This window comes from Xanthobacter sp. 91, from assembly GCF_000702385.1.
Lineage (GTDB): Bacteria > Pseudomonadota > Alphaproteobacteria > Rhizobiales > Xanthobacteraceae > Xanthobacter > Xanthobacter aminoxidans.
Genome location: NZ_JNIB01000001.1, coordinates 1,407,683 through 1,517,333, shown reverse-complemented (window position 1 = coordinate 1,517,333; position 109,651 = coordinate 1,407,683). Strand labels below are relative to the sequence as shown.

113 protein-coding genes, 1 tRNA gene and 1 pseudogene (2 of these 115 cut by a window edge) are annotated in these 109,651 nt (G+C 67.5%); 79 read left to right on the top strand and 36 right to left on the bottom strand.

The features are described 5' to 3' along the window. The 12 genes from A37E_RS0107250 to A37E_RS0107195 form a co-directional block, all read left to right on the top strand. Positions 1-62 carry the end of an ATP-binding protein gene (locus A37E_RS0107250; protein ID WP_051678855.1) on the top strand. 2,020 nt of this gene lie to the left of the window's left edge, so only the last 62 of its 2,082 coding nucleotides appear in the window; its start codon lies beyond the left edge, outside the window; the stop codon is at positions 60-62. 400 nt (positions 63-462) lie between these two features. Continuing rightward, positions 463-831: a hypothetical protein gene (locus A37E_RS0107245; RefSeq protein ID WP_024276908.1), complete on the top strand. Its 369-nt coding sequence runs from the start codon at positions 463-465 to the stop codon at positions 829-831. A gap of 115 nt (positions 832-946) precedes the next feature. Further along, complete coding sequence (maiA, locus tag A37E_RS0107240; RefSeq protein ID WP_029555990.1) at positions 947-1,582, top strand: maleylacetoacetate isomerase; 636 nt, start codon at positions 947-949, stop codon at positions 1,580-1,582. A 70-nt stretch (positions 1,583-1,652) separates the two neighbouring features. Then, on the top strand, positions 1,653-2,261 hold the full coding sequence (locus tag A37E_RS0107235) for a TRAP transporter small permease subunit (RefSeq protein ID WP_038192743.1): 609 nt from the start codon (positions 1,653-1,655) through the stop codon (positions 2,259-2,261). Positions 2,262-2,319: 58 nt separating this feature from the next. Next, positions 2,320-4,209 carry a TRAP transporter large permease subunit gene (locus A37E_RS0107230; protein WP_024276911.1) on the top strand — a complete coding sequence of 630 codons (1,890 nt, stop codon included), beginning with the start codon at positions 2,320-2,322 and terminating at the stop codon, positions 4,207-4,209. Between the two features lie 49 nt (positions 4,210-4,258). Next, positions 4,259-5,347 carry a TRAP transporter substrate-binding protein gene (locus A37E_RS0107225; protein ID WP_029555988.1) on the top strand — a complete coding sequence of 363 codons (1,089 nt, stop codon included), beginning with the start codon at positions 4,259-4,261 and terminating at the stop codon, positions 5,345-5,347. Positions 5,348-5,422: 75 nt separating this feature from the next. Further along, a complete protein-coding gene (locus A37E_RS0107220; protein WP_038192738.1) occupies positions 5,423-7,825 on the top strand; it encodes a xanthine dehydrogenase family protein molybdopterin-binding subunit in 2,403 nt (800 codons plus the stop codon). Next, positions 7,822-8,643, top strand: coding sequence for an FAD binding domain-containing protein (locus tag A37E_RS0107215; protein ID WP_029555986.1), 822 nt, complete (start codon positions 7,822-7,824; stop codon positions 8,641-8,643). Before A37E_RS0107220 ends, A37E_RS0107215 begins: the two co-directional genes overlap by 4 nt. After that, entirely contained in the window at positions 8,640-9,758 is a 1,119-nt protein-coding gene (locus A37E_RS0107210; protein WP_029555985.1) for a 2Fe-2S iron-sulfur cluster-binding protein, read from the top strand. The genes A37E_RS0107215 and A37E_RS0107210 overlap by 4 nt, the downstream gene beginning before the upstream one ends. Positions 9,759-9,844: 86 nt before the next feature. Continuing rightward, on the top strand, positions 9,845-12,721 hold the full coding sequence (locus A37E_RS26355) for an FAD-dependent oxidoreductase (RefSeq protein ID WP_029555984.1): 2,877 nt from the start codon (positions 9,845-9,847) through the stop codon (positions 12,719-12,721). 12 nt (positions 12,722-12,733) lie between these two features. After that, positions 12,734-13,255 carry an aromatic-ring-hydroxylating dioxygenase subunit beta gene (locus A37E_RS0107200; RefSeq protein WP_029555983.1) on the top strand — a complete coding sequence of 174 codons (522 nt, stop codon included), beginning with the start codon at positions 12,734-12,736 and terminating at the stop codon, positions 13,253-13,255. A gap of 14 nt (positions 13,256-13,269) precedes the next feature. Then, complete coding sequence (locus tag A37E_RS0107195; protein WP_029555982.1) at positions 13,270-14,679, top strand: amidase family protein; 1,410 nt, start codon at positions 13,270-13,272, stop codon at positions 14,677-14,679. Positions 14,680-14,719: 40 nt separating this feature from the next. On the opposite strand, the gene A37E_RS25190 is transcribed toward A37E_RS0107195, so the two are convergent. Then, complete coding sequence (locus tag A37E_RS25190; protein ID WP_197022943.1) at positions 14,720-15,655, bottom strand: ABC transporter substrate-binding protein; 936 nt, start codon at positions 15,653-15,655, stop codon at positions 14,720-14,722. 553 nt (positions 15,656-16,208) lie between these two features. Between A37E_RS25190 and A37E_RS0107185 the strand changes: the two genes are divergently transcribed. The 5 genes from A37E_RS0107185 (at position 16,209) to A37E_RS26350 (ending at position 20,982) form a co-directional block, all read left to right on the top strand. Further along, positions 16,209-16,694, top strand: a complete 486-nt coding sequence (locus tag A37E_RS0107185; RefSeq protein ID WP_051460739.1) for a MarR family transcriptional regulator — start codon at positions 16,209-16,211, stop codon at positions 16,692-16,694. Positions 16,695-16,911: 217 nt separating this feature from the next. After that, entirely contained in the window at positions 16,912-17,904 is a 993-nt protein-coding gene (locus A37E_RS0107180; RefSeq protein WP_029555979.1) for an ABC transporter substrate-binding protein, read from the top strand. A 175-nt stretch (positions 17,905-18,079) separates the two neighbouring features. Further along, entirely contained in the window at positions 18,080-18,898 is an 819-nt protein-coding gene (locus tag A37E_RS0107175) for a hypothetical protein (protein WP_029555978.1), read from the top strand. Continuing rightward, on the top strand, positions 18,895-19,671 hold the full coding sequence (locus tag A37E_RS0107170; protein WP_029555977.1) for a fumarylacetoacetate hydrolase family protein: 777 nt from the start codon (positions 18,895-18,897) through the stop codon (positions 19,669-19,671). Before A37E_RS0107175 ends, A37E_RS0107170 begins: the two co-directional genes overlap by 4 nt. 108 nt (positions 19,672-19,779) lie before the next feature. Then, positions 19,780-20,982: a Shedu immune nuclease family protein gene (locus tag A37E_RS26350; RefSeq protein WP_245279283.1), complete on the top strand. Its 1,203-nt coding sequence runs from the start codon at positions 19,780-19,782 to the stop codon at positions 20,980-20,982. Positions 20,983-20,988: 6 nt separating this feature from the next. Here A37E_RS26350 and A37E_RS0107160 read toward each other — a convergent pair whose 3' ends face one another. The 5 genes from A37E_RS0107160 to A37E_RS0107140 form a co-directional block, all read right to left on the bottom strand. Further along, positions 20,989-21,759, bottom strand: coding sequence for an enoyl-CoA hydratase/isomerase family protein (locus tag A37E_RS0107160; protein ID WP_029555976.1), 771 nt, complete (start codon positions 21,757-21,759; stop codon positions 20,989-20,991). Beyond that, complete coding sequence (locus A37E_RS0107155; protein WP_029555975.1) at positions 21,756-22,664, bottom strand: NAD(P)-dependent oxidoreductase; 909 nt, start codon at positions 22,662-22,664, stop codon at positions 21,756-21,758. The genes A37E_RS0107160 and A37E_RS0107155 overlap by 4 nt, the downstream gene beginning before the upstream one ends. Positions 22,665-22,724: 60 nt before the next feature. Further along, a complete protein-coding gene (locus A37E_RS0107150; RefSeq protein WP_029555974.1) occupies positions 22,725-24,200 on the bottom strand; it encodes an NADH:flavin oxidoreductase in 1,476 nt (491 codons plus the stop codon). Between the two features lie 419 nt (positions 24,201-24,619). Then, complete coding sequence (locus A37E_RS0107145; protein ID WP_029555973.1) at positions 24,620-25,303, bottom strand: TetR/AcrR family transcriptional regulator; 684 nt, start codon at positions 25,301-25,303, stop codon at positions 24,620-24,622. Between the two features lie 41 nt (positions 25,304-25,344). After that, positions 25,345-26,949 carry a CoA-transferase gene (locus tag A37E_RS0107140; RefSeq protein WP_245279282.1) on the bottom strand — a complete coding sequence of 535 codons (1,605 nt, stop codon included), beginning with the start codon at positions 26,947-26,949 and terminating at the stop codon, positions 25,345-25,347. Between the two features lie 192 nt (positions 26,950-27,141). Here A37E_RS0107140 and A37E_RS0107135 point away from each other — a divergent pair, with 192 nt between their 5' ends. Further along, positions 27,142-27,915, top strand: a complete 774-nt coding sequence (locus A37E_RS0107135) for a ferredoxin--NADP reductase (protein WP_029555971.1) — start codon at positions 27,142-27,144, stop codon at positions 27,913-27,915. Positions 27,916-27,954: 39 nt separating this feature from the next. Here the strand turns inward: A37E_RS0107135 and A37E_RS0107130 are convergent, their stop codons facing one another. After that, on the bottom strand, positions 27,955-28,866 hold the full coding sequence (locus A37E_RS0107130; RefSeq protein ID WP_029555970.1) for a LysR family transcriptional regulator: 912 nt from the start codon (positions 28,864-28,866) through the stop codon (positions 27,955-27,957). Between the two features lie 138 nt (positions 28,867-29,004). On the opposite strand from A37E_RS0107130, the gene A37E_RS0107125 reads away from it, so the two are divergent. The 5 genes from A37E_RS0107125 (at position 29,005) to A37E_RS0107105 (ending at position 36,061) form a co-directional block, all read left to right on the top strand. Then, entirely contained in the window at positions 29,005-30,543 is a 1,539-nt protein-coding gene (locus tag A37E_RS0107125) for an MFS transporter (RefSeq protein WP_029555969.1), read from the top strand. 133 nt (positions 30,544-30,676) lie between these two features. After that, positions 30,677-31,306 carry a glutathione S-transferase family protein gene (locus A37E_RS0107120; protein ID WP_029555968.1) on the top strand — a complete coding sequence of 210 codons (630 nt, stop codon included), beginning with the start codon at positions 30,677-30,679 and terminating at the stop codon, positions 31,304-31,306. A 138-nt stretch (positions 31,307-31,444) separates the two neighbouring features. Continuing rightward, positions 31,445-33,388: a hypothetical protein gene (locus tag A37E_RS0107115; protein ID WP_029555967.1), complete on the top strand. Its 1,944-nt coding sequence runs from the start codon at positions 31,445-31,447 to the stop codon at positions 33,386-33,388. Continuing rightward, a complete protein-coding gene (locus A37E_RS0107110; protein WP_051678853.1) occupies positions 33,385-34,980 on the top strand; it encodes a PEP/pyruvate-binding domain-containing protein in 1,596 nt (531 codons plus the stop codon). The genes A37E_RS0107115 and A37E_RS0107110 overlap by 4 nt, the downstream gene beginning before the upstream one ends. 136 nt (positions 34,981-35,116) lie before the next feature. After that, complete coding sequence (locus A37E_RS0107105; protein WP_051678852.1) at positions 35,117-36,061, top strand: DMT family transporter; 945 nt, start codon at positions 35,117-35,119, stop codon at positions 36,059-36,061. A gap of 25 nt (positions 36,062-36,086) precedes the next feature. On the opposite strand, the gene A37E_RS0107100 is transcribed toward A37E_RS0107105, so the two are convergent. Further along, entirely contained in the window at positions 36,087-37,295 is a 1,209-nt protein-coding gene (locus A37E_RS0107100; protein ID WP_029555964.1) for an ABC transporter substrate-binding protein, read from the bottom strand. 301 nt (positions 37,296-37,596) lie between these two features. Continuing rightward, positions 37,597-38,190, bottom strand: coding sequence for a superoxide dismutase family protein (locus tag A37E_RS0107095; protein ID WP_029555963.1), 594 nt, complete (start codon positions 38,188-38,190; stop codon positions 37,597-37,599). 397 nt (positions 38,191-38,587) lie between these two features. Between A37E_RS0107095 and A37E_RS0107090 the strand changes: the two genes are divergently transcribed. The 4 genes from A37E_RS0107090 (at position 38,588) to A37E_RS0107075 (ending at position 44,638) form a co-directional block, all read left to right on the top strand. Next, a complete protein-coding gene (locus tag A37E_RS0107090) occupies positions 38,588-39,193 on the top strand; it encodes a biliverdin-producing heme oxygenase (RefSeq protein ID WP_038192733.1) in 606 nt (201 codons plus the stop codon). 76 nt (positions 39,194-39,269) lie between these two features. After that, complete coding sequence (locus A37E_RS0107085) at positions 39,270-41,924, top strand: LodA/GoxA family CTQ-dependent oxidase (RefSeq protein ID WP_051678851.1); 2,655 nt, start codon at positions 39,270-39,272, stop codon at positions 41,922-41,924. 14 nt (positions 41,925-41,938) lie between these two features. Next, positions 41,939-42,997 carry a tryptophan 7-halogenase gene (locus A37E_RS0107080; RefSeq protein ID WP_051678850.1) on the top strand — a complete coding sequence of 353 codons (1,059 nt, stop codon included), beginning with the start codon at positions 41,939-41,941 and terminating at the stop codon, positions 42,995-42,997. 69 nt (positions 42,998-43,066) lie between these two features. Next, the gene (locus A37E_RS0107075; protein WP_029555959.1) at positions 43,067-44,638 is read left to right on the top strand and encodes an FAD-dependent monooxygenase; all 1,572 of its coding nucleotides are present in this window, start codon (positions 43,067-43,069) and stop codon (positions 44,636-44,638) included. 34 nt (positions 44,639-44,672) lie between these two features. Here the strand turns inward: A37E_RS0107075 and A37E_RS0107070 are convergent, their stop codons facing one another. Both A37E_RS0107070 and A37E_RS0107065 read right to left on the bottom strand, forming a co-directional pair. Then, positions 44,673-45,290, bottom strand: a complete 618-nt coding sequence (locus tag A37E_RS0107070) for a cysteine hydrolase (protein WP_029555958.1) — start codon at positions 45,288-45,290, stop codon at positions 44,673-44,675. Next, the gene (locus tag A37E_RS0107065) at positions 45,291-45,494 is read right to left on the bottom strand and encodes a hypothetical protein (protein WP_029555957.1); all 204 of its coding nucleotides are present in this window, start codon (positions 45,492-45,494) and stop codon (positions 45,291-45,293) included. 179 nt (positions 45,495-45,673) lie between these two features. On the opposite strand from A37E_RS0107065, the gene A37E_RS0107060 reads away from it, so the two are divergent. Both A37E_RS0107060 and A37E_RS0107055 read left to right on the top strand, forming a co-directional pair. After that, positions 45,674-45,961, top strand: coding sequence for an acyl carrier protein (locus tag A37E_RS0107060; protein WP_024281096.1), 288 nt, complete (start codon positions 45,674-45,676; stop codon positions 45,959-45,961). Beyond that, positions 45,958-47,163 (top strand): beta-ketoacyl-[acyl-carrier-protein] synthase family protein, encoded by a 1,206-nt coding sequence (locus A37E_RS0107055; protein WP_029555956.1) that lies wholly within the window; start codon positions 45,958-45,960, stop codon positions 47,161-47,163. Before A37E_RS0107060 ends, A37E_RS0107055 begins: the two co-directional genes overlap by 4 nt. An 84-nt stretch (positions 47,164-47,247) precedes the next feature. On the opposite strand, the gene A37E_RS0107050 is transcribed toward A37E_RS0107055, so the two are convergent. Further along, complete coding sequence (locus A37E_RS0107050; protein ID WP_029555955.1) at positions 47,248-47,937, bottom strand: fumarylacetoacetate hydrolase family protein; 690 nt, start codon at positions 47,935-47,937, stop codon at positions 47,248-47,250. Positions 47,938-48,124: 187 nt separating this feature from the next. On the opposite strand from A37E_RS0107050, the gene A37E_RS0107045 reads away from it, so the two are divergent. After that, a complete protein-coding gene (locus A37E_RS0107045; protein WP_029555954.1) occupies positions 48,125-49,108 on the top strand; it encodes an LLM class flavin-dependent oxidoreductase in 984 nt (327 codons plus the stop codon). Here the strand turns inward: A37E_RS0107045 and cmk are convergent. Next, entirely contained in the window at positions 49,105-49,725 is a 621-nt protein-coding gene (gene cmk, locus A37E_RS0107040; protein WP_029555953.1) for a (d)CMP kinase, read from the bottom strand. The genes A37E_RS0107045 and cmk overlap by 4 nt on opposite strands. 10 nt (positions 49,726-49,735) lie before the next feature. Next, positions 49,736-51,118 carry a 3-phosphoshikimate 1-carboxyvinyltransferase gene (aroA, locus tag A37E_RS0107035; protein ID WP_029555952.1) on the bottom strand — a complete coding sequence of 461 codons (1,383 nt, stop codon included), beginning with the start codon at positions 51,116-51,118 and terminating at the stop codon, positions 49,736-49,738. Between the two features lie 193 nt (positions 51,119-51,311). Between aroA and A37E_RS0107030 the strand changes: the two genes are divergently transcribed. The 3 genes from A37E_RS0107030 (at position 51,312) to A37E_RS0107020 (ending at position 53,325) form a co-directional block, all read left to right on the top strand. Then, positions 51,312-51,707: a TIGR02300 family protein gene (locus tag A37E_RS0107030; protein ID WP_029555951.1), complete on the top strand. Its 396-nt coding sequence runs from the start codon at positions 51,312-51,314 to the stop codon at positions 51,705-51,707. Between the two features lie 156 nt (positions 51,708-51,863). Then, positions 51,864-51,939, top strand: a tRNA-Ala gene (locus tag A37E_RS0107025). Between the two features lie 381 nt (positions 51,940-52,320). After that, positions 52,321-53,325, top strand: a complete 1,005-nt coding sequence (locus tag A37E_RS0107020) for a sensor domain-containing diguanylate cyclase (protein WP_029555950.1) — start codon at positions 52,321-52,323, stop codon at positions 53,323-53,325. Positions 53,326-53,373: 48 nt separating this feature from the next. Here A37E_RS0107020 and ilvD read toward each other — a convergent pair whose 3' ends face one another. Beyond that, the gene (gene ilvD, locus A37E_RS0107015; RefSeq protein ID WP_029555949.1) at positions 53,374-55,227 is read right to left on the bottom strand and encodes a dihydroxy-acid dehydratase; all 1,854 of its coding nucleotides are present in this window, start codon (positions 55,225-55,227) and stop codon (positions 53,374-53,376) included. A gap of 361 nt (positions 55,228-55,588) precedes the next feature. Here ilvD and A37E_RS0107010 point away from each other — a divergent pair, with 361 nt between their 5' ends. Next, positions 55,589-57,001 (top strand): pyridoxal-dependent decarboxylase, encoded by a 1,413-nt coding sequence (locus A37E_RS0107010; RefSeq protein ID WP_029555948.1) that lies wholly within the window; start codon positions 55,589-55,591, stop codon positions 56,999-57,001. Between the two features lies 1 nt (position 57,002). On the opposite strand, the gene A37E_RS0107005 is transcribed toward A37E_RS0107010, so the two are convergent. Beyond that, a complete protein-coding gene (locus A37E_RS0107005; protein WP_051678849.1) occupies positions 57,003-57,584 on the bottom strand; it encodes a DUF6456 domain-containing protein in 582 nt (193 codons plus the stop codon). A 2-nt stretch (positions 57,585-57,586) separates the two neighbouring features. Then, positions 57,587-57,970: a helix-turn-helix domain-containing protein gene (locus tag A37E_RS27360; protein ID WP_081837485.1), complete on the bottom strand. Its 384-nt coding sequence runs from the start codon at positions 57,968-57,970 to the stop codon at positions 57,587-57,589. A 224-nt stretch (positions 57,971-58,194) separates the two neighbouring features. Between A37E_RS27360 and A37E_RS0106995 the strand changes: the two genes are divergently transcribed. Next, entirely contained in the window at positions 58,195-58,500 is a 306-nt protein-coding gene (locus A37E_RS0106995; protein ID WP_029555945.1) for a hypothetical protein, read from the top strand. Here A37E_RS0106995 and cysK read toward each other — a convergent pair. From cysK to coaBC, 4 genes are all read right to left on the bottom strand, one after another. After that, positions 58,467-59,450 carry a cysteine synthase A gene (cysK, locus tag A37E_RS0106990; protein ID WP_024281084.1) on the bottom strand — a complete coding sequence of 328 codons (984 nt, stop codon included), beginning with the start codon at positions 59,448-59,450 and terminating at the stop codon, positions 58,467-58,469. The genes A37E_RS0106995 and cysK overlap by 34 nt on opposite strands. A gap of 210 nt (positions 59,451-59,660) precedes the next feature. Further along, positions 59,661-60,101, bottom strand: coding sequence for an Rrf2 family transcriptional regulator (locus tag A37E_RS0106985; protein ID WP_024281083.1), 441 nt, complete (start codon positions 60,099-60,101; stop codon positions 59,661-59,663). 74 nt (positions 60,102-60,175) lie between these two features. Beyond that, entirely contained in the window at positions 60,176-60,640 is a 465-nt protein-coding gene (gene dut / locus A37E_RS0106980) for a dUTP diphosphatase (RefSeq protein WP_029555943.1), read from the bottom strand. Then, positions 60,637-61,854, bottom strand: a complete 1,218-nt coding sequence (gene coaBC / locus A37E_RS0106975) for a bifunctional phosphopantothenoylcysteine decarboxylase/phosphopantothenate--cysteine ligase CoaBC (RefSeq protein WP_029555942.1) — start codon at positions 61,852-61,854, stop codon at positions 60,637-60,639. Before coaBC ends, dut begins: the two co-directional genes overlap by 4 nt. A gap of 341 nt (positions 61,855-62,195) precedes the next feature. Between coaBC and A37E_RS0106970 the strand changes: the two genes are divergently transcribed. From A37E_RS0106970 to A37E_RS0106890, 17 genes are all read left to right on the top strand, one after another. Further along, positions 62,196-64,535: an EAL domain-containing protein gene (locus A37E_RS0106970; RefSeq protein ID WP_051678847.1), complete on the top strand. Its 2,340-nt coding sequence runs from the start codon at positions 62,196-62,198 to the stop codon at positions 64,533-64,535. Between the two features lie 344 nt (positions 64,536-64,879). Beyond that, entirely contained in the window at positions 64,880-66,658 is a 1,779-nt protein-coding gene (nifA, locus tag A37E_RS0106965) for a nif-specific transcriptional activator NifA (protein ID WP_029555940.1), read from the top strand. Between the two features lie 288 nt (positions 66,659-66,946). Then, positions 66,947-67,141 carry a 4Fe-4S binding protein gene (locus A37E_RS0106960; protein WP_029555939.1) on the top strand — a complete coding sequence of 65 codons (195 nt, stop codon included), beginning with the start codon at positions 66,947-66,949 and terminating at the stop codon, positions 67,139-67,141. A gap of 174 nt (positions 67,142-67,315) precedes the next feature. Beyond that, positions 67,316-68,800 carry a Fe-S cluster assembly protein SufB gene (gene sufB, locus A37E_RS0106955; protein ID WP_024281077.1) on the top strand — a complete coding sequence of 495 codons (1,485 nt, stop codon included), beginning with the start codon at positions 67,316-67,318 and terminating at the stop codon, positions 68,798-68,800. A gap of 66 nt (positions 68,801-68,866) precedes the next feature. Then, on the top strand, positions 68,867-69,628 hold the full coding sequence (gene sufC / locus A37E_RS0106950) for a Fe-S cluster assembly ATPase SufC (RefSeq protein ID WP_029555938.1): 762 nt from the start codon (positions 68,867-68,869) through the stop codon (positions 69,626-69,628). Then, a complete protein-coding gene (sufD, locus tag A37E_RS0106945; RefSeq protein WP_051678846.1) occupies positions 69,628-70,971 on the top strand; it encodes a Fe-S cluster assembly protein SufD in 1,344 nt (447 codons plus the stop codon). Before sufC ends, sufD begins: the two co-directional genes overlap by 1 nt. A gap of 3 nt (positions 70,972-70,974) precedes the next feature. Continuing rightward, positions 70,975-72,225, top strand: coding sequence for a cysteine desulfurase (locus A37E_RS0106940; RefSeq protein ID WP_029555936.1), 1,251 nt, complete (start codon positions 70,975-70,977; stop codon positions 72,223-72,225). A gap of 466 nt (positions 72,226-72,691) precedes the next feature. Further along, on the top strand, positions 72,692-73,576 hold the full coding sequence (gene nifH, locus A37E_RS0106935) for a nitrogenase iron protein (RefSeq protein WP_029555901.1): 885 nt from the start codon (positions 72,692-72,694) through the stop codon (positions 73,574-73,576). An 85-nt stretch (positions 73,577-73,661) separates the two neighbouring features. Continuing rightward, positions 73,662-75,167, top strand: coding sequence for a nitrogenase molybdenum-iron protein alpha chain (nifD, locus tag A37E_RS0106930; protein ID WP_029555935.1), 1,506 nt, complete (start codon positions 73,662-73,664; stop codon positions 75,165-75,167). Positions 75,168-75,265: 98 nt separating this feature from the next. Beyond that, the gene (gene nifK, locus A37E_RS0106925) at positions 75,266-76,825 is read left to right on the top strand and encodes a nitrogenase molybdenum-iron protein subunit beta (protein ID WP_029555934.1); all 1,560 of its coding nucleotides are present in this window, start codon (positions 75,266-75,268) and stop codon (positions 76,823-76,825) included. A gap of 147 nt (positions 76,826-76,972) precedes the next feature. Continuing rightward, entirely contained in the window at positions 76,973-78,868 is a 1,896-nt protein-coding gene (nifE, locus tag A37E_RS0106920) for a nitrogenase iron-molybdenum cofactor biosynthesis protein NifE (protein ID WP_029555933.1), read from the top strand. Positions 78,869-78,877: 9 nt separating this feature from the next. Next, positions 78,878-80,311, top strand: a complete 1,434-nt coding sequence (nifN, locus tag A37E_RS0106915) for a nitrogenase iron-molybdenum cofactor biosynthesis protein NifN (protein WP_029555932.1) — start codon at positions 78,878-78,880, stop codon at positions 80,309-80,311. A gap of 40 nt (positions 80,312-80,351) precedes the next feature. After that, positions 80,352-80,747, top strand: coding sequence for a nitrogen fixation protein NifX (nifX, locus tag A37E_RS0106910; protein ID WP_024281068.1), 396 nt, complete (start codon positions 80,352-80,354; stop codon positions 80,745-80,747). A 9-nt stretch (positions 80,748-80,756) separates the two neighbouring features. Continuing rightward, on the top strand, positions 80,757-81,227 hold the full coding sequence (locus tag A37E_RS0106905; protein WP_029555931.1) for a NifX-associated nitrogen fixation protein: 471 nt from the start codon (positions 80,757-80,759) through the stop codon (positions 81,225-81,227). Between the two features lie 19 nt (positions 81,228-81,246). After that, complete coding sequence (locus A37E_RS0106900) at positions 81,247-81,447, top strand: CCE_0567 family metalloprotein (protein WP_029555930.1); 201 nt, start codon at positions 81,247-81,249, stop codon at positions 81,445-81,447. Between the two features lie 24 nt (positions 81,448-81,471). Beyond that, positions 81,472-81,768: a ferredoxin III, nif-specific gene (gene fdxB, locus A37E_RS0106895; RefSeq protein ID WP_029555929.1), complete on the top strand. Its 297-nt coding sequence runs from the start codon at positions 81,472-81,474 to the stop codon at positions 81,766-81,768. A gap of 60 nt (positions 81,769-81,828) precedes the next feature. Then, positions 81,829-82,479, top strand: a complete 651-nt coding sequence (locus tag A37E_RS0106890) for a nitrogen fixation protein NifQ (protein WP_029555928.1) — start codon at positions 81,829-81,831, stop codon at positions 82,477-82,479. 95 nt (positions 82,480-82,574) lie between these two features. On the opposite strand, the gene A37E_RS0106885 is transcribed toward A37E_RS0106890, so the two are convergent. The 4 genes from A37E_RS0106885 to A37E_RS0106870 all read right to left on the bottom strand — a co-directional run bounded on the left by A37E_RS0106885 (position 82,575) and on the right by A37E_RS0106870 (position 84,640). Next, positions 82,575-82,892 (bottom strand): hypothetical protein, encoded by a 318-nt coding sequence (locus tag A37E_RS0106885; RefSeq protein WP_024281063.1) that lies wholly within the window; start codon positions 82,890-82,892, stop codon positions 82,575-82,577. 52 nt (positions 82,893-82,944) lie between these two features. Continuing rightward, positions 82,945-83,199, bottom strand: a complete 255-nt coding sequence (locus A37E_RS0106880; RefSeq protein ID WP_029555927.1) for a hypothetical protein — start codon at positions 83,197-83,199, stop codon at positions 82,945-82,947. A 13-nt stretch (positions 83,200-83,212) separates the two neighbouring features. Further along, entirely contained in the window at positions 83,213-84,073 is an 861-nt protein-coding gene (sseA, locus tag A37E_RS0106875) for a 3-mercaptopyruvate sulfurtransferase (protein ID WP_029555926.1), read from the bottom strand. A 105-nt stretch (positions 84,074-84,178) separates the two neighbouring features. Beyond that, positions 84,179-84,640 carry a hypothetical protein gene (locus A37E_RS0106870; protein ID WP_024281060.1) on the bottom strand — a complete coding sequence of 154 codons (462 nt, stop codon included), beginning with the start codon at positions 84,638-84,640 and terminating at the stop codon, positions 84,179-84,181. Positions 84,641-85,023: 383 nt separating this feature from the next. Here A37E_RS0106870 and A37E_RS0106865 point away from each other — a divergent pair, with 383 nt between their 5' ends. After that, entirely contained in the window at positions 85,024-86,652 is a 1,629-nt protein-coding gene (locus A37E_RS0106865) for an FAD-dependent oxidoreductase (RefSeq protein ID WP_029555925.1), read from the top strand. 11 nt (positions 86,653-86,663) lie between these two features. Beyond that, positions 86,664-87,146 (top strand): Rieske 2Fe-2S domain-containing protein, encoded by a 483-nt coding sequence (locus A37E_RS0106860; RefSeq protein WP_029555924.1) that lies wholly within the window; start codon positions 86,664-86,666, stop codon positions 87,144-87,146. 127 nt (positions 87,147-87,273) lie between these two features. On the opposite strand, the gene A37E_RS0106855 is transcribed toward A37E_RS0106860, so the two are convergent. Then, a complete protein-coding gene (locus A37E_RS0106855; RefSeq protein ID WP_029555923.1) occupies positions 87,274-87,861 on the bottom strand; it encodes a hypothetical protein in 588 nt (195 codons plus the stop codon). A gap of 502 nt (positions 87,862-88,363) precedes the next feature. Between A37E_RS0106855 and A37E_RS0106850 the strand changes: the two genes are divergently transcribed. From A37E_RS0106850 to A37E_RS0106770, 17 genes and pseudogenes are all read left to right on the top strand, one after another. Beyond that, positions 88,364-88,684 carry an iron-sulfur cluster assembly accessory protein gene (locus A37E_RS0106850; protein ID WP_024281056.1) on the top strand — a complete coding sequence of 107 codons (321 nt, stop codon included), beginning with the start codon at positions 88,364-88,366 and terminating at the stop codon, positions 88,682-88,684. Positions 88,685-88,746: 62 nt separating this feature from the next. Then, positions 88,747-89,019, top strand: a pseudogene (locus A37E_RS0106845) (NifU family protein); the annotation flags it as partial. A 187-nt stretch (positions 89,020-89,206) separates the two neighbouring features. Then, a complete protein-coding gene (gene nifS, locus A37E_RS0106840) occupies positions 89,207-90,406 on the top strand; it encodes a cysteine desulfurase NifS (protein WP_029555921.1) in 1,200 nt (399 codons plus the stop codon). 133 nt (positions 90,407-90,539) lie between these two features. Then, positions 90,540-90,755 (top strand): putative nitrogen fixation protein NifT, encoded by a 216-nt coding sequence (nifT, locus tag A37E_RS0106835; protein ID WP_024281053.1) that lies wholly within the window; start codon positions 90,540-90,542, stop codon positions 90,753-90,755. A gap of 6 nt (positions 90,756-90,761) precedes the next feature. Continuing rightward, positions 90,762-91,628: an SIR2 family protein gene (locus A37E_RS0106830; protein WP_029555920.1), complete on the top strand. Its 867-nt coding sequence runs from the start codon at positions 90,762-90,764 to the stop codon at positions 91,626-91,628. Between the two features lie 393 nt (positions 91,629-92,021). Next, on the top strand, positions 92,022-93,560 hold the full coding sequence (nifB, locus tag A37E_RS0106825) for a nitrogenase cofactor biosynthesis protein NifB (protein WP_156026259.1): 1,539 nt from the start codon (positions 92,022-92,024) through the stop codon (positions 93,558-93,560). Between the two features lie 24 nt (positions 93,561-93,584). After that, positions 93,585-93,809 carry a 4Fe-4S binding protein gene (locus A37E_RS0106820; protein ID WP_011995790.1) on the top strand — a complete coding sequence of 75 codons (225 nt, stop codon included), beginning with the start codon at positions 93,585-93,587 and terminating at the stop codon, positions 93,807-93,809. Positions 93,810-93,820: 11 nt separating this feature from the next. Continuing rightward, positions 93,821-94,135, top strand: coding sequence for an iron-sulfur cluster assembly accessory protein (locus tag A37E_RS0106815; protein WP_024281049.1), 315 nt, complete (start codon positions 93,821-93,823; stop codon positions 94,133-94,135). Between the two features lie 100 nt (positions 94,136-94,235). Next, a complete protein-coding gene (locus A37E_RS0106810; RefSeq protein ID WP_029555918.1) occupies positions 94,236-94,778 on the top strand; it encodes a tetratricopeptide repeat protein in 543 nt (180 codons plus the stop codon). Continuing rightward, a complete protein-coding gene (locus A37E_RS0106805) occupies positions 94,768-95,550 on the top strand; it encodes a 4Fe4S-binding leucine-rich repeat protein (protein ID WP_029555917.1) in 783 nt (260 codons plus the stop codon). The genes A37E_RS0106810 and A37E_RS0106805 overlap by 11 nt, the downstream gene beginning before the upstream one ends. After that, positions 95,547-95,864: a nitrogen fixation protein NifZ gene (locus A37E_RS0106800; protein WP_029555916.1), complete on the top strand. Its 318-nt coding sequence runs from the start codon at positions 95,547-95,549 to the stop codon at positions 95,862-95,864. The genes A37E_RS0106805 and A37E_RS0106800 overlap by 4 nt, the downstream gene beginning before the upstream one ends. An 8-nt stretch (positions 95,865-95,872) precedes the next feature. Beyond that, on the top strand, positions 95,873-96,112 hold the full coding sequence (locus A37E_RS0106795) for a nitrogen fixation protein NifZ (RefSeq protein ID WP_024281045.1): 240 nt from the start codon (positions 95,873-95,875) through the stop codon (positions 96,110-96,112). A gap of 158 nt (positions 96,113-96,270) precedes the next feature. Continuing rightward, positions 96,271-96,600 (top strand): hypothetical protein, encoded by a 330-nt coding sequence (locus A37E_RS0106790; RefSeq protein ID WP_029555915.1) that lies wholly within the window; start codon positions 96,271-96,273, stop codon positions 96,598-96,600. An 88-nt stretch (positions 96,601-96,688) separates the two neighbouring features. Continuing rightward, positions 96,689-96,952, top strand: coding sequence for a hypothetical protein (locus tag A37E_RS0106785; RefSeq protein ID WP_024281043.1), 264 nt, complete (start codon positions 96,689-96,691; stop codon positions 96,950-96,952). Further along, positions 96,952-98,157, top strand: a complete 1,206-nt coding sequence (locus A37E_RS0106780) for a DegT/DnrJ/EryC1/StrS family aminotransferase (protein WP_029555914.1) — start codon at positions 96,952-96,954, stop codon at positions 98,155-98,157. Before A37E_RS0106785 ends, A37E_RS0106780 begins: the two co-directional genes overlap by 1 nt. Before the next feature lie 52 nt (positions 98,158-98,209). Next, positions 98,210-98,524 (top strand): ferredoxin, encoded by a 315-nt coding sequence (locus tag A37E_RS0106775; protein WP_024281041.1) that lies wholly within the window; start codon positions 98,210-98,212, stop codon positions 98,522-98,524. Positions 98,525-98,740: 216 nt separating this feature from the next. Next, positions 98,741-98,965 carry a hypothetical protein gene (locus tag A37E_RS0106770; RefSeq protein ID WP_024281040.1) on the top strand — a complete coding sequence of 75 codons (225 nt, stop codon included), beginning with the start codon at positions 98,741-98,743 and terminating at the stop codon, positions 98,963-98,965. Positions 98,966-99,125: 160 nt separating this feature from the next. Here the strand turns inward: A37E_RS0106770 and grxD are convergent, their stop codons facing one another. Together grxD and A37E_RS0106760 are read right to left on the bottom strand one after the other, a co-directional pair. After that, positions 99,126-99,455, bottom strand: a complete 330-nt coding sequence (gene grxD, locus A37E_RS0106765) for a Grx4 family monothiol glutaredoxin (RefSeq protein WP_024281039.1) — start codon at positions 99,453-99,455, stop codon at positions 99,126-99,128. 92 nt (positions 99,456-99,547) lie between these two features. Further along, a complete protein-coding gene (locus A37E_RS0106760; protein ID WP_024281038.1) occupies positions 99,548-99,781 on the bottom strand; it encodes a BolA family transcriptional regulator in 234 nt (77 codons plus the stop codon). A gap of 236 nt (positions 99,782-100,017) precedes the next feature. On the opposite strand from A37E_RS0106760, the gene A37E_RS0106755 reads away from it, so the two are divergent. The 7 genes from A37E_RS0106755 (at position 100,018) to A37E_RS0106725 (ending at position 103,567) form a co-directional block, all read left to right on the top strand. Then, the gene (locus A37E_RS0106755) at positions 100,018-100,881 is read left to right on the top strand and encodes a xanthine dehydrogenase (protein ID WP_038192719.1); all 864 of its coding nucleotides are present in this window, start codon (positions 100,018-100,020) and stop codon (positions 100,879-100,881) included. A 38-nt stretch (positions 100,882-100,919) separates the two neighbouring features. After that, complete coding sequence (locus tag A37E_RS0106750) at positions 100,920-101,402, top strand: hypothetical protein (RefSeq protein ID WP_029555912.1); 483 nt, start codon at positions 100,920-100,922, stop codon at positions 101,400-101,402. Positions 101,403-101,475: 73 nt separating this feature from the next. Next, positions 101,476-101,871, top strand: coding sequence for an iron-sulfur cluster assembly protein (locus tag A37E_RS0106745; RefSeq protein ID WP_024281035.1), 396 nt, complete (start codon positions 101,476-101,478; stop codon positions 101,869-101,871). A 185-nt stretch (positions 101,872-102,056) separates the two neighbouring features. Further along, positions 102,057-102,536: a Rieske 2Fe-2S domain-containing protein gene (locus tag A37E_RS0106740; protein ID WP_029555911.1), complete on the top strand. Its 480-nt coding sequence runs from the start codon at positions 102,057-102,059 to the stop codon at positions 102,534-102,536. Positions 102,537-102,581: 45 nt separating this feature from the next. Then, on the top strand, positions 102,582-102,914 hold the full coding sequence (locus tag A37E_RS0106735; RefSeq protein WP_245279281.1) for a DUF6156 family protein: 333 nt from the start codon (positions 102,582-102,584) through the stop codon (positions 102,912-102,914). Between the two features lie 27 nt (positions 102,915-102,941). After that, the gene (locus tag A37E_RS27150; RefSeq protein ID WP_168457281.1) at positions 102,942-103,109 is read left to right on the top strand and encodes a hypothetical protein; all 168 of its coding nucleotides are present in this window, start codon (positions 102,942-102,944) and stop codon (positions 103,107-103,109) included. A 23-nt stretch (positions 103,110-103,132) separates the two neighbouring features. Continuing rightward, complete coding sequence (locus tag A37E_RS0106725) at positions 103,133-103,567, top strand: group II truncated hemoglobin (RefSeq protein ID WP_029555909.1); 435 nt, start codon at positions 103,133-103,135, stop codon at positions 103,565-103,567. Positions 103,568-103,605: 38 nt separating this feature from the next. Here A37E_RS0106725 and A37E_RS0106720 read toward each other — a convergent pair whose 3' ends face one another. Further along, positions 103,606-103,845: a hypothetical protein gene (locus tag A37E_RS0106720; protein WP_029555908.1), complete on the bottom strand. Its 240-nt coding sequence runs from the start codon at positions 103,843-103,845 to the stop codon at positions 103,606-103,608. A gap of 79 nt (positions 103,846-103,924) precedes the next feature. Next, on the bottom strand, positions 103,925-104,170 hold the full coding sequence (locus A37E_RS0106715; protein ID WP_024281030.1) for a hypothetical protein: 246 nt from the start codon (positions 104,168-104,170) through the stop codon (positions 103,925-103,927). A gap of 317 nt (positions 104,171-104,487) precedes the next feature. On the opposite strand from A37E_RS0106715, the gene A37E_RS0106710 reads away from it, so the two are divergent. Further along, on the top strand, positions 104,488-104,973 hold the full coding sequence (locus A37E_RS0106710; protein ID WP_038192717.1) for a hypothetical protein: 486 nt from the start codon (positions 104,488-104,490) through the stop codon (positions 104,971-104,973). Positions 104,974-105,018: 45 nt separating this feature from the next. Here the strand turns inward: A37E_RS0106710 and A37E_RS0106705 are convergent, their stop codons facing one another. The 6 genes from A37E_RS0106705 to A37E_RS0106680 form a co-directional block, all read right to left on the bottom strand. Next, positions 105,019-105,354 (bottom strand): hypothetical protein, encoded by a 336-nt coding sequence (locus tag A37E_RS0106705; protein WP_029555906.1) that lies wholly within the window; start codon positions 105,352-105,354, stop codon positions 105,019-105,021. 153 nt (positions 105,355-105,507) lie between these two features. Further along, complete coding sequence (locus A37E_RS0106700) at positions 105,508-106,272, bottom strand: dienelactone hydrolase family protein (protein WP_029555905.1); 765 nt, start codon at positions 106,270-106,272, stop codon at positions 105,508-105,510. A 262-nt stretch (positions 106,273-106,534) separates the two neighbouring features. Next, complete coding sequence (locus A37E_RS0106695; protein WP_051678843.1) at positions 106,535-107,338, bottom strand: 4Fe4S-binding leucine-rich repeat protein; 804 nt, start codon at positions 107,336-107,338, stop codon at positions 106,535-106,537. A gap of 117 nt (positions 107,339-107,455) precedes the next feature. Beyond that, positions 107,456-107,752 carry a ferredoxin family protein gene (locus A37E_RS0106690; protein ID WP_024281025.1) on the bottom strand — a complete coding sequence of 99 codons (297 nt, stop codon included), beginning with the start codon at positions 107,750-107,752 and terminating at the stop codon, positions 107,456-107,458. 81 nt (positions 107,753-107,833) lie between these two features. Beyond that, complete coding sequence (locus A37E_RS0106685) at positions 107,834-109,141, bottom strand: FAD-dependent monooxygenase (protein ID WP_024281024.1); 1,308 nt, start codon at positions 109,139-109,141, stop codon at positions 107,834-107,836. A gap of 22 nt (positions 109,142-109,163) precedes the next feature. Beyond that, a protein-coding gene (locus A37E_RS0106680; RefSeq protein WP_029555903.1) for an electron transfer flavoprotein subunit alpha/FixB family protein crosses the window boundary here: on the bottom strand, positions 109,164-109,651 show its final stretch. Its footprint extends 622 nt past the window's final position; the window shows 488 of its 1,110 coding nt (coding positions 623-1,110); the start codon falls outside the window, past its right edge; the stop codon is at positions 109,164-109,166.

Here is a 109,651-nt window from a genome sequence, read left to right as displayed (position 1 = left end):
GCGCGGTCTTCACCATCGAGCTTCCCGCGCTCGAGGAGAAGCCGGCGGCGCAGGCCGTCTGAGGCCCTGCGCGCGGCCGCCTCGCCGTCGGGGGCATTCCGCACCGCCGCACTGCCGCTCATTCCATCCGCCCCCGCGAAGGTGCTGCGCACAGATCCGGCCGTCCCGGCGCGGCTTTGCCGTGCGCTGCGCTGCACCATCGAAATGGGCGGAATTAATCAGTATCACCTCATTTATGGATCTCATCCGATCACCAAAGCGGCAGCAATCTGCGCGATTTCCCGGCAATAAGCTCACATCAGCGCCATTTTGCAGGAATTCTGACGTGGCGCATTGACGGCCGAAATAATCAGTGTACTCCTATTAATGGAGTCCGCCGCAGGCGGGCGCCACAGGAGCAAGCGCCGTCAGGTCGTGTTGCGATCGGGTGCGTCGTCTCCAGGGAACGATAGGGAGACAGGAATGGCTCAGGAGCCGCTCGCCACCAAGGGCAACTACCTCCACATCTACGACTTCACCATCAATCCGGGCGTGGAGGAGGAGTTCATTCGCGAGTTCGAGGACTTCGACTATTCGGATGGAAATCCCATGCACAAGTCGTGGGCGCAGGTGAAGGACGGCGTTCTGCTTCGCGATGAAGAAAATCCACTGCGCTTCTATCTGATCGCCGAGTGGAAGGACATCGAGGAGCACGCCAAGATCCGCAAGATCCTGGCCGAGGAGATCAAGCCCTCCTTCATCCGCCATATCGTCGGCGGCAAGTTCGTGCCGCGCTACGCCAAGGTCGTGTCTTCGACGCCCGACGAGATCCTCGCCAAGGCCGCGGGCTGACGACTTCCGCCGGCTGACGTTTCCGGGCGGCTCTGCGCCGCCCATCTCCGGCGATGGCTTCGCGCCGTCGCCGTTCCTTGCGTGTGAAGAAAAACAAAACTTCCAGAGTGCGCAAATGGAACTCTACGGTTTCTTCCGGTCGTCCGCCTCTTACAGGGTGCGCATCGCGCTGGCCTTCAAGGGCCTCTCCGCGACGCCGCGTGCCATCAGCCTGCCGAAGATGGAGCACAAGGCCGATGCCTTCGTGCGCCTCAATCCGCAAGGTCTCGTCCCCGCCCTCGTGGATGGCGCGCTGGTGCTCACCCAGTCGCTCGCCATCATGGAATATCTGGAGGAGACGCGGCCCGAGCCGGCGCTTCTGCCGAAGGATCCCATCGAGCGGGCCTATGTGCGCGCCTTCAGCCAGGCCATCTGCTGCGACATCCACCCGCTGAACAATGTGCGGGTGCTCAAGCATCTCGATCGCCTCGGCCATGACGAGGCCGCACGCAATGCCTGGTATGCCCACTGGATCGCCGAAGGCTTCCAGAGCCTCGAGGCGACGCTTGCGACGCGGGGCCTCGGCGGCCGGTTCGTGCTGGGGGATGCGCCCGGCATGGCGGACATCTGCCTGGTGCCGCAGGTGTTCAACGCCCAGCGCTTCAATTGCGACGTGACGCCCTATCCGCTGGTGATGGGCATTTACGAGAACTGCATGGCCCTCGATTGCTTCGAGTCCACGCACCCCAAATATCAGGCGGACGCCGCCTAGATTAGAATAGTTCTTTTTCGAGTTATAAAGTTACGCGCCACTCACGTCCCCCTGCCCCGGGAGTAGAGGCATGAAAGCTCTATTGTCGTTCTCGCGTTCCATCGACGCGCTCAATGTTTTCGTCGGCCGCGTGGCCTGCTGGGCCATTTTCGTGGCCATCCTCGTCTCGGCGGCCAATGCGGTGGTCCGCAAGATGTTCGGCGTGTCGTCCAACGCCTGGCTGGAACTGCAATGGTACCTGTTCGGCGCGGTCTTCATGCTCTGCGCGCCGTGGACGCTCCAGCTCAACGAGCACATCCGCATCGACATCGTGGCCTCCCGGTTGAGCCGCCGGGTGACCAACATCATCGAGATCGCCTGCATCGTCCTGTTCCTGATGGTGTTTTCGACGCTGATGGTGTGGCTCTCGGTGCCGTTCGTGTTCGACTCTCTGAAGTCCGGCGAGACCTCCACCAATGCGGGCGGGCTCATCCTGTGGCCGGCCAAGGCGCTCATCCTCATCGGCTTCGCGCTGCTGCTGCTGCAAGGGGTGAGCGAGCTCATCAAGCGCATCGCCATCATGCGCGGCGACCTTGCCGAGGCCGCCGGGGCAGACCTGCATGAGGCCGAGGCGGAGCGCATCCTCCATGAACTCGCCAAGGTGGACCCGCGGATCTCGGAAGGGGGCATGCGGCCATGAGGGCGCCTCTTTGCTTGTCGCCCCGCACTGACGCCCGCTTCGCTGAAGGTCTCGCCCGATGATCGAGTTCATCGCCCACAACCTCGCCCCCATCATGTTCGCGACCCTCGTCGTGTTCATGCTGCTGGGCTATCCCGTCGCCTTCGCGCTGGCCGCCAACGGGTTGCTGTTCTTCTTCATCGCCGTGGAGCTTTCGCCCTACGCGCCGGACGCGATTACTTTGTCCTGGCCGCTCCTTCAGGCGCTGCCGGAGCGGGTGTTCGGCACCATGGCCAACGAGGTGCTGCTGGCCATCCCCTTCTTCACCTTCATGGGGCTGGTGCTGGAACGCTCCGGCATGGCGGAAGACCTGCTGGAGACCATCGGCCAATTGTTCGGCACGGTGCGCGGGGGCCTTGCCTATGCGGTGATCTTCGTCGGCGCGCTGCTCGCCGCGACCACCGGCGTGGTGGCCGCCTCGGTCATCTCCATGGGCCTCATCTCCCTGCCCATCATGCTGCGCTACGGCTACGACCGGCGCCTCGCCGCCGGCGTCATCGCCGCCTCCGGCACGCTGGCGCAGATCATCCCGCCCTCGCTGGTCCTGATCGTGATGGCCGACCAGCTCGGCCGCTCCGTGGGCGACATGTACGAAGGCGCCTTCCTGCCCGGCCTCATCCTCTCCGGCCTCTACGCGTTGTTCGTCTTCGTGGTGACGATTGTGTCGCCGAAGTCGGCGCCCGGCCTGCCGCGGGAGGCGCTCACCTGCTGCGAGCCGTCCGGCGGGCGCGGGGTGTGGCAGCTCGGCGTGCTGGTCGCCTATTCCGCCGCCGTCGCCACGGTGGTGATGCGCGACACCGGTATCAAGGCGGGTGCGGACTACGCGATCCTCGCCATCTGCACGGCGGTGGTGGTGGCCCTCGTCTCCGCGTTGCTCAACCGCTTCCTCGGTGCGCGGCGGCTGGTGCTCTCCGCCGTCCTCACGGCGGCCTTCGCCGGCGCCTATGTGCTGCTGCGCGAGAGCGGGCATCCGACGGTCGGCCTCATGGCGGACATCATCGCCGCCGGCGCGCTCTATGCCTTCATCGCCGGCGGCGTGGAGCGCTTCACCGGCATGCCTTTGGTCTCGCGCATGGCCGAGCGCGTCACTTTCGTGATGGTGCCGCCGCTGCTGCTCATCTTCCTGGTGCTCGGCACCATCTTCCTCGGCGTCGCGACGCCCACGGAAGGCGGCGCCATGGGTGCCGTGGGCGCCATGGTGCTCGCGGCGCTGAAGCGCCGGCTGGAGAAGAACCCGGCGCGCTTCTCCCTCTCCATCCTGACCCAGGCGACGCAGACGACGGCCAAGCTCTCCGCCTTCGCCATCTTCATCGTGGTGGGCGCGCGGGTGTTCTCGCTCACCTTCTACGGCATCAACGGGCATGTGTGGGTGGAGCACCTGCTCACCGGCCTGCCGGGCGGGCAGATCGGCTTCCTGCTGTTCATCAACCTGCTGATCTTCCTGCTCGCCTTCTTCCTCGATTTCTTCGAGCTGGCCTTCATCGTGGTGCCGCTGCTCGCGCCGGCGGCGGACAAGCTCGGCATCGATCTCATCTGGCTGGGCGTGATGCTGGGGGTGAACATGCAGACCTCCTTCATGCACCCGCCGTTCGGCTTCGCGCTGTTCTACCTGCGCTCGGTGGCGCCGAAGACGGCCTATCTCGATCGGCTCACCGGCAAGCGCATGGAGCCGGTGACGTCCGCGCAGATCTATTGGGGCGCCATTCCCTTCGTGGTGATCCAGATGGTGATGGTGGCCCTCATCGCCGCCTTCCCCGGAATGGTGATGCACTACAAGTCCTCGGCGCCCGCCTCCGACCCCGCCGCCGCCCAGCGCCAGCTCGACAGCCTCGATGCCCCCGCGAGCGGCCTCGGCCTGCCCGCCATGCCCGGCCTCGACGATTTGCCGAAGCCCGGCGCCGGGCTCTGACCCCCGTTTGCCGACAGACGCCGACCAGTCAAAAATAAGGGGAATGACAATGAAAAGACGGACTTTCCTGACGAACATCGCCGCCGGCTCCGCCGCCACCCTGGTGGCCGCGCCGGCCATCGCCCAGAGCCAGCCCACGGTGAAGTGGCGCATGGCGACCAGCTGGCCGAAGAGCCTCGACACCATCTACGGCTCGGCGGTGGCCATGTGCCAGCGCATCGGCGAGCTGACCGAGGGCAAGTTCGAGGTGATGCCGTTTGCCGGTGGCGAGATCGTCGGCGCGACGCAGGTGTTCGACGCCACCAAGAACAAGACGGTGGAGTGCTCCCACACCCTCACCTCCTTCTTCACCGGCAAGAATCCGGCCTATGCCTTCGACGGCGGCATCGCCTTCGGCACCAATGCCCGCCAGCAGAATGCCTGGTATTACTACGGCGGCGGCAAGGCGCTGATCCAGGAGCTGTTCGGCAAGGAGAACATGGTCTCCTTCCCCTGTGGCAATACCGGCGTGCAGATGGGCGGCTGGTATCGCAAGGAGATCAAGACCGTCGAGGACCTGCAGGGCCTGAAGATGCGCATCGCCGGCCTCGGCGGCCGCATCCTGAGCAAGCTCGGCGCGGTGCCGCAGCAGATCGCGCCCGGCGACATCTATCCCTCGCTGGAGCGCGGCACCATCGATGCGGCCGAGTGGATCGGTCCCTATGACGACGAGAAGCTCGGCTTCAACAAGGTGGCCAAGTATTACTACACGCCCGGCTGGTGGGAGGGCAGCGCCCAGATCACCACGCTGACCAACAAGGAAGCCTGGGACGCGCTGCCGCCCGGCTTCAAGGCCGCCTTCGAGACCGCCGCCACCGAGCAGAACCTGATGATGCTCGCGAACTACGACACCAAGAACCCGGAGGCGCTGCGTCGCCTGCTGGCCGCCGGCGTCGAGCTGCGCGCCTTCCCGCAGCCGGTGATGGAGGCCGTCTACAAGGCGACGCTGGAAACCTTCGCGGAACTCGCCGCGTCGAACCCCGATTTCAAGAAGATCTACGAGCCGTGGAAGACCTTCCTGAACGAGTCCAATTCCTGGATGCGCGTGGCGGACTTCCGCCTCGACACCTTCCGCTTCTCCGCGCCCAAGTGGCCGTGAGCGGAACCCTCGCGATTTGAACGACGCGGGGCGGCGGCCTCTGCCGCCCCGCCAGCCCAAGATTGAGGGGATGCCATGTCGATCGACCAACAGACTCGGGATCATGAAGCCCATCCCGCCGTCAGCGGCGAAGGCATCGGCGCCCGTGTCCGCCGCAAGGAGGATGCGCGCCACCTGATGGGCCGCGGCCGCTTCGCCGGCGACATCCGCATGCCCGGCATGAGCGACGTGGCGTTCCTGCGCAGTCCGGTGGCCCACGCGCGCATCCTCGCAGTCACCAAGCCACAGGGGCATGAGGGGGAGGTGTTCACCTCGGCGGATTGCGCTGATGTCGCCGACATCATCACCCGCTCCACCATCCCCGGCTACAAGCTCTCCGCCCATCCCCCGCTGGCGCGCGACAAGGTGCGCTTCGTCGGCGACATCGTGGCCATGGCTTACGCCCCCACCCGCGCCGAGGCGGAAGACCTCTGCGAGGCCACCCTCTTCGACTATGAGGAGCTGCCCGCCATCGTCGATTGCGACAGCGGCCGCGCGCCCGGCGCCGCTCTGCTGCACGAGGCGTGGGGCGACAATCTCTTCCTGGAAACCAGCTTCGATTCCGGCGGCATCGAGGAGGTCGCCCGCACCGCCGCGGTGAAGGTGGAGAAGCGCTTCCGCACCGGCCGCCAATGCATGCACCCCATGGAGGGCAAGGGGCTGGTGGCGTGGTGGGATTTCCAGAACGACACGCTGGTGGTGAACACCTCCACCCAGGTGCCGCACATGATCCGCGCCGGCCTCGCCGAGACGCTGGGCCTGCCGGAGGCGCAGATCCGCATCGCCCCGCCTGATGTGGGCGGCGGCTTTGGCTACAAATGCCTGCTCCAGCCCGAGGAAGTGCTGGTGGCGTGGCTGGCGATGACGCTGAAGCGTCCCTTCCGCTGGATCGAGGACCGGCGCGAGCATCTCACCGCCGGCGCCAATGCCCGCGAGCATGAATATGTCATCACCGCCTATGCGGACGCGCGCGGCAAGCTGCTTGCCCTCGATGCGGAAGTGGCGGTGAATGTGGGCGCCTATTCGGTCTGGCCCTTTACGGCGTGCCTCGAGGCGGCGCAGGCCGGCGGCAATCTGCCGGGGCCGTACATCTGGCCGCACTATCGCTGCAAGACCTATTCGGTGGCCACCAACAAGCCGCCCTTCGCGCCCTATCGCGGCGTGGCGCGGCCGGGCGTGTGCTTCGCCATGGAGCTGACCATCGATGCGGTGGCCGCCGCCGTGGGTCGCGAGGCGGTGGACGTGCGGGCGGAAAATCTCGTGCCCGCCGCGGCCATGCCGTACCTCAACATCACCAAGAAATTCTACGACAGCGGCGACTATCCCGCTTCGCTCGCCACTGCCCGCGAGATGATCGGCTTCGACGCCATCCGCGCCCGGCAGAAGATGGGCGAGATGGACGGCCGGCGCATCGGCGTCGGCTTCTCCACTTATACGGAGCAGTCCGCCCACGGCACCAAGGTGTTTGCCTCCTGGGGCACGCCTCTGGTGCCCGGCTACGAGCAGGCCACCATCCGCCTCAACCCGGACGGCAGCGCCGACGTGAAGGCCGGCATCCACACCATCGGCCAGGGGCTGGAGACGACGCTGGCGCAGGTGGCGAGCGAAATCCTCACGCTGCCCATCGCGCAGATCCGCGTCACGCTGGGCGACACCGCCACCACGCCGTTCTCGACCGGTGCCTATGCCTCGCGCGGCATGGTGATGGCCGGCGGGGCCGTGTCCAAGGCGGCGCAGAAGCTGGCGGAAAAGGTGAAGGCGCTGGCCGCCCATCTCATGCAATGCGCGGCCGATCAGGTGCGGTTCGAGGGCGGCGCCATCCACGGTCCGACCGGCTCCATCTCCTTCGCCGAGATCGCCCGCGCCTGGTATCGGACCCCCGAGGTGCTGCCCGACGGCGTGGACACGGGCGGCCTCGAAGTGACCGAAGGCTACAAGCCGGACGTGGACACGGGCCTCTTCTCCTACGCCACCCACGCCGCCCTCGTGGCGGTGGACGTGAAGACCGGCGCGACGGAAATCCTCGACTATGTGGTGGTGGAGGATTGCGGGCGCATGGTGAACCCCATGATCGTCGAGGGGCAGGCCTATGGCGGCGTGGCCCAGGGCGTCGGCACCGCGCTGTTTGAGGAAAGCACCTACGATTCCGAGGGCCAGCCTTTGGCCTCCACCCTGGTGGATTATCTGCTGGCCGGTCCCACCGAACTGCCCAAGGTGCGCATCGCCCACACCGAGACGCTCTCGCCGTTTTCCGCCCACGGCATCAAGGGCGTGGGGGAGGGCGGCGCCATTGCCCCGGCGGGGGCCATCGTGAACGCCATCAACGATGCGCTGAAGGATCTCGGCGCCACCCTGTGCGAGATTCCCGCGACGCCGGAGCGGGTGCTCGCGGCGCTGGCCGAGGCGCGGCGCACGAGTAACGGACGGAGCGCCGCATGAAGCCCGCCGCTTTCGACCTCACCCTTGCCACCTCCCTCGATCAGGCGCTCTCCGTGCTGGCGGGGGAGGGGGCAAAGCCCGTGTCCGGCGGCTGCTCGCTGGGGCCGATGCTCAACCTGCGCCTCGCCCGGCCGGCCGCGCTCGTGGACCTGCGCCGCGTCGGCGAGCTGCGCACGCTGGAAGGCAGCGCGACACATCTCGATATCGGCGCCGGCTGGACCCATGCGGAGATCGAGGACGGCGTGGTGCCGGATGTCACCGGCGGCCTCATGCGCCGCGTCGCCCACGGCATCGCCTATCGCGCCGTGCGCAATCGCGGCACCATCGGCGGAAGCATCGCCCATGCGGACCCGGCCGCCGACTGGATCAGCACCATGACCGTGCTGGACGCGACGCTTCTCATTCGTGGCCGCTCCGGCACGCGCGCCTGCGCCATGGCCGACTTCATGCTGGCGGCCTACACCACCACGCTGGCGGCAGACGAGATCATCACCGCTGTGCGCGTGCCGGTGCTCTCCGCCGGGGCGAAGACGGGCTACCACAAGGTGTGCCGCAAGACCGGCGAATTTGCCCAGGCCATCGGCGCCGTGGTGGTGGATGCCGAACGCGGCCTTGCCCGCGTGGTCGCGGGCGCCGTGGAGGCCCCGCCGCTGGTGCTGGCCGGGGCTGGGGAGCGGCTGAAGGCCGGTGATATGGCGGGGGCACGCACCGCCGCTCACGAAGAAATCGAGGCCGCGCTGGCGGGCCATCCGGAGGCGTTCCGCGCGCTCCATCAGGTGGCCGTGGACCGCGCCTTCAGCGATGCGGGGCTCGCATGAACGCCATCACCCTCACCGTCAACGGCCAGCGCCTCTCCCGTCAGGTGGAGCCGCGCACGCACCTCGCCGACTTCCTCCGTGAGGAGCTGAACCTCACCGGCACGCACCTCGGCTGCGAGCAGGGGGTGTGCGGCGCCTGCACCGTGCTCATCGACGGCCAGCCCCAGCGCTCCTGCATCGCCTCCGCCGCCGCCTGCGACGGGGCCGACATCCGCACCATCGAGGGCTTCGATGGCGATGCGCTGATGGGCGAGCTGCGCGAGGCCTTCTCCGTCCACCATGCGCTCCAGTGCGGCTTCTGTACGCCGGGCATGCTCATCTCCTCGCGCGACATCGTCAGCCGCCTCGGGGAAAGCTCCGAGCGCACCGTGCGCGAGGAGCTGAGCGGCAACCTCTGCCGCTGCACCGGCTATGTGGGCATCGTAAATGCCGTCTGCGCCGTCGCCGCCGGCAAGGCTCCGTGCGCACAGGCGGAGGCGGCCGGCATCGCGGCTGCCGCCGCGCCCGCGCCGGTGGCAGCGGCTTCCGCTGTGAAGGCCGCGTCGGCGCCGGCGGTGGTGGGCGCCGGCGGCAGCGAGATCCGCCAGAGCCTCACGGTGGATGCCGCGCCGGAGGTCGTCTGGCCCGCGCTGAAGGACATCCACCTCATCGCCCGCTGCCTCCCCGGCGCCGAGGTCACGGCCTTCGACGGGGAGCGGCTGGAGGGCCGCATGGTGGTCACCTTCGGCCCTATCAAGGCGGCCTTCGGCGGCGACGCCACTGTGACCTTCGACGACGTCGCCCGCACCGGCCTCGTCAACGGCTCCGGCCGGGATGGCGGCTCCCGTGCCCATGGCGAGATCACCTTCGCCCTGAAGCCGGCCGGCACGGGCAGCGCCATCGACCTCGCGCTGCGCTACCGCATCTCCGGCCCCCTCGCCCAGTTTTCACGGGGGGCGCTCGTGCAAAATCTCGTCTCACACCTGACGGGGGTGTTTGCGGCCAATCTCGCCGCCGCCCTGAAGGGGGAGGCGCCGACCGCCGCGACGGGACTTTCGGCAACCGGCATTTTCAAAGTGGTACTGGCAACGTGGTGTGAACGGGTGAAAACCTGGGTGGAACGCCGCCTGAACTGATGTGGAATGTGCGAATGCCGGGTGTCTTGTCGCCCGAAAATACAAAGTATACTGATTAAAATCGCCGGAAACGGTGGGAGGACGCGATGGGCTTCAGGAAGGTGGCGGAACTCGACGCGCTGCGCGACGGCGGCGTCACCGGCGTCGAGGTGGATGGTGTCCCTATCGCCTTGTTCCGTATGGGAAACGAGGTTCACGCCACCCACGGCATCTGCACCCACGCGCTGGCCTTCCTGAAGGACGGCTATGTCGAGGACGGCACCATCGAATGCCCCCTCCATCAGGGCGTCTTCGACATTCGCACCGGCCGTGCCCTCTGCGCCCCTCTCACCCAGGACCTCGCCACCTATGCCGCCAAGGTGGAGGGCGGCGCGGTGTTGGTGGACCTCGATAGCGCCAGCGAGAGCCCTTCTGCCGCCGGACCGCTGGAAGAGGCTCAAGTAGCTGAAAACACTGGCGGAAGCGCCCTGCCTCTGGTCATCGCCGGGGCCGGACAGGCCGCAGCCGCAGCCATCCGCGCAGCACGGGCGGCCGGTTTTTCCGCTCCCATCCACCTGGTCGGCGCCGAGCCGCATCTGCCCTATGAGCGGCCTCCGCTGTCCAAGGAGGCGCTTGGCGACGCCTTCGATCGCGCGTCCGCCTGCCGTCTTCCCCCCGCCGACGTGGCGTCGCTGGGCGTGACCTTCCATCCGGGCGTACGCGTCACAGCCGTCGATGCGGAGGCGCGGGTTGCAACCCTCTCGGATAACACGCAAATTCCCTATGGCGCCCTACTCATCGCCACTGGCGGAACGGCCCGGCGCCTCGGTATTCCCGGCGATGATCTGCCGGGCGTCCACCACCTGCGCACCCTTGAGGATGCGCAGGCCATTGCGGCGTCCCTGGCGTCCGCGCGCACGGTCGCGGTGGTGGGCGGCGGCTTCATCGGATTGGAACTCGCCTCTGCCGCCCGGGCGCGCGGCCTCAAGGTCGTGCTGCTGGAGCGCGAGGGCGAGCTGATGTCGCGCCTCCTGCCGTCTGCCCTCGGCGCGGCCTTCCGGCGGCTTGCCGAAGCCCATGGCGTCGAGGTCCGACGCGATGTTGCGGTGGAGGCCATCACTGCGCGGGACGGGGCTCTGGCCCTTGCGACCACGAGGGGCGAGATCGTCGCCGACACCGTGCTCGTGGGTGTCGGCCTTGTGCCGGAGACCGACCTCGCAACCCTTGCCGGCTGCGAGGTTGCGGGGGGCATCGTGGTGGATTCGGCTGGCCGCACCACCGTCGAGGGCATATGGGCCGCTGGCGATTGCGCGCTCCATCATGCGCCCCTCAATGGCCGGCGCGGCCGGCTCGAAAGCTGGCAGAATGCCGAGGAACAGGGCGCCGCTGCGGGCCGCAGTATTGCCGGTGACGATACCGCCCGCGCCGACAAAGCGCCGTGGTTCTGGACCGACCAGTTCGGCCTCAACATCCAGATGCTGGGCGTGCCCGGAACCGGCGACGAGGTGGCGCTGACCGGCACGGACGGCACTGCAGGCGCCGTCTACCGCACCCTCGCCGACGGCCGCGTCACGGCCGTGATCGCCTTCTCCGATGCCGCCGCCATCCGCGCCGCCCGCGCGGAACTGGCGTCCGACACCCCCTTCGACCTTGCCGCCCACGGCGCGCGTCTTCTTGCGCCCCAAGAAACCAATCCCACGCCAATCGATCCCGAGGAGGACGACATGAGCGCGAGCCCCGACGTCCAGTTCGCCAAGAAATATGTGTGGCCGCAGGAAGGCCTCTCCATCATCCCCGACTGGGTCTACACCGACGAAACCGTGTACCAGCGCGAGGTTGAGCGCATCTTCCACGGCCGCACCTGGAATTTCGTCGCGCTGGAATGCGAGATCGAGAATCCCGGCGACTTCATCCGCTCCAATGTCGGCCCGACCCCCGTGGTGGTGGCCCGCGCGGAAGATGGCACGATCCACGTCTTCGAGAACCGCTGTGCCCATCGCGCGGCCGAGTTCTGCCGGGATTTGTCAGGCAATGCCAAGGAGTTCGTCTGCCCCTATCACCAGTGGTCCTATGACCTGAAGGGCAACCTCGTGGGTGTGCCCTTCCGCCGTGGGGTGGACGGCAAGGGCGGCATGCCGAAGGACTTCAAGCCGGCCGACCATGGTCTGAAGCAGCTCAACGTCACCACCCATCGCGGCGTCGTCTTCGCCTCCTATGCCGACGGCATGGAGAGCTTTCCCGAGTATCTCGGACCTGAGGTGCTGCGGGAGTTCGAGGCCACCTTCGACGGCCGCAAGCCCAAGCTGCTCGGTCATTATCGCCATAGCCTGCCGGGCAACTGGAAGCTCTATCACGAGAACCTCAAGGACCCCTATCACGCAACCCTGCTGCACACCTTCCTGGTCACGTTCGGCCTGCTCGTCGCGGGCAACAAGTCGCTGATGTTGGCGGACCCTTCGGGCCGGCACGGGGTGATGGCTTCCGCCAAATCGGACACCACCCACATCGACGCCGACAAGAAGAAGGAAATGCGCGCCTACAAGGAGGGCATGACCCTTGAGGAGCCGCGCTTCATGGACTTCATCGACGAGTTCGACAGCCCCTGGTCCGTCACCATGGCGACCATCTGGCCGAACCTCATCGTGCAGCGGGAGATGAACACGCTGGGCATCCGTCACATCGTGCCGACCGGTCCGAACGAATTCATCATGAAATGGACCATGTTCGGCTTCGAGGGCGACGACGAGGAGATGACCCGCCATCGCCTGCGCCAGGGCAACCTCATGGGGCCGGCCGGCTTCCTGGGGCTGGAGGACAACGAGGCCATCAAGTTCGTGCAGGATGGCATGCTGGGCGTGCCGGGCGGCGAGCATCTCGTAAAGCTCGATCCCGGCACCGAGGCGGGTACCGCCGATACGCTCATTTCGGAAGCGGCCATCCGTGCCATGTACCGCCACTGGCGCGACGCCATGGGCATCGCCTGAGGAGGCGCGAACATGCTGAACCCTTCAAGCGCCAACGCGCCTTCCCGTGACGATCTCATCGATGCGCTGCTGCTGAAGGCAGAGGTGGAGGCCTTCAACGAGGCCTATGCCTCCGCCCTCGACGAGCAGCGCCTCGCGGACTGGGCCGAGATGTTCACCGTCAACGGCTTCTACAACATCATCTCGCGCGAGAACTACGACCGGAAGCTCCCCGTAGGCCTCATCTATTGCGAGAACCGCGGCATGATCCGCGACCGCGCCTTCGCGCTGGAGAAGACCGCCATGTTCGCGCCGCGCTATCTGCGGCACATGGTGGGCAATCTGAAGGTCGCCGAGGCGGCGGATGGCAGCATCGACGCAACCGCGAACTATTTGGTGTTCCAGGTGCTGTTCGACCGGCCGGACGCCACCATCCATCAGGTGGGTCGCTACATCGATCGCTTCGTGCGGGAGGAGGGGGGACTCAAGCTCGCCTCGCGCATCTGCATCTATGACAGCCTGCTCATCGACAACGCCTTGTGCATCCCGGTGTGAGCATGGAACGTCACATGGGAGAGAGCGCGGTCGCGCGCCTTGCTGCGGCCCATTCTGCCGGTACGCAGCGGGTGATGGAAACGGTTGAAGGGGCGCTAGCACGTGCGGAGGCGGCACAGGCCGGCTTCAACTGCTTCGCCACCCTCGATGGCGCGGGGGCCCGCGCTGCGGCGGCAGACATGGACGCCCGCATCGCCGCCGGAAAGACGCCGGGGCCGCTCACCGGTGTGCCGGTTACGGTCAAGGACATCCTGGACTGTGCCGGCCTGCCGACACGCTGGGGGTCGCTTCTGTTCGCCGAGGCTCAGCCAGCGGCTTCGGATATCGCTGCCGTGGCGCGGCTCAGGGCGGCGGGCGCCATCATCATCGGCAAGACGACGACGACGGAATTCGCCCATTCGCCGCTCGGGTCGTCGCCCCTTACGGGCCTGACGCTCAATCCCTTCGCGCCGGGGCTGACCTGCGGCGGGTCCTCCTCCGGTGCCGGAGCGAGCGTCGCGCTGGGGGTGACACCGGTATCGCTCGCCACCGACGCCGGCTGTTCCAGCCGCCTGCCTGCCGCCGCGACGGGGACCTATGGCTTCAAGCCCACCCTCGGCCTCGTGCCGCACGAGCGGGTGCCGGATGCCTTCGGCAGCTTCATCCATCTCGGGCTGATAGCCCGCAGCGTGGCCGATATCGCAGCGACGCTGCCCGTGATCGCAGGGCCGGTGCCGGCTGATCCCTGGAGCCTGCGGGCACCCCCGCTCGCGCCGGCCGCGGCAGGTCCGGAGGGTGCCCGCGTGCTCCTGTGGATGCGCGCCGGCAATGCCCGCGTCTCACGCGAGGTCGAGGCGGCGACCCGGGCGGCTACGCGCACACTGGAGCGGCTCGGCGCAGTGGTGGTCGAGGAGGACTACGCCCTCGCCGCGCCCGATCCGATCTGGAGCACCCTGCAGCAGACCAACTGGGCGCTGCGTTTCGCCTCGACCTCCGCAGAGGATTTCGCGCGGCTGTCGCCGGCGCTGCGGGCTGGAATCGAGGCCGCGCGGGGCTTCAGCGCGCTCGACCTGATGCGGGCGCAGGTGGCCCGCGCCCAGTTGTTCCGGGGCGTTCAGGCGAAGTTCGCACAGTACGACTTCATCCTCACCCCCTGCCTCTCAGCCCCGCTGGTGGCGGCGGACTTCGACCTCTCCGAGCCGCTGGTGATCGACGGCGAGGCGGTCGGTCCGCTCCGGGCGGAATGGACTTCGGCCCTGTCCCTGTTCGACCTTTCCGGCCACCCCGCGCTCGCCGTTCCGGTTGGGTTTGCGGAAAATGGCGGTCCGCTCGCCGTGCAACTGGTGGGACGGTGGAACGCCGACATGGCGCTGCTTTCGGCTGCTGCGGGCCTTGCGGCCGAGATGCCCCCGCCCGCCTGTCCTGCAGCGGGGCTTTCCATCTGAGATCTCCCGCAGCCGGGCGCCCGGCTGCGGGAGATGCGTCCTATTTCCCGGATGTGATCCGGCTCGACAGGGAGGCATCGATCAAGTCGTTGGTGAAATAGCTGGGGGCAGCCTGCCCTGCAGGCACCAGCCCGCCCTCCGCCAGCACTTCCAAAGCCTTCGTCCAGTCGGCCTCGGCCATGATGCCCATGGGCTTGTCCTGGGTGGCCGGGGTGGAGACGAAGCCCTTCAGCACGTCGATCTGCTGCCGCAGGATGGCCGGATTGAGCTTTGCGTTCGGTCGCGCTTCCATGATCGCCGCGACGGCCTCGTCCTCGTGCCCGTTCATGATGTAGGTCCACATGCCGGCAACGATGCTGGAGAAGCGGCGCAGCGCGTCGGCCTTGGCCGCGATGGTCTTCTCCGTTGCGAACAGGCCGAAGCTGGGGAAGGTCAGACCGTAGGTCGTGAAGTTGATGGTGTTGGACGGGCGCTGGGCGTTCACCACCGGCAGGATGAACGGCACGGTGGAGAAGACCCCGTCCGAGCGCCCGGCCATGTAGGTGCCGCCCTTTGCGGATGCGTCCACCGCAATCAGCTCGACGTCCGAGCGCTTCAGGCCGCCCGCCGCCAGGAAGCGATCGATGAAGGGCGCCTCCAGTGAGCCCGCGGTGAAGGCGAGCTTCTTGCCCTTCAGGTCGGCCGGACCGTTGATGCCGCTGTCTTTCGGAACGAGCAGGCCGATGTCGTTCTGGCGCACGAAGCCGGCAATGGCCTTCACCGGCAATCCCTTGGCGCGTGCAATGGCCATGGGCGCGAGCGAGGCATGGCCCACGTCGTACTCGCCATTACCGACGATCTGCACGGTGGACACGGAGCCGTTGCCATCCACCAGCTCCACGTCGAGCCCATTGGCAGCGAACAGGCCCTTCTTCGCAGCAAGGTGGAAGGGGGCATGGTTGCCCCACGGCGTCCAGTCCAGCCGGACACGGATCACATCCGCTGCATGCGCCGGCAATACAGTCAGCATACAGCCTATAATTGATGCAAGGAGGGTCGGGGCAGACAGTCCAAACATTGGGTTGATCCTTTTTTGATGCTGTTTTTCTGTGTTCCTGCCTCACGGGAAAAGCCCGTATCGAGCGTGGTGCAGTGTGGTACACTGCACGAAACGTGCCCTTGGTAGGAAGCCTCTTCCCGAGCGGGAGTCGACAAAAGGTGCTGGCGCTTGCCGGCGCGCCGGTGGTTGTGCTCCCATCTCTTCCGGCCAGGGCGTCATGCAGCGCAATGCAGTCTCGCGCCGCCGATCGAGGAAGATGGAAGGTGAGGCCTTGAAGGGGAAGGACATGACGGCTTCCGGCGCCCTGGACGCAAAGTCCGCCCCCGGTCGAGACGCGGCGCGTCGGCGGAGTTTGGAGCGAAAGATCCAGGAGCCCAAGACGTCCCCGGAACAGCGGCTGGCAGATGCGCCGAAGCAGGCCGTCTCCTCGGTCGGGATGGATGCAAAGGTGCAGGAGATGCCTCCCCTGCGCGATGCTTCCTCCCCAACCATGCCGCTTTGGGAACGTCCGGGCTATCTCGTCCGCCGGCTGCACCAGATCCACTCCGCGATCTTCCTGGAGGAGTGCAAGGCCTTCAACATCACGCCTGTGCAGTACGGTCTGATGACCACGTTGCTTCAGCATTCCGGCAGCGACCAGCGCACCATCGGCGTCGAGGTGGGCATCGACCGCACCAATGTCGCGGATGTGCTGGAGCGGCTTTCCGAGCGCGGCCTCGTGCGTCGTGAGCGCTCGGAGACGGACCGGCGCGCCATGAATGCCTTTCTCACCGAGCAGGGACGGGCGTTGGTGGGCGAGATGTATGGCGCCATGGTTCGCGCTCAGCAGCGCCTGCTGGAGCCGCTTGACCCGGAATATCGCTCCGCCTTCCTCGCCATGCTGACCCAGCTGGTGGAGGGCAACAATCACTACAGCCGCGCCGAGCTGAAGGTCGATTTCAAGGTCCGCCGCCGTCGAGGTCAGGAAGAGGAGTGAGCGAGGGTCGGGCCGCTGGCGGCTACCGCTCGCTCCCGGTTTCGAGCGCCTCCATTTGACACGTCGCGGAGCGGACGTAACTATATGGTTAGATAACTCGCGGCGGGTTGCCCCGCTGATGAGATCTGCCTCGCCCTGATGCGCGCCAACGCGTTGGGGCGGAAGCGAATCGACAAGGCCCGCACATCATACGGGCTGGGTGGAGCGGGAGGATAAGATGGCGCTCAAGGCGAGATTTGGCGCGTGGCTGGGTGGGGCGGCGGTGCTGTTGTGCACCACCCTTTCGGCCGCGGCGGCGGACAAGGTGACGCTGCTGCTGAACTGGTACAATTACGGCGAGCATGCGCCCTTCTACCTCGGCATCGAGAAGGGATACTTCCCCGCCGAGGGAATTGAGCTTTCCGTGGAGGAGGGCCGCGGCTCCGGTGCGACCGTTCAGGCGGTGGCGGCAGGCTCCGCGACGTTCGGCTATGCGGACTTCGGCACCATGGTGAAGGCGGCCGTCAAAGGCGCACCCATCAAGGCTGTCGGCATCATGCTACAGAAAAGCCCCATGGCGGTACAGGGTTTCGCGGACAAGAACATCCGCATCCCCAAGGACATGATCGGAAAGACTGTCGTCTATACACCGGGCGACAGTTTTTCCCAGCTGTGGCCGGCACTTCTGAAGGTCAACGGCATCCAGGACAGCCAGGTGAAGGTCATCACCGGTGATGCCGCCACCAAGCGCAACGCGGTGATTTCCGGCCAGGCGGACTTCCTCCTCGGCAACATCAACGACCAGAAGCCGCTGATCGAGGAAGCCACCGGAAAGCCTGTCTACGCCATGCTTTTCGCCGATTTCGGCGTCAACACGGTGAACGGCTCCGTCATCGTGCGGCCGGATCTTCTGGAGAAGAATCCCGACCTCGCCAAGCGTTTCCTGCGCGCGTTGCAGAAGTCCATCGCCGAGGCCAAGGCGAACCCGCAGGCGGCGGTAGACGCCATGCTGAAGGTGAACCCAAAAGCCGGTAAACGCGAGACCCTTCTTGCGAGCTGGACTGTCACCCTGCCGCTGCTCCACACCGCACTCACCGAGCAGAAGCCGCCGCTGTGGACGGACCCCAAGGATATTTCCGGTACGCTGGAAATACTCACGAAATACTCGGGCGTGGACCTCGACCCTGCCCAGGGCGCAAAGTTCTACACCAACGACTTCCTGCCGAACTGACAGCGATATCGGTGCTGTCAGGCCCCCTTTCACCAGGGGTATCGGTGCCGTTCGGGAGCGAGTCAGTCGAATGATGCCAGGGCCCCCGCCGCGCGCGGGGGCCGAGCCGTCGCCAGTCCGGCCCAACCCGCACGCGCAAAACCACCTAACCAGATAGTTACCACGAGGAGCCCCCATGGTTGCCGGCACCGCCCGCCTTTATGCCATCATCGGCGATCCCGTCGGCCATGTGCGCACGCCGCTCGTGTTCAATGCGTATTTCGCCGAGCACGGCATCGATGCCGTCTGCGTTCCCATCCACATCCGCCCCGACGAACTCGAAACCGCGATGGCGGGTCTCAAGGCCATCGCCAATCTGGATGGCTTCATCGTCACGGCGCCGCACAAGGCGCGGGTGGCGGGCATTGTAGACCGGCTGGTGGGGGACGGGGATAAAGTGGGCGCGGTGAACACGGTGCGGCGGGAGGCGGATGGCAGCTTCACCGGCACCATGCTGGATGGCCACGGCTTCGTTGCCGGCCTCGCCAAGGCGGGCTGGGGGCCGCAGGGAAAATCCGTCTACATCGCCGGCGCCGGCGGGGCGGCGAGCGCCATTGCCTTCGCGCTGGCGGGGGCGGGCATGGCGCGGCTCACGATTTTCGATCGCACGCCGACCATCGGGCAGGCCCTGCTCGCGCGGGTGAAGGCGGCCTACCCGCAGATCGAGACGGCCTTTGGCACGCGCGACCCCGCCGGCCATGATCTGGCGGTGAATGCGACGCCGCTGGGCCTTGAGCCCGACGATCCCTTCTCCTTCGACGTGGAGAAGGCAGACCCTTCCACCCTCGTCGCCGAGGTGCTGATGAAGCCGGAGACGACGGCCCTCCTCCACGCCGCCGCCGCGCGCGGCTGCGCCATCCACCAGGGCAAGCACATGCTGGATGGGCAGCGCGACCTGATGATGGCCTATTTCGGCCTTGCCCCCGAAGGCGCTCCGAAAGAGGCGACACCATGAGCCCGGAAGACGCCGCCCGCCTCGCCGGCCTGCTCCACGCCGCGCGGCAGGTGGGCTGCCTCGTCGATCTGCCTGCCGACGCCCGCCTGCCCGCGACGCCGGAGGAGGCCTATCAGGTGCAGGCCGAGATCGTCCGCCGCTCCGGGGAAGCCATCCTTGGCTGGAAGGTGACGGCGCTGAAGGCGGAGGACCGCGCGGCCTATGGCGGAACGCGGCCCGTCGCCGGCCCGCTGCTCTCCGGCTGGGTGTTTCCCGCCCCCGCTGAGGTGCCGCTCTCCCGCTTCATCGCGCCGCTGCTGGAATGCGAATTCGCCTTTCTGCTGGGGCGAGACCTGCCCCCGCGCGAGACGCCCTACACGCTGGAGGAGATCGCCGACGCGGTGGCCGCGCTCATCCCCGCCTTCGAGATCGCCGATGGCCGGGTACCGCAAGATTTGCCCCCGGATGCGCCCGGCGCCCTGCGCCTTGCCGACAGCATGGGCAACGGCGCCTTCATCCCCGGCACGCCCGTGACCGACTGGCGCGCCCTCGACCGCGCTGGCCCCGTCACACTCACCATCGACGGCATCGAGATCGAGACCGGCAGCGGCGCCCGCATCCTCGGCGACCCCCTCAAGGCCGTCCAGTACCTCGCCAACGCCCAGCCCCTGTGCGCGCCCTTGTGCGCCGGACAGATCGTCACCACCGGCACGGCGACGACGCCGGTGCGGCTGAAACGGGCGGGCCGGGTGGAGGCGGATTTCGGGGCGGTGGGCCGGGTGGGGATGGGGTGAGGCGCCAAGCTATGCCGCCTCCGAAGCTGGCCTTGATCCATCACCATTGCCGGCCTACTCGCTACGGTCGTATATTCCCGCTGTAATGAGCGATGCGGGATGCAATGCATGTCTGGCGATTTCGATGAACGGAAATGGTTTTTCGAACGTCCGACCGACACAACCGTCGTTAGCCGACAGTTAAATGGTGGCTCTGCGGGAGAGAAAGTCCGAATTGCCTCGCGAGTGATTGATGGGCAAGAGGGGCTTCGCTTTGCCAAGCTAAATAAGGAAATTGTCATTCGAGCTACCCCAGCGGGGAGGTATCAAATTAAAGCAAGTTTTTTGGAAGATGATAGGTCTATTATAACGCTGACAATTCAAAAATTTAATAAGGTATCTGGACCGTCTGACAACGCATATTTTTCCCTCGTTGGTGATGAAATCATCGGATTGGTCGATTTTATTAATAGTGTTCGAGATATGAATTTAGAGGGAGATGGAAAGGTACATCTGAGCGACAAAGAATTGCGAGAAATGTCGTTAGATGCCCATCAGGTACGAAAAATATTTGTTGAGAATAAAGAATTATTCCTGTCAATTGCCCAAGAAGAAAATGTAATACGTGATCTGGTGGCGGTCGGTTATCGGCGAAAGCAGTTGGATGTATTTGATAATCTTTTAAATAATAAAGAGTATTTCGAGTCAATTAAGGGGCGGCTCAAGTGTGGGCCTGAAGGGGTGTGGCAAAGATTTTTCGAAAAAAATACATGGATATTTGGATACGGGCTCGCGTATCAGTTTTTATCGAAGCTGGATCATGGAAAGCTTGAGCAAATAGTCCGTGGTCGCGATCTTTCCGGAGCCGGTAAACGCGCCGATGCGGTAATGAAAACGCGTGGAATAATTCAGTCTCTTTGTTTTGTTGAGATTAAGCGCCACGATACTCCTCTGCTGGGCGGCGCGCTCCCCTATCGGCCGGACGTTTGGCCGCCTTCGGCTGATTTGATTGGGGGCGTGTCGCAGGTGCAAGCGACAGTTCAGGCGGCTTTGCATGCGCTTGGGGTCAACTTCGCGCCGCGAGACTCGCTCGGCGATCCAACCGGAGAGGAGCTGTTTAACGTCGAGCCTCGATCTCTCCTTGTCGTGGGGTCACTGAGCCAGCTTGAGGGAAAGCACGGGCCAAACATCCCTAAAGTCCGGTCATTCGAGCTATTTCGAAGAAACATCTGGCGACCAGAGATCGTAACATTTGACGAGCTGCTTGAGAGGGCTCGATTTATTGTTGAGCATCCCCCCGATGCCGACCAGCCAATCCAGCAAGAGGGATAGCCCCCCTCAAAACCGCCCCTCCCGCCCCTCCTGAAACGCCTTGACCCCCTCCTGCCGCCCCCGGTCGCTCATGCAGATGACGTGCAGTTCGTTCTCGTGGCGGATGCCGGCGTCCAGCGGCATGGAGAGGGCGGCGCGGGTGGCGGCTTTGACGGCCTGGGTGGCGAGGGGGCTGAAGGTGGCGATGCGTTGGGCGAGCGCCGTGGCGTGGGCGTCGAGGGCGTCGTCTTCCACCACCTCCTCCACGAGGCCGATGGCGAGGGCGCGCGCCGCATCGATGGTGTCGCCGGAGAGCAGCAGGCGCATGGCCTGCCCGTAGCCCACGAGGCGCGGCAGCATCTGGGAGGCGCCGCCGCCGCCCACCCAGCCGCGCGTCACCTCCGGCGCGCCGAATTTCGCGGACGTGCCGGCGATGCGGATGTCCGCCCCGAGGGCGATCTCCAGCCCCCCGCCCAGCACCCAGCCCCGCAGCAGCGCGATGACGGGCTTCCTCATGTCGCGCACCACGGCGGCATATTCGATGCGGTTGCGGAAGGCCCAGAGGTCGGTGATCTCGCCGAGGGCGTTCATGTCCGAGCCGGCGGAAAACGCCTTCTCCCCGCCGCCCGTCAGCAGCACCACGCGCACGGCATCGTCCGCATCCAGCGCCGCGCAGGCCGCCGCGAGGTCGCGGGCCATGGCGGGGGTGATGGCATTGTGCTTGCGCGGCCGGTCGATGACGAGGCGCGCCACCGCCCCCTCGCGGGTGACGCGGATGGCGCCGTCGGTGTCGCTCATGCTCCCTCTCCCGTGTGCGCGCGGGCGGAGCGGCGCTCCACCTCCTCGAAGATGGCGGAGACATCGCGGTCCGTGCCGCCATGGGCCATCATGTCCGTGAACAGGCCGGCGAGCGTGTCGAGCAAGGTGAGGCTCAGCCCCATCTCCCCCGCCAGCGCCTGCGCCGTCCTCAGGTCCTTCAGCTGATACTGCGCCGGGGAGCCGGGCACGAAATCCCGCGCCACCATGCGCGCGCCGTGGAGGTTCAGCACCTTCGAGTCGCCGAAGCCGCCCATCAGCGCCGTGCGCAGGTTTTTAAGGTCCGCCCCGCCCCTTGCGGCGAAGGCGAACGCCTCCGCGACGCCGGCCATGGCCGCGCCGACGATGATCTGGTTGGCGAGCTTGGCGAGCTGCCCCGTCCCCACCGGCCCGATGCGAGTCGCCCGGCCCATGGGGGCGAAGAGGGGGGAGAGGTCGGCGATGGTGGCCTCGTCCCCGCCCGCGAGGATGGCGAGGGTGCCGTCCCGCGCCCCCACCTCGCCGCCGGAGACGGGCGCGTCCACGTAAGAGATGCCCCGCGCGGCGGCGTCCGCGGCCTGCGCCCGGCAGGTCTCGACGGGAATGGAACTCATCACGACCAGCGCCGCGCCCGGTTTCAGGGCATCGAGCGCCACGCCGGAGAACAGCACCTCGTCGATCACCGCGCCGGTGGAGAGCATCACCACCGCCGCCTCCGCGCCCGCCAGCGCCTCTTCCGGCGTGTCGGCGAGGGTGGCGCCATATGCGAGAAGCGGCTCGGCCTTCGCCCGGCTGCGGTTCCAGGCGGCGACGCGGAAGCCAGCCTCGGCCAGCCGCCGCGCCATGTGGCCGCCCATGATGCCGGTGCCGAGGACCGCGATCCGCGCCCCCGGGGCGATCTCCGCCATGGTGTCCTCCCGAGGGTTTTTAAGCGGTCTTCGCTCAGGCGCCGCGCGGGCTTGAGCGTTTCAAGCGGTCTTCGCCGCCTTCTTCACCGCCACGAGCTGCTTGAATTCTTCGGACTTCTTGTAGAACGCATCCAGCGGATAGCAGCCGGAGACGATGCCGTTGCGCGGCGCGGACGTGCAGTCGGAGAAGGTGCGGCACACCTTCTTCTTCTGGAAGGGGCGCCCGTGCAGCACGTCCAGCGGCAAATCGGGGTAGGAGAGCACCATGCGGCCGAGGCCGACGACATCCGTCCAGCCCTGCCGCACCACCGCCTGCGCCACGTTGGGCAGGAATTCCTGAAGATAGGTATAGCCGGAGCCGATGAGCGTGAAGTCCGGGAAGCGCGCCTTCAGCGCCCGCACCACCTCCAGATGGCGCATCACGCCCAGCAGCGGGTCCTCGGGCGGCTGGTAGCCGTCGGAGGGCGGATAGCTCGCGGGGCGGGTCAGGTGCGGATTGTAATAGGGGCTGCCGAGGGTGACGTTCACGAGGTGGATGTCGAGCGCGCGCAGCACCTCGAACACCTCGAAGGTCTCGTTAAGATCATAAGCCGTAGGGTCGCCCGCGTCGGTGCCGAAGCCGTAGACGTAGGGCAGGGCGCCGGCCGCGCTTTCCGGCACGCCGGGGCCGAGAATGCCGGGCACGCTCGCCGCCGGATCGGGCCGGTAGGCGATGAGATCGACGGCGGAGAGGCGCACGCCGAACTTCAGCCCGGGGCAGGCGGCGCGGATGCCGGCCGCCAGCTCGCGCAGGAAGCGGGTGCGGTTCTCCAGCGATCCGCCGAAGGCGCCGGGGCGGGTGCGGGCGGAGAGGAATTCGTGGCCGAGATAGCCGTGGCAGTGCTTCAAATCCACGAAATCGAAGCCGCAGGCCTGCGCGCGCTTCGCGGCAAGGATGTAATCGTCGATGAGCCGCCAGATGTCGTCGTCCGACAGCACCGGATAGTCCTCCGGGATGCCGAATTTCCGGTCGAGCACCGGGTGGCGATAGAGGATCTTCTGCTCGAACTTGCGATTGTCGTTCGGCTTGCAGAAGCGGCCCGAGTGGGTGAGCTGGAGGCCGATGACGAGGTTGTCGTCGTTGCCGGTGGCCTCCTTGTGGGCGGCGATCACCGTCTCGCGCAGGCCGGCGATGGCCGATTGGGTCGCCTCGCTCATGACAAGCTGGAGCGGGTTGGCGCGGCCGTCATGGCGCACCGCCACCGCCTCCCCGCCATAGATGAGCTTCGCCCCGCTCTCGCCGAACCGCCGCCAGCGGCGGATGGTGTTCTCTGTAGGCGCGCCCTCTCGCGTGCCGTCCCAGCCCTCCATGGGGTGGATGGCGAAGCGGTTGCCGATGGTCATGCCATCTACGGTCAGGGGCGCGGCCAGCGGCTGGTCGGGGCCGTGGGCGACGATGTCGTCGCAGGGCATGTCCGCGCCCAGCTCGGCGAGATGCGCGCGAAAGCCGGCGACGCCGGAGAAGGACGTGATCTTCGGGAAATCCCCATACTTCATGGAGGGCCTCCTTGGGGTGTTTCTCGGGGCGTTTCGGGTGCGGGCGCTTGCGCCGGGCGTTTTTGGTTATGTAACTGGTTAGTTAATATGGGTAAGGCGGGGCTGTCAATGCGGATGGCGGGGGGAGGTGGCAGGTGGGAAGGGGTGGTGCGAGGGGTCGGCCATGCTCCCGATCCCGCGAGGGGAGGGTGCTTGGGCATCGAGGGGCGTCGCCCGCTGAGCCGGTGTCATGCCCGGGCTTGTCCCGGGCATCCACGTCGGGCCGAGGGGACGATGCGTGGAAGGCGTTCCCGGCCGCAGCACGTGGATGGCCGGGACAAGCCCGGCCATGACGGTTGAGGGTGAGCGAAGGACGGGTATTGCGCCGCGGCAGGCGCTTCTATTCAACCGCTCCGGGCCCGCTCGCCGACCCCGCCCTCTCACAGCCTCTCGATATACCGCGTCACCACATCCACCACATGCCGGCGCCGTGTGGCGCGTTCGTCGGCTGTCGCGAGGTCGCGGCCGAAGGCGGTGGAGAGGGTGGGGTTGTTGGAGAAGTAGAAATAGCTGATGGCCGAGATGGTGAGGTAGAGGTGCAGCGGGTCGATGCCGGGCCGCAGCGTGCCGTCGGCCGCGCCGCGCGCCAGGATGGCTTCCAGCCGGGCGATGAGGGAGATCTGCATCTCGCGCAGGCGCAGGGAGCGGCGCAGATATTCGCCCCCCAGCATGTTCTCGCTGTTGAGCAGCGGGATGAGGTGGGGGTGCTGGGCGGGATAGTCGAACTTGAATTCGGTGAGGCAGGTGATGGCCGCGAGCGGGGCCATGGCCTCCAGCGCCAGCTCGGCCTCGGCGACGCGCATGTCGGTGTAGACGCGCTCCAGCACCGCCAGATACAGGTCTTCCTTGCTGCCGAAATAATAATAGATCATGCGCTTGTTGGCGCCGGCCTCCTCGGCCACCACGTCCACGCGCGCCCCGGCGAGGCCCTTGGCAGCGAATTCCGCCTCGGCGGCTTCGAGAATGTTCAGCCGCGTCTTGTCCGCATCCCGCGTCGCCGCCTCGCGCTGCGGGGCGGCGGTGGAAGCGCGGGCCGCCTTGCGGGCGGGAGGGGATGCGGGCATCGCAGGTTCCGGAACAGGCGGCGTGACAGGAACGGGCCCGCTCAAGCGCTGAGTCTTGCGCCGGGCCCGCGCGGCGAACGTTGCGACACGGCGAGCCGCTGTTCAAGTCCGATCGATTGCGGAAGGAACAGCGCGGCATCCATGGGTCGCAAATCCCCGGCGATGTCAGGGCGGAAATCCATGTGCGCGAGCACGTCGCGCTCCATGTCGATGCCGGGGGCGATCTCGATCAGCTCCAGCCGGCCGGAGGCGCCACGCCGGAACACGGCGCGCTCGGTGACATAAAGCGCCTCCTGCCCGATCCCGGCCGCGTAGGCGCCGCTGTAGGTGAGCTGCTGGAGGCGCTCCACGAACTTGCGGTCGCGCCCCTCCTTGCGGATCACGGTGCGGCCCTCCGGCCACGCCATATCGAGCCCGCCGGAGGTGAAGGTGCCGGAGAAGACCACCTTCTTGGCGTTCTGCGAGATGTTGATGAAGCCGCCGGGCCCGATGATGCGGTCGGAGAAGCGCGAGACGTTCACAGAGCCGTGCGCGTCCACCTCGGCGAAGGAGAGGAAGGCAATGTCCAGCCCGCCGCCGTCGTAGAAATCGAACTGGTAGGGCTGGTCGATCATGGCGTGGAAGTTGCGGCTGGCACCCACCTCGTTGCCGCTGGCCGGTGCGCCGCCGATGAGGCCCTGTTCGTTGGTCAGCGTGATGGCATCGAGGCAGCCTTCCTCCGCCGCCACGGTGGCGATGCCGGTGGAGATGCCGGAGCCGAGGTTGCACACCGCCCCCGCATAAAGCTCCAGCGCCGCGCGCCGGGCGATGACCTTGCGCGGATCGAACGGCAAGGGCGCGATGGCGGAGAGGGGGATTTTCAGCTCGCCGGCATAGGCGGGGTTGTAGTCCGAGACATAGGTCTGCATCTGGGCGGGATCGACCACCACCACGTCCACGAGAATGCCAGGGATCTTCACCATCTTCGGGTTCAGCGTGCCGCGCCGGGCGAGGCGCTTCACCTGTACGATCACGGTGCCGCCGGCGCGCTTGGTCGCCTGCGCCATGGAGATCATCTCGCCGAAGATGGCCTCCTGTTCCATGGAGATGTTGCCGTCCTCGTCCGCCGTGGTGCCGCGCAGGAAGGCGATGTTGGGCACGAAGGGCTTGTAGAAGAGCCATTCCCGGCCGGCGAGCTGAACCACCTCCACCAGGTCTTCCGTCGCGGACGGGCTCTGCCGGCCGCCGCCGAGGCGCGGGTCGATGAAGGTGTTGAGGCCCACATGGGTCACGAGGCCCGGGCGGCCGGAGGCCATCTCGCGGGTGAGCTGGGAGAGCGCGCCCTGGGGCAGGGTGTAGGCCTCGACGCGGTCCTCCAGCGCCATCTTCTCCACCGGCGGGGAATCCACCAGCGTGCCGCAGACGACGCGCTTCAAGAGGCCGTCATGGGCGAGGTGGCCGACGCCGCGGGTCTTGCGGTCGCCGAGGCCCACGGGATGCACGGTGGTGAGGCCGCGCGGCGCGCCCTCTTTGAGGAAGCGGTCGGCCACGGCGGCGATGAGGGTGTCCGGCACCGCATGGCCGCCGCCCGAGCCGCCGATGAGGATGGTGTCGCCACTCTCCACCAGCCGCGCGGCTTCCTCCGCGCTCAGAACGCGCATCGCCATGCCGATCCTCCCCTGCCATTCCGCCCATGCCGCGGGGCCGCCGGGCCTTCAGGCGCGGGGCTCCGTCTTGCTTAACTCACTAGTTAGTTATATGTCTCGATCCGTCCATCGTCAATTCGCCCCGTGCCGCGCGGGCGCGCCCTTGTGCGCGCCTCCAGGGCGGACGCGCGGCCCAACGCCACCGGATCGACCATGAGCAATTTCGAGACGCAGGACGTGCTCAGCGTCCATCACTGGACCGACACCCTGTTCAGCTTCCGCACCACCCGCAGCCCGGCGCTGCGCTTCATCAATGGCCAGTTCACCATGATCGGGCTGGAGGTGGATGGCCGGCCGCTGGTGCGCGCCTATTCCATCGTCTCGCCCAACTATGACGAGGAGCTGGAATTCTTCTCCATCAAGGTCCAGAACGGCCCACTCACCTCGCGCCTCCAGCACCTGAAGGTGGGCGACCGCATTCTCGTCGGGAAGAAGCCCACGGGCACCCTCATCCACGACAATCTCCTGCCCGGCCGCACCCTCTACCTGCTCGGCACCGGCACGGGGCTCGCGCCCTTCCTCAGCATCATCCGCGATCCCGACACCTATGCGCGCTTCGACAAGGTGGTGCTGGCCCACGGCTGCCGTACGGTGGCGGAACTGGCCTATTCCGACTACCTGACGAAGGAGCTGCCCAACGATCCCTTCCTCGGCGAGGAGGTGCGGGCGCGGCTCATCTATTATCCCACCGTGACCCGCGAGCCCTTCCGCAACCAGGGCCGGCTCACCGACCTGATGACATCAGGCAAATTCTTCACCGACATCGGCCTGCCGCCCCTCGATAAAGAGCACGACCGGGTGATGCTGTGCGGCAGCCCCGCCATGATCGCCGACATCCGCGGCTTGCTCGATGGGCAGGGCTTCGCCGAGGGCAGCATGTCCGAGCCGGGGCATTATGTGATCGAGAAGGCGTTCGTGGAGAAGTAGGCGGCGCCCCGGGGGGATGGAGCCGAAGCGCGCGCGGGCCTATCGCGGCGTCTGCGGTTCCACGTCCCTGAACAGGCGCTCCACCATGTAATCGATGAAGACGCGCAGGCGCGGCGACACCAGACGGTTGGACGGCCACAGAATGCTGAATTGCCCGGGATCGGCGAGATGCTCGCCGAGAACGGTTCGAAGCAGGCCGTCCGCCACCGCATCCCGCGCCAGAAATTCCGGCATATAGGCGATCCCCAGACCCGCAATTGCCGCCCCGCGCAGGGCCTCCATGTTGTTGCAGGTCAGGGGCGAGGGGCGACGGAAGGGATCGACCCCATCCGCGTCCCTGAGGGGCCATGTCTGCAGCTTGCCCGAGGTCGGGAAGCGGAAGCGAAGGCAATCGTGCCTTTCCAGATCGGGGGGAGCGTGCGGGATGCCGTTGCGCTCGAGATAGCCGGGCGACGCGCACAGCACGAAGCGGAACGGGCCGAGGCGGCGCGACATCAGGCTGGAATCGGTCAGCGGACCGCTGCGGATCACCGCATCCAGTCCCTCTTCCACCACATCGACGAGACGATCATTGAAGTCGATGTCCAGCTCGATGTCGGGATAGCGCCGCCGGAATTCCGGGATGACCGGCAGGAGGAAGCGGTAGCCGATCGTCGGCACGCCCACGCGGAGCCGGCCGCGGGGTGCGCGCGTCGCAGCCGACAGCATCGCCTCGGCGTCGCGCAGGTCATCCAGAATGCGCCGGCAGCGCTCGTGGAAGGCCGCGCCTTCCTCGGTGAGCGAAATGCGCCGTGTGGTGCGATGGAACAGCCGCGCGCCAACGCTGTCTTCCAGCTTGGCGATGCTCTTGCCGACGGCGGAAGGGGATATGCCGAGCGCACGGGCCGCCGCCACGAAGCTCTGATGCTCCGCCGCCTGCACGAACGCCGCGATGCCGCTCAAACTCTCCATGACGGCATATTGGGGAATTTCACTCCGTAATCAACGGACATCTGAGCCATTTATCGCGCTTTCACTCCGCGATAGTTCCGGCCCGGCGGCTTGATGCGTCCGCATCGCCCGCGTCCAAGCAGAGACGGAAAGCCCCGCATGCCCGCCACGTTCGCTGCCCCCGCCACGGGCAAGACATCGATCCTGATGGCGGTCTGCCTTGCTGCCCTCGTTCTCCCCCTCAGCTTTTCCGGCGGGGCGGTGGCCACCCCGGCGATCGGCGGCGATCTCGGCGGGAGCCCCACGGCGCTCAACTGGATCACCAACGCCTTCATGCTGACGTTCGGCAGTTCCCTCATGGCGGCGGGCGCCCTCGCCGACCAGTTCGGCCGGCGGCGCCTGTTCATGATGGGCATCGTCGTCTTCGCGGTGCTCTCCCTCGGCTTGAGCCTGGCGCCGTCCATCCTCATCCTCGACCTGCTTCGCGGCGGACAGGGCTTTGCCGCGGCAGCCGCGCTCGCCGGCGGAACGGCGGCGCTGGCGCAGGAGTTCGAGGGGCACGCGCGGACGCGGGCGTTCAGCTTTCTCGGCACGACATTCGGTGTCGGGCTGGCCTTCGGACCGCTTCTGGCGGGCTTTCTCATCGGGATGTCCGGCTGGCGGGCCATCTTCCTCTCGGGGACGCTGATCGGCGCGCTCTCCGTGCTTCTGACAGCCCGGACGATGCGGGAAAGCCGGGACCCCGACGCCGTTGGCCTCGACTGGCCGGGGGCCGTGACCTTCACGGCAACACTGACGCTGTTCACCTATGGTGTCATCGAAGCGCCGGAGATCGGCTGGGGCCACCCGATCGTCCTGTCCGAGCTGCTCGGGGCGGCCGCGCTGCTCGCGGCGTTCATTCGTGTGGAGACGAGAGCGGCGCGGCCGATGCTGGATCTCTCCCTCTTTCGATATCCCCGCTTTGTCGGCGTGCAGGTTCTGCCCATCGCCACCTGTTATTGCTACGTGGTCCTTCTGGTGCTGCTGCCCCTGCGCTTCATCGGCGTCGGCGGACTTTCCGCGTTCGATGCGGGCCTGCTGCTCATCGCTCTCTCCGCGCCGATGCTGATCGTGCCGCTGGTGGCCTCCCATCTCGTGCGATGGGTGTCGGCGGGTGTCCTGTCCGGTGCGGGTCTGCTTCTGGCCGCGCTCGGACTGTTCTGGCTCGGCCGCATCGATCCCGCCGCCAAGGGCATGGCCGTAATGCTCCCCATGCTGCTCATCGGCATTGGAACCGGCTTCCCCTGGGGGCTTATGGATGGGCTTTCCGTCAGCGTGGTCCCCCGGGAGCGCGCCGGCATGGCGACCGGCATCTTCAGCACCACACGGGTGGCGGGAGAGGGCATCGCATTGGCCATCGTCAACGCCATTCTGGCGGGTCTCGTCAAAGCCCGGCTGGCCGCCTTGGTCTCGGCGGGCGATGGGAGCGCAGGCGCGGCCGCGCAGCGGCTGGCGATGGGCGATGTTCGCGGCGCATCCGAGCTTCTGCCGGGTCTGACGGCGTCGCAGCTCCGCGAGAGCTATGCCGTCGCCTTTCAGCATCTGAGCCTCGTGCTCATCGCTGTCACGGCGGTTTCTGCGCTCGTCATTCTCGCGCTGCTCCGCCAGCCGGCGCCGGAGACGGGCGAAGCGGGCGAGGAGGCTTTCGTGGAGAAGTAGGGGGCGGGATCTGCGCTCCGGCGCGCCCCTCCCACCGCGGGCGATGACGGCCTCGAAAGGGGGCAGCAAAACAAAACGGGCGAAAACGACGCTCCCGCCCTGTCACGCTTCTTGCTTGGCCTCCGCCATGGCCATGAAATTCTACATGACGCCCGGGTCCTGCTCCACGGGCATCCACATCCTGCTCGAGACGCTGGAACTGCCGTTCGAGGCGTGGATCATCAACATCCCCGCCGGCGACCATTTGCGTCCCGACTATCTCAAGATCAACCCGCGCGGCACCATCCCGACCCTGGTGCCGGATGGTGGCGAACCCTTGTGCGACTTCAGGTCCATTGCCCTCTGGCTCGCCCGCACCTATCCGCGCGGCAAGCTGCTGCCGGAGGACCCGGCGCTGGCCGCTCAGGCCGAAGAGCTGATGAATTTCGCCATCGGCCAGCTGCACGGCGAGGGCTTCACCCGCGTGTTCGTGGCCGAGCGCTATGTCGCGCCGGAAGACAGCGGACGTCTGAAAGACGACGTGACATCCCACGGCCGGGAGATCGTGACACAGGGGTTCGATGTGGTGGAGCGGCGCCTGCCGGCCGAGGGCTTCGCCGTGGGGGATCGCTTCTCCATCGCCGATGCGGCGCTGTTCTACAACGAGTTCTGGGCCGACCGCATCGGCATCCCCCTGCCGCCCAAGGTGAAGGCCCACTACCAGCGCCTGCGCGCCCGCCCCGCGGTGCGGCAGGTGCTGGCCGAGGAGGGCTACCGGACCTGAGCCGGGCCATCGTCGTCCCACTGTCAGACAACCGTCGTATCTGACCCCCGCCGAAAGTCCCACACAGCCTTTCGACACCCGGCGCTGGCCCTCGTGGCCGGCGCACCGGCGGGCTGTGCGTTGCGAGGAGGCGGAAGCATGGAGAAGACCCTGATCGTCGAGGCGCTCGGCGAGGGCGGGTTGCTGCTCCCGGCGCGGCTGGAACGCGCGCTCGCCGCCAACGACCGCGCCAAGCTGCGTATGACCGCCTTGCAGGACGCCGCCGCCCGCGCCCGTGCGCCCGCAACGCCTCTTCGCCCGCTGGACGCCGAGGCCCGCGCCGCCGGCCTCATGGGGGACGGGCTCGATGCGGTGGTCGCCAGCGCTCGGTTCATCGACGGCGGCGGCTATCAGGTCAGCGGCGCCGGCCGGCTGACGCAGGCGATCCTCGACGACATCGCCGCCATGGCCGATCCGCTGGAGGCGTCCGGCGACGCGGGTGCGGAAACCTTCGCCGCGCGTCTCGCGGCCCTGCGCACGGCGTTCGCCGGAGGGGCGGACGACATCCTCTCCGAGGCCGATCTGGTGCGCCTGACCAGCGCCCGACGCGGCGGGGCGGACAGCGCGCATCTCCTCGTCATGGATTTGCACAAGGCGCTGAACCGCCTTTCCGCCGCCCTCTCGGCCGAGACGGTGGCCGGCGCGCGGACGCTGGGCATCGCGGAAGAGGACAAGCCGCGCATCGCCGCCTTCATGGCGGGGCTCGGCGAGACGCGGGGGCTCGTCTTCGGCCATCCCGGCCTCGACACCACGGCGAGCCGCAGCGGCGCGCGCCTCGTGATCCAGAACGACATCGGCACCACCGATGCCCATGTCATCATCCTCGCCGTGGAGGGGCTCGCGGCCACCGTCACCTACACGGACGTGCACCGCTCCCGCGCCAAGTTCTTCATCTCGCTGTTCTCGGATGCCGGCGCGGACTGGACGCCGCTCGCCGAGCGCACGGCGGCGGGCATCGCGGGCGGGGCGGCCTTCCACCTCGTCACCGGCCGCTTCGTCGCGACCGATGCGGACGCGCTGGACGGCTTCCTCGCCGCCGTGGGCCGCAACATCGTCTTCCTCATCGACTGGAACAAGGCGCGCAAGGCGTTGCAGACCTTCGTGGACAAGCCCACCGCCATCGCCCTGCTGCGCACGGCGGCGCGCGGTGCCATCGGCCATCGCGGGTTTCTGGAAATGGGCGGGCCGGAACTGGTGTTCGATGCCGTGCGCCGCAGCGCCGAGGGGCGGGTGCCCTATGGGGCGCGGCTCGACCGGGTGCTGGGGCGCGAGGGCGCGGCGCGCTTCCTCGCCGAGGTGCTGCGCCTCGCCAGCGAGGGATTGGCCGCCGGCCGCTCGGCACGGCTCATCCGCGACGAGGTGCGGGCGGAGCTGGCGCGCAGCTTCGGCTCGGTGGAGGAGGAGATGCTGGCCGTGGTGCTGCGCCAGCTCGGCATCGCCCGCATGCTCGCCAGCGAGGTGGCCGGCGTGCTCGATGGCCCGGCCGATCTCTCCGATGTGGCCCGCGATGCGCTCCGCAGCCGCGCCAAGCGCCTGGAGGAGAAGGCCGACCGGCAGATCGTCGGCGCCCGCGAGCGGGCGAGCGGCCCGTTCGGGCAGGGCGGGCGCTTCCTGCCCGTGGCGGATGCCGCCGAGCAGGCGGTGGATGCGTTCGAGGAGGCCGCCTTCCTCGCCAGCGCCGCGCGGCTGAAGCCCGGCACCGCCGTGCCGCCCTTGCGCGATCTCGCGGCCGGCGCGGTGGTCTGCTGCTCCGACCTCGTGCGGGCAGTGGCCGCCGCCAGCGAGGGCTCGGCCGGCCGGCGGGAGGACGTGACCGACACGCTGGAAGCCATCGACGCCGTGACCGAGGGCGAGCGCCGGGCCGATGCCGCCCATCGCCGGGTGCAGGAAGCGGCCCTGACGCCGGGAGGAAGCGATCCCGCCGATGCCGGGGCGCTGGTCGCGACCCTGGAACTCGCCCGCGCCATCGAGGGCGCCACCGACGAACTGGCCCGCGCCGCCCTCGCGCTGCGCGCCTCGGTGCTGGAGGAGATGGCCCCGTGAAGCACGAAACCTCGCACCCCATCGCCTTCATCGGCCCCGGCGGCACCAAAGCGCCGCTCACCGCCCATGATTTCGGCTCCAAGGCCGCCCAGCTCTGGCGCATGAATGCGCTGGGGCTCGATGTGCCACCGGCTTTCGTGCTCTCCGCTTCCCTGTGCGGCGAACGCCGCGCGGGTGAAGTGCGGCGCCTGCTGGAGGATGGCCTCGCCTTCCTCGAAGCCGCCACCGGCCGGCGCTTCGGCGACCGCCGCCGCCCGCTCCTCGTCTCGGTGCGCTCCGGCGCGGAGAAGTCCATGCCGGGGATGCTGGAGACCGTGCTGGACGTGGGCATGACCGCCGAGACCGCGCGCGGCCTCATGCGCCTTCACGGCAACCCGCGCCTCGCCTTCGACTGCCATCGCCGCTTCATCGAGGGCTGGTGCGAGGTGGTGGCCGGCCTGCCCCGCGCGCCGTTCGAGCAGGTGCAGCGCGATCTCATCGCCGCCGAGCAGGCGTTGAGCGAGCAGGGGCTGGACCCGGAGGCGCTGGAGCGCCTCGCCGCGCGCTATCTGGACCTTGCCCGCGACGGCTACGGCGCGAGCGTGCCCGAAGATCCCCGCGACCAGCTCGCCGAGGCGGTTGAGGCGGTGTTCCGTTCCTGGGCGGCGCCTAAGGCGGTGGAGTATCGCCGACTGAACCATCTGGAGCATCTGGCCGGCACGGCGGTGACGGTGCAGGCCATGGTGTTCGGCAATGCCGGCGTGCGCTCGGGCTCGGGCGTCGCCTTCTCGCGCAATCCGGCGAGCGGGGCGCCGGGCCTCTATGCCGATCTCCTGTTCGACGCGCAGGGCGAGGACGTGGTCTCCGGCCGCCGCCAGCCGGTGGGGCTCGACCGCCTCGGCGCGGTGCTCCCCGATGTCGCCACAGCGCTGGCCGAGGGAGTCGCGGCGCTGGAGCGGCATTATCGCGATGTGCAGGACGTGGAATTCACCTTCGAGGAAGGTCGCCTCTATTTCCTCCAGACCCGCGCCGCCAAGCGCACGCCGCGCGCCGCGCTGAAGATCGCCGTGGACATGGTGGCGGAAGGCGCCATTACCCCGGCAGAGGGGCTGGCGCTGCTGGAGGGCGTGGACCTCTCCGCCGTCGCCGCCACCCGCTTTTCCGGCGCTGCGGAGCCGGTGGCGCACGGCGTCGCCGCCTCGCCCGGCACGGTGAGCGGCCGGGTGGCGTTCGACGAAGAGGGCGCCCGCCGCCTTGCCGGGACGGGCGATCCCGTGATCCTGCTGCGCCCGGATGTGGCCACCGACGACATCGCCGCGCTGGCGCTGGCCGCCGGCATCCTCACCAGCGTCGGCGGGCGCACCGCCCATGCCGCCGTGGTGGCACGTCAGCTCGGCCGGGCCTGCGTGGTGGGCTGCGCTGCGCTCGTCATCGATGCCGCCGCCCGCCGCGCCCGGCTCGGGGCCGAGACGCTGGCGGAGGGGGACTGGCTCTCCCTCGACGGCGAGGCCGGCAGCGTCTTCATGGGCCGGCGCGCGGTGGTGTCGGAAGAGCCGGAGGCGGAGCTTGCGGCGGTGAACGGCTGGCGCGTGGCTGCGCCGTCCCCGGCGTGAGGTCTCGGCGCCGATCCATCAGCGGGCCACCATTCATCAGGGGACCTCATGGGTTGCAGCTCAAACTCTCATTAGGCTGAATGGATCGCGCGGGGTAGCTTGGGCCCGAATCCGGTCAGGCAGGCACGCGGCGAGCATGAGTACGCACACGGCTTCTTCACAGACGACGGGCACGCAGGCGGTCGCAACCATCCCCACAGCGCGCTATGTGGCGGGGGCGCTGTTCGGGCTGGCGAGCGTCACCATCTGGGCGGGGTGGATGTCCATCACCCGGCTCGGCGTCACCTCGTCCCTCGGCGTCTACGACGTGACCATGCTGCGCTACGCCACCGCCGGCCTCGTGCTGCTGCCGGTGCTGCTGCGCCACGGTCTGGGGCTCGACAAGGCAAAGCCGTGGCAGCTTCTGGTGATGATCGCGGGGGCCGGCGCGCCCTATGCGGTGGTGGCTGGCTTCGGCCTGCGCACCACGCCGGCGGGGGAGGCGGGGGTGCTCATTCCCGGCGTCATGCCCCTGTTCGTGGCGCTGATCTCGGCCGTGGCCCTGCGCGAGCGGTTCAGCGTGCAGCGGAAGGTGGGCTATGCGCTGATTCTGGCGAGCGTGGCGCTCATCGCCGGGGTGGGGGCGGTGGCCACCGGGCTGGGCTCGGGCATCGGCCACCTCCTGTGCATGGCCGGCGCCTTCATGTGGGCCTGCTATGCGGTGGCGCTGCGCAAGAGCGGGCTCGGCGCGCTCCATGCGGTGGCGGTGGTCTCGGTGGGCTCGGCGCTGCTCTATCTGCCGCTGTACGGCATGCTGCACGGCTTCACCGCGTTCGATGCGCCGCTGCGCGATGTCGTCTTCCAGGCGGTCTATCAGGGCGTCTTCGCCACCGTGATCTCGCTGTTCCTGTTCGCCCGCTCGGTGGCGCTGCTCGGGGCCTCGGCGGGCGCCGCCTTCGGCGCCTGCGTGCCGGTGATGGCCGCGCTCATGGCCATCCCCATCCTCGGCGAGTACCCGTCCGGCACGGACTGGCTGGGCATCTTCGCCGCCACCATCGGGGTGTATCTGGCGAGCGGGGGGCCGCTCCCCCGGCGCGGATAGGCGGCGGGGGAGCGCGTCGCGCGGTCTACTTCGCCGCCTGCTGGCGCACCAGCGGGCAGCCGCCCTCGGCCAGCGGGCGGAACGCCTCGTCGCCGGGAATGGTGCGGATGAGCTTGAGATAGTCCCACGGATACTTCTGCTCGGCCGGCGTCTTCACCTGCAAGAGATAGAGGTCGTGCACCATGCGGCCGTCCTCGCGGATGCGCCCGCCGTGGGAGAAGAAGTCGTCCACCGGCGTCGCCTTCATCTGCGCCGCGACGGTGGCGGTGTCGGTGGTGCCGGCGGCCTTCACCGCTTTCAGGTAATGCAGGATGGCCGAATAGGTGCCGGCCTGGCCCATGGTCGGCATGGCCTTGTGCTTCTCGTAGAAGCGCCTGGACCAGGCGCGGGTCTCGTCGTTCAGGTCCCAGTAGAAGCCCTGGGTGAGGATGAGCCCCTGCGCGGTCTGAAGGCCGATGGCGTGGATGTCGGTGATGTGCAGATAGAGCCCGGCGAGCTTGATGCCCGACTGGGGAATGCCGAACTCGTTGGCCTGCTTGATGGCGTTCACCGTGTCGCTGCCGGCATTGGCGAAGGCGATGAGCTTCGCGCCCGAGCCCTGGCCCTGCAGCAGGAAGGAGGAGAAGTCGGCGGTGCCCTGCGGGTGCTTCACTCTGCCCACCACCTTGCCGCCGCCCTGTTCCACCGCCTTCGCGGTGTCGCGCTCCAGCGCCGTGCCGAAGGCATAGTCGGCGGTGATGAAGAACCACGGCCCGTCCTTGGCCAGCGAGGCCCCGGTGCCGGCGGCCAGCGCATAGGTGTCGTAGGTCCAGTGGATGCCGGTGGGCGCGCAGGCCTTGCCAGTGAAGTCGGACGAGCCGCCGGTGGAGGCAAGCACCAGTCTGTTCTTGGTGCGGCCGATCTCCTGCACCGCCAGCAGCACGGAGGAGGTGGGGATGTCGGCGATCACGTCCACCCCGTCCTCGTCGATCCAGCGGGTGACGATGGCCGAGCCCACGTCCGGCTTGTTCTGGTGGTCGCCGGCGATGATTTCCACCGGCCGGCCCAGCACGCTGCCGCCGAAATCCTCCACCGCCATCTTCGCCGCGATGACCGAGCCGGGTCCGGCCATGTCGGCATAGATGCCGGACTGGTCGTTCAGCACGCCGATGCGCAGGGGCTTGGGGTCTGCCGCAAGGGCGGGGAGCGAGAGGAGGGTCGCCGCGAGGGCGGCCAGAGGCAGGGACAGGCGCATGAAATGGACTCCGCGCGGGATGGGGCAATTCGGGCGCGGAGTATCACCACAAAATCGAGTGGTTCAATCAATTATCTAAAAATGGGGGGTGTGTTCTTTAGTTGCACATTTATATGATGTTAATATGGGCCCGATGGGGTTCTCACGAGCCGTCATGGCCGGGCTTGTCCCGGCCATCCACGTGGTGAGGCCGGGCACCCCCTCCGGCCATTCTGCGATCGGCCCGGCGTGGATGCCCGGGACAAGCCCGGGCATGACGGCGGTCTCAGTCGATCCGTCCGACGAACCTCATTCAGAGCCCTCAGGGCTTGAACGCGGCGCAGGCGATGCGGGCGCCGGCGCCGCCGATGGGCTGGGTGATGAAGTCGTCGGGGCTGGCGTGGATCACCAGCGCGAAGCCGCCGGGCTGGCCGAGGCCATCCTTGTCGGTGAGGCCGGTGGTGCTGGACACCTCCGCGTTCACCGAGCCATCGGCGTTGGCATAGATGTTGGGCAGGTCGCCCTGGTCCGGGCCGTTGGGATTGAGCAGGCCGTGGGCCTTGTCGTGATGGTTCACGTGGCCCTTGGAATCCAGGAACTTGGCGGTGTCGGTGCAGTTCGCCACCTGATGGAAGTGGATGCCGTGCCAGCCGGGCGGCAGCGCGCCGGCGGAGAGCGCGAGGCGCACGATGGTGGCGCGCTCCGTGCCGGTGGCGGTGGCGGAGCCGATGGTCTTGCCTTCGTTGTTGATGATGTCCGCCTTCACCACCTTCGCGGCGGGCACGGCCGCGGGCGCAGCCGCCGGGGCTTGAGCCAGGGCCGGCGCGATGAGCAGCGGGCCGGTGAGGAGCGCGGCGAGAAGGGGAAGGGAGCGCGTTGACCGAACGGAGTGGGCAGACTTGGTGAACGGACGCATGGACGTTCCTCCTCGGGCCGGACGGCGCGCCGGCCTCCGCGACGAGCCTACATCAACGCTGCGGCGAACTCGACCGGGCCGCAGCCGGCCCCTCTGCTTCTATCGCCACCCCGCCGCGAACGTTCCGAATGGTAATTGGAATTTTTCCAGCAAAGCTCCCGTTTCGGAAGCTGGTGTCACCGAATGGCAAAGCTGGCACCGGCCGTCGGTTGATGTGATGATGCGGCGTCTGTCGATTTCGTGGCACCGCGTGTGCGGCGATGACTTTCCCACTTTGATGGAGACGCTTCCGCAGCGTCTTGCAGGATGCGGCATATCCACCTAGACAGGTCATGACCCCCTGTGACACGCAAGATCATCTGTTTTGATCGAGAATAGTTCAAATATTGAGGCTGCCATGACCACCGCCGAACTCGACCGCTCCCCCGCCCGCGCCGAAAGCCGTGCCTCGGCGCTGAAGGCCCTCACCCATGTCGCCCATGAGCGGCTGGACGCGGCGATCATGGCCGGGCGGCCGTTCGAGAGCCGGGAGCGCTATGGGCGCTTCCTCACGGTGCAGTATCTGTTCCATCGCGACATCGCCGCGCTCTATGACAGCCCGGCCCTCGGCGCGCTGTTGCCCGATCTGCCCGGCCGCCGCCGGCTCGCCGACATCGCCGCCGATCTCGCCGATCTCGGCCTTCCCGTGCCCGCGCCGGGCGAGGCCCCCGCGCTCGGCCCGGATGCCCCGCTGCCGGAGGCACTCGGCTGGCTCTATGTGGCTGAGGGATCGAACCTCGGCGCCGCCTTCCTGCTGAAGGCCGCCGCCGCCCTCGGCCTCGACGAGCGCTTCGGCGCCCGGCATCTGGCCGCCGCGCCCGAGGGGCGGGGCCTCCACTGGAAGACCTTCGTCGCTGCGCTGGATGCTGTGCCGCTCTCGGCCGGGGAGGAGGCGCGCGCCGCCAGGGGCGCGGAAGCCGCCTTCACGCGGGTCGCCTTCTATGTGGGCACCGCTTTCGGCTGATCCGACTACCGCCAAGCTCTGGACGCCGCAGCCCCGGCCCGCATAGTCTCGCGCCGCTCGCAAGCGGGAGGGGGCCATGGGGGACGGGGTGCTGTCGCGTCGCGCATTCGTTGCGGGGCTCTCGGCGGGGCTTTCGGCTGGAGTGACGGGCGCCACGCAGGCGTCGGCCGCACCGGGCGGGATCGATCCGAAGCGGGTGGCGCGCATCGCCATCCATCCCGCCATCGGTGTGGCGCGGGTGGGCAACAGCAAGGACGCCTTCTATTTCGGTCCCGAGGTGCCGGGCGGGGTCCCGGTCGGCCCGTTCAAGGACGAGGCCGGCGCCATGGCCAAGCAGGCCGCGCGCTTCCGCCTCTTCGCCTATGATGCGCAGGGCCGCGTGCTGGGCGAGGTGACGGCGCGCGAGGCGGAGGTGTCCTGGACGCTCACCGTCGCCAATACCAAGGCGCTCTGGTACGGCATCGACATTCCCTTCGACCTGCCCGGCGCGCCCGCCGCCGGCCGCCGCAACGCCAAGGTGGCGGACCGCGCCAGCCTCGCCATCGTGCCCGGGCCGCGCACCGTGACCGGGCCGGGGGCCAAGCCCCAGCGGCTCGATGGCGGCGCCTTTCAGGGCCAGTCGGTCAATCTCGGCGAGGTGATGACCGATTCCGACGGCCGCCTCGTGGTGATGCCCGCCTCCGGCCGCTGCCATCCCGCCCCCGATGCCCCGCCCATGAGCGGCTATGCCGACAATGACGGCTGGGCCGACGACACCGGCGACGGCCCGGTGGATGCCGTGGTGCGCCTGAGCGGCCGGGAATTCCGCGCCGATCCCGCCTGGCTCATCAGTGTCGGCCCCAATTACGCGCCGGCCATCGCGACCAGCCTCGTGACGCTCCATGACGTGGTGGAGGCGACGCTGGTCGCCGCCAGCAAGCGCAAGGCACCGGCGACGGTGTTCGAGGAGCACGTCTGGCCCATCTTCGCCCGCCTGTCCGATCTGCAATGGGTGAATGCGGGCTTCCTCGCCAAATTCGGCTACGGATCGGCGAAGGATTTCGCCCGCCCCGCCATCCGCGCCCGCCTCGCGGATGCATCGCCGGCCAATGCGGCTTTCCGCGCGGAGATCCTCGCTTTGTTCCGCGACCCCGCCGCGCCCGACGTGCGGCCGGATCTGGAGCCGCAGCTCTATGGCGATCATCTGGTGCTGCCGCCCGATGTCATCGAGCCGCGCCAGTGGATGACGCTGACGCCGCTGCAATACGCCCATCTGCGCAATTGGGCGGCCGGCCGCTTCACCCCCGGCCGCCCGGCCCGCGCGGGACGGTTGGAGGGGATCGCCCTCGGCGGCCAGCCGGCGGCGCTGGACCGCGCGGCGCTGGAGGCGTGCGTGGGAGGGCCGTTCCATCCGGGGCAGGAATTTCCGTGGATCGCCCGCGTGCCGTGGATCTGGACGGCGGACATGCGCCTTGCCTCCACCGCGCGCTCGGTGGACCTCACCGACTACGGCCCGGACATGACCTCGCCGGAGGCGCTGTCGAAATCCGGTCCGCTCTCCCGCCTCGGCCCCGGCGGCGTCACCCAGTGGCTGGGCCTGCCGTGGCAGGCGGACTGGGCGAGCTGCCGCTCGGGGTACCAATCCTCCATCTCCCCCGTTCTGCCCGCCTTCTGGCCGGCGCGGGTGCCGAACACGGTCTTGTCGGAGGCGGACTACAACGTGGTGATGGACACCGCCCGCGCCATCGATGAGAGGCGCGCCGCCTTCGCCCGCCGCCGCGACTGGGAGCGCTTCATCAGCGCGCCGACCCGCCCGCCGGTGCTCGCGGCCATGGCGCAGGACTGGTTCCGCCTCGGTGTCGTCGCCGACCGTCCCGGCCCGCGCGACGGCGCCTTCCCGGCGCGCATGAAGGTGGAGACGCTGGTGGGCTTCGCCCGCGAGCCGGATCTGAGCTACGGCGCCAACACGCTCTATCCGCAGGCGGCGACCTTTCCGCTCGTCGTGGCCAATTCCGACGACAACAGCCTGCGCCTCGTGGATGCCGAGGGTGGTGTGACGGTGATGGCCCTTTCCGCCCCGCTGGAGCGGCCGGAGGGCATGACGCGCAACCTCGACGGCAACCTCTACGTCTCCTGCATGAATGCCGGCTACGTGCGGCGGGTGACGCCCAAGGGCGAGGTCTCCCTGTTCGCGGAGGGCTTCTCCCAGCCCATGGGCATCGCCGGCGACCGGCAGGGCAATCTCTATGTGGCCAACTGGGTGGAGAAGGGCTTCGTCTCCGTCATCACGCCGGACGGGAAGAGTCGCGTGCTGGTGCCGCCGGAGGCGGGGCTCGTCTCGCCCATCGGCATCATCATCGCGCCGGATGGCGCATTGCTGGTGAGCTGGGGCGGCACCTCGGTGGCGCGCATCAATGCGACCACCGGCGAGATCATCAACCTCAACTGGCTCACCGGCTTCCGCAATCCCCGCCAGATGGCCTACGACACCTCCTACCGCCTCTATGTGGCGGACCAGCTGGACAATGGCGTAAAGCGCTTCGACCCCCTCGGCGCGCCCATCCCGCTCATCCTGCGCGGGGCGGAGCTGACCATGCCGTTCGGGCTGGCGTTCAATCTCAAGGGCGATCTCTTCACCTCGCAGACGCGCGGGCGGCTCATCAAGAAGGTGGAGCTGAAGGGCGAGGTGGGCATCGTCTCCGACTTCGCCGACGGCCTGCCCAATCCGGGCGGCCTCGTTTTCATCGGATGACGCCTCTGCCCGGGATGATTTGCGATCTGCTCGTGGCGGGCGCCGGCCCGGCCGGTTCCGCCGCCGCCATCGCCGCGGCGGGCCGGGGGCTGCGGGTGGTGCTGCTCCACGATGCGCGCTCCCAAGTGTGGCCGGGGGAGAGCCTGCCGCCGGGCATGGCGGGGCTGGTGGACGCCGCCTTCGGGCCGGGACTGCTGGACGAGGACCGTCACCTTCCCGCCTACGGCACCCGCTCCTGCTGGGGCAGTGACGATCTCATCGAAACGGATTTCCTCGCCAATCCCCTCGGCGGCGGCTGGCTGCTCGATCGCGCCCGCTTCGATGCCGATGCCCGCGCCCGTGCCGAGGCGGCCGGCGCAACTTTGGTGGCGGGGCGGCTGGAGACCATCGCCGCCGCTTCCGATGGCTGGAACATCACGCTGCGGGACGGCCGGCGCCTCGCCGCGAGCTTCGCGCTGGACGCCACCGGGCGGGCCGCCGCCGTCGCGCGGCACATGGGCTCGGGGCGGGAGGCCTTCGACCGTCAGGTGGCGCTGGTGGCGACATTGGCTGATGTCGACCCCTATCGCGGCACGAGCGTGGAGGCGGTGGCGGACGGCTGGTGGTACACGACGCCGCTGCCCGGCGGCCGGCGCGTCCTCGCTTTCCTCACCGATGCCGACCTGCTCGGCGATGGCGTCGCCGGGTGGGCGCGGCGGCTGTCGGAAACGCTTCACATGGGGCGCCTCGCGGGGGCGGGGGCCGGCGCGGCCGTGCCCCGGACCTACCCGGCAGAACCCGCAGCCTTGCGCATCCTCCACGGCCCGCGCTGGTGCGCGGCGGGGGATGCGGCCATGACATTCGATCCCTTGTCCTCGCAGGGCATCTCCGCCGCCATCCTCATGGGCGCGCGCGCCGGCGGGCTGGTGGCGGATGAACTGGCCGGGGATGGCTCGGCCTTCACCGGCTGGGACGAGGACTACCGCACGCTTAAGGGCGAGACGGCCGACCTCGGCCGCCATTACGCCCTGATGGAAACCCGCTGGCGCGACGCGCCCTTCTGGTCCCGGCGCCGCCAGCCCCCGCCGGCCTGAGCCCCCGAACCCGCCCCCCTTTGCGTTTCAGCTTGGCCGTGCTCCATTGCCGGAAAAGGGGAGAGCGCCGTGGTTCCTGACGTGACCGTCCTGGTGGTGGGGGCCGGCCCTACCGGGCTGCTGCTCGGTGCCGAGCTGAAGCGGCGGGGCGTGGACAGCCTCATCATCGACGCCCACGACGCACCGCTGGCCTGGGACCGCGCCACCGTGGTGCATCCGCGCTCCATCGAGGTGTTCGACCACCTCGGCCTCGCCGACGCCCTGCTCGATGCCGGGGTGAAGCAGCGCGTCGCCCGCATCCATGCGGACGGGACGGTGCTGGGCGAGATCGATCTCGGCCTCGCCGGCAGCCGCTACGGCTTCAATCTCGGCATCTCCGAGGAGGTGACGGAGCAGATCCTCACCGATTACCTCGTCCGCCTCGGCGGCGGGGTGACGCGCGGCACCAAGCTCGTGGACCTGGAGGCGCATGGCGACGGCGTCGTCGCCATGCTGGAGAGCGGCGGCGAAACCAAGGTGATCCGCGCCCGCTGGGTGGTGGGCTGCGACGGCCACCGCAGCGCCGTGCGCACCCTCGCCGGCATCGGGCAGGATGGCCACCCCATCGAGGAGCCGTGGGCGGTGTTCGACGCCACCCTCACCGACTTCCCCCACGCCTTCGAGGCGAACTACGCCTTTCTGGACGAGATCCCGCTCATCCTCACCGCCTTGCCGGGCGAGCGCTGGCGCGCCTATGTGCGGCCGAGCGGGCCGGACAGCGATCTCGTGGCGGACGCGTCGGAAACCCTCGCGCGCTATCTGCCGGCTTCGCGCTTCGTGGATGTCGCCAACCCCGTCCGCTTCCAGTGCTACACGCGGGTGGCGCAGCACTACCGGTCCGGCCGCCTGCTGCTGGCGGGCGATGCCGCGCACACCTGCAGCCCCATCCAGGGGCACGGCATGAACAGCGGCATCCAGGACGCCTTCAACCTCGCCTGGAAGCTCGCTCTGGTGGCGCAGGGCCATTGCGCCGACACCCTGCTCGACAGCTACGAGGCCGAGCGCCGCCCGGTGGCCCAGCGCATCACCGCCTCCGGCGACGAGGCCGACAGCGCCCAGATGCTGAAGGACGCCGCCGACCGGCAGGCGCGCAATGCCATCATCCGCGAGGTGCTCGCCGATCCGCAGACGCGCCACCACGAGGCGGTGGCCGAGGCCGAGCTGGACGTGGACTATGCCGCCTCGCCCATCGTGGCGGGCGATGCGGGTCCGGGACTGGCCCCCGGCCAGCGCCTGCCCGACCGCATCGCGGTGGGCACGGCGGACGGCGCGGCGCTGATGCTGGACGATCTCGTCAACCGCACCGGCCACACCCTCCTGCTGCTGGGCGGCGAGCGCGCCAGCGGCGAAACGCTCGCCGGCCTCTACCATGCGCTGGCCGAGCGCTGCGCCGCTCCCCTCTACGGCGCCAGCTTCGCGGCGGCGGTGACGGGCGGCGGGCCGGGGGTCGCCAGCCTCTCCGCCGACGATGCGGCGCGGCTCGGCATCTCCGGCATCACCCTGCTGGTAGTGCGGCCGGATGGCCATGTGGGCCTGAGGGCCGATTCGGGCCACGAGACGGCGCTCACCGCCTATGGGCTGAAGCTGGGCTTGCGGCGGTAATCAGGACGTAGGACGACCGTGGGGGCGGCCCGCCTTACGCGGCGGCGTCGGTGCGCCAGGCGGAGAGGATGTCCTGCGCATCCGCCACTTCCACCTGCATCGATAGGCGCTGCGACAGCATGCCCAGCACCGCGTCGTGCCCGGCATCGGAGGACGAGCAGACCGCATCCCGCGCCACCACCACGCGGTAGCCGTAGTCCACCGCATCGAAGAGGGTGGCGAGGATGCAGACATCCGTCTCCGCGCCTGAAAGCACCAGCGTGTCGGCGCCGAGATGGGCGAGCGTCGGCAGCAGGGTCGGGGACGAAAACGCCGAATAGCGCGTCTTGTCGATGAGCCGCGCCGGCGGTGTGAAGCGCTTAAGCTCCGGCACCAGTTCCAGAAGCTCCGGCGCCAGCTCCTGCTGCGTCACCTCGCGCCACTTTCCGTAGAGATGGCGCCAGCTTCCGGGCAGGGCCTCGGGCGCATGGGGCGGGATGAAGCGGGAAAACAGCGTGCGCCCGGGCGCGCGGGCCGCCAGTTCGACGATGACGGGCAGGATGCGCGGCGCCCACGGCGTCGGCCATGGCCCGCCGGGGGAGAACAAGTGCTGCATGTCCACGCACAGATGCACCGTACGCGGGCCGATGGCGCGGTTCAGGCCCTGTCCCATTCATTCCTCCGGCGGCGGGCCGCTCTGGCCGGCCCTGCCCGTGGGCTGATCAGCCCCGCGCTTGCCGATGCCGACGATGGCGGCTTCCTGGGTCGGATAGGGGCCAGCGACGGGCGTGCCGTCCGGGGCTAGGGCCCACCAGCCGGGCATGACGCCGAGGCGGGTCGCGTCGGTCTCGGAAACGAGTCGCGGTTCAAGCGTCATGGCGCCTCCTCGCCGCCCGCAACCGGCGGGCTTGTCGGGCTCAACGGCACGGCGCGCGGGCGGGTTCCGGCCCTCGACGCGGCGGCAGGTGGACAGCCCCGGTGCTGCTGTGCATTTTAGCCCCTCCCGGAGGGGGTGACGGCGGCACCGCCGCCGTGGACCGGGTACGGAGAAGTTGCGTGGCGGAATTCAGCGGACGCAGGGCCGAAATCCTCGCGGTCATCGCGGAAGAGGCATCCATCGATCCGACCATCATCGACGCCGAAACCAGCGTCGCGGACCTCGGGATCGGGTCGCTCGATATGGTGGAGCTGATCTTCAAGATCGAGGAACGCTTTGGTATCGAGGTGCCGTCCCAAGGTGTGCTCGAAAGCAATGACGTGAAGGTCTTCGCCTTGCTCGAAGCCGTCGAGCAGCTCATCGACGCGCGGAGCGGCAAGGTTTCCACAGCGCAGCCGGCCCGATGAGCCGCAGGGTCGCCATTACCGGCATCGGTGCCGTTTCCGCCCTCGGCCTCGGCATTCCCGCCCACCTCGCGGCCTTGCAGGAGGGGCGCGGCGGTATCGGGCCGCTCACGCTGGTCCCGCAGGATCAGGTGAAGACGCGGGTGGTCGGGGAGGTGCCCGGCTATTCCGCCGAGGCGCACTTCAATCCGCGGCAGATTTCCACCATCGACCGGTCCGGCCAGTTCGCCCTGCTTGCGGCGGCGGAAGCGATGACCGAGGCGGCCGGCGCCACCGAGGGTGTATCGCCGCAGAAGGCCGGCGTTATCTTCGGCGCGGCGGTGGGCTGCCAGACGCTGGAAGAGGGCTATGTGCGCATCCTGCGCGACGGCACGCGCCCTCTGCCCTTCACCGTGCCGCGCGTCATGCCCTCGTCCGCGGCCAGCCAGATTTCCATGGCCTACCGTATCACCGGTCCGAGCTTCAGCACCGCCTCGGCCTGCTCCTCCGCCTCCCACGCCATTGGCCTGGCGTTCCAGATGATCCGCGGCGGAATGCTGGACATGGCCGTGACCGGCGGCTGCGAGGCCCCGCTGACGCTGGGCATGGTGAAAAGCTGGGAAGCGCTGCGCGTGCTGGCGGCAGACACCTGCCGCCCCTTCTCCAAGGATCGCAGCGGGCTGGTGCTGGGTGAAGGCGCGGCCGTGCTGGTGCTGGAGGAGATGGAGCGGGCGCGCGCCCGTGGCGCCACCATCCTCGGCGAGGTGCTGGGCTTCGGCATGACCGCCGATGGCGCGGACCTCACGGCGCCCGATGCCTCGAGCACCGCCCGCGCCATTGCCACGGCGCTCGACGACGCGGGGTTGGATGCCGGCGCGGTGGATTATGTCGCGGCCCACGGCACCGGAACGGTGCTGAACGACAAGACCGAGACCACCTCGCTGCGCACGGTGCTCGGCGACCGGCTGGCCAAGGTGCCGGTGTCGTCGCTGAAATCCATGACCGGCCACTGCTTCGGCGCTTCGGGGGCGCTGGGCGTGACGGCGGCGCTGCTGGGCATGCGCAACGGCTTCCTGCCGCCCACGCTGAATTTCCGCGAGCCCGATCCCGAGTGCGACGTGGATTGCGTGCCCAACGCGACACGGGCGGCCTCGGCGGAAATCGCTTTGGTGAACGCCTTCGCCTTCGGCGGCCTGAACGCGGTGCTCGCGATCAGGGCCGCCTGAAGCCGCCGGGCGGGTCGCTCAGGCGCCGCGCCGGCTGGCCGAGGCCCGTGACGACGTCACGGGCCGGTTCACCGACCTTGCCGATCAGTCCACCGTCAGGCGGATCTCGCCGACGCCCTCGACGCCGCCTTCCAGCACGTCACCCTTGTGCACGGGGCCGACGCCCGCCGGGGTGCCGGCGAAGATGAGGTCGCCGGGGGCGAGGCGGAACAGGGTGGAGAGGGTCGCGATCATCTCCGGCACCTTCCAGATCATCTGGTTGAGGTTGCCTTCCTGCTTCATCCGGTCGTTGATCTTCAGGAAGATGCGGCCGGCGCCGGGGTGCCCGGCGGTGGCCACCGGCAGGATGGCCGAGCAGGGGGCGGACTCCTCGAAGGCCTTGCCGGTTTCCCACGGGCGGCCGAGCTTCTTCGCCTCGCCCTGCAGGTCGCGCCGGGTCAGGTCAAGGCCGACGCCGTAGCCGAACACATGGTCGAGCGCCCGCTCCACCGGAATGTCCTCGCCGCCTTCCTTCAGCGCCACCACCAGCTCCACCTCGTGGTGCAGGTCCTTGGTGAGCTTGGGATAGGAGATGGTCGAGCCCGAGCGCACCAGCGTGTCCGGATTCTTCTGGAAGAAGAAGGGCGGCTCCTTGTTGGGGTCGTGGCCCATCTCCACCGCATGGTCGGCGAAGTTGCGGCCGACGCAATAGATGCGATGCACCGGGAAGACCGCGTCGCTGCCGACGATGGGCAGATGCGGATGGGGCTGGGGCTGGAAGACGTAGCTGGCCATGGGGCGCTCCGGAGTTTCGGCGTCCTGAATAGGGCGCCGCCGCCGGGGAGAAAAGGGCGAAACGTCGCAGCGCGGGTCGGCGGGGCCGGAGCATGGCGCCAAAGCTATATTCAAATTAATATAGCGTCATTTCATGCGGAGTGCCGGCCGCAGGTCGGCGCCCGCTCATTCCGCTCCGGGGATTGCCATGCGACTGGGCCTCTTCTGCACCTATGAAAACCCCCGCCAGGACTATGCCGCCGCCTATGCCGAGCAGACCGCACTGGTTGAGCGGGTGGAGGCGCTCGGCTTCGAGGAAGCGTGGATCGCCGAGCATCATTTCAATCCGCAGGCGGCGAGCCCCTCCTGCCTCGCCATCCTCGCCTATCTCGCCGGCCGCACCACACGCATCCGGCTCGGCGCCGCGGCGGTGCTGTTGCCGCTGCACCATCCCGTCAGCGTGGCCGAGGACGCGGCCACCGTGGACATTCTGTCCGGTGGCCGGCTCGAACTCGGGGTCGCGCGCGGCGGGCCGTTTCCCCTTCACGAGGCGCATTTCGGCGTGGCCAGGGAGGAAAGCCGCGGCCGGATGCTGGAAGCGCTCGATCTCGTCGCCGCGCTGCTGGATGGCGGTCCCGTGACCCGCGACGGGGCCTTCTTCAAGGTCAATGGCCTTGAGCTGGTGCCGCGTCCGCTTCAGGCGCCCGTGCCCATCCACATCGCCTCGGCGACGGCCGAGACGGTGGCCCTCGCCGCCCGGCGCGGCTACGGCATCATGGCGGCGCCGCCCTTTCCCCTCGCCGGCATTGCGGAGAGCGTCCGGCAGTATCGTGCTGCCGCCCCCGGTGCGGGACGGTGCCTGACCCTGCTGCGCTTCCTCCACCTCGCCGACAGCCGGGAACGGGCGCAGGAGGAGGCGCGCGCCTTCCTCGCCCCGTTCGTCGAGCGCATGAAGGCGACCACGGAAAAGGTGCGCCCGGACTGGGCGCCATGGTTCGATCTCGACCGGATGATCGCGGATTCGCTGATCGGCACCGAGGCGGACGTGGTGGAACAGGTGGCGGCGTTGGAGCGCGGGCTGGCGCCGCGTGCGCTGGTCCTGAAGCCGCTGGCGCCCGCCTTTGACAAGCGTCTCGCGGATCTGGAGGCGTTCGCCGCCCGCATCCGCCCGCAGCTTTCCCTCGTGACCTAGCCCCGGCGCGCCTCGACGATGGCGAGCGCCGCCGCGAAGGCGGCCTCGATGCCGAGGTCGGAGGTGTCGAGCAGCACGGCGTCGTCCGCCTTGAGGAGGGGCGCGCTGGAGCGGCCGGAATCGCGCTCGTCGCGCTTCAGGATGTCCGCCAGAACGGCGTCATAGGTGATCTCTTCGCCCCGGCCGACCAGCTCGCGGAAGCGCCGGTCGGCCCGCACCTCCGGCCGCGCGGTGACGAACAGCTTGGCCGGCGCGTCCGGGCAGATGACGGTGCCGATGTCGCGCCCGTCCAGCACCGCCCCGCCCGGCTGCCCGGCGAAGCGGCGTTGCAAGTCCAGAAGAGCGGCCCGAACGCCCGGCCGGGCGGCCACGACCGATGCCGCCTCGCCCAGCTCCGCCGTGCGCAGCGCGTCCGGGTCCAGCGCCGAGACGTCGAGGCTCTGCGCGGCTTCGACCGACGCCGCCTCATCGCCGAGGCGGCCGTCGGCGAGGCAGCGCGCCCCGACCGCCCGGTAGAGCAGGCCGGTGTCCAGATGCGGCAGGCCGTAATGCGCGGCGAGCCGCCGGGCGAGCGTGCCCTTGCCGGACGCCGCCGGCCCGTCGATGGCGATGACCATGGCTGCCCCGTCAGTCGATGACGGCGCCGAGGCCGCGCATCATGGGCATGAAGGTGGGGAAGGAGGTGGCGATGAAGGCCACGTCGTCCACGCTCACGCCGTCCGTGCTGGCAAGCCCCAGGACCAGGAAGGACATGGCGATGCGGTGATCCATGTGGGTCTCCACCGGCCCGCCGCCCTTGACCGTGGCGGCGCCGGTGACGAGCAGGTCGTCGCCCTTCACCTCATGGGCGATGCCGCAGGCGGCAAGGCCGGCCGCCACGGCGGCGAGGCGGTCGCTCTCCTTCACCCGCAGCTCGGACAGGCCGCGCATGGCCGTCGTGCCCTCGGCAAAGGCCGCGGCGACGGCGAGGACGGGATATTCGTCGATCATGGCCGGCGCCCGCTCGGGCGGCACCTCCACGCCCTTCAGGCGGGAATGGCGCACCCGGAGGTCCGCCACGCGCTCGCCGCCCTCGGTGCGCTCGGCGACGATTGTGATGTCCGCGCCCATTTCGAGGAGGGTGGTGATGAGGCCGGTGCGCAGCGGGTTCATCATCACGTCGGTGAGGATGACGTCGGAGCCGGGCACGATCAGCGCCGCCACCAGCGGGAAGGCGGCGGAGGAGGGATCAGCCGGCACGTCCACCGGCGCGGCGACGAGGTGCGGACGGCCCTTCAGCGTGATGCGGCGGCCATGGGCGCCGTGGGGTTCGACGGATATCTTCGCGCCGAAATGCGCCAGCATCCGCTCGGTATGGTCGCGGGTGGCCTCGCGCTCGATCACCACCGTCTCGCCTTCGGCGCCGAGGCCGGCGAGCAGCACGGCGGACTTCACCTGCGCGGAGGGCACCGGGGTCTCGTAGGTGATGGCTTTCGTCGCGCTGCTGCCCTTCAGGGTGAGCGGCAGGCGACCGCCCTCGGCCGACGCCACCACCTCGACGCCCATCTGGGCGAGGGGATCGAGCACGCGCTTCATGGGCCGGCGGCGCAGGCTTGCATCCCCGTCGAAGCCGGCGATGACGTGCTGGCCCGCCACCGCGCCCATCATCAGCCGCACGCCGGTGCCGGAATTTCCGAAATCCAGCGGGGCGGCGGGGGAGGCAAGGCCGCGCCCGCCGGTGCCCGTCACCTCCCAGGCGCCCTCGCCGGTGCGGGTGACGCAGGCGCCCAGCGCGGCGCAGGCCTTGGCGGTATTCAGCACATCCTCGCCTTCGAGCAGGCCGGTGATGTGGGTGGTGCCTTCCGCGAACAGCCCGAAAATGAGCGCCCGGTGGGAGACCGACTTGTCGCCCGGCACCCGGACCCGGCCCGACAAAGCGGGGGAGCGGCGCCCGGTGGCGGGGCGGGCCTCGCCCGTGCCGTGGCCATGAGCCTCGGCTGCGCCTGCGGTTGCGGGTTCGGGATGGGCCATTCCTGCCTCGCTCGGGCGGTCTGCCGCAGGCCTTGGCCGGGGCGATCGCCGCATGTTCGTTGCGGGCCGTCGTCTAGCACGCCCCCGCCCGCGGCGTCACGCTGTTGCGACGCCATGACGATCTGCGCTTGACAGGGCGCGGGCGAAACGCCAATGGAGCACGCTCCTTATACAGCTCCCGAGGAACTTTGCCGTGGCGAAGCCCGAACTCGGCACCAAGCGCATCTGTCCTGTCACGGGGCGCAAGTTTTACGACCTCAACAAGGACCCCATCGTGTCGCCGTTCACGGGGGAATCCTATCCGAGGTCATATTTTGAACCCGCAGCCCGCGGCGCCAGCCGCGCCGAGCCGCGTGCAGCCGTCGCCGAAGAGGCGGATGGCGAGGAGGCCGAGGCCGAGGTCATCAGCCTCGAGGAAGCCGACGAGGAAGCTGCGGCCCCCACCAAGGTGGTGGTCGGTGACGACGTGGACGTGGACGACGACATCGAGGCCGGTGACGACGACACGTTCCTCGAAGAAGACGAAGATGATGGGGACGACGTCTCCGATCTGATCGGTGAGGGCCTCGAAGACGACGAAGAGGCTTGATACCCGACGCGGCCTGTGCTTTAAGGCCGCTCTCGCTCGGCGGACATGAGTCGCCGGGCACCCCGCCGCGGGACTTCCCGGCGCGCTAACTGGCTCTTCTGCCGAGGTTTTTCGACCTTGGTGTTCGAGCGGAAAGTGCGCAGCCCGCGGCCCGGTGGGGCCATAGCTCAGTTGGGAGAGCGCTTGAATGGCATTCAAGAGGTCGGCGGTTCGATTCCGCCTGGCTCCACCAAATTTCTACCCGGCCTGAAGCACCAAGTAGGCTTTTCCGGGTTTTTCTCCCTCCCGTGACATCCCATCCATAGGTCCCGCAGGGACGTCCCCGCGATCAGGTGCGTTGCGCGCGATTCGATGTGTCTGCTTAAGGCGCCATTGCCGCACCCGCGAATCATCTTGCGATTCGCAGGCCTCCCCTCCGCGAATCATCCGTCCCGCGCCGCCCATCTCCAGCCTAATAGGGGCGGCACGCTTCCAGGTTGTGCGGGCGCCTGTGCGCCTCCCCCCGCCCGTTGCGCCGGCGGGGGGGAACCTGCCAGCCTCGGCACGAGTTATCCCCACCTTCGCCGCCGACCGGTCCGCCCGCCCCAGCGCCATCGATCGAGGTCCCCAGCCCGTGTGGACACCCCCCGCCGCCCCCGCCAACGAGGCCGACCGCCTCGCCGTCCTTGCGACATGCGGCCTCATGGATAGCCCGCCGGACGAGCGATTCGACCGCCTGACCCGGTTGGCGCGCCGGCTCTACGGGGCGGACGTCGCCTTCCTCAGCCTCATCGACGCGACCCACCAGTGGCAGAAATCGCGCACGTCGGCTCTCGTGCCGGCGAGCGTCCCCCGCCGCGACAGCCTCTGCAACGTGATGGTGGAGAGCGGCGCGCCGCTGGTGATCGGCGACATGACGTGCGATCCGCGCCTCGCCGGCCATCCCGCCGTGGCGCACCTGCCGCTGCGCTTCTATGCCGGTGCGCCGCTGATGGTGGCGCCCGAGCTGGTCATCGGCTCGCTGTGCGTGATGGGGCGGGAGGCGCGGGACCAGGAGGCGTTCGACTTCGGCCCTCTGCTGGACCTCGCGGCGGTGGCGGCCGACGAGGTGGAGCTGCTGCGCCTCAATCTCGATCTCGCGCGCAAATCTCAGGTGGATGACCTCACCGGCCTGCCCAACCGGCGCAGCTTCGACGCGGCGCTGGAGCGCGCGGTGCGCCGGGCCCAGCGCCTCGCCGGCCCGCTGTCGCTGCTGGTGATCGACGTCGACCACTTCAAGGTGGTGAACGATCTGTGGGGCCATCAGGCGGGGGATGCGGTGCTGGCCGCCATCGGCGGCATGCTGGCGCGGCAGCCGGCCCGGGCGCAGGACACGGCGGCGCGCTATGGCGGCGAGGAATTCGCGGTGATCCTGCCCGATACCGACGAGGCCGGCTGCGATGCGGTGGGGGCCGCGCTGCTGGCGGCGCTGAGGGCGGAGAACATTCCCCATCCCTCCGGCGGCCGGGTGACGGCGAGCATCGGCGGGGCCACCGCGCGGGGCGAGAATCTTGCCGACCTGTTCGCGGCGGCGGATGCCGCGCTCTACGCGGCAAAGGACGGCGGCCGCGATCTCTATCGCCGCAGCACCTTGGGCTGACCGGCCCGGCGGCGGTGGCGGCGGGAGGAGGCCCGCCGCCGTTTGCGTTCAGCGGCGGATGTTGTTCACGTCGCGCACCGCGCCGCGGGCGGCGGAGGTGGTCAGGGCCGCATAGGCCTGGAGGGCCTGGGAGACGACGCGCTTGCGGTTCTCCGGCTTCCAGGCGGCGGCGCCCTTGGCTTCCATCTTGGCGCGGCGCTCGGCCAGCACCTCGTCGGACACCGCCACGCGGATGACGCGGTTCGGGATATCGATCTCGATGGTGTCGCCCTCTTCCACGAGGCCGATATTGCCGCCTTCCGCCGCTTCCGGCGAGCAATGGCCGATGGAGAGGCCCGAGGAGCCGCCCGAGAAGCGCCCGTCCGTGACCAGCGCGCACGCCTTCCCGAGGCCCTTCGACTTCAGATAGGAGGTCGGATAGAGCATTTCCTGCATGCCCGGCCCGCCGCGCGGCCCCTCATAGCGGATCAGCACCACGTCGCCGGGCTGGATGCGCCCGGTGGAGAGGATGGCCTCCACCGCCGCGTCCTGGCTCTCGAAGATGCGGGCCTTGCCGGTGAACTTCAGGATGGAGGCGTCCACGCCCGCCGTCTTCACGATGCAGCCGTCCAGCGCGATGTTGCCGTAGAGCACGGCGAGGCCGCCATCCTTGGAATAGGCGTGCTCGTCATCGCGGATGACGCCAGCCTCGCGGTCGAGGTCGAGGTCGTCCCAGCGGCGGGACTGGCTGAACGCGACCTGGGTGGGCACGCCGCCGGGCGCCGCGCGGAAGAAGGTGGCGACGCTCTCGCTCTTGGTGCGCTTCACGTCCCAGCGGTCCAGCGCATCGGCCATGGTCGGCGCGTGCACGGTGGGCAGGTCGGTATGGATCAGGCCGCCACGATCCAGCTCGCCGAGGATGGCCATGATGCCACCGGCGCGGTGCACGTCCTCCATGTGGATGTTGGCGACGGCGGGCGCGACCTTGCACAGCACCGGGACGCGCCGGGAGAGGCGGTCGATGTCGGCCATGGTGAAGGGCACTTCGCCCTCGTTGGCGGCGGCGAGCAGATGCAGCACCGTGTTGGTGGAGCCGCCCATGGAGATGTCCAGCGTCATGGCGTTCTCGAACGCCTTGAACGAGGCGATGGCGCGCGGCAGCACGCTGGCGTCGTCCTGCTCGTAATAGCGGCGGGCGAGATCGACGATGAGGTGGCCGGCCTCCACGAACAGCCGCTCGCGATCGGCATGGGTGGCGAGCACCGAGCCGTTGCCCGGCAGCGCGAGGCCCAGCGCCTCGGTGAGGCAGTTCATGGAATTGGCAGTGAACATGCCGGAGCAGGAGCCGCAGGTGGGGCAGGCGGAGCGCTCCATCACCGTCACGTCGGCGTCCGACACCTTGTCGTCGGCGGCCGAGATCATGGCGTCGATGAGGTCCACCTTCCGCTCGCCGGTGGAGAGCAGCACCTTGCCGGCCTCCATGGGGCCGCCGGAGACGAACACGGCCGGGATGTTGAGGCGCATGGCGGCCATCAGCATGCCGGGGGTGATCTTGTCGCAGTTGGAAATGCAGACCATGGCGTCGGCGCAGTGCGCGTTGACCATGTACTCCACGCTGTCGGCGATGATCTCGCGCGACGGCAGCGAATAGAGCATGCCGTCATGGCCCATGGCGATGCCGTCATCCACCGCGATGGTGTTGAATTCCTTAGCGACGCCGCCGGCCTTCTCGATCTCGCGGGCCACCAGCTGGCCGAGATCCTTCAGGTGCACGTGGCCGGGCACGAACTGGGTGAAGGAGTTCACCACCGCGATGATCGGCTTGCCGAAATCGCCGTCCTTCATGCCGGTGGCGCGCCACAGGCCGCGGGCGCCGGCCATGTTGCGGCCGTGGGTGGACGTGCGGGAGCGGTACTGGGGCATATCCTCGCGGGCCTCGTTCTTGCGTCGCGCCGTTGCGTCGCGTCTTGCGTGTCTTGGGCGCGTCTTGTGGTCAGGTCGTCTCTTGCGGTCTTCTGGGCTCCGCGTCGGCGGGCTGCAGCCGCCTGCGTCCGGAGCTTTCGCGCCGTCTTAGTGCGCCGGAGCCTCCGGGGAAAGCCCTTTCCCCAGAGACACTAGCACGGAGAAGGGGCCGCGGCGGACACGAAGGCGGGAGGGCGGGCGGGCGGGGGACCTGCCCCGCTCAAGCCGGCTGCGGCGGACCCGCGCGTTTGCCGCGCCGGTGAAGTCGGCTATGTCCGGCCCTCTGCGCGTGACGAGGACGGAACGGGACATGGTCGGGGAGATGGACGGGGACACCTTCCGCCATTGGGCGCACGAGGCGGCGACCTTCGCGGCGGACTATCGCGAGACGCTGCGGGACCAGCCCGTCCGCGCCCGCACGAAGCCCGGCGAGATCGCGGCCCAGCTTCCGGAAAGCCCGCCGGAAGACGCGGAGCCCATGGATGCGCTCTTCGCCGATTTCCGCCGCATCATCGTGCCGGGCATGACCCACTGGCAGCACCCGCGCTTTTTCGCCTACTTCCCCGCCAACGCCAGCCCCGCCAGCGTGATCGCGGAGATGCTGTCCTCCGCCATGGGCGCGCAATGCCTGCTGTGGCAGACCTCCCCGGCCGCGACCGAGCTGGAGGGCGTGGCGCTGGACTGGCTGCGGCAGGCGGTGGGCCTGCCGGCGGATTTCACCGGCGTGATCCAGGATTCCGCCTCTTCCGCCACCCTCTGCGCCTTCCTCACCATGCGGGAGCGGGCGCTGGGCTTCACCGGCAACGCCACCGGACTGTCGGGGCGGGAGCGGCTGCGGGTCTATGCCTCAGCGGAAGTTCATACCTCCATCGACCGGGCGGCATGGGTGTCGGGCATCGGCCATGACAACCTCATCCGGATACCAACGAAAGGTCCGCTGCGGGGCATGGACCCGGCCGCTCTGGAGGCCGCCATCGCCGCCGACCTCGCCGCCGGACACCGGCCGGCCGGACTCGTACTGTGCATCGGTGGAACCGGCACTGGCGCGATGGATTCGGCACCTGAACTCATCCGAATCGCGCACCGGCATGGCCTGTTCGTGCATGTGGATGCCGCCTGGGCGGGGACTGCGATGATCTGCCCGGAGTTCCGGGATCTGTGGGCGGGGGTGGAAGCGGCGGACAGCATCGTGCTCAATCCGCACAAATGGCTGGGGGTGCAGTTCGATTGCTCCGCCCATTACCTCAGGAGCGTGGACGACCACCTGCGCACGCTGTCCATCCAGCCGGAGTATCTGAAGACCCACGGCCACGACGACATCACCAATTACAGCGAATGGACAGTCCAGCTCGGCCGCCGTTTCCGCGCGCTGAAGCTCTGGTTTGTGTTGCGCGCCCATGGCCTTAACGGTCTCAGGGAGATGATGCGCAACCATGTGCGCTGGTCGCAGGCGCTCGCAGTTCGGCTCGCGCAGGAGCCGGGCTTCGCGCTGGCGAGCACGCCGGTGCTCTCCCTCTTCACCTTCCGCCACGATCCCGGCGACGGGCGCGACCTCGACGCCCACATGCTGGCGATGCTCACCGCCATCAATGACGGCGGCGATCTCTATCTCACTCCCACCCGCATCGACGGCCATCTGGCCATCCGCTTCCAGGCCGGGGCGATGGAGACGACGGAAGGCGACGTGGACGCCGCCTTCCAGATCATCCGCGATACGGCCAGGGCCTTGTCCTGACTTAGCTTTCGGCCGCGGCGGCCTCCGGGGCCTGCCAGGCGCGGGTCGGCGCCCGGTCGCGGCCGGTGGTGGAGGCGGAGATCCCGTAATGGGCGGCGAGGCGGTCGAGGGCGAGGCACAGCACCACCTTGGCGGTGCGCGCCGGCCATCGGCGTTCCCGCTCCACCGTCTCCAACCCCTTGAGAAAGCAGCAGACGTCCAGCAATACGCCGGACAGCTCCGGCCCCACCGCCGTGAGCGCACGGGACACCCGGAGCTTGGCCGCCAGCACCATGTCAGTGAAGGCTTCCGGCGTGCCGGCGCCCGACACCTCGCTCCAGCGGCTGGTGACGCGGGGGGTGAGATTGGCGCGGGTGAAATCGGCCCTGAGCCGTTCCCCCGCCTGAAGCTGGGCCGCATCCACCATGGTCCGGCCGTCCTTGCCCTGCCGCCGCGCCAGCCACGCGAGCGGGCTTTCTGCCGGATTGAAGCCGGGCGTGTCCGCCGCCGGCTTCGCCGCCGCCCGGCGGCGGCCCCGCCCTGAGGGGCGGGCGGAAAGTGCTGATTTCACGTCGCTTTCGCTTGCAGATCCGGAGGTCGCCATTCTCACGCCTCCGCCGCCCAGCGCAGGCAGGCTTCGAGCCGGCTCACTTTCTGGTCGAACGCCGCGGCGTCCCGCAATTCCTCAATGCGCCGGCAGGCATGGGCGACGGTGGAGCGATCCCGCCCGAAAGCCGCCGCCACCGCCGCCTGCGGCAGGCCGAGCCCCACATGGGCGAGATACATGGCGAGCTGACGCGCCAGCGCCACCGGCGCCGTGGAGCGGCTGTGCGAGAGCAGCGCCTCCACGGTCATTCCGGCGTCCGCCGCAGCCACCGCGACGGCCAGATGGCAGCAGGGTTTCGGGCCGGGCGGGCGGCACCGCCGCGAGCTGCGGACGGGGCCGGCGGACGGACGGGCGACCGAGGGGGCGGCGGGCAAGGGGCTCATCGGGGACGCTCACTGTAGGTAAAAATTCCTACATCAATCATCTACTCTTGCAAGAGGAGGCGGATAGAGAATGCAACCTAAGTTTGTAGTTTATTTCGAAAAAATTATGTCTTAACAGTGGGATATCGGAATAATCATACAGCTGCCCGTGGCTTGCGAAATAGGAATTTATCCTCCTGTCCCCAGCGTCGTTCCAGCATCGCCCGATATCAGGGAGGAGCGGCATGGCCGGTGCGAATGGGAAGGGCAGACGGGCGCACGCCTTCGCGGCCGAGGCGGCCGATGTGCAGGTGGGGCGGCTGATGCGGGGGCTGGACGTGTTCTGCGAGGGGCCGGCGGGCATCGCACGGGCGCTGCGCGCTGCGCGAAAGGCAGCGCGGGCCGGGGGTGCCGGCTATGATCCGGCCCGCCATGCGGCGCTGCTGCGGCTCCAGCGGCTTGGGCAGAAAGCAGAGTGCGCCCGCGCCCCGGCCGGTGCCGGGGCGCGGGCCGAGGCTCAGAGGCCTTCGAACAGCGCGGTCGAGAGATAGCGCTCGGCGAAGGAGGGGACGATGGCGACGATGGTCTTGCCGGCCATGTCGTCCCGCACCGCCAGCTCCAAAGCGGCCGCCACGGCGGCACCGGAGGAGATGCCGCCGGGAATGCCTTCATAGCGGGCGAGGGCGCGGGCGGTGTCGAAGGCGGTCTGGTTGCCCACCGTCACCACCTCGTCGATGATCGAGCGGTCGAGCACCTCCGGCACGAAGCCGGCGCCGATGCCCTGGATCTTGTGCGGGCCGGGAGGGCCGCCGGAGAGCACCGGGGAATCCTCCGGCTCTACCGCGATCATCTTGAGCGAGGCCTTGCGGGGCTTCAGCACCTGGCCGATGCCGGTGATGGTGCCGCCGGTGCCGACGCCGGCCACCACGGCGTCCACCTTGCCGTTGGTGTCGTTCCAGATTTCCTCGGCGGTGGTGCGACGGTGCACCTCGGGGTTCGCCTTGTTCTTGAACTGCTGGGGCATCACCGCCTTGGGCATCTCGGCGATGATCTGCTCGGCCCGCGACACGGCGCCCTTCATGCCGAGATTGGCGGGGGTCAGCACCAGTTCGGCGCCGAGCAGGGTGAGCATCTTGCGGCGCTCGATGGACATGCTCTCGGGCATGACCAGGATGAGCCGGTAGCCGCGCGCCGCCGCCACGAACGCGAGGGCGATGCCCGTGTTGCCGGAGGTCGGCTCCACCAGCACGGTGTCCGCATCGAGCGCGCCGGCCTCTTCCATCGCGTCGATCATGGCGACGCCGATGCGGTCCTTCACGCTGTTGATGGGATTGAAGAATTCGAGCTTGGCGAGAATGTCCGCCTTGGCCCCGCGCAGCTCGGGCAGCCGCTTGAGCCGCACCAGCGGCGTGTTGCCGATGGTCTCGGTGATGGAATCATAGACCCTGCCCCGGCCCACGAGGGGGGCGGAGGACACGATCTTGGCGGCAGGTTGTGCCATGGGCGATCTCCTTCTTGTCTTGTCTCGTCTGCTCCGGGCGGGCCTCCCGGCGCGCCGCGCAGCGTCCGGCACAAAGGGCGGGGGCCTGTCCTCGCGGGTGGGGAACGCTCTACCTCGGGGGAACTCTGGCTCGCGGACTAGAACCCTTTTCTGCACCCGGGTCGATTCCCGCGCGTCCGGCCGGGTCGTCGCCGGCCCGGATGCCGGGCCTCAGATGGCGAAGTCGATCCTCTCGTGCTCGGAGCCGTGGCCCTTGTCGTCGGCGGCGCGGCACAGGTCTTCGAGGGTCACGCCGTCGAGGGCGGTGTCGAACGTATCCTCGGCCGCCGCCACGGCGGGCTGGACCACTTCCGTCACCAGCGGCGGCAGGATGATTTCCTTCTCCTCCTCGGCGCCTTCAACCACCCGCACGATCTCGGCCACGGAGACCCGGCGGCGTTCCCGCGCCAGCTCGTAGCCGCCGCGCGGGCCGCGCACGCCCTTGAGGACGCCGGCATGGACGAGGGCCTGCAGCACCGGCTCCAGCCGGCGGGGGGGAAGTCCGTGGCGGGCGGCCAGCGCCTTGGCGGCAACCGGTGCGCCACGGGCATGGACGGCCACATCCACCACGGCGGCGATGGCGAGGAGGCTCTTGTCGGAAAGGCGCGGCATCGGAGGGACGGCTTCCTTTAAGGGCGGGCGTCTCGAAAGATGAAACTGCTCCCAGCCGTCCACCGACGGCTAAATCACGAGGAACCGAGGCCTGTGGATCCAAAACCACCGGAACCGCGTGCAGTTTCGCTCAATTCTCCGATTTCTTCCAGCATTATTTGAACGACAGGCGCCACGACAAGCTGCGCGATCCGCATGCCGCGGCTGATTTCCAGGGTCTCGCGGCCGTGGTTGACGAGCAGCACGGCGATCTCGCCCCGGTAGTCGCAATCCACGGTGCCCGGCGCATTCAACACGGTGACTCCGTGGTTCTTGGCGAGGCCCGAGCGCGGCCGCACCTGCGCCTCGTAGCCGTCCGGCAGGGCGATGGCGAAGCCGGTGGGAATGGCGGCGCGCGCGCCGGGCGTCAGCAGGAGCGGCGCATCGGCCGGCAGGGCGCAGGCGAGGTCCATGCCGGCGGCACCGGGGGTCGCATAGGCGGGCAGGGGCAGGCCGGCGGCGTGGGGCAGGCGCTGGATCTTCACGGAAGGCGATGTCACGGATGGGTTCCCGAGAGTTCGGCGGCGATGCGGGCGACGAGGTGGCGGGCGACCTCGGCCTTGGTGGCCGAGGGCCAATCCTCCACGCCGGCGGCGGTGACGAGGTGCACGGTGTTGCTGTCGCCCCCCATGATGCCGGTGGCGGGGGACACGTCATTGGCGACGATCCAGTCGCAGCCCTTGCGCAGGCGCTTGTCGCGCGCATGGGCCACCACCTGCTCGGTCTCCGCCGCGAAGCCGACCACCAGGCGCGGGCGCAGGGTGTGGTGGCGCGAGACCGAGGCGAGGATGTCGGGATTCTCCACCAGCGTCAGGGTGGGGGCGCCGCCGCCATCCTTCTTGATCTTCTGTTCCGACGCGTCCGCCACCCGCCAGTCGGCGACCGCCGCGGCGAAGACGGCGGCGTCCACCGGCAGGTTCTCTTCCACGGCGGCCAGCATGTCGCGGGCGCTCTCCACATGGATCACCCGCACGCCCGCGGGGTCCGCCGCCTCGGCCGGGCCGGAGACCAGCACCACCTCGGCGCCGGCGGCGCGGGCTGCGGCGGCGATGGCATGGCCCTGCTTGCCGGAGGAGCGATTGGCGATGTAGCGCACCGGGTCGATGGGCTCGTGGGTCGGGCCGGAGGTGACGAGGACGCGTCTTCCCGCGAGCAATTGCGACGCACCGTCGTCGAAATGGGCCTCGATGGCGGCGAGGATCTCCATGGGCTCCGCCATGCGGCCCTCGCCGAACTCACCGCGTTCGGCCATCGCGCCCGAATTGGGACCGACCACCGAAACCCCGTCCGCCTTGAGCTGGGCGACGTTGCGGCGGGTGGCGGGATGCGCCCACATGCGCGGGTTCATGGCAGGGGCGACGAGCACCGGCTTGTCGGTGGCGAGCAGGCAGGTGGTGGCGAGGTCGTCGCCGAGGCCGTGCGCCATGCGGGCCAGAAGATCGGCGGTGGCCGGCGCCACCACCAGGAGGTCCGCCTCCCGCGACAGCCGAATGTGGCCGATGTCGTGCTCGGCCGTCAGATCGAACAGGTCGGTGAATACCCGCTCGCCGGTGATCGCGCCCACCGACAGCGGCGTCACGAATCGCCCGGCCGCCTCGGTCATGATGGCGCGGACCGTGGCGCCGCGCTCCTTCAGGCGGCGCGCCAGCTCGAGGCACTTGTACGCGGCAATGCCACCCCCGATGAGGAGGAGGATGCGCTTGTCCTTCAGCATCGGCGGCTCCCTTGGCGTCGCTCCCGGCGTCGTCCTGCCGCAGTACAGCACGCAATGGTCGCCATGCAACGCGCCCTGCTCCCGAACGGTAATCCCGCGGAGGCATCCAGGTGCGAATTCTGATCCGTACAGCCCAGAGTAGTTGCGGGGTGTATCGCTACTCGAAATTACATTCCTGGCGTCTCCGACCTGTCGAGCCGTGGGAATGTAAAGAAACGCGCGAAGAAAATCGTGACCGGCGGTACGATTACCCGCCGCCCGCGCGCCTCGCGTGCTGGCGCGGGGCGGAATTGACCATTAGAATCTGTCACATGAGAGGTATCACGGGGCAGGTCGGGAACTTGGACGGGGCTGGAGGCGTTGGGGACGCTCGTCTCAGCGCGTTTGGCGGCGAGTTCGTCGATCCGGCCACGGAGCAGCAGTTCCGTGCCGCCTGCCTGGAAGAGGCCCGGCGCCACGGGCGTTTCCTGTTCGCCGCCTCTGTGATTCTCAACGCTTTGTTCCTGCTGAGCGACTGGCGATTCGCCGGGACCGGGCATTTCGTGGTGGCGGTGAGTGCGCGTTTCGTGGTCGTCGCGCTGTCGCTGCTCTGCCTGGTGGCGGTTCAGGTCGCGACCACGCCGGGACGGATGACTGCCATCTACCTCGTCTGGCTCTGGGGCATATCGGCGGCCATCGCGGTGCTGGTGAGTTCGCACAGCGACCTCGCCCTGTTCGTGGTGATGCTGCTGCCGACGGTCTTCTATCTGGCCGTTCCCCTGCCGTTCGGCTGGCTCGTCTCCAGCGGCTTCGGGGCGAGCGCCCTGTTGCTGTTCGGCTATCTCGACCGTTCGACAGGCTGGCAGATGGCGGTGGGCCTCGCCCTCGCCGTCGCCGTGCTCAACACCATGCTGGCGCTCGTCGCCGGCCGTGCCAACCGCACGGAGCGGCGCTTCTGGTCGGTGGTGCGGGCGGAGCGGGAGGCGAACGAGAAGCTGCGCGCCAGCGAGGACATCCTGGAGAACACCTTCGAGGCCGTGCCCATTCCCCTGGTGGTGGCGCGGCTGGAGGACGGGCGGTACATCAAGTCCAACGAGGCCGCGCGGCGCTTCTACGGCGGGACCTTCGACCTGCCCGATGCCGGCGGCCTGTGGGACGCGGCGCTCGGCGGCAAGGATGCCCAGTCGCTTCGCGACCGTCTGCGCCGCGACGGCATCGCCACCGAGTTCGAAACCACGGTGACGCTCGCCGATGGCGAGGAACGGCAGGTGGTGCTGGCGGCCGCGGTGACGCCCTCCGGCCCCTCGCCCAATCTCGTCGCGGCCCTGGTGGACGTCACCGACCGCCGCGCCGCCGAGCGGCAGGCGCGCTATGCGGCGAGCCACGACGCCCTCACCGGCCTGCCCAACCGGGCCGCCTTCCACGAGGGCCTCGAGGCCGCGCTCGCCCGGCGCAAGCCGGGGCAGGGCATCTGCGTGCTGCTGATGGATCTCGACGGGCTCAAGGACGTCAACGACACCCTGGGCCACGATGCCGGCGACGCGGTGCTGATGGAGACGGCGCACCGGCTCGACGCCCTCGTCGACCAGCCGGCCCTGATCGCCCGGCTCGGCGGCGACGAATTCGTCTGCGCCGTCGAGGGGCCGGACCCGGTGGGGCTCGGCCGGCGCCTCGCCCAGAGTCTCCTCTCCGAGCTGCGCCGGCCGCTGCTGCATGCGGGCCGGCACTTCACGACGCGCGCGAGCGTCGGCATCGCGGCCTGCCCCGAGCACGATTGCACCTATGGCGAGCTGATGAAAGACGCCGACCTCGCCCTCTATGCCGCCAAGCAGCAGGGCCGCAACCGCGTGGTCGTCTACGCGCCGGCCATGCGACAGGCGGTGCTGGAGCGCGTGGCGCTGAACCGGGCCATGATCGGCGCCCTCGCCGATGACGAGATCGTGCCCTACTACCAGCCCAAGGTGTCGCTCATCACGGGCCGCCTCGCCGGGGTGGAGGCGCTGGTGCGCTGGCGGCGCTCGCCGCACAGCATCCTCTCGCCCTCCGCCTTCGAGGCCGCGCTCTCCGACCCGGAACTCGCGGTGCTGATCGGCGAGCGCATGGTGCGCCGGGTGGCGAGCGACGTGCGCAGCTGGATCGAGCTTGGCTACGATTGCGGCCGCGTCGCCATCAACCTTGCGCCCGCCCAGTTCACCAACCGCGACCTCGCGCCCACCCTGCTGCGCCAATTCCACGCCGCGGGCGTGGAACCGTCCCATTTCGACGTGGAGATCACCGAGACCGTCTTCCTCGGGCGCAGCTCCGACCATGTGGCGCCGATCCTCGACGAGCTGAACCGCGCGGGCGTGCGCGTGGCCCTCGACGATTTCGGCACCGGCTATGCCGGCCTCATCCACCTCAAGCAATTGCCCATCGACACCATCAAGATCGACCAGAGCTTCGTGAAGGACATCGAACGCGATGCCTTCGACACCGCCATCGTCTGCGCGGTGATCGAGCTTGGCCGCAAGCTCGGCATGCGGGTGGTGGCCGAGGGGCTGGAGACGGCGGGACAGGCCCGGTTCCTGCGCGACAACGGGTGCGAGCTGGCGCAGGGCTTCCTGTTCTTCCGCCCGCTCGCCGCGCCCGAGATGACCGCTCTCCTGCGGGCCGAGCGTCCGGACACGGCCGCCGCCCGCCTCGCCTTGTTCGAGGCGCGCTGAGCGTGGGGTGACTGAAGGGGACGCCGGTCCCCTGTCCTTTACGCTGCACTGCGAAAGGCATTGTGAGGAAAGTTGCGGCAAGTAGAGGGCCGGTGATTTCGCAGCGCGAAATCTTTTTGCCGGCGAGACGGCCATTTCGTCCCTTCTCTGACAAGCAGGCGCCCGATGGCCGCCGCAAATGGCCAAGTTGTCGCAGCAAACGCGACAATTGACGTGGCCGTGCTCAAACAAGCATCAAATCTTGCCCTCACCTTGGGCACGACATGCGAATGAAACTAAATCAAAGTGTCGCTAATCAGACAAAAATGGGTGGGGACGGTGCCTGAGGTGATGGAGAGAGCACCATGGTTCAGCAGGAAGCGTTGCAAATCGAGCGCGAGCAGCCTCGACATCATGTGCCCCTCGTTTCACTGAGCGACGTGGCTCTGACCGGGATCTACGAGATCTCGAAGATTCTGACGGCCCCGAATCGCCTCGAAACCACGCTGTCGAGCGTGGTTAATCTTCTGTCGTCCTTCATGCAGATGCGCCATGGCGTGATTTCGCTGCTGGAAGATGACGGCATTCCCGACATCACCGTCGGCGGCGGCTGGAACGAAGGCACCGATGCGCGCTACCGCGCGCGCCTGCCGGAAAAGGCCATCGGACAGGTGATCGCCACGGCCGTGCCGCTGATCGCCGAGAATGTCGCCTCCCACCCCGCCTTCAGCGAGGCCGATGCGCAGGCGCTCGGCGCCAGCGAGGACACGCGCGTGTCCTTCATCGGCGTGCCGATCCGTGTCGCGTCCCGGGTCATCGGCACGCTGACCATCGACCGCGTATGGGACGGCCGCTCCGTGTTCCGGCTCGATTCGGATGTGCGCTTCCTCACCATGGTGGCGAACCTCATCGGCCAGACGGTTCAGCTCCATCGCGTCGTCTCGCGCGATCGCGAGCGGCTGATGGCGGAAAGCGGCCGCCTGCAGAAGGAATTGTTGGAGCTGAAGCCGTCCACCGTCGGCCGCGAGCGCAAGCGCGTCTATGTGGACGGCATCATCGGTGACAGCCGCGAGATCCGCGGGCTGCTCGACAAGATCATGATCGTCGCCAAGTCCCATTCGCCGGTGCTGCTGCGCGGTGAATCGGGCACCGGCAAGGAATTGATCGCGAAAGCCATCCACGAGCTCTCGCCCCGCGCCAAGGGGCCGTTCATCAAGCTCAACTGCGCCGCGCTGCCCGAATCCGTTCTGGAATCCGAGCTGTTCGGCCATGAGAAGGGGGCCTTCACCGGCGCCGTCGGCGCGCGCAAGGGCCGCTTCGAACTTGCCGACAAGGGCACGCTCTTCCTCGACGAGATCGGCGAGATTTCGCCCGCCTTCCAGGCCAAGCTGCTGCGCGTGCTGCAGGAACAGGAGTTCGAGCGGGTCGGCGGCAGCCACACCCTCAAGGTGAACGTGCGCGTCGTCGCCGCCACCAACCGGAACCTCGAGGAGGCGGTGGCCAAGAACGAGTTCCGCGCCGACCTCTATTACCGCATCAGCGTCATCCCGGTGATCGTGCCCTCCCTGCGCGACCGGCGCGGCGACATCCCGCTCCTGGCCAACGAATTCCTCGACCGCTTCAACCGCGAGAACGGCCGCGACCTGCACTTCAATCAGGACGCCATGGACGTGCTGATGGGCTGCGGCTTCCCCGGCAATGTGCGCGAGCTGGAGAATTGCGTGCAGCGGACCGCCACCCTGGCGCAGGGCGGCAACATTGTCGGCGACGACTTCGCCTGCCGTCACAACGAATGCCTGTCGGCGCTCCTGTGGCGCAGCCCGGCGGACGCGCCGCAGACGCGCCGCCCCATGGAAATCCCCCTGCCGGTGATGCCGCCGCTTTCCGCCATCAGCAGCGAGGCGGCCAATTCCAACACGGTGCCGCGCCTGCCACCGCTGACCGTACCGGTTCCCGTGTCCGCCCCGGCCATGCCGGTGCGCGCTGCCGACGCAGACGAGGAATTGTCCGAGCGCGAACGGCTGGTGGATGCGATGGAGCGGGCCGGCTGGGTTCAGGCCAAGGCCGCGCGCCTGCTCGGCCTCACGCCGCGCCAGATCGGCTACGCCCTCAAGAAGCACGACATCGAGATCAAGCGCTTCTGATTGGTCCCAGCCGCGGGTCTCGGTCCCGGCAGCACCTGCACCGACAAAGCCCTCTCCGCCCGGCGGGGAGGGCTTTTTCGTGCCGGCTGGACGCGGCCGGCGATCAGGCCCGGCACCCCGGACACAGGACGCGCGCGCTGTCGCACTTGCGACACCTTGTCGGGTGAACGACAGCGCTCCGAGACTCCGGCCCAGAAGAATAACAATTAAAAATCAAAGCATTGCCCGATGGCACGTTGCTTGAAAGAGGGGTTGCGCCTGCCAATCTGCACAGTGCGGAGCTAGCCCATGGCCTACAAGATCGTCGCGTCCCAGTGCACCGTTTGCGGTGCCTGCGAGTTCGAGTGCCCGAATGCTGCCATCAGCCTCAAGCGGGACATGTATGTGATCGACCCCAAGAAGTGCACGGAGTGCGAGGGGCATTTCGACAAGCCCCAGTGCGCCGTGGTCTGCCCGGTGGAGAATACCTGCGTCCCGGCATGATCCCCGGCGCTGCGGCGGGGATGCCGGCCCGATCGGCTCCGCACGGACCCATCCCTGCTGGTCCCGGCGGGCATTCCCTCCACCGAATACGAGATCGGAGCCGTCCGGGCTCCGCTCCTCACCCCCTGCGCGCGGCGCCCGGCGCCGCAGCCTGACAGTTGAACGGAGGACCAGATGGCGGCCGTACAGGACACAGTCGAACAGGTTCGCTCCATCGACGTCGACCAGTACAAATACGGATTCGAGACCAACATCGAATCCGAGAAGGCGCCGAAGGGCCTTTCCGAAGAGGTGATCCGCTTCATCTCGGCCAAGAAGGAAGAGCCGGAGTGGATGCTGCAGTGGCGCCTCGACGCCTACGCCCGCTGGCTCACCATGCAGGAGCCGGAGTGGGCGCGCGTCAGCTACCCGCAGATCGATTTCCAGGACCTCTACTATTATTCGCAGCCGAAGAAATTCAAGGCGCCGAAGTCCCTCGACGAGGTCGATCCGGAAATCCTGAAGACTTATGAAAAGCTCGGAATTCCGCTGCGCGAGCAGGTGATTCTCGCCGGCGTCGAAATCCCCGAGGGCGAGCGGCCGAAGATCGCCGTGGACGCGGTGTTCGACAGCGTCTCCGTGGCCACCACCTTCAAGGAGGAGCTGAAGGCCGCGGGCGTGATCTTCATGCCCATCTCTGAGGCCCTGCGCGAGCATCCCGATCTGGTGAAGCAGTATCTGGGCAGCGTGGTGCCGGCGACCGACAATTACTATGCGACGCTGAACCAGGCGGTGTTCTCGGACGGCTCGTTCGTCTACATTCCGCCGGGCGTGCGCTGCCCGATGGAGCTAAGCACCTACTTCCGTATCAACGAGAAGAATACGGGCCAGTTCGAGCGCACCCTCATCATCGCCGACAAGGGCTCCTACGTCTCTTATCTCGAAGGCTGCACCGCGCCCATGCGCGACGAGAACCAGCTGCACGCCGCCGTGGTGGAGCTTGTCGCCCTCGATGATGCCGAGATCAAGTATTCCACCGTCCAGAACTGGTACCCCGGCGATGCCGAGGGCAAGGGCGGCATCTACAATTTCGTGACCAAGCGCGGCGACTGCCGCGGTAAGAATTCCAAGATTTCCTGGACGCAGGTGGAGACCGGCTCGGCCATCACCTGGAAGTATCCGAGCTGCGTGCTGCGCGGCGAGGGCTCTTCCGGCGAGTTCTATTCCATCGCCATTTCCAACGGCCGCCAGCAGGTGGATTCCGGCACCAAGATGATCCATCTCGGCAAGAACACCACGAGCCGGATCATTTCCAAGGGCATCTCGGCCGGCAAGTCCAACAACACCTATCGCGGCCTCGTCTCGGCCCACCGCAAGGCGGCCGGGGCCCGCAACTTCACCAATTGCGACTCGCTCCTCATCGGTGACCTCTGCGGCGCGCACACCGTGCCGTATATCGAGGCCAAGAACCCCACGGCGCAGTTCGAGCACGAGGCCACCACCTCGAAGATCTCGGAAGACATGCTGTTCTACTGCATGCAGCGCGGCCTCTCCCAGGAGGATGCCGTCGCGCTCGTGGTGAACGGCTTCGTCCGGGATGTGCTCCAGCAGCTTCCCATGGAATTCGCCGTCGAGGCGCAGAAGCTCATTTCCATCAGCCTGGAAGGCAGCGTCGGCTGACGACGCCTTCCGTCCCCTTCTGTTCAGGTCGCGTCGCCGGGCAACAATAACCAGAGGATCTTCACCATGGCTCCCCTTCTCGAAATCAAGGACCTCCATGCCGAGATCGCTGGGGGGCGCAAGATCATCAACGGGATGAACCTCACCATCAATCCCGGTGAGGTGCACGCCATCATGGGGCCGAACGGCGCCGGCAAGTCCACCCTCTCCTATGTCCTCTCCGGCAAGCCGGGCTACGAGATCACCGGCGGCGAGGTCATCTTCCGGGGCGTGAACCTGCTCGATCTGTCGCCGGACGAGCGCGCGGCGCAGGGCCTGTTCCTCTGCTTCCAGTATCCGCTGGAAATCCCCGGCGTCTCCAACATGGCGTTCCTGCACACGGCGGTGAATAGCCAGCGCAAGAAGCGCGGCGAGGTGGAGCTGACCTCCCCCGAGCTGGTGCGCAAGGTGCGCGAGCTGGGCAAGACGCTCGGCATCGACGCTGACATGCTCAAGCGCCCGGTGAATGTGGGCTTCTCCGGCGGCGAGAAGAAGCGCAACGAGACCCTCCAGATGATGCTGCTGGAGCCCTATTTCTGCGTGCTGGACGAGGCGGATTCCGGCCTCGACATCGACGCGCTCAAGGTGGTCTCCAACGGCGTCAACGCGCTGCGCTCGCCCGAGCGCTCCATGCTCGTGATCACCCACTACCAGCGCCTGCTCGATTACATCGTGCCGGACGTGGTGCATGTGTTCAACGCCGGCCGCATCGTCCACACCGGCGGCAAGGAACTGGCCCTGGAACTCGAAGCCACCGGCTACGCCCAGTACCAGAGCGAGGCCGCGTGATGGCCGCGCCAGCTCCGGCACTCGTCCGCCCCATGAAGACCGGCGCCGAACTGGCGCTGGCCGAGACCTTCGCCGCCGTGCGCGCCAGCCTGCCCGGTGGTCCCGACGTGGCGGCCCAGCGCACCGCGGCCTTCGACACCTTCGCCGATGCGGGCCTGCCGCACCGCCGGGTGGAAAGCTGGAAATACACTGACCTGCGCGCCCTGATGCGCGACGCCAAGCCCCTCGCGCCGCTGCCGGATGCGGATGCCAAGGCGAAGGCCGTGGCCGCCGGCAGCCTGTTCTCGACGCTCGGCTTCCGCCGCCTCGTGGTGGTGAACGGCACCTTCGTGCCGGAGCTGTCGGACCTTGCGGATCTGGAGCCCGGCCTCACCATCGCCTCCATGGCGGATGCGCTGGCTGATCCCGCCGGCCTTCCGGCGAGCTATCTCGGCCGCACCGTTGCCTCGTCGGATGCCGTGCTCGCCCTCAACACCGCGCTCATGGGCGACGGCGTGGTGGTGCACGTGGCCGCCGGCGCAGCCGTCACGCGGCCGGTGGAACTGGTGTTCGTGACCACGGCCGAGACGCCGGTCGCCGCCTTCACCCGCTCGCTGGTGGTGGTGGAAGATGGCGCCCGCCTCTCCCTCGTCGAGAGCCACGAAGGGCCTGCGGGCATCGCCTATCAGGTCAATACGGCGCTGGAGCTGGTGGTGGGCGCGGGCGCGACCTTCGAGCGCGTCAAGGTGACGACCGAAGGCAGCGACGCCGTGCATCTCGCCACCATGCTGGCGAAGGTTGCGGCCGATGCGAGCTTCTCCAACACCTTCTTCACCACTGGCGGCGCCGTGGTGCGCAACCAGCTTCTGCTGCATCTCGCGGGTGAGAACGTGAAGGCCCACATGGGCGGCGTGAGCCTGCTCGCGGGCAAGCAGCACGCCGACACCATGCTCTCCGTCGATCACGCGGCGCCGGCCGGTGAGAGCCGGGAGTCCTTCCGCGCGGTGCTGGACGGCGCCTCGCAGGACATCTTCCAGGGCAAGATCGCCGTGCGCCAGGCAGCGCAGAAGACCGACGCCCGCATGCTCAGCCGCGCGCTGCTGCTGACCGAGACGGCGGAATCCTGCAACAAGCCCGAGCTGGAGATCTTCGCCGACGACGTGCAGTGCGGCCATGGCTGCACCACCGGCACGCTCGACCAGCAGATCAAGTTCTACCTCATGGCCCGCGGCATCCCCGCCAAGGAGGCCGAGGCGCTGCTGATCCAGGCCTTCGTCGGCGAGGTGATCGACGCCATCGGCGAGGAGGGCATCCGCACCGCCCTCGCCGAGGCGACGCGCGCCTGGCTGCTGGGACGGGAGTGAACCATGACCGCTCTTCACCCCGCGGTCTCGAACGGTTCCTATGATGTGATGCGCGTGCGCGAGGATTTTCCGATCCTCGACCTCAAGGTCAATGGCAAGCCGCTGGTCTATCTCGACAACGGCGCCTCGGCCCAGAAGCCGAAGGCGGTGCTCGACCGCATCCAGCAGGTCTACACCTCCGAATATGCCAACGTGCACCGCGGCCTGCACTATCTCGCCAATGCGGCGACCGAGGCCTATGAGGGCGGCCGCCATGCGGTGCAGCGCTTCCTCAACGCCGCGCGGCCGGAAGAGATCATCTTCACCCGCAGCGCCACGGAGGCGATCAACCTCGTCGCCGCCACTTTCGGCAAGACGCGCATCAAGGCGGGCGACGAGATCGTCCTCTCCATAATGGAGCACCACGCCAACATCGTGCCGTGGCACTTCCTGCGTGAGAACCAGGGCGCGGTGCTGAAGTGGGCGCCGGTGGACGACGAGGGCAACTTCCTCCTCGACGAATTCGAGAAGCTGCTCACGGACCGCACGAAGCTGGTGGCCATCACCCAGATGTCCAACGTGCTGGGTACCACCGTCCCGGTGAAGGAGGTGGTGAAGATCGCCCATGCGCGCGGCATCCCCGTGCTGGTGGACGGCTCCCAGGGCGCGGTCCATCTCGATGTGGACGTGCAGGACATCGACTGCGATTTCTACATCATCACCGGCCACAAGCTCTATGGCCCCACGGGCATCGGCGCGCTCTACGGCAAGTATGAGCATCTCGAGGCCATGCCGCCTTTCAACGGCGGCGGCGAGATGATCCGTGTGGTGCGGCAGGATTCAGTCACCTATGGCGATCCGCCCCACCGGTTCGAGGCGGGCACGCCGGCCATCGTGCAGGCCGCGGGGCTCGGGGCCGCGCTGGACTACATCCAGTCCATCGGCAAGGCGCGCATCCGTGCCCACGAGAACGAGCTGTGCCGCTATGCGCAGGAGCGGCTGGGCGAGCTGAACTCGGTGCGCATCATCGGCACCGCCAAGGAGAAGGGCGCCATCATCTCGTTCGAGATCGCCGGTGCCCATGCCCACGACTTTGCGACGCTGATCGACAATGACGGCATCGCGGTGCGTGCGGGCACCCATTGCGCCATGCCGCTGCTGGAGCGGTTCGGCGTCGCGGCCACCTGCCGCGCCTCGTTCGGCCTCTACAACACCCGCGAGGAAGTGGACCGCTTCGTCGCGGCGCTGAGCAAGGCGCAGGAGCTGATCGGCTGACGCCGGCGCCCACGGGCGCGGGGCCTCTGTTTTATGGACAGAAACGGGTCGGCTTTGCCGGCCCGTTTTGCGTTGGGCGGCCCCCGTCGAGGGGCAAGGTCGAAAATGCGACACGCGGCCCGGAACGGCGATTGTCGGCTTTCGACAGGGTGTATGGGCGGGGCTCGCAGTGTCCTGTTTCAAACAGCCCTAAACTGGCATGTCGGCCGCCAAAACGGGTGTGTCGGGTTCTGAACATGCCCGTCGGAACGCCGCAACATATTGATTTTATGCGATAAAAAATCCGAAAAATCGCTGGCACACTCGTTGCTACTCCTCTGTCAGGCGCCAGGCTGCTGGCTGGTGGGCTCCGGAAGGGCCCCGTCCGCATCCGCGCCGGAGTGCAACGTCCCCGGGTCCGTCTGCGTGCCCCGCAGCGGTCCGGAGACCACCGAATCCTCGTTTGAAGGTTTCGAAGGAGAGCAAGATGGCTTCGCTGCGACAGATCGCGTTTTACGGCAAGGGTGGCATCGGCAAGTCCACCACGTCCCAGAACACGCTTGCGGCCCTGACCGAGCTTGGTCAGCGCATCCTCATCGTGGGCTGCGACCCGAAGGCGGACTCGACCCGCCTGATCCTGCACGCCAAGGCGCAGGACACCATCCTTTCGCTGGCCGCCAACGCGGGTTCGGTGGAAGACCTCGAGCTCGAGGACGTGATGAAGGTCGGCTACAACGACATCCGCTGCGTGGAGTCGGGTGGCCCGGAGCCGGGCGTCGGCTGCGCCGGCCGTGGCGTGATCACCTCGATCAACTTCCTTGAGGAGAACGGCGCCTACGAGGACATCGACTACGTGTCCTACGACGTGCTGGGCGACGTGGTGTGCGGCGGCTTCGCGATGCCGATCCGCGAGAACAAGGCGCAGGAAATCTACATCGTCATGTCCGGCGAGATGATGGCCATGTATGCGGCCAACAACATCTCCAAGGGCATCCTGAAGTATGCGAACTCCGGCGGCGTGCGCCTGGGCGGCCTGGTGTGCAACGAGCGCCAGACCGACAAGGAGTACGAGTTGGCGGAGTCGCTGGCGAAGAAGCTCGGCACGCAGCTGATCTATTTCGTGCCGCGCGACAACATCGTGCAGCACGCCGAGCTGCGCCGCATGACGGTGATCGAGTATGCGCCCGATTCCGCGCAGGCCCAGCACTACCGCAACCTCGCCACCAAGGTGCATGGCAACTCGGGCAACGGCATCATCCCGACCCCGATCACCATGGACGAGCTGGAAGACCTGCTCATGGAGCACGGCATCATGAAGGCCGTGGACGAGAGCCAGATCGGCAAGACCGCCGCCGAACTCGCCGTCGGCTGAAGCCATCGCGTCGAGTGACCTGGGGCCGGCCTCAATTGCGGGGCCGGCCTGCCAAACGGCAACCCAACGAGAGCGAGATTGCGAAATGAGCTTGGCCCAACCGCAAAACGTTGCTGAAATCAAGGCGCGGAACAAGGAACTCATCGCGGAAGTCCTCAAGGTTTATCCCGAGAAGACCGCGAAGCGCCGCGCGAAGCACCTCAATGTCCATGAGTCCGGCAAGTCCGACTGCGGCGTGAAGTCGAACATCAAGTCCATCCCGGGCGTGATGACGATCCGTGGCTGTGCCTACGCCGGCTCCAAGGGCGTGGTGTGGGGTCCCATCAAGGACATGATCCACATCTCCCACGGCCCGGTGGGCTGCGGCCAGTACAGCTGGGCCGCCCGCCGCAACTACTACATCGGCACGACCGGCATCGACACCTTCGTGACGATGCAGTTCACGTCGGACTTCCAGGAGAAGGACATCGTCTTCGGCGGCGACAAGAAGCTCGCCAAGATCATGGACGAAATCCAGGAGCTGTTCCCGCTCAACAACGGCATCACCGTCCAGTCCGAGTGCCCGATCGGCCTCATCGGCGACGACATCGAGGCCGTGTCCAAGTCCAAGTCCAAGGAATACGACGGCAAGACCATCGTTCCGGTGCGCTGCGAAGGCTTCCGCGGCGTGTCGCAGTCCCTCGGCCACCACATCGCCAACGACGCGGTGCGGGACTGGGTGTTCGACAAGCTGGACCCGAACAAGGCGCCCCCGTTCGAGCCGTCGCCCTATGACGTCGCGATCATCGGCGACTACAACATCGGCGGCGATGCCTGGTCGTCCCGTATCCTCCTCGAGGAAATGGGCCTGCGCGTGATCGCCCAGTGGTCGGGCGACGGCTCCCTCGCCGAGCTCGAGAACACCCCGCGGGCGAAGCTGAACGTCCTGCACTGCTACCGCTCCATGAACTACATCTCCCGCCACATGGAAGAGAAGTTCGGGATCCCGTGGTGCGAGTACAACTTCTTCGGTCCCTCCAAGATCGCGGAGTCGCTGCGCAAGATCGCCGCTTACTTCGACGACAAGATCAAGGAAGGCGCCGAGCGCGTCATCGCCAAGTACGCACCCCTCATGGACGCGGTGATCGCCAAGTATCGTCCGCGCCTCGAAGGCAAGACGGTCATGCTGTACGTGGGCGGCCTGCGTCCCCGTCACGTGATCGGGGCCTACGAGGACCTCGGCATGGAAGTGGTGGGCACGGGTTACGAGTTCGCCCACAACGACGACTATCAGCGCACCGCCCAGCACTACGTCAAGGATGGCACGCTCATCTATGACGACGTGACCGGCTACGAGTTCGAGAAGTTCGTCGAGAAGGTCCAGCCGGACCTGGTCGGCTCGGGCATCAAGGAAAAGTACGTCTTCCAGAAGATGGGCGTGCCGTTCCGCCAGATGCACTCCTGGGACTATTCCGGTCCCTACCACGGCTACGATGGCTTCGCCATCTTCGCCCGCGACATGGACATGGCCATCAATTCCCCCGTCTGGAAGATGACCAAGGCCCCGTGGAAGCAGGCTCCCGGCCAGGCGGGGCTGCTCGCCGCCGAGTGAGGCGGATTTTCGAGCGCCTGAACCAGAAGCCCCTCCCTTCGCGGGGAGGGGCACCCGGGACGGGCTCCCATATTTGACCCACATATTAGGGGTTCGAGATGCCACAGAATGCAGACAACGTGCTCGATCACTTCGAGCTGTTCCGCGGTCCCGAGTACCAGCAGATGCTGGCCAACAAGAAGAAGATGTTCGAGAACCCCCGCGATCCCGCCGAAGTCGAGCGCATTCGCGAGTGGGCCAAGACTCCCGAGTACAAGGAAAAGAACTTCGCCCGCGAGGCCCTGACGGTGAACCCGGCCAAGGCCTGCCAGCCTCTCGGCGCGGTGTTCGTGGCGGTCGGCTTCGAGCACACGATCCCGTTCGTGCACGGCTCCCAGGGCTGCGTCGCGTACTACCGTTCGCACCTGTCCCGTCACTTCAAGGAGCCCAGCTCCTGCGTGTCGTCGTCCATGACGGAAGACGCGGCGGTGTTCGGCGGCCTCAACAACATGATTGACGGCCTCGCCAACACCTACAACATGTACAAGCCCAAGATGATCGCGGTCTCCACCACCTGCATGGCGGAAGTGATCGGCGACGACCTCAACGCCTTCATCAAGACGGCGAAGGAAAAGGGCTCGGTCCCGCAGGAATACGACGTTCCCTTCGCCCACACCCCGGCCTTCGTCGGCAGCCATGTCACCGGCTACGACAACGCCATCAAGGGCGTGCTGGAGCACTTCTGGGACGGCAAGGCCGGCACCGCCCCCAAGCTGGTGCGCGAGCCGAACGAGAAGATCAACTTCATCGGCGGCTTCGACGGCTACACCGTCGGCAACCTGCGTGAAGTCAAGCGCATCTTCGGTCTGATGGGCGTCGACTACACCATCCTCGGCGACAACTCCGAAGTGTTCGACACGCCGACCGACGGCGAGTTCCGCATGTATGACGGCGGCACCACCCTGGAGGAGGCGGCCAACGCCGTCCACGCCAAGGCCACCATCTCCATGCAGGAATACTGCACCGAGAAGACCCTGCCGTTCATCGGCAACCACGGCCAGGAAGTCGTCGCCTTCAACCACCCCGTGGGCGTGAAGGGCACCGACGAGTTCCTGATGGCGATCTCGCGGATCTCCGGCAAGGAAATCCCGGAGGAGCTCGCCAAGGAGCGCGGCCGCCTCGTCGACGCCATCGCCGACTCGAACGCCCACATCCACGGCAAGAAGTTCGCCATCTACGGCGATCCCGACCTGTGCCTCGGTCTCGCCGGCTTCCTGCTGGAACTCGGCGCCGAGCCCACCCACGTCCTTGCCACCAACGGCAACCAGAAGTGGGCGGACAAGGTCCAGAAGCTGTTCGATAGCTCGCCGTTCGGCCAGAACTGCAACGTCTATCCCGGCCGCGACCTCTGGCACATGCGCTCCCTGCTCTTCACCGAGCCGGTGGACTTCCTGATCGGCAACACCTACGGCAAGTATCTCGAGCGCGACACGGGCACCCCGCTGATCCGCATCGGCTTCCCGGTGTTCGACCGTCACCACCACCACCGCCGTCCGGTGTGGGGCTATCAGGGCGGCATGAACGTCCTGATCACCATCCTCGACAAGATCTTCGACACCATCGATCAGAACACGATCGTGCCCGCGAAGACCGACTATTCGTTCGACATCATCCGTTGATCGCATAGGTGAAATGATCGATCCGGCCCGGGGCCCCGCCCGGGCCGGCCCGACAGGGAGAGTGAAGTCCGCCCCATTTCATGTCCGCCCCCATGTGACGTTCGCGCCCGCGATCTTTGCACAGCCCGTCCGCCGAAGGAGAGATCCATGAGCTCGGTTTCCGCCACGATCCAGCAAGTGTTCAACGAGCCCGGCTGCGCGAAGAACCAGAACAAATCGGAGGCGGAAAAGAAGAAGGGGTGCACCAAGCAGCTCCAGCCCGGCGGTGCCGCCGGCGGCTGCGCTTTCGACGGCGCCAAGATCGCCCTTCAGCCGCTGACCGATGTCGCGCACCTGGTGCATGGCCCCATTGCCTGCGAAGGCAACAGCTGGGACAACCGCGGCGCGCGCTCCTCCGGCTCGCAGATCTGGCGCACCGGCTTCACCACCGACATCAACGAGACGGACGTGGTGTTCGGTGGCGAGAAGCGCCTGTTCAAGTCCATCAAGGAAATCATCGAGAAGTACAACCCGCCGGCCGTCTTCGTCTACCAGACCTGCGTGCCCGCCATGATCGGCGACGACATCGACGCGGTTTGCAAAGCGGCAAAGGAGAAGTTCGGCACGCCGGTCATTCCGATCAATTCCCCCGGCTTCGTGGGCCCGAAGAACCTCGGCAACAAGTTGGCCGGCGAGGCCATCCTCGAGCACGTCATCGGCACCGAGGAGCCGGACTACACGACGCCCTACGACATCAACATCATCGGCGAATACAATCTCTCCGGCGAGCTGTGGCAGGTGAAGCCGCTGCTCGACGAGCTGGGCATCCGCATCCTCGCCTGCATCTCCGGCGACGGCCGCTACAAGGATGTGGCCTCCTCCCACCGCGCCAAGGCGGCGATGATGGTGTGCTCCAAGGCCATGATCAACGTGGCCCGCAAGATGGAGGAGCGCTACGACATCCCCTTCTTCGAGGGCTCCTTCTACGGCATCCAGGATTCCTCGGATTCGCTGCGCGAGATCGCCCGCATGCTCATCGAGCGCGGCGCCGATCCCGAGCTGATGGACCGCACCGAGGCGCTCATCGAGCGCGAGGAGGCGAAGGCCTGGGCGGCGATCGCCAAGTTCAAGGATCGCTTCAAGGACAAGAAGGTTCTGCTCATCACCGGCGGCGTGAAGTCCTGGTCGGTGGTGGCGGCGCTACAGGAGGCCGGCCTCGAACTGGTCGGCACCTCGGTGAAGAAGTCCACCAAGGAGGACAAGGAGCGCATCAAGGAGCTCATGGGGCAGGACGCCCACATGATCGACGACATGACGCCCCGCGAAATGTACAAGATGCTGAAGGACGCGAAGGCGGACATCATGCTCTCGGGCGGCCGCTCGCAGTTCATCGCGCTCAAGGCCGCCATGCCGTGGCTCGACATCAACCAGGAGCGCCACCACGCCTACATGGGCTACATCGGCATGGTGAAGCTCGTGGAGGAGATCGACAAGGCGCTCTACAATCCCATCTGGGAGCAGGTGCGCAAGCCCGCCCCGTGGGACAACCCGGCCAACAACTGGCAGAACCGCGCCATCGCCGAGATGGAGGCCGAGGCCGCCGCCCTCGCCGCCGATCCGGTCGCCGCCGAGAAGGCGCGCCGCGCCAAGAAGATCTGCAACTGCAAGAGCGTGGACCTCGGCACCATCGAGGACGCCATCAAGGCGCACAGCCTCACCACCGTCGAGGGCGTGAAGACCCACACCAACGCCTCCGGCGGATGCGGCGCGTGCTCGGGCCGCATCGAGGACATCTTCGAGGCGCTTGGCGTCGCGGAGCCCGCGCCGGCTGATCCGGTGCTGGCCGAGGCTGCGCGCCGGGCCAAGAAGGTCTGCAACTGCAAGAGCGTCACCGTCGGCACCATCGAGGATGCGGTTGCCGCTGGCGCCGCCAACCTCGCCGAGGTGACCGCCCGCACCGAGGCCGGTTCCGGCTGTGGCAAGTGCGGTGAGCGCATCGAGGACATGCTGGACGAACTCGTCGCCCCGCTCGGCACGCCGGCCGCGCTCGTGGCCGCCGAATAGGAGGGCGCGATGGCCAAGTTCGTCCAGGCGAAGAAGAGCTGCGCGGTCAACCCGCTGAAGATGAGCCAGCCCATCGGCGGCGCGCTCGCCTTCATGGGGCTCCGGGGCGCCATGCCGCTGCTGCACGGCTCGCAGGGCTGCACCTCGTTCGGCCTCGTGCTGTTCGTGCGGCACTTCAAGGAGGCCATCCCGCTCCAGACCACGGCCATGAGCGAGGTGGCCACCGTGCTCGGCGGCTATGAGAATGTCGAGCAGGCCATTCTCAACATCTATAATCGCACCAAACCCGAGATCATCGGCATCTGCTCCACCGGCGTCACCGAGACCAAGGGCGATGACGTGGACGGCTACATTAAGCTGATACGCGAGAAGTATCCGCAGCTCGCCGATTTCCCGCTGGTCTATGTCTCGACCCCCGATTTCAAGGACGCCTTCCAGGACGGCTGGGAGAAGACGGTCGCCAAGATCGTCGAGGTGCTGGTGAAGAAGCCCGCGCCGGACGCGCCGAAGAACCCGAAGCGCGTCAACGTGCTGCCGGGCTGCCACCTGCAGCCGGGCGACCTCGATGAGCTGCGCTGCATCCTGGAGGATTTCGGCCTTGAGCCATCCTTCCTCCCGGACCTCGCCGGCTCGCTGGATGGACACATCCCGGACGACTTCACGCCCACCACCATCGGCGGCATCGGCGTGGACGAGGTCGCCACCATGGGCGAAGCGGCCTGGACCATCGCCATCGGCACCCAGATGAAGACGGCGGCCGAGGCGATGCAGAAGAAGACGGGTACGCCCTATCGGCTGTTCGAGCGGCTCTGTGGGCTCGGGCCGAACGATGAATTCTTCATGTTCCTGAGCGAGATCTCGGGACGCGAGGTGCCGCGTCGCTATCGCCGGCAGCGGGGCCAGCTGGTGGATGCCATGCTGGACGCGCACTTCCACCTCGGCGGCCGCAAGCTCGCCATCGGCGCGGAACCGGACCTCCTGTTCGATGTCGCTTCCGCGCTGCACGAGATGGGCACGCACATCACCGCCGCCGTCACCACCACCCAGTCGCCGGTGTTCGAGAAGCTGCCCTGCGACGAGGTGCTGCTCGGCGATCTCGAGGATCTGGAGACGCTGGCGAAGGAGCGGGGCTGCGACCTGCTGCTCACCCATTCCCATGGGCGCCAGGCGGCGGACCGGCTGAACATTCCCTTCTATCGCATCGGAATTCCTATGTTCGATCGCATCGGCTCCGGCCACAAGATGACGGTCGGCTATCGCGGCACGCGCGACCTCATGTTCACGCTGGCCAACATGTGCATCGCCGACCACGAGCAGAACCACGACGCGACCCCCGACACGTGGAAGAACCCGTGGGACGGCCATGGCCATGGCGCGCCCCATGCCGCGACCCCTGCCGGCGCGCCCGACCTCGGACCCGCACCCAGCACCGCCCACCACTGAAGTCCGCAAGGACCGAGACCGCGAGAGAGGCGAGCCTTCCATGAAAGTCGCATTCGCAACCCAGGATCTCAAAAGGGTCGATGCCCATTTCGGCTGGGCGAAGAACATTGCCATCTACGAGGTCGGCCCGGAGGGCCATCACTTCATCGAGGCCATCGAATTCGACGGCGACCTGAAGGAAGACGGCAACGAGGACAAGCTGGCGCCCAAGATCGATGCGATCAAGGATTGCACCATCCTCTATGTGGCCGCCATCGGCGGCTCCGGCGCCGCCCGCGTGGTGGCCAACAACATTCATCCCATGAAGGTCAACCAGCCCGAGGAGATCTCCGATCTCATCGGCAAGCTGGAGGTGGTCCTTCAGGGCAATCCGCCCCCGTGGCTGCGCAAGGTCATGTCGAAGGGCCAGGAGCGCACGTTCGATTTCGACGAGTGAGGGATAGTCATGGCCGAAGCAGCGCAAGTCATCGAGCCGACAGAGGCCGCTGACTCCCCGTTCATCAAGGAACTCATCAAGGTCTGGCGCGCCCAGGACACCCACGGTGCGTGGGAAGGCAAGGCCGATCTCGATCTGATCGAGCCCTACATCGTCGACAAGGAGGCGCGCCGGGCGCTCCCCCTCATCGGCGATCCCGACCCGGAGACCATCTGGCGCCTGGAGCTGTTCTTCAATGCGATCTGCCTGATGATCGAGAAGGAGACGCGGGTGATGATCTCGCCCATGCTCAAGATGAGCCACGAAGGCTTCGGCCGCATGGTGCTCATCGGCGGCCGGCTGATCGTCGTCAACAAGCAGCTGCGCGACGTCCACCGCTTCGGCTTCGACAATCTCGGCAAGCTCGCCGAAGAGGGCACGAAGTTCGTCCAGCAGGGCGTCGAGATGATCAACAAGTTCCCCGAAGTGGCGAAATACTGACCAGACCCAAGGTGCACCCATGAGCGACGTGGACGAACTCAAGGCCGAGATCAAGAAGCTGTCCGCCAAGGCGACACAGTCCAAGATGGACCTCCACGATCTGTCCGAAGAACTCCCGATCAACTGGGAGCAGATCATGGTTGTGGCCAAGAAGGCGCATGATGCCTTTGCCGAGCTTGAGAAGAAGCGCGCGGACTTGAAGGGACTCGAGGCCGCCTAGCATTTTTTGAAAGGCGATTTTCAGATGTCTAACGAAACCAGGGATGGTCGAGCCTGGCAGCCAGACTACCTGCTCGACATCGACAAGGACAAATGCATCGGCTGCGGCCGCTGCTACAAGGTCTGCGGCCGCGACGTCATGACCCTCAAGGGCATCAACGAGGACGGCGACATCGTCGCCCTCGATGATGACGAGGACGATGAGGTCGAGAAGAAGGTGATGGTGATGAACGACATGGGCGCCTGCATCGGTTGCGGTGCATGCGCGCGCGTCTGCCCGGCCAATTGCCAGATCCACGGCCTGGAGAAGGCCGCCGCCTGAGGCGGCAGCGCCCGAGCGCGGGCCTTTTCGGCTCGCGCGTGTCGCTCAAGGAGTGCCGCCATGCGCGCCGAAGAGGTCTATGACTGGTTGATCGCGTCATCGTCCTCCTCGGCCGCGGACGCGTTCGACGTCCATGTGGCGGCCTCCATCATCGGCCTCGCCTTTGCCGAGGCGGAGGAGGAGGGCAGGGACCGGCTCGAGGCGGTCGGCCTCGACCGCGCGGCCTTCCTCGACCTCGCCGCCATCCTGTTTCCGGCGTCCGCCCCGATGCTGGCCGCGCAGGTCGATCCACGGGCGATCGAGGTGACGCCCGAGGAGCAGTCGGTGCGCGACATCCTCGGCATCTATTCTTCCGATGCCGGACGGTTGCAGACCCATTTCATTGCGATGATTTCCCGGCGCTGCCAGTCCCCCCACCATCTGTGGCAGGATCTGGGGCTCAGGAGCCGCGCCGAGCTGCGGGAATTGATGACCCGCCGCTTCGCCCCGCTCGCCCGCAAGAACAGCCAGGACATGAAGTGGAAGAAGTTCCTCTATCGCATGGTCTGCGGCTCGGAGGGTTTCACCCTGTGCGCGGCGCCGGTGTGCTCGGATTGCGATGAATTCCACATCTGCTTCGGCGCCGAGGACGGGGAATCCCGCCTCGCGCGCAACGCCCGCGCGGCCGCCAACGGCAACGATCCGCTCGCGCTGCCGGAGGCCGCGGAATAGGCGGCTCTCACAGGCATCGAAACGACGAGAGCCCCGGCATGCCGGGGCTCTTTCGTCTTCGCCTGATCCGCGTGCGACGCCGGTGGGGCAGCCCCTCACTCGATGCCTTCGCTGCGGGCCCGCCACATCATGGCGATGCGGAAGCGTTCGTTGATGGCGGCGGGGCTGGCGAGGATCTCCGCCTCGGCCTTCTTGAAGGCGGCTTCGACCGCTTCCGCCTCTTCCTTGGTGAGCGTCACCCGGCCGGCGATGTGGGTGGCTTCGGGATGAACCTCCCAGATCTTGCGGCGGTTGGGGTGCATCTTCACCTCGGTGAGGTCGAAGGCTTCGAGCTGGCCGTCGAACAGGATCGCGAGGCCGGAGACCTCGAGCTTGCGGCCGTCGGAAGTGGTCTTGATGAGCGTGGTCGCCATGTCGTTCTCCCGTTGGCTTTCACCGGTGTTTCATCTGCGCGCGGCGTGCGCCTCAGCCTTCCGGCGATGCGAGCCAGCTGTAGCCGCCCTGATCCCAGAGCTGGGCCAGGACCTGGTCCGAACTCCAGCCCGGATACTGCGACCGGACCGTTTCATAGTCGCCGCGGAACCGTTCCGCGTCCTCTCCGGAAATGTCCGCAACCATGCCGTCCGGCTTGAAGCGCAGGACGAAATGGGTCTGGTCGCCGGCGCCGTGCAGCGTGAATTCGTCGCCGTCGCCGAGGAGGGTGAGGTCGTCGGTCGCCATGGCGGGTTTCTTTTCAGGCCGCCGCCGCGATGGGCGTCTCGTCCTTCAGTCCCCACTCGGCCCAGGACCCGTCGTAGAGCGCGACGTCCGTCTTGCCGATGAGGTAGAGGGCGAGCATGACCACGCAGGCGATGGTGCCGGAGGCACAAGTGACGACGATGGGCTTTGCCAGATCCACGCCGGCGGCGGCGAGGCGCGCCTTGATGGCGTCGGGCTGAACCAGCTCTCCGCTCTCCTCGACGATGAGGTCGCCCCAGGGCAGGTTGATGGCGCCGGGAATGTGGCCCTTCTTCTTTACTGGGAACACGTCGTCCTGGCTGCCGGCGAATTTCGCGGGTCCGCGGGCGTCGATCACCTGCTCCGTGCCGGACGCGACATTGGCCAGCATCTGGTCCAGGGAGCGCACGAGGGCCGGATTGAGACTTGCGGTGAAGATCTTGGGCTCGGGCCGTACCGGCGACATGTCGGAGGGGAGCTTCTCCTTCACCCATTTGCCGTAGCCGCCGTCGAGCATGGCGACGTCGTGATAGCCGAAGGTGCGGAACATCCACCACACACGCGCCGCGGCCGCGCCGCCGCACATGCGGTCGTAGACGACCACCTTGTCGCCGTCGCCGATGCCGAGCAGGCCCACCTTCTTGGCGAACTCCGCCGCCGGCGGCAGCATGTGGGGGAGGGGGCTGGTCTTGTCGGCCACCGCATCGATGTCGAAATGCACCGAGCCCGGCAGATGGCGCCCGCGATACTGGGTGCGGCCGTCCATGTTGGAGCTTTCATGCAGCCAGGTGCAGTCCAGAATCTTCACGTCCGGGGCCGACAGATGGTCCGCCAGCCATTGGGTGCTCACCAGCGGTCCGGGAAGAACGGTGGACATGACGCAAGGCTCTCCTGTGGCAGTGGGATGGTCTGCAGGTGACGTCGCTTCCGGGGGCAGTCACGTCCCGGGGCAGGGTGCCCCGGGACGGCATCGGGTGGGGACTCAGCGCACCTTGGGCAGGCTGTAGCCGGGACGCGGATGGGCGTCGTAATAGTCGGGACGCTCGGGCCAGCCGCCTTCGGGATTGAAGGTGAACTTCACCACCTTCACCGGCGCGCCGGGCGAGCAGGACACTTCGGCGAGCTTGATCTCGCGGGCGCCGGGGCCGACCGAGAAGTCCGCGACGGTCTTGCCGTCGGCGGTCACGGCACGGGCGAAACCGGGGGTGCCCACTTCGCCCGCCTTCACCGCCGCATCCACGAAGCTCGGTACTTCCGAGCCGTCTTCGGAGGGCGTGGTGAAGGCCGGGGTGGCGAAGGTGAACGCCGCGAGCTTTCCGCTGCGGTCCACCGGATGGTCGGCATTCACCGGGCGGGCGACGGAATAGAAGGTCAGGGTGCCGCCCGCGAGGGCAGCCTTGATATCGTCAAGGGAGGACGAGGCGAATTCGGACGCGACGAGCATTTCCAATCTCCGGGGCACTATCGGTCAAACGAACTGTCCGTTGAGGGGATCAAGTTTCGTGCCAGCCGCTGGGCGGGTCGGCGCCATGACTTCCGCTCGTCTTGTGAAAGCGCCGGAAGTCTTGCACCGATGCGGGTTCGCGGCCGCGGACGGACCGGATGACGCCCCATCGCGCGGAGGTAAAGGCGGGCGCCGTGTCGGAAATCCGTCGCACCACGCGGGAAATGCGACGCTGCCGAGGTGGGCGATCCCACAGGGCGAGGGCCAAAGCCGACCGTGACGGCCGTGCAAAGGCGCCTGGAATGACCGCAAGGCCATATTTCCCGGGACTGTGCGCGAATCTTGCAAGGGCTCCAATCAGCAAGATTTGCGAGGACTGTTCCATGCTGGATACGGCGATCATCGGCGGAGGGCTCTGCGGCCTCGCGCTGGCGCGGCAGTTCAAGAAACAGGACCGCAGCTTCACCCTGTTCGAGGCGCGTCCCCGGCTCGGCGGGCGCATCCTCTCGGCAGTCGCCTCCAGCAACGGCGCGGCCTTCGATCTCGGTCCCACCTGGTTCTGGCCCGACACCCAGCCGCTCATTGCCGCCTTCGTCGCGGAACTCGGCCTGGCGTCCTTCCCCCAGCATGACGAAGGCACGGTGCTGCACCTCACCGAGGCGGACAAGAACCCCCAGGGGTTCGCGCAGGAGGTGCATGGTGGCGCGCGGCGGGTCGCCGGCGGCATGGCGCGTCTGGTGTCGGTTCTCGCCGAAAGCATCGGCGAGGAGCGCCTGCGCCTCAACCACGTGCTCCACAGCGTGGAGGACAAGGGCGACCATGTGGTCCTGACCTTCCGGGTGGACGATGCGTTCTTCATCGTCGAGGCACGCCATGTGGTGGTGGCGCTGCCGCCGCGCCTCGTCGCGGAGACGGTGCGCTTCATCCCGGAACTCGACAGCGCGACCTTCGACGCCATGGGCGCCGCGCCCACCTGGATGGCGCAGCAGGCCAAGGTGGTGATGGGCTATCCCTCCGCCTTCTGGCGGGTCGCCGGCCAGTCGGGCAACGCCTTCGTCACCCACGAGCAGGCGGTGGTCGGCGAGATCTTCGACGCCTGCGACGTGACCGGCGCCAAGGCGGCCCTCGGCGGCTTCCTGAGCTTTCCCCCGGATCTGCGCGAAGCCTTCGCCGATGGCCTGCCCATGCTGATGGACAGCCAGATGGTGCAGGTGTTCGGCTCGGCGGCGGAAGGCGGCGAGCAGCTTTATCAGGACTGGGCCGGCGAGGCCTTCACCTGCTCGGCGCGCGACAAGGCGGAGCCGCGGGGCGAGCATGTGGCCTTCTCCAATCCCCTGCTGCGGCGGCCGCTGTGGGACGGGCGGCTGCATCTCGGCAGTTCCGAGACGGCGACGCAGGGGGCCGGCTACCTCGAAGGCGCGCTGGAGGCGGCGCGGCGCATCGACCGAGCCCTGTCGCGCGAGCGGGCGGAAGAGGCGGGGGCCGCCGTTCCCGAGGGTCTGCCGCTGAATGCCGCCAGCCTCGCCCGCTTCGCCAACTGGGTCGGCGGTCAGAACGATGCGGCGTTCGAGGCCTATCGCATCCGCCTCAACCGGGCGCTTGCCAGCCAGGACCGCGAGCAGCTGACCCAGCGGGCGATGCTGGGCGCCATCGAGGACATCTATGAGCGCGCGGCCGACCTCATCGAGACCCTGCCCTTCGACATGAGCGACGTGCCGGTGGAGAAGGGCCGTTCCGCGCTGATGAGCGACGTGCAGCTGCCGTTCCGCGACTTCATCCAGACGCTGCTGGACGATGTTGTCGCGTTCAACCGCACCTCCTGTGCGCTTTCCAACTTCCCCGGAGAGCATCACCTCTCGCGCGACTATGTGCAGACCATCCTGCGCGACGTCGCCGCGGCCTGGCGGGACTTCTGCCTCGCCGCCAACCGGCGCCTGCTGGCCAAGGCCGAGGCTGGCGCTCCCCTTACCCCCGGCGCCGGCAGCGGCCCGGTCCTGACGCGTGCATCGTGAACGAGGATAAGATGGAACCGACCGTCATCGACAACGAGGCCCCCCAGGATGCCCTCCCGAACGAGGCGGCCGCCGTCGCCTACGTCATCTGCTCCATGAGCGACATCCCCAGCCAGCGGGCGCGGGGCTTCGAGCTGATGCAGGTGGCGGAGGACGGCACCGAACAGCCGTTCAGGATCGTGGTGGTGCGGTGGGGCCGGCAGGTGTTCGGCTACATCAACCGCTGCCCGCACGACCAGGTGCAGCTGGATTGGGAACGCAACCAGTTCCTCGATCCCAACGGCATCCGCCTGATGTGCGGCAAGCACGGCGCCCTGTTCGAGTTGGGCACCGGCGTGTGCCTTGAAGGCCCGTGCAAGGGCAAGAGCCTCATCCCGGTGGCCCTCACCGTGCTCGACAACGACATCTGCGTGACCGGCGTGACGCTGGCCGAGGAAGTGGACGACGATGAGGAGGAGATCACCTCCTGCTCGGACGAGGGCGGCGGCGTCTGAGGCGCACTCCCAATGGGACTGAAAATGGCCGGGCTTGCCCGGCCATTTTTGTGTCGCGATACGCTGACGAAGACGGCCCGGCGTGCCACCCGGTCCCGCCGGGCGGCACGGGGCGCAGGCCGCCGGATCAGACCGGGCGGTTCTCGTTGCGGTTCTTCACCGGCTCCATGATGGAGACGCCCTTTTCGTAGGTGATGATCTCGTAGTCCTCGTGCCACGCCGCGGCAGCATCGAGCACCACGTCGGTCTTGCCGCCGGTGTCCATCTTCTTGATGTCGTTCTTGTCGATGGAGAGGAGGTCGGTCATCTCCTTCCACACGGTGCTCTCGTCACAGGGCAGGACGTAGAAGGTTTTGCCGTTGTGGGTGACGCGATACTTTGCCAGAAGGTCGATGTTGTTGCAGAACAGGAAATACTTGCCGTCGGGCGCCAGCGCGTCGCCGAGCACGTCGACCACGTCGGAGAGGAAGGCGAAATTCTGCAGGTAGCCGGCGAGCACCGGGATGGTGGACTTGCCCTCCTCGGCGAAGGTCAGCACCTGCTCCATGGTGTATTCCGGCGGGCGCTTCTCGTCCGCGACCTGCTGCTGGAACTTCAGCGCAATGTCGCCGCGGAAATCGAAGCGGCCGGGCTTGGTGGGCTGCTTGAGCACGGCATTCAGGAGTCGCCCCTCTTTATCCAGCCGGCCCAGGGGGGTGTTCTCGATCGCGGTCATCAAAAAGGTCTCCGGTTCAGCACACGACTGTTCAGACGGGTCTTGGGTTCAACACGGGCGCGAGCCGCGCTCGCCCCGGACAGGATCGCCCGGGAGAGAGTGCCGCCCTCCACCGAATGCCGTTCGGCGGGCCACCCGCGCAGGGGCAGGCGCTGCGCTTCATGCAAGCCCTTTGCCGCTTCGCCTGACGGGCGAGATGAAACCCGCCGCCAGCGACAATCGGCCCCGTGCGGACCCCGGCCGAGGGCTTCCGGCAAGGCGCGGGAAGTCCACACGGGCACGGAAATGCGGGGCTCGCCCGGCATTGCGGCGGGGTGCGCTTCGTCCATTCGGCGCGCCGCGCGGGGCCGGCGGGAGGGGGTCGCGCCCTTGTCCGAAACCGGACACGCGTCGCAAAGGCAACAGCTTCGATCCTGAAAATCGAAAGAAATCAGCCCGTTGCTGTCTGGCACGGGGCTTGCTGCTGTGCCGGCAGACCAGTCTTTCAAGCGAAGGTCGAGCAATGATCAATTTGACCGACAGCGCACTTCATGCGGTCCGCGACGCGATCCATGATGCCGACCAGCCCGTCAGCGGCCTGCGCATCATGGTCGAGACCGGCGGCTGCGCCGGCTATCAGTACAAGATGGGCCTCGTCAGCGACGCCGAGCCCGACGACACCGTGGTGGAGCGCGAGGGCGTGCGCGTCTTCGTCGACAACAAGAGCCACGAGCTGCTCGCCGGCACCACCATCGACTTCGTGGTGGCCCTGGAAGGCTCCGGCTTCACCTTCGAGAATCCGAACGCCACCTCCAGCTGCTCCTGCGGCAAGTCCTTCGGCTGACCGCCATCCGCGCGCCGTCCTCCGACGGGCGGCAGAACAGAGAACACAGAGAGGATATTGCGATGTTGGCCGAGACCGAAGCGCCCGCGCTCAGCCGTGAAGCCCGCCGCGAGGCGATCATCCGCGAGGTGATCGAGGAAATCCGCCCCAACCTCATCCGCGACGGCGGCGACTGTGAGCTGGTGGAGATCGACGGCACCAAGGTCATGGTGAAGATGACCGGCGCCTGCGTCTTCTGCAAACTGGCGAGCGAGACCATCGAGGGCATCCAGTCCAAGATCGTCGAGCGCCTCGGCGAGCTGATCCGGCTGATCCCGGTTGCCGGCGCGCAGAACAAGCCGCTGGTGAGCCTGAAGGGGCCCGGCCCGGCGCTTTCCGCCGCCCCCAAGCCCGCCGCCCCCAAGCCCGTTGCGACTCCCGCCGCGGCTGCCCCGGCCGTTCCGGCGCCGGCGGCGCCGTCTCCCATCCGCTGACGGCCTGCCACACAGCAAGACGCCGCAGCCGACCCGAGGGGTGAGCGCCGTGCGCCCGGTCTATCTCGACAACAACGCGACGACGCGCACCGACCCTGCCGTCGTCGCGGCGATGCTGCCGTTCTTCTCGGAGCATTTCGGCAACGCTTCGTCCACCCACGCCTTCGGCGAGCATGTGGGCGAGGCGCTGAAAAAGGCCCGCAAGCAGTTGCAGGCCCTCCTCGGTGCACAGTTCGACCACGAGATCATCTACACCTCGGGCGGCACGGAATCCGACAACGCCGCCATCCTCTCCGCGCTGGAGACCCAGGAGGGGCGGGACGAGATCGTCACCACCACGGTGGAACACCCGGCGGTGCTCACCCTCGTCGCCCATCTGGAGAAGACGCGGGGCATCAAGGTCCACCTCATCGGGGTGGACCGGCAGGGGCGGCTCGATCTCGACGCCTTCGCCGCGGCGCTGTCGCCGAAGACGGCGCTGGTCTCCGTCATGTGGGCCAACAACGAGACCGGCACGCTGTTTCCGGTGGCGGATCTCGCGCGACAGGCCCATGCGGCGGGCGCCCTGTTCCACACCGATGCGGTGCAGGCCGTGGGCAAGGTCGCCATCGATCTCAAGTCCACCGAGATCGACATGCTCTCGCTCTCCGGTCACAAGCTGCACGGCCCCAAGGGCATCGGCGCGCTCTATGTGCGCAAGGGCGTGAAGTTCCGCCCGCTGGTGCGTGGCGGCCATCAGGAGCGCGGGCGGCGCGGCGGCACGGAGAACGTGCCCGGCATCATCGGCCTCGGCGCGGCGGCCGAGCTGGCTCTCGCCCACATGGAGGAGGAGCGCACCCGCGTGAAGGCGCTGCGCGACCGGCTGGAGCAGGGCATCCTGCAGCAGGTCAGCCACACTCTGCTCAACGGCGACGGCGACAACCGCCTGCCCAACACCGCCAACGTGGCCTTCGAATATCTCGACGGCGAGGCGGTGCTGCACAATCTCAACAAGGCCGGCGTCGCGGCCTCCACCGGCTCGGCCTGTACCTCGGGCTCCACCGAGCCCTCCCATGTGCTGCGCGCCATGAACCTGCCCGCGAGCGCGCTGCATGGGGCGCTGCGGCTGTCCCTGTCGCGCGAGAACACGAGCGACGACGTGGACCGCGTGCTGGAGGTTCTGCCCGACATCGTCGCCCGCCTGCGCGCCATGTCGCCGGCCTGGGCGGCGGCCACGGGCGATGCATCTGCCGTCGCCGATCATGTCTGATGTCGGCCATACGCCACACCCTTTCGTGCTCCGTGCGGTGCCCCGCGCCCGGCGCGCATCACCAGCGTCCCCGTTCGGGCTTCGGTCCTGCCGGGTCACAGCGGCGAGTAAAGCCCGATCAAGGAGCCAATAAATGAAAGTCATGATTCGCCGTTCCCCGGAAATCGGCCTGTCCATCTACGTCCCCAAGAAGGACCTGGAGGAGCCGATCGTCGAGTTCGAGCATGAGTCCCTGTGGGGTGGTTGGATCAAGATCGCCAACGGCTGGGTGCTCGACCTGCCCGAGATGGCCGAGGGAACCACCCTGCCCATCACCGTCAACGCCAAGAAGCGTGGCGAGGAGGAGTGAGCTGAGATGAACATTTCCGTCGCCAATATCGAGACGCTGAAGCTCGCCAACGCCGAAGCCGTCCTGAAGGACGTGGCGGCGGAGTTGCGCGCCGACAAGGTCGTGCCCTACCTCGGGCCCGGCCTCCTCGCCCTCGGAGCCCCCGCCATTCCGGTGACGCCGGAAGACCTGTCGGTCTTCTTCGGCACCAAGGTGGCCCTGCCCAAGCGCGCCAAGGGCAATTGCTGGGCCGCGGCCCAGCACATCGAGAGCATGAAGCACCGCAACACCGTCTCCGCCTTGATGGCGGAGGCGTTTGGGCCCCAGGTGCCGCCGCTGCCGTTCCACACCTTCCTCGCGGGCCTGCCCCTCGCGCTGATCGTGGACACCTGGTACGACGGCGCCATGCGCGCAGCCCTCGCCGGCCGCTCGGACTGGGGCGAGGCGCAGGGCATCACCCGCGCCGGCATCGGCGAGGACCGCTGGTATCGCTTCTATGATCCCGCCGGCACCGAGAGCGACCGCGCCATCGCGGAAGGCTGGAAGACCGTTCTCTACAAGCCCCACGGCAGCGCCGCGCCGGCGAAGAACTGGCTGATCTCCGACGCGGACTATGTCGAGGTCCTCACCGAGATCGACATCCAGACGCCCATCCCGGACGTGGTGAAGAACCGCCGCACCGAGCGCAGCTTCCTGTTCCTCGGCTGTCGCTTCCACGACCAGATGCTGCGCACCTACGCCCGGCAGATCTCCAAGCGTTCGCGCGCGCCGCACTTCGCCATCGTGGACGAGGCGACGCTCACCAAGAACGAGCTGCGCTTCCTGCTCACCCACGCCATCACGCCCATCGCCATGTCGCTGCCGAAGGCGCTCGACGTCATCATGTCCGCCTGACGCGGGCTGCGTCCCGGCGTGACCAATGAGAGGGAGCATGTCCGGCACCGGACATGCTCCCCTTGCTTTTGGGGTTGCCGCCTTCGCCCGGAAGCAGGCGAGGGAAGGGGATTCTCGGGCTCGCATTGACCTCGATCAAATGCGCGCCGGGACAGGCCGCAAATCGACGCCGAGCATGTAACTTTTCCAACATGTCAGTCGTGTCGCGGCTCGATGTTCACAAGCCGACAGCCAGATGTTCCCCCTCCAGGTGATTGATATTTATCAGGTATCTGTCCTCTGTCGGGCTGGCACGGCTGTTGCTCCTCTCTCAGCCAAGGATTTATCGGGATCCTGCTGCAAGCGAGGAGCAGATAGATGCACGCGTCGACACAGCAAGAAAACGCGGTTGGCATGAACGCCGTCGGAATGGACGAGAAGCTGGCCGAGGTCATGCAGGCCAAGGCCGAGCACCAGGGCTGCGGCACCTCGGGTGGTTCGGGCAAGGCGAGCTGCGGCTCGTCGGCCGGCCAGGGCGACCTGCCCACCGAGATCTGGGAGAAGGTGAAGAACCATCCCTGCTACAGTGAAGAAGCCCACCACCACTATGCGCGTATGCATGTTGCCGTTGCCCCGGCGTGCAACATCCAGTGCAATTACTGCAATCGCAAGTATGACTGCGCCAACGAGAGCCGCCCCGGCGTGGTCTCGGAGAAGCTGACGCCCGAGCAGGCCGCGAAGAAGGTGCTGGCCGTGGCCTCCACCATCCCGCAGATGACCGTGCTCGGCATCGCCGGCCCCGGCGACCCGCTCGCCAACCCCGAGAAGACCTTCAAGACCTTCGAGCTGATCAACCGGACCGCCCCGGACATCAAGCTCTGCCTGTCCACCAACGGCCTTGCCCTGCCGGACCACGTGGACACCATCGCCGGCTTCAACGTGGACCACGTGACCATCACCATCAACATGGTGGACCCCGAGGTCGGCGCGAAGATCTATCCCTGGGTGTTCTGGAAGCACAAGCGCTACACCGGCTATGAGGCGGCCAAGCTCCTCACCGACCGGCAGATGCTCGGCCTCGAGATGCTCACCGAGCGCGGCATCCTGTGCAAGGTGAACTCGGTGATGATCCCCGGCATCAACGACAAGCATCTTGTCGAGGTGAACCGCGCGGTGAAGTCGCGTGGCGCGTTCCTGCACAACATCATGCCGCTCATCTCCTCCCCCGAGCATGGCACCGTGTTCGGCCTCAACGGCCAGCGCGGCCCGACCGCCCAGGAGCTCAAGGCGCTCCAGGACGAGTGCGAGGGCGAGATGAACATGATGCGTCACTGCCGTCAGTGCCGCGCCGACGCCGTGGGCCTCCTCGGCGAGGACCGCTCCGCCGAGTTCACCACTGACAAGATCATGGCCATGGAGGTCAATTACGACCTCGACAGCCGCAAGGCCTACCAGGCCCTCGTCGAGGAAGAGCGTGTCGCCAAGGTGGCGGCGAAGCAGGAGGAGCTGGAGGCTCTCGCCGGCGAGCAGAGCGACATCAAGCTGCTCACCGCGGTTGCTACCAAGGGCTCGGGCCTCATCAACGAGCACTTCGGCCACGCCAAGGAGTTCCAGGTATGGGAACTCTCCACGGCGGGCGCCAAGTTCGTCGGCCATCGCCGCGTCGACCTGTATTGCCAGGGCGGCTACGGCGAGGAGGACAGCCTCGAGACCATCATCCGCGCCATCAACGACTGCCACGCGGTGTTCGTGGCGAAGATTGGCGGTTGCCCGAAGGCGGACCTCATCAAGGCCGGCATCGAGCCCGTCGACACCTTCGCCCACGAGTTCATCGAGAAGTCCGCCATCACCTGGTTCAAGGAATACCTCAACAAGGTGAAGACCGGCGAGATCGTCCACACCGCGCGTGGCGACGCCGAGATCCGGCAGGGCGCGCTCATCAACGCGGCCTGACCGGCGAAGACAAGGAGCATCGCCATGACCCTCAAAATCGTCGCGTCGCAGTGCACGAGCTGCTCGGCCTGTGAGCCGGAATGCCCCAACGTGGCCATTTCGGAGAAGAACGGGACGTTCGTGATCGATCCGAAGAAGTGCACCGAGTGCATCGGCCACTTCGACGTGCCGCAGTGCGCGGCGGTCTGTCCGGTGGACGATACGTGCGTGATCGACAACGCATATCCCCGCTATCAGCCCACCGCCTGAGGAGCTGCGCGATGAACTTCACCATGACCCGCTCCGCCGCCCGCTTCATGCGCATGATGATCATGGCGGACGGCGGCCCCACCGCCGGCTTCCGCATGCATGTGACGCCCGGCGGATGCTCCGGTCTCAACGCCGACATCTCCGTGCTGCCCGAACCGCAGCCCGGCGATGTGGTGGTGGAGAAGGACGGGGTGAAGCTGTTCCTGCCGGCGGAAAGCCGCCTGCTGCTCGATGGCGTGACCATCGACTTCACCGACACGGCCGCCAAGACCGGGCTCGTCTTCAACGATCCCAAGGCGACCACCTGCTCCTCCCACGCCCACTGACGGCGGGGAGAGCCCTCTTCCGGGGCGGCCTGGCGCCGCCCCGGACTTCACCGGGCCGGGGTTCGACCGGCTCCGGCTCAAGGACAGGACGGGGACAGGGATGAAGGGTTCCGCACAGGCCTTTGGCGAGCCCGACGTCCTGACCCCCGAAGCGCTCCTTGCGAGCGCGGTGATGGGCGGAGGGTTGCCGGAGGACGCACAGTTCCATCTGTGGGAAGCCGGCCTCTCCTACCAGCAGGACGATGTGGCGGAAGCGCATCTGCGCAAGGCCGAGGCCATCGCCCCGGGCCATGCGGCGGTGCTCATCGGCCTCTATCGCTTCTACTTCTACAAGGGCCGCCTGCGGGAGTGCCTGGGGGTGGCGCGGGAATGCCTCGCCAAAGCGCAGCGGGAGACCAATCTCCCGGCCGACTGGCGGGACGTGCGGGCGGAAGATGCGGAATTTTCCCGCTACGACCGCCTGATGCCGCGCTTCTTCCTGTTCACGCTGAAGGGCTACGCCTACCTCAACATGCGCCTCGGCAATCTGGACGAGGGGCGCGCCGCGGTGATGAAGCTGCTCGAGCTGGATCCGTCCGACAAGATCGGCGCGACGCTCTTGCTCGACGTGCTGAACAGAGCGGGGCAGGACGATGAAGACTGACGACGACATCGAGGATGCCAAGACCTGGCTCGGCGAAGACATCGACTGCCGGCGCTGCGTCCACGCGGCGGACCTTCTGCCGGCCGGCAAGTGCCAGCTGAGGCGCGCCTGCGTCAACGACCGCTACGCTCGGCGCATCGACCGCTTCTTCAACTGGAATCCGAAGCTCGCCAATTCCTACGTGGGCCACGAACATTTCGAGGTCCGCGCCATCGCGGCGAAGCACGCGGACGTGTTCTTCCTGAAGCCACTCCTCAATGATCCCGAGGAGACCGTGCGCTGGAACGCGGCGCGCCGGCTGCCCAAGCGGCTCATCCTGCCGCTGCGCAACGATCCCCATCGCGAGGTGCGCATCCGCATCGTCTCGCTGCTGGAGGATGCGGAGCTGGCGCCCATGCTGGCGGACGACGACTACTATGTGCGCCTGGTGGTGGCCCGCCGCATCGCGCCGCCCCTGCTGTCGCGCCTCGTGGATGATCCCGAGCCGGAGGTGCGCAAGGTGGTGGCACAGCGGCTGCCGTCCGAATGGCTGATGTGCATGGCCGGCGACCGCAGCGCGGCCGTCCGCCTGGAGGTGGCGCAGCGCCTCGCCCCGGACCTTCTTCCGGCCCTCGCGTCCGACGCGGACTGGCGGGTGCGCCACGAGGTCGCCGGTCGGGTGGCGCCGTCCCAGCTCGCCCGGTTCCTGGAAGATGACGACGAGTTCGTGCGCGAGGTCGCCCGCTCCCGCATCGAGGCGGGCGGGCAGCTCTTGAGGGAGATGCCGCTATGAGCAACATCGTCCGCGACAGCGACGTGGTGGAGATTTCCGAGCCGCCTTACTTCAATTTCGGCGAGAAGGTGAAGGCGAAGCGGGTGATCCGCAACGATGGAACCTATGCCGGCAAGGAGATCGGCGAGATTCTCGCGAAGAAGGGCGAGATCGGCTACGTCGTCTCCATCGGTACCTTCCTCCAGCAGTTCTACATCTACGGCGTCGAGTTCACCGAGAGCGGCAACCGCGTCGGCATGAAGCGCAAGGAACTGGAAAGCGCCGTTCCGCGCGAAGAACAGGACATCCCGCTGCCCCCCGCCCCCGGAGTTTGATTGCCATGATGCTCGAACCGCGCCTGCCCAAGTACGACTGGGGCATGAAGGTCAAGACCCTCATCGATCTTTACAATGACGGGTCCTATCCCGACATGCCGGACGAGGGGCTGCTGGTGGGTGTCGGCACCGTCGGCGAGATCGTGCAGGTGGGCCAGCACACGGACACGAACACGCCCATCTACCTCATCGAATTCAACGAGCGCCTGGTGGTGGGGTGCCTCGAGGAAGAGATCCAGCCGCTCTGATCCCTGGAGCATTTTCGGCGAACATCGGTCCGCCGAAAATGCTCCAAGCTTTTGACAGTCCGCATTTTCTTTACGCGAACCGGACTCCACTTCGCTCGAAAATGCTCTAGATGCGCGGCGCCGGCCGCGCGCGCCACACAGCCGCGAGAGATAGGACGATGAGGCTGCCCGCTCATCCGAACGATCTCGACAGGAAGCGCATCGAGCGCGCCATAAGGGCGCGCAAGCGCTATCGCTATGTCACGCCCCGCGTCGTCGCCACGGAGGGCGGCTACCGGATCGAGAGCGCGTGCTGCTCGCGTAACATCGATCCCGAAGGCGGGGTGGTGGACATCGCGCTGATGATCTTCGATCCGGAGCAGGCCTCCTGGCAGCTGTTCCGCAAGAACCACGGCAAGCGCCTCTGGGAGCTCGACAGTATTCACGAGCGGCTGAAGGAATTGCTGGAGCTTCTGAACGACGACACCGAACGTCGATTTTGGCAGTGATCCAAACTGGCAATGATCCTGCATGGCATGGGACGGACCGCGACAAAGCCGCCGGTCGTGTCTCATTCCGGCACGGGAGAGTAAGGTTATGGCCCTGAGCGACAGCGACCTCACCGAGATCGAGAAGGTGCTCACCGCCGAGGAGCCGGCGGGCCCGGTCTTCGCCGAACTGCGCAAGCGCTTTCCGGCGCTCTCCTGGACCCAGTGCGACGCCTCCGACGTCACCGAGGCGCCGTTCCGCACCTATCCCAGATACGACGTGCATCTGCTCGACACCGCGGACCACTGCGCCCACATCACCTCCGATCCCGGCGCCGCCACAGGCGTGATCCTCGCACGGCGGAGCGCGTGATGAGCGACGCCGATTTCCTGGACGATTTCGATCTCGGCGAGAGCGAGGGCGAGGGTGGCGAGGCCACCAGCATCCTCCTGTCCGATCCGGACATTACCGTCATCGAGCTGCAGGCGGTGACCGAGGCCATGCAGGCGCCGCGCCTGTCCAGCGGTCCTCTGGCGGAGCAGTTCGAGGCGGAGTTCGCGGCCTATCTCGGCCGCAAATATGCCGTCGCGGTGCCGAGCGGCACCCTCGGCCTGCTCTACACCCTGAAGGCCTACGGCATCGGCCCGGGGGACGAGGTGATCGCCTCGCCCTATTCCTTCCGCGAGACCGTGCACGCCATCAGCCTGTCCGGCGCGCGTCCGGTGTTCGCCGACATCGACTATTGGGCGGGAACCCTGGTGCCGGCCAAGGCCGAGGCGAAGATCACCGACAAGACCAAGGCCATCGTCGCCGGCAACACCAATGGCCATCCCGCGCCGTGGACGGACTTCCAGGAGCTGGCCCGCAAGCACAAGCTGGCGCTCATCGAGGATTCCACCGAGGCCATCGGCTCGCGCTACAAGGGCGCGCTGGTGGGGACGTTCGGCGACACGGCCGTGTTCGATTTCTCACAGCCCTTCCCCATCGTGTGCGGTGAGGGCGGCATGGTGGTGACGGACGACATCGACGTCGCCGTGGCGCTGCGGCGCTTCCGCTCCCACAAGCTGGAGGAGCGGTCCTCCGTCGTCGTCAGCATGAGCGCGCCCTACCAGGGCGCCATGAGCGACATCACCGCCGCGCTGGGCCTGACCCAGCTGCGCCGGCTCGAGGAGATCCTCGAGCAGCGGCGCACGGTGGAGCACCTCTACCAGAAGTACGTCCAGTCCTTCGAGGGCATCAAGGACCCCTTCATCGGGCCGGACGTGACCGAGGTGAACTGGTTCCTCTACGTGGTCCATCTCGGCACCCGTTTCTCCAAGTCGAGCCGCGATTCCATCGTCGAGGATCTCAAGGTGGAGAAGGTTGAATCCGCCGGCTACAGCACGCCGTTGCATGTGCAGCGGCACTATTTCGACCTCGGCTATCGCCGGGGCGACTTCCTCGTGACGGAGAAGGTGGCCGACCGCGCGGTGGCGCTGCCGTTCCACACCCACCTGAGCGAGGAGGAGATCGAGTTCATCGTGGCAACGATGAAGGATGCCTCGGTCAATGTAGGGGCGGGCGCCGCCATCTACTGAAACGCAACAAGATCGCACCCCAAACACTAAGACGAAACGACAGGAGTTGTTGATGTCCACGGTTACGCTGAAGGTCCTCCCCATGGGCAAGACCATTGAAGTCGGGGAGGGCACGAACCTCCTCGAGGCGCTCATCACCGTCGAGCCGGGGCTCGCGGAGCGCCAGAAGAGCGACAAGGACGGCAGCGCGTCCCACGTGTTCGTCCAGGAAGGCCGCAAGGGCCTCTCCAAGACCACCCGTGAGGAGAACGAAAGCCTCGACGCGATCGTCGGTGTCGGCTCCAAGTCCCGCCTCGCCAAGCACGTCACCGTGCTCGGCACCGAGAACGTGACCATCGAGCTGCTCGGCGAGTTCTCGGGCTTCTGATCGCGTTGGGCGGCGCTCCCGCGGGGGCGCCGGGACCGTCGGCGGCGGGAAGGGCGGAGCCTTCCGGCCGTGGCTGAAGACAAAAGCTTCCGGTGGCGCGCTGCCGGGAGCTCAACAAAAAGCGTGCCGGGTAATCAAGTCGTCGTGCGGGCTTCGGGCGGCCAAGTCCTGCCCTTCGGGTCCGCGCCAGTGAAGAACGTTGAGAGGAGAGATGAGATGAGCGACGAAGCAGTCATCATTCACGCCCGCTTTGCGGCCAACGGGACGATCGCCGAAATCAGCGAGCGGCCCCAGGGCCTCAACCCGCAGGAATGGTTCGATTTCCTGTCCTACCGTGTTCCGCTCACCTACCAGGCTCTGGCCGGCGGTCGCGGCGTGTTCCGCCTGACCCGCGCCGATGTGGACGCCTTCAAGGTCGAGGCGGCCACCAAGGCGGCGTGAGCCGGCCTGGACGAATGGCCGGTGCAGGGTCTTTCGGTTTTGCGAATACTTGAGGGCCGACTGTTTCATCCGGCCCGGCATGTTTTCGAGGTCGTTCCATAGTGCAGCAAAAGGGCCCGGATGCGCTCGCATCCGGGCCCTTTTTTGCGGATCAACGCTGTCAGGCGGTGACGGCGACGCCCTTGTCGGCGAGGAGCTGGGTCAGCTCGCCGGCCTGGAACATCTCGCGGACGATGTCGCAGCCGCCGACGAATTCGCCCTTGATGTAGAGCTGGGGAATGGTCGGCCAGTTGGAAAAGGCCTTGATGCCCTCGCGCACCATCGGGTCCTGCAGCACGTCCACGGCGCGATAGGGCACGCCGACGCCAGCGAGCACCTGCACCACGGCGGCCGAGAAGCCGCATTGGGGGGCGGCGGGAATACCCTTCATGAACAGGACCACATCGCTGGAAGCGATGATGTCTTCGATACGTTCGGCAGTGGTGGCCATGGGGCAGTCTCCTGATTGAAACGAAACGGATGAAAATGTGGATTTGAAATGGGCCGGAACCCGCCGCGACGCGTATGGCGCTGCGGACGATCTCACTTGGGGATCAGCGTCTCCAGCTTGAGGGCGTGCAAGGTGCCGCCCATATGCTCGCCAAGCGCCGCATAGACCATCTGGTGCTGCTGGACGCGGCTCTTGCCCTTGAAGGCTTCCGAGGTGATGCGGGCGGCGTAGTGGTCGCCGTCGCCGGCGAGATCGATGATCATCACCTGGCTGTCTGGAAGAGCCTCCTTCACGAGGCGCTCGATTTCGTCTGCGGCCATGGCCATCGCGCTGTCTCCTTCGATGTGCGACGCCCCCATGCAAGCGCGGCACCACTTGCCATTGGTGCAAATGCGGCCGCACAGGCGGCTGGGCTGTCGCAAATCTGACAGCGCGATCGGCCGGGGAGGGCAGACCCGGCCGCCGGAGGGCGCGGCTCGGGGGCATGGGGGCGAGCCTGGGGCCGTTCCAAACGGCCCGCCTCTTGCTTACGCCTTGTCGCCCCGGGGAAACGAGAACCGTTATGAGCGATTTGCTACAGCAGGGACGCGGTGCGGCGCGCAATGGCTTTGCAACCATACTCGGCACCAACGAGATCGCGTCGGCCGTGGCCGTCGAGCTGCATCGCGGCGGCTATGGCGTTGTGCTGTCGCATGATCCGGTGCCGCCGGTGATCCGGCGCAAGATGGCCTTTCACGACGCTCTGTATGAGGACGACGTGCGCGTGGACGGCGTGCGCGCGGTGCGGGCCGATACCGGCGTGGATGTCCGCAAGGGCCTGCTGCGCGGGGATGTGCTGGTCACCACCCTTGGGCTGCTCGATCTCATCGTCCTCGGGCCCATCGAGCTGCTCGTCGATGCCCGCATGAACAAGTATCAGGTGACGCCGGACCTGCGCCGCCTCGCGCGGCTCACCATTGGCCTCGGGCCGGGATTCGGCGGCGGCACCAATTGCGATCTCGCCATCGAGACGCGCCCCGGCAAGGAGGGGCAGGTGATCCAGCACGGCCCAACGGACGAGCCGGACCACATTCCCCGCGATCTCGGCGGCGTGACGAGCGAGCGCTTCGTGCATTCGAGCGTGCCCGGCCGCTGGCACACGGCCATTGAGATCGGCACCCGCGTCTACAAGGATTTCCATATCGGCTTCCTCGGCAACGAGCCCATCCGCGCCCCGTTCGACGGTGTGGTGCGCGGTGTGGTGCGGGACGGCACGGAGGTTCCGGCCGGGGTGAAGCTTCTGGAGATCGATCCGCGTGGCCGCGGCGCTGACTGGACCGGGCTCGATGCCCGCGCCCTTGTCATCGCCAAGGCGGTGAGCCGGGCGCTGACCTTCCGCGGCGCCCGGCTCACCGAAGCCGCGCCCAATCCTCATCTGGTCAAGTAGAGCGGCGCCCTTCGCCGGCCCCACCGAAGGGTAGAAACGTGAGCGTCGATCTTTTCCCCAACACCGATGTCATCAATTTCGGCGAGGTCTCCGGCCCCGTGAACGCCCTGCTGCAGCAGGGAGTCATTGCCTATCGCAAGGACAGGAAGCGCGCGGACGAACTGTTCCGTCAGGCGCTCGCCACGGCCCCGTCCGAGCTGCCGGTCTATTTCTGCCTTTACAAGATCCACACCTACCAGGGCAATCTGGACGAGGCGGAAGCCGCGGCGCGGGGCGGGCTTATCGAGGCGGCGACCCAGGCGGGCTGGGACACGGACTGGCACAACTGGGTGCCTTACGACCTGCTGCCCGACGGGCCGGGCCGGTTCGCCCTCTACACGCTCAAGGCGCTGGCCTTCATTCACCTGCGCCAGAACCAGCCGGAGCTTGCGGTGGAGAAGCTCGAGGCGCTCAAGGTGCTCGACCCCACCGGCGCGGTAGGGTGGCCAGTTGTCGCGGCCCTCGCCGAGGGTCTGGATTGAAGGCCGGGGCCATCGTTGGCATCGTGCTTGCTACGTTATCGGGTACGATGAGGGGGCAGGAGGCATTGGTCACATGACTCAGCCTGTGGAGCACGGCCTTGCCGCACCGACGACCATGATCGTCCACGGCGAGGTGCGCAATTTCGAAGAATTCGCCGAGGATGATGCCGTTCTTCTCGAAGGCATCGTCGCGGCGCTGAGAACCGTCAACGACCCGGAAATCCCGGTGAACATCTATGATCTTGGCCTGATCTATCGGATCGAGGTCAAGGAGGATGGCGGGGTCGAGATCGACATGACGTTGACCGCGCCGGGCTGCCCGGTCGCCGGGCAGATGCTCGGCTGGGTGCAGGAAGCGGTGGTGGTGGTGCCCGGCGTCAGCGACGTGAAGATGAAGCTGGTGTTCGATCCGCCATGGGACAAGTCGCGCATGAGCGACGAGGTCCAGCTCGAGCTGGGGTTGCTCTGAGACACCTGACAGAAGCGGAGTGGCCGGCCCCGCGCCGGCCATTTTCGTTGCTGCCGGCGTTCGGCACGCTTCCTGCTAATCCCGGATGGTTTCACGCCGGCCGCGGATCTGCCGCTCCAGCCGGGCAGGGACTGTTTCATTTGCGACAGGGGCCGGCGCCTCCGGGAGGGGCCGGCGGGGAAGTGATGTCTGCCGAACAATCTGCCGAGCAACAGGACACCGAAGCCGAGATCGCGGTCTTCGCCATCTGCGGGACGCACCAGTTGCCGCCCGGCGAGGCGAAGGCGTTCGATCTGTCCCGACTGACTCCGGAGGGGGACGCGCGGCCGTTCCGCATCGTGGTGGTGCGCACCGGCGCGCGCGAGGTGGTGGGCTATGTGAATGCCTGTCCGCACAAGGGCGCGTGGCTCAACATCGGTGGCGGCCAGTTCTTCAATGCCGAGCGCACGCATCTGCGCTGCGGCCGCCATGGGGCGCTGTTCGACATCGAGAGCGGCGCCTGCACTGAGGGCGCGTGCGAGGGTGCGCATCTGGAGCCGGTGGCGGTGGCCATCGTGGGCGCGGATGTGTGCCTGTGCGGCGTGCCGCTGGTGGAGGCGGAGGTGGTCGGCTTTCCCTATGACGATTTCGACGAGACCATGGAAATCATGATTTCTCCCGACTGATCGGCAGTCGTGATGGTGAAGGCGCAGGTGTCGGGAGACGGACGAATGAGTGCAGAGGCCGCCAGCGCGGTGCCGCCGGACATGCCGGGGGAATGCCGCTTCTTTATCACCTATACCGGCGTGAAGATGCCGTTCCGGCTGGTGGAGCCCATCCCCGAGGCGCAGCTCACCCACCGCAACACCTTCATCCGGGCCTGGTTCGACGAGGCCGGCCAGCTGACCGGCTTCGACAAGATGGTCTATGGCGAGGTCGAGCTGGCCCATCGCTACAGCTACCATGGCAACGGGACGCTGAAGCGCGCCGAGGTGCGCATGGTGGATGAGGACACGGTGATCGTCGCCTTTGACGAGGCGGGATCACCCATGCGGCCGGAATAGCCCGGCGCCGACAGGAGGGCAGGACGGATGACGGTGGCTCAGCTGGTCGAGGCGCTCGGCAGGATGCCGCCGGACGCCGTGGTGCTGATGGAGGCGGACGGCGGCCTTTCGCTGGTCTCCGCCCTCGATTTTGTCGCGGCGCAAGGCGCCGGCGCGCCGGCCGAGGTCATCCTCCTGCCCAACATGGACGAATAGGGCCGAGCCCGAAGGAATAGATCATGTCGGACGTCGCCGAGACCACAACCATGTATGAGCGCCTGGGCGGCGCGGTCGTCATCGATCGGCTGGTGGAGGCCTTCTATGCGCGCATGGACACGCTGCCCGAGGCGGAGGGCATCCGCGCCATGCACGCCGACGATCTCGGCAACACCAAGCAGGTGCTGAAGCGCTATCTCAGCGAGTGGACCGGCGGCCCCAAGCTCTATTCGCCGGAGAAGGGCCATCCGCGGCTGCGCCAGCGGCACATGGGGTTCTCCATCGGCAATGCGGAGCGCGACGCCTGGCTGCTGTGCATGCATGGCGCGCTGGAGGAGACGGTGGCGGATGGCGCCGCGCGGGCCGCCATCTACGATGCCATGGCGAAGCTCGCCGACTGGATGCGCAACACCGCCGGCAATCCGCACGACACCGTGGGCCACGCCGCGCGGCCCTGAAACGGCAAGGGCGGCGACGGGGCGGCGAGGGGGCGGCGCTAAAGCGGCACGCCGAAGAAATCCTCGTCGGACCCGCCCCAGGCTTGGTGCAGCGCGAGGGCATCCTTCCACTTCGCCATCTCGTCTTCGGCCGCGCTGCGGTGGGTGATCTTGCCCTCCGGCTTCTCGGCGAGGAGGAAATCCTTCGCGTTGCGCAGGAAGCGGTTGAGGGCCTTGGTGTCGTTGGGGCGGACGACGCAGCGGGGGGCCTCGTCGATGAGAATGGTCGTCGGGAGCATCGCCAATTCTCCGGGGTTGTCTGCTGTGTGGGGGAGGGCCGGCGCGAAAATGACCGCGCAGGCCCGGCGCCGGCGGGCTTTAGAAGCCGTCCTGCTTGGAGCCCCAGGGGTGGGAGCCCGGCACGAAGCCGGCCTTGATGCCGGCCTTCGCGATGTCTTCCATGGTCTTGTAGAAGGTGCCCTCGTGCACCAGCGTGCCGGTCTTGGTCGTCACCGCTACATATTTCGCCACGCGGTCGGTCTCGCACAGATATCCGCCGCCGGGATCATCGACGCTGCGGGCGTTGCCGTCCCAGTCAATGAAGAAACCTTCGCTCGTCGACATGCCTCACTCCAAAGGACGCGCTCCGGGAAAGGACTTTCCGGAGGCCGGGGCTCCAAACGGGTTTGGCGGGGCGATCGACTGTCCCCGCGCGGTGCGCGCAGCAAGGTTCTTGCCAAGCGGCGGCGGCCTGCCGGCAGCGGGGCTGGGTGTCGCGCATCGCACATCCCCGGGATGTGGGCGTATGCTTCATGACACTGTCGTGCGGTCAGGTGAAGGCGTTGGCTTATTCTGGGATCATGAGCGGTAATTATTGAATTTACTAGCCTTTGATCTAAGATGACGACGTTGTTTTTCTGTCTGCTCCGGAGATACATTTCATGGCTGAATTGACTCGCCGTATGGCGTCCCTCAGCGACGTCCAGGGCCTGTGGGGGCTGCTGCGTCAGGCGGCCGCCGCCGTCCCCTTCAACGCGGATGACGAAGCCGATCAGGAGACGCTCCTGTCCGAGCTCGTGGCCTGCTGCACCTCCGGCCTGTCGCCGGTGGTGGTGGACAATGAGAAGGGCATCGTGGGCGCGCTGCTCGCTCGGCGCGATACGTTCGAATGGGGCTTCCGCAACAGCGAGGCGATCCATGTGACCTATGCCGCCGTCGCGCCCGCCGCCAAGGGTGACGCGGTGCTCCCCGCGCTGCTCGGCGAATTGCAGGGCAGGAAGGTGCCGCTGCTCGCCAGCGTGAAGAGCGGCGAGCAACTGGGCTTTGCCGCCGCACTCGGCGACCTCGGCTTCACCCACGAGGTGAAGGCCTTGAACGGCTGGGGCGATCTCTATCAGTGGACCCCGCCGCCCTCCGTCCATAACTGACGTGCACACCGTGGGCGCGTCCGCGCGCTCACGGATTTCCGGGCCTCAACGGGGCTTGTCTTCTTCCGGCCGCGCCTGGATCTCGGCGAGGGCGGAATCGATGATGGCGCGGCAGGCGAGAAGGCGGTCATATTCCGCCTTGCTGAGGGTCACGGTCGGCCCCTTGTCGTCGGCCTCGGCGCCGAAGGCCGGGCGGGCGGCCAGCGCCGCTTCGAAGATGGTCTTCTCGAGCTGATAGATGCGCTCGCTCGCGCGCTCGAGATAGGGCAGGGGATTGGCGCGGACATTCTGCTCGTGCAGTGCATCGAGGTTCAGGAGGTCGCGAAAGCGCTTTTCCGTCCGCCGCTTGCCTGCCCCGAAATCATGCTCGATCACGCTCATGTCCGACGCTCCGGCGGATGTGCGCCCCCTGATCCGGGGTGATGAACCGGACCCATCGCCCGCTACCGGGATGAAACGTCCGGGCCGGCGGCGCGTCAAGAGGAACGCCCGCCGGCACGCGGCGACGGAAGGCCAATGCTTGGCCCCCGCAGGTCAGTCCATGGGCGGGCCCATGTCGTTGGCCTCGGACTTCTTCTTGCCCTTCTTCTCGGTCTTCGCGAGGGCATAGGCGCCGGCATTCTTCAACTGCACCGGGCCCTGGCCGACCACATACTGGGAGATCCAGAACAGGGTGCGCTCCATGGCCTGGTCGGCGGCGGCGGCGTCATAGGCCGGGTTCGCCTTGTAGCTGAAGCCGCGATTGGCACCGGGGTAGGAGAAGGCCGACACATCCGGCCGGCGGGCGCGGAACTGGATCATGTCCGCTTCCGCGATGGCCGGATCAGCCTCGGCGAAGTGCATGAGGGTGGGGATGCGGCGCTTCTCGGACATGCCGTCGAGGATGCCCTCCTCGGCGTGATAGCCGATGGCGCAGGCGAGGCCCTTCACCTTGTTGGCGGCGGTGTAGGCGAGAAAGCCGCCCCAGGCGTAGCCGACGAGGGCCACCTTGCCGGCGTCCTTGACCGTATCGACGGTGGCCTGGATCGCCTCCAGCGACCAGTCGGTGCCGACCTCCTCGGTGAGGGCCTTGCCCTCGTCGGTGGCGGCGGCGTCGAGTTCGATGTCGGATTTCACCTTGTCGAACAGGGACGGCGCAATGGCGACATAGCCGGCGGCGGCGAAGCCGTCGGCGATCTGGCGGATGTCCGAATTGACGCCGTAGACGTCCTGCAGGACCACCACCGCGCCCTTGGGCGCGCCTTCCGGATCAGCCCGATAGGCGGAGAATTTCACGTTGCTTGCTGTGACTTCGACCATGGCATCCTCGGTTTCCGAGCGGCTGAAAAGGGGCAGGGCCGCTCGCTCTGCCAGTCTGAAACAGCTTCGACATGCAAATTGGACGCCAGAGGGCGAGAAATACGTGCGGTGCAGCGTGTTTTGTGCGCCTGCATCAAGTAAATATCGCGTCGCAGCAAAAACTACTTCGCGAGCGCCAATCATTCGCGTCATGAGGCGCGCAAATGAAAATGGCCGGCCCTGGGAGGCCGGCCATTGGATCGTCGGACGGGAAAAGCCCGGCTCAGCCGGCGGCGAGGCGCTCCCGCGCCACCTCGGCGATGGGCGGCACGTCGTCGTGGGTGAGCGGGGCGAGGAACGCCGGGGAGATCCGCTCGGCAACGACAAAGCGCACCCGCATGTCGGGATCGCCACGCAGGGCGACGAGCCGTTCGGGATCGAGATGCTCGGCCACCACCACGCGCACCAGCGGATCGGCGTCGTCGGCCATGCGGGCGAGGGGCACCTGCGCCAGGCGCGCGGCCACGATGCGCCGCACGTCTACTTCCGGGTCGTGCATCAGATAGACCAGCGCATCCGCCGGCGCGCGCCGGGCGGCTGCCATGCGCACGGTGTAGTCCACATCCGACATGAGGGCGACGAGATCGCTGCCTTCCAGACGCTGGGCGACGGCGATGCGCACCCGCGGCTCGGGATCGAAACGCATGTCGCGAATGCGGGCGATGGGCAGGCGCTCGGCGCAGACCATCCGCACGTCCGGCTCGGCGTCGTCCTTCAGCGGCGTGATGAGGAAGACGCTGGCGTGTCGGGCGGCCAGCGCCCGCACCTCGAAATAGGGATGGTCGAGATAGCGCGCGGCGAGCGCCGCATTGTTCGCGAAAAAACGGTCGATGCGCTTGCGCCGACGGTCGAGGACGCACGCCTTGCCGAGATCGCAGCGCCCTTCGGCCTTGATGTCCTCATGGGGACAATCCTGGCAGCGCAGGGGGCGCCCCTGCCAATCCATCGCCTCGACGGCGAAGTCGGATGCGAAACCTTCGGCGAACCCCGGCTCTCCGGCCGTTGATCCTGACGAAAATGCGGACATGAAATCGTCCTCCCGCCCCCTAATCTAGGGGCGAAGGCGACTTGACGCCAGATGGCGTACCGGAAGCCGTGCGCCGGCTCCCGATCGCTATTTTATTACCTCTGGGGCCCGAAAGCCTCAGCCGAACTTGAACAGCACGCCGTAGCCGCCGCGCGGATAGTTCCACTCGATGTCGCCGGAGGGCTCACCAATGATGCGGCAGGTGCCGCATTCGACACAGCCGTCGGCGGTGATCTCCACCTGACCCTTGTCGTTCAGCTCGTAGCAGCGGGCCGGGCAGGTTGTGAGCAGGGAGCGCAGCGCGGCGGAGGGGGTGGTGTGGGGCCGCACCTTGATGTGGGCGCGCCCGGCATCCACCAGATAGCGGTTCTGGAAAAGCTTGTCCTCGACACGGACGGCGGTTTCGGTGGCCATGAAAAATCTCCCGGTAATCGGGCGACGGGCAAGGCCCGTCGCGCAAGGTGGGAAAACAGGATGCGCTGAGCTGAAAGCTCCTCAGCGCCAGGCGCGGGCGAGTTTGAAGGCGTCGCCGAAAAGGCCCGCCCACGACCGCGCGGAGGTGAAGGACTTCACCGTCATCTTCTCCTTCTCCTTCTTCGGGGTGCCGTCGACACGCACGAAGTTCTGCATGGCCTTGTTGACCAGCTGGGGATAGGTGAGGAAGAAGTTCTGCGACTGGATGTGCAGAAGCTGCGGCATGTCCTTGTACTTCTTGAGGTCTTTTATCACGAAGCTGTCGTCGAGCATCTTCTTGTAGAGCGAGAGGTTCGCCGTGGTCATCGGCTCCTTGCGCGATTTGACCTGGAAGATGGCCTCGCCGGCGATGCGGCCGGAGGTCATGGCGAGGTTCGAGCCCTCGCGATGGATGGCGTTGTTGAGCTGGGCGGCGTCGCCCACCACCACCCAGCCCTCGCCATAGAGCTGCGGGATGGACTTGAAGCCGCCCTCGGGGATGAGGTGGGCGGCATATTCCTTCACCTCGGAGCCTTCCAGCAGCGGGGCGATGGAGGGGTGGCGCTTGAACTTCTCCAGCAGCGTGTAGGGCGACTCCCCGCTCTTCTGGAAGTCCGACACCAGGCAGCCGAGGCCCACCGACACGCATTCGCGGTTGGTGTAGAGGAAGCCCATGCCGGTCATGCCTTCCGAGATGGTCCCGGCGGCCTCGATCACGGCGCCCTCGTTGCCCTTCACGTTGAAGCGCTGCTCGATGACTTCCTGCGGCAGGAAGTGCATCTCCTTCACCGCCAGCGCCACCTCGGTGGGCTTCGGGATCTTGCGCAGGCCGGCCCGCGCGCCGAGGAGGCCCGTGACGCCTTCCGCCAGCACCACCACGTCCGCATGGATCTGGCCGCCGCCGCGATCGGTCTTGACGCCGATCACCTTGCCGTAGGCGTCCTGCACCAGCTCGGTCACCGTGGTCTCGCACACCACCAGGGCGCCGGCCTCGCGGACCTTGGAGGAGAACCACTTGTCGAACTGCGCGCGGATGATGGTGTAGCGGTTCGGCTTCTCCTCGTTGAAGTCGTCGGACCGGTAGTGCAGGCCGGTGTGGGAGTTCTCGCCCATCATCCAGAAGCGCTGCTCGATCAGGTGACGCTCCAGCGGCGCGTCCTCCCGGAAGTCCGGGATGATCTTTTCCATCATGTCGGCGTAGAGGATGGCGCCCTGCACGTTCTTGGAGCCGGAATATTCGCCACGCTCCAGCTGCAGCACCTTCAGCCCGCGGGAGGCCATGGTGTAGGCGGCGGCATTGCCGGCCATGCCGGCGCCGACGACAATCGCATCGAACCTTTCGTCGATCATCGGATGTTCCTTTCGCTGGCTGTCAGCTGGCGAGCTTGTCGCTGGAGTGGGCCGAGAGGCGCTTGGCGAAGGCTTCCGTCAGGGCCGGGAGAAGGCGGATGGCGTCGGTGACGATGCCCACATGGGCGAAGTCGAAGATCGGCGCGTTCTTGTCGGTGTTGATGGCGACGATCAGGTCCGCGCCCTCGACGCCCACCCGGTGCTGGATGGCACCCGAGATGCCGGCGGCGATGTAGAGCCGCGGCCGGATGGTCTTGCCGGTCTGGCCGATTTGGCGGTCGGAGGTGACCCAGCCCTTCTGCACCAGCGGGCGCGAGCAGCCGTATTCGGCGCCCATGGCCACGGCGAGGTTGCGCACCAGCTGGAAATTCTCCGGCGAGCCGAGGCCCATGCCGCCGGCCACCACCACGTCCGCATAGGCGAGGTTGGCCTTGTTGGAATCGCGGTCGGGGATGAAGTTCAGGATCTTGGTGACGATGTCGGCTTCCACCACGCCGAGCTTGTGCTCGA

Excerpts from the sequence above, each read along its gene's own strand:
- A37E_RS0107210 (WP_029555985.1), top strand. The coding sequence starts at position 8,640 with ATGAACGCCATCACCCTCACCGTCAACGGCCAGCGCCTCTCCCGTCAG.
- A37E_RS0106870 (WP_024281060.1), bottom strand. The coding sequence starts at position 84,640 with ATGCTCGTCGCGTCCGAATTCGCCTCGTCCTCCCTTGACGATATCAAG.
- A37E_RS0107215 (WP_029555986.1), top strand. The coding sequence starts at position 7,822 with ATGAAGCCCGCCGCTTTCGACCTCACCCTTGCCACCTCCCTCGATCAG.
- A37E_RS0107090 (WP_038192733.1), top strand. The coding sequence starts at position 38,588 with ATGACCACCGCCGAACTCGACCGCTCCCCCGCCCGCGCCGAAAGCCGT.
- A37E_RS0106685 (WP_024281024.1), bottom strand. The coding sequence starts at position 109,141 with ATGATCGACGAAAGGTTCGATGCGATTGTCGTCGGCGCCGGCATGGCC.
- A37E_RS0106690 (WP_024281025.1), bottom strand. The coding sequence starts at position 107,752 with ATGGCCACCGAAACCGCCGTCCGTGTCGAGGACAAGCTTTTCCAGAAC.
- A37E_RS0107220 (WP_038192738.1), top strand. The coding sequence starts at position 5,423 with ATGTCGATCGACCAACAGACTCGGGATCATGAAGCCCATCCCGCCGTC.
- nifN (WP_029555932.1), top strand. The coding sequence starts at position 78,878 with ATGGCCAAGTTCGTCCAGGCGAAGAAGAGCTGCGCGGTCAACCCGCTG.
- A37E_RS0107145 (WP_029555973.1), bottom strand. The coding sequence starts at position 25,303 with ATGCCCGCATCCCCTCCCGCCCGCAAGGCGGCCCGCGCTTCCACCGCC.
- A37E_RS0107085 (WP_051678851.1), top strand. The coding sequence starts at position 39,270 with ATGGGGGACGGGGTGCTGTCGCGTCGCGCATTCGTTGCGGGGCTCTCG.
- A37E_RS0107175 (WP_029555978.1), top strand. The coding sequence starts at position 18,080 with ATGGTTGCCGGCACCGCCCGCCTTTATGCCATCATCGGCGATCCCGTC.
- A37E_RS0107225 (WP_029555988.1), top strand. The coding sequence starts at position 4,259 with ATGAAAAGACGGACTTTCCTGACGAACATCGCCGCCGGCTCCGCCGCC.
- A37E_RS0107005 (WP_051678849.1), bottom strand. The coding sequence starts at position 57,584 with ATGGCGACCTCCGGATCTGCAAGCGAAAGCGACGTGAAATCAGCACTT.
- nifB (WP_156026259.1), top strand. The coding sequence starts at position 92,022 with ATGAACGCCGTCGGAATGGACGAGAAGCTGGCCGAGGTCATGCAGGCC.
- A37E_RS0106885 (WP_024281063.1), bottom strand. The coding sequence starts at position 82,892 with ATGGCGACCACGCTCATCAAGACCACTTCCGACGGCCGCAAGCTCGAG.
- sufC (WP_029555938.1), top strand. The coding sequence starts at position 68,867 with ATGGCTCCCCTTCTCGAAATCAAGGACCTCCATGCCGAGATCGCTGGG.
- A37E_RS0106700 (WP_029555905.1), bottom strand. The coding sequence starts at position 106,272 with ATGGTCGAAGTCACAGCAAGCAACGTGAAATTCTCCGCCTATCGGGCT.
- A37E_RS0106830 (WP_029555920.1), top strand. The coding sequence starts at position 90,762 with ATGAACATTTCCGTCGCCAATATCGAGACGCTGAAGCTCGCCAACGCC.
- coaBC (WP_029555942.1), bottom strand. The coding sequence starts at position 61,854 with ATGCTGAAGGACAAGCGCATCCTCCTCCTCATCGGGGGTGGCATTGCC.
- A37E_RS0106740 (WP_029555911.1), top strand. The coding sequence starts at position 102,057 with ATGTCTGCCGAACAATCTGCCGAGCAACAGGACACCGAAGCCGAGATC.
- A37E_RS0106695 (WP_051678843.1), bottom strand. The coding sequence starts at position 107,338 with ATGTCCGCATTTTCGTCAGGATCAACGGCCGGAGAGCCGGGGTTCGCC.
- A37E_RS0106790 (WP_029555915.1), top strand. The coding sequence starts at position 96,271 with ATGAGGCTGCCCGCTCATCCGAACGATCTCGACAGGAAGCGCATCGAG.
- A37E_RS0107235 (WP_038192743.1), top strand. The coding sequence starts at position 1,653 with ATGAAAGCTCTATTGTCGTTCTCGCGTTCCATCGACGCGCTCAATGTT.
- sufD (WP_051678846.1), top strand. The coding sequence starts at position 69,628 with ATGGCCGCGCCAGCTCCGGCACTCGTCCGCCCCATGAAGACCGGCGCC.
- sufB (WP_024281077.1), top strand. The coding sequence starts at position 67,316 with ATGGCGGCCGTACAGGACACAGTCGAACAGGTTCGCTCCATCGACGTC.
- nifT (WP_024281053.1), top strand. The coding sequence starts at position 90,540 with ATGAAAGTCATGATTCGCCGTTCCCCGGAAATCGGCCTGTCCATCTAC.
- A37E_RS0106760 (WP_024281038.1), bottom strand. The coding sequence starts at position 99,781 with ATGGCCATGGCCGCAGACGAAATCGAGCGCCTCGTGAAGGAGGCTCTT.
- A37E_RS0107245 (WP_024276908.1), top strand. The coding sequence starts at position 463 with ATGGCTCAGGAGCCGCTCGCCACCAAGGGCAACTACCTCCACATCTAC.
- A37E_RS0107170 (WP_029555977.1), top strand. The coding sequence starts at position 18,895 with ATGAGCCCGGAAGACGCCGCCCGCCTCGCCGGCCTGCTCCACGCCGCG.
- sseA (WP_029555926.1), bottom strand. The coding sequence starts at position 84,073 with ATGTCCACCGTTCTTCCCGGACCGCTGGTGAGCACCCAATGGCTGGCG.
- A37E_RS26350 (WP_245279283.1), top strand. The coding sequence starts at position 19,780 with ATGTCTGGCGATTTCGATGAACGGAAATGGTTTTTCGAACGTCCGACC.
- A37E_RS0107010 (WP_029555948.1), top strand. The coding sequence starts at position 55,589 with ATGGACGGGGACACCTTCCGCCATTGGGCGCACGAGGCGGCGACCTTC.
- nifK (WP_029555934.1), top strand. The coding sequence starts at position 75,266 with ATGCCACAGAATGCAGACAACGTGCTCGATCACTTCGAGCTGTTCCGC.
- A37E_RS0106890 (WP_029555928.1), top strand. The coding sequence starts at position 81,829 with ATGCGCGCCGAAGAGGTCTATGACTGGTTGATCGCGTCATCGTCCTCC.
- A37E_RS0106860 (WP_029555924.1), top strand. The coding sequence starts at position 86,664 with ATGGAACCGACCGTCATCGACAACGAGGCCCCCCAGGATGCCCTCCCG.
- A37E_RS0106755 (WP_038192719.1), top strand. The coding sequence starts at position 100,018 with ATGAGCGATTTGCTACAGCAGGGACGCGGTGCGGCGCGCAATGGCTTT.
- A37E_RS0106940 (WP_029555936.1), top strand. The coding sequence starts at position 70,975 with ATGACCGCTCTTCACCCCGCGGTCTCGAACGGTTCCTATGATGTGATG.
- A37E_RS0106855 (WP_029555923.1), bottom strand. The coding sequence starts at position 87,861 with ATGACCGCGATCGAGAACACCCCCCTGGGCCGGCTGGATAAAGAGGGG.
- A37E_RS26355 (WP_029555984.1), top strand. The coding sequence starts at position 9,845 with ATGGGCTTCAGGAAGGTGGCGGAACTCGACGCGCTGCGCGACGGCGGC.
- A37E_RS0106785 (WP_024281043.1), top strand. The coding sequence starts at position 96,689 with ATGGCCCTGAGCGACAGCGACCTCACCGAGATCGAGAAGGTGCTCACC.
- A37E_RS0106820 (WP_011995790.1), top strand. The coding sequence starts at position 93,585 with ATGACCCTCAAAATCGTCGCGTCGCAGTGCACGAGCTGCTCGGCCTGT.
- A37E_RS0106780 (WP_029555914.1), top strand. The coding sequence starts at position 96,952 with ATGAGCGACGCCGATTTCCTGGACGATTTCGATCTCGGCGAGAGCGAG.
- A37E_RS0106960 (WP_029555939.1), top strand. The coding sequence starts at position 66,947 with ATGGCCTACAAGATCGTCGCGTCCCAGTGCACCGTTTGCGGTGCCTGC.
- maiA (WP_029555990.1), top strand. The coding sequence starts at position 947 with ATGGAACTCTACGGTTTCTTCCGGTCGTCCGCCTCTTACAGGGTGCGC.
- A37E_RS27360 (WP_081837485.1), bottom strand. The coding sequence starts at position 57,970 with ATGAGCCCCTTGCCCGCCGCCCCCTCGGTCGCCCGTCCGTCCGCCGGC.
- A37E_RS27150 (WP_168457281.1), top strand. The coding sequence starts at position 102,942 with ATGACGGTGGCTCAGCTGGTCGAGGCGCTCGGCAGGATGCCGCCGGAC.
- A37E_RS0106810 (WP_029555918.1), top strand. The coding sequence starts at position 94,236 with ATGAAGGGTTCCGCACAGGCCTTTGGCGAGCCCGACGTCCTGACCCCC.
- ilvD (WP_029555949.1), bottom strand. The coding sequence starts at position 55,227 with ATGCCCCAGTACCGCTCCCGCACGTCCACCCACGGCCGCAACATGGCC.
- A37E_RS0106795 (WP_024281045.1), top strand. The coding sequence starts at position 95,873 with ATGCTCGAACCGCGCCTGCCCAAGTACGACTGGGGCATGAAGGTCAAG.
- A37E_RS0106710 (WP_038192717.1), top strand. The coding sequence starts at position 104,488 with ATGGCTGAATTGACTCGCCGTATGGCGTCCCTCAGCGACGTCCAGGGC.
- A37E_RS0107160 (WP_029555976.1), bottom strand. The coding sequence starts at position 21,759 with ATGAGCGACACCGACGGCGCCATCCGCGTCACCCGCGAGGGGGCGGTG.
- A37E_RS0106720 (WP_029555908.1), bottom strand. The coding sequence starts at position 103,845 with ATGCTCCCGACGACCATTCTCATCGACGAGGCCCCCCGCTGCGTCGTC.
- A37E_RS0107185 (WP_051460739.1), top strand. The coding sequence starts at position 16,209 with ATGCCGCTTTGGGAACGTCCGGGCTATCTCGTCCGCCGGCTGCACCAG.
- A37E_RS0107080 (WP_051678850.1), top strand. The coding sequence starts at position 41,939 with ATGATTTGCGATCTGCTCGTGGCGGGCGCCGGCCCGGCCGGTTCCGCC.
- A37E_RS0106905 (WP_029555931.1), top strand. The coding sequence starts at position 80,757 with ATGGCCGAAGCAGCGCAAGTCATCGAGCCGACAGAGGCCGCTGACTCC.
- A37E_RS0107140 (WP_245279282.1), bottom strand. The coding sequence starts at position 26,949 with ATGGCGATGCGCGTTCTGAGCGCGGAGGAAGCCGCGCGGCTGGTGGAG.
- A37E_RS0107150 (WP_029555974.1), bottom strand. The coding sequence starts at position 24,200 with ATGAAGTATGGGGATTTCCCGAAGATCACGTCCTTCTCCGGCGTCGCC.
- A37E_RS0107045 (WP_029555954.1), top strand. The coding sequence starts at position 48,125 with ATGCGACTGGGCCTCTTCTGCACCTATGAAAACCCCCGCCAGGACTAT.
- nifE (WP_029555933.1), top strand. The coding sequence starts at position 76,973 with ATGAGCTCGGTTTCCGCCACGATCCAGCAAGTGTTCAACGAGCCCGGC.
- A37E_RS0106985 (WP_024281083.1), bottom strand. The coding sequence starts at position 60,101 with ATGCCGCGCCTTTCCGACAAGAGCCTCCTCGCCATCGCCGCCGTGGTG.
- A37E_RS0107135 (WP_029555971.1), top strand. The coding sequence starts at position 27,142 with ATGAGCAATTTCGAGACGCAGGACGTGCTCAGCGTCCATCACTGGACC.
- A37E_RS0107065 (WP_029555957.1), bottom strand. The coding sequence starts at position 45,494 with ATGACGCTTGAACCGCGACTCGTTTCCGAGACCGACGCGACCCGCCTC.
- A37E_RS0106725 (WP_029555909.1), top strand. The coding sequence starts at position 103,133 with ATGTCGGACGTCGCCGAGACCACAACCATGTATGAGCGCCTGGGCGGC.
- A37E_RS0106770 (WP_024281040.1), top strand. The coding sequence starts at position 98,741 with ATGAGCGACGAAGCAGTCATCATTCACGCCCGCTTTGCGGCCAACGGG.
- A37E_RS0106775 (WP_024281041.1), top strand. The coding sequence starts at position 98,210 with ATGTCCACGGTTACGCTGAAGGTCCTCCCCATGGGCAAGACCATTGAA.
- aroA (WP_029555952.1), bottom strand. The coding sequence starts at position 51,118 with ATGGCCCATCCCGAACCCGCAACCGCAGGCGCAGCCGAGGCTCATGGC.
- A37E_RS0107195 (WP_029555982.1), top strand. The coding sequence starts at position 13,270 with ATGGGAGAGAGCGCGGTCGCGCGCCTTGCTGCGGCCCATTCTGCCGGT.
- cysK (WP_024281084.1), bottom strand. The coding sequence starts at position 59,450 with ATGGCACAACCTGCCGCCAAGATCGTGTCCTCCGCCCCCCTCGTGGGC.
- A37E_RS0107230 (WP_024276911.1), top strand. The coding sequence starts at position 2,320 with ATGATCGAGTTCATCGCCCACAACCTCGCCCCCATCATGTTCGCGACC.
- A37E_RS0107125 (WP_029555969.1), top strand. The coding sequence starts at position 29,005 with ATGCCCGCCACGTTCGCTGCCCCCGCCACGGGCAAGACATCGATCCTG.
- A37E_RS0106900 (WP_029555930.1), top strand. The coding sequence starts at position 81,247 with ATGAGCGACGTGGACGAACTCAAGGCCGAGATCAAGAAGCTGTCCGCC.
- nifA (WP_029555940.1), top strand. The coding sequence starts at position 64,880 with ATGGTTCAGCAGGAAGCGTTGCAAATCGAGCGCGAGCAGCCTCGACAT.
- A37E_RS0106745 (WP_024281035.1), top strand. The coding sequence starts at position 101,476 with ATGACTCAGCCTGTGGAGCACGGCCTTGCCGCACCGACGACCATGATC.
- A37E_RS0107200 (WP_029555983.1), top strand. The coding sequence starts at position 12,734 with ATGCTGAACCCTTCAAGCGCCAACGCGCCTTCCCGTGACGATCTCATC.
- A37E_RS0106850 (WP_024281056.1), top strand. The coding sequence starts at position 88,364 with ATGATCAATTTGACCGACAGCGCACTTCATGCGGTCCGCGACGCGATC.
- A37E_RS0106995 (WP_029555945.1), top strand. The coding sequence starts at position 58,195 with ATGGCCGGTGCGAATGGGAAGGGCAGACGGGCGCACGCCTTCGCGGCC.
- A37E_RS0107055 (WP_029555956.1), top strand. The coding sequence starts at position 45,958 with ATGAGCCGCAGGGTCGCCATTACCGGCATCGGTGCCGTTTCCGCCCTC.
- A37E_RS0107130 (WP_029555970.1), bottom strand. The coding sequence starts at position 28,866 with ATGGAGAGTTTGAGCGGCATCGCGGCGTTCGTGCAGGCGGCGGAGCAT.
- A37E_RS0107070 (WP_029555958.1), bottom strand. The coding sequence starts at position 45,290 with ATGGGACAGGGCCTGAACCGCGCCATCGGCCCGCGTACGGTGCATCTG.
- A37E_RS0107105 (WP_051678852.1), top strand. The coding sequence starts at position 35,117 with ATGAGTACGCACACGGCTTCTTCACAGACGACGGGCACGCAGGCGGTC.
- A37E_RS0107050 (WP_029555955.1), bottom strand. The coding sequence starts at position 47,937 with ATGGCCAGCTACGTCTTCCAGCCCCAGCCCCATCCGCATCTGCCCATC.
- A37E_RS0106715 (WP_024281030.1), bottom strand. The coding sequence starts at position 104,170 with ATGTCGACGAGCGAAGGTTTCTTCATTGACTGGGACGGCAACGCCCGC.
- A37E_RS0107155 (WP_029555975.1), bottom strand. The coding sequence starts at position 22,664 with ATGGCGGAGATCGCCCCGGGGGCGCGGATCGCGGTCCTCGGCACCGGC.
- A37E_RS0106880 (WP_029555927.1), bottom strand. The coding sequence starts at position 83,199 with ATGGCGACCGACGACCTCACCCTCCTCGGCGACGGCGACGAATTCACG.
- nifX (WP_024281068.1), top strand. The coding sequence starts at position 80,352 with ATGAAAGTCGCATTCGCAACCCAGGATCTCAAAAGGGTCGATGCCCAT.
- A37E_RS0107180 (WP_029555979.1), top strand. The coding sequence starts at position 16,912 with ATGGCGCTCAAGGCGAGATTTGGCGCGTGGCTGGGTGGGGCGGCGGTG.
- cmk (WP_029555953.1), bottom strand. The coding sequence starts at position 49,725 with ATGGTCATCGCCATCGACGGGCCGGCGGCGTCCGGCAAGGGCACGCTC.
- A37E_RS0106815 (WP_024281049.1), top strand. The coding sequence starts at position 93,821 with ATGAACTTCACCATGACCCGCTCCGCCGCCCGCTTCATGCGCATGATG.
- A37E_RS0106705 (WP_029555906.1), bottom strand. The coding sequence starts at position 105,354 with ATGAGCGTGATCGAGCATGATTTCGGGGCAGGCAAGCGGCGGACGGAA.
- A37E_RS0106805 (WP_029555917.1), top strand. The coding sequence starts at position 94,768 with ATGAAGACTGACGACGACATCGAGGATGCCAAGACCTGGCTCGGCGAA.
- A37E_RS0106735 (WP_245279281.1), top strand. The coding sequence starts at position 102,582 with ATGAGTGCAGAGGCCGCCAGCGCGGTGCCGCCGGACATGCCGGGGGAA.
- A37E_RS0107100 (WP_029555964.1), bottom strand. The coding sequence starts at position 37,295 with ATGCGCCTGTCCCTGCCTCTGGCCGCCCTCGCGGCGACCCTCCTCTCG.
- A37E_RS0107120 (WP_029555968.1), top strand. The coding sequence starts at position 30,677 with ATGAAATTCTACATGACGCCCGGGTCCTGCTCCACGGGCATCCACATC.
- nifD (WP_029555935.1), top strand. The coding sequence starts at position 73,662 with ATGAGCTTGGCCCAACCGCAAAACGTTGCTGAAATCAAGGCGCGGAAC.
- A37E_RS0107095 (WP_029555963.1), bottom strand. The coding sequence starts at position 38,190 with ATGCGTCCGTTCACCAAGTCTGCCCACTCCGTTCGGTCAACGCGCTCC.
- A37E_RS0106865 (WP_029555925.1), top strand. The coding sequence starts at position 85,024 with ATGCTGGATACGGCGATCATCGGCGGAGGGCTCTGCGGCCTCGCGCTG.
- A37E_RS0106800 (WP_029555916.1), top strand. The coding sequence starts at position 95,547 with ATGAGCAACATCGTCCGCGACAGCGACGTGGTGGAGATTTCCGAGCCG.
- nifH (WP_029555901.1), top strand. The coding sequence starts at position 72,692 with ATGGCTTCGCTGCGACAGATCGCGTTTTACGGCAAGGGTGGCATCGGC.
- grxD (WP_024281039.1), bottom strand. The coding sequence starts at position 99,455 with ATGGCCACCACTGCCGAACGTATCGAAGACATCATCGCTTCCAGCGAT.
- A37E_RS0107115 (WP_029555967.1), top strand. The coding sequence starts at position 31,445 with ATGGAGAAGACCCTGATCGTCGAGGCGCTCGGCGAGGGCGGGTTGCTG.
- fdxB (WP_029555929.1), top strand. The coding sequence starts at position 81,472 with ATGTCTAACGAAACCAGGGATGGTCGAGCCTGGCAGCCAGACTACCTG.